The 115,343-nt window shown below is 43.2% G+C and carries 116 protein-coding genes and 4 pseudogenes (2 of these 120 running past the window's edge); 60 read left to right on the top strand and 60 right to left on the bottom strand.

The window, feature by feature from the left end:
- From AC0L6V_RS01475 to AC0L6V_RS01415, 13 genes are all read right to left on the bottom strand, one after another.
- Positions 1–560, bottom strand: the 5' portion of a protein-coding gene (locus tag AC0L6V_RS01475) for a two-partner secretion domain-containing protein (RefSeq protein WP_409419255.1). It extends 11,488 nt beyond the left edge of the window; only the first 560 of its 12,048 coding nucleotides appear in the window; its start codon is at positions 558–560; its stop codon lies off the left edge, out of view.
- Positions 561–779: 219 nt separating this feature from the next.
- On the bottom strand, positions 780–2,324 hold the full coding sequence (locus AC0L6V_RS01470; protein ID WP_265216965.1) for an NAD(P)H-hydrate dehydratase: 1,545 nt from the start codon (positions 2,322–2,324) through the stop codon (positions 780–782).
- Positions 2,325–2,437: 113 nt separating this feature from the next.
- Positions 2,438–2,830 (bottom strand): sodium:calcium antiporter, encoded by a 393-nt coding sequence (locus AC0L6V_RS01465; protein ID WP_321160235.1) that lies wholly within the window; start codon positions 2,828–2,830, stop codon positions 2,438–2,440.
- Positions 2,831–2,926: 96 nt separating this feature from the next.
- Entirely contained in the window at positions 2,927–3,406 is a 480-nt protein-coding gene (locus AC0L6V_RS01460) for a sodium:calcium antiporter (RefSeq protein WP_321160234.1), read from the bottom strand.
- A gap of 123 nt (positions 3,407–3,529) precedes the next feature.
- Positions 3,530–4,237 carry a FadR/GntR family transcriptional regulator gene (locus AC0L6V_RS01455; RefSeq protein ID WP_265216964.1) on the bottom strand — a complete coding sequence of 236 codons (708 nt, stop codon included), beginning with the start codon at positions 4,235–4,237 and terminating at the stop codon, positions 3,530–3,532.
- Positions 4,238–4,259: 22 nt separating this feature from the next.
- Positions 4,260–5,270, bottom strand: a complete 1,011-nt coding sequence (locus AC0L6V_RS01450) for a four-carbon acid sugar kinase family protein (protein WP_418138705.1) — start codon at positions 5,268–5,270, stop codon at positions 4,260–4,262.
- Between the two features lie 48 nt (positions 5,271–5,318).
- Entirely contained in the window at positions 5,319–6,002 is a 684-nt protein-coding gene (locus AC0L6V_RS01445) for an SDR family NAD(P)-dependent oxidoreductase (RefSeq protein WP_265216962.1), read from the bottom strand.
- A 19-nt stretch (positions 6,003–6,021) separates the two neighbouring features.
- Complete coding sequence (locus tag AC0L6V_RS01440; RefSeq protein WP_418138704.1) at positions 6,022–7,107, bottom strand: ATP-binding cassette domain-containing protein; 1,086 nt, start codon at positions 7,105–7,107, stop codon at positions 6,022–6,024.
- Positions 7,049–7,645 (bottom strand): ABC transporter ATP-binding protein, encoded by a 597-nt coding sequence (locus AC0L6V_RS01435; RefSeq protein WP_418138703.1) that lies wholly within the window; start codon positions 7,643–7,645, stop codon positions 7,049–7,051. Before AC0L6V_RS01435 ends, AC0L6V_RS01440 begins: the two co-directional genes overlap by 59 nt.
- Positions 7,646–7,735: 90 nt before the next feature.
- Complete coding sequence (locus tag AC0L6V_RS01430; RefSeq protein WP_418138702.1) at positions 7,736–8,575, bottom strand: ABC transporter permease; 840 nt, start codon at positions 8,573–8,575, stop codon at positions 7,736–7,738.
- Between the two features lie 10 nt (positions 8,576–8,585).
- Positions 8,586–9,056 (bottom strand): ABC transporter permease, encoded by a 471-nt coding sequence (locus AC0L6V_RS01425; protein ID WP_418138701.1) that lies wholly within the window; start codon positions 9,054–9,056, stop codon positions 8,586–8,588.
- Positions 9,057–9,577: 521 nt separating this feature from the next.
- A complete protein-coding gene (locus AC0L6V_RS01420; RefSeq protein WP_418138700.1) occupies positions 9,578–10,552 on the bottom strand; it encodes an ABC transporter substrate-binding protein in 975 nt (324 codons plus the stop codon).
- The gene (locus tag AC0L6V_RS01415; protein WP_418138699.1) at positions 10,524–11,093 is read right to left on the bottom strand and encodes an ABC transporter substrate-binding protein; all 570 of its coding nucleotides are present in this window, start codon (positions 11,091–11,093) and stop codon (positions 10,524–10,526) included. The genes AC0L6V_RS01420 and AC0L6V_RS01415 overlap by 29 nt, the downstream gene beginning before the upstream one ends.
- A 330-nt stretch (positions 11,094–11,423) precedes the next feature.
- Here AC0L6V_RS01415 and AC0L6V_RS01410 point away from each other — a divergent pair, with 330 nt between their 5' ends.
- The 4 genes from AC0L6V_RS01410 to AC0L6V_RS01395 are packed head-to-tail and all read left to right on the top strand — an operon-like array spanning position 11,424 to position 15,548.
- On the top strand, positions 11,424–12,563 hold the full coding sequence (locus AC0L6V_RS01410; RefSeq protein ID WP_265216954.1) for a sialidase family protein: 1,140 nt from the start codon (positions 11,424–11,426) through the stop codon (positions 12,561–12,563).
- Complete coding sequence (gene pdxA, locus AC0L6V_RS01405) at positions 12,560–13,504, top strand: 4-hydroxythreonine-4-phosphate dehydrogenase PdxA (RefSeq protein WP_265216953.1); 945 nt, start codon at positions 12,560–12,562, stop codon at positions 13,502–13,504. The genes AC0L6V_RS01410 and pdxA overlap by 4 nt, the downstream gene beginning before the upstream one ends.
- Positions 13,501–14,406, top strand: a complete 906-nt coding sequence (locus AC0L6V_RS01400; protein WP_418138698.1) for a dihydrodipicolinate synthase family protein — start codon at positions 13,501–13,503, stop codon at positions 14,404–14,406. The genes pdxA and AC0L6V_RS01400 overlap by 4 nt, the downstream gene beginning before the upstream one ends.
- A gap of 23 nt (positions 14,407–14,429) precedes the next feature.
- Positions 14,430–15,548: an iron-containing alcohol dehydrogenase gene (locus tag AC0L6V_RS01395; RefSeq protein WP_265216951.1), complete on the top strand. Its 1,119-nt coding sequence runs from the start codon at positions 14,430–14,432 to the stop codon at positions 15,546–15,548.
- Between the two features lie 276 nt (positions 15,549–15,824).
- Here AC0L6V_RS01395 and AC0L6V_RS01390 read toward each other — a convergent pair whose 3' ends face one another.
- Positions 15,825–15,980 (bottom strand): hypothetical protein, encoded by a 156-nt coding sequence (locus AC0L6V_RS01390; RefSeq protein WP_409419248.1) that lies wholly within the window; start codon positions 15,978–15,980, stop codon positions 15,825–15,827.
- Between the two features lie 634 nt (positions 15,981–16,614).
- Between AC0L6V_RS01390 and AC0L6V_RS01385 the strand changes: the two genes are divergently transcribed.
- Positions 16,615–18,045: a methyl-accepting chemotaxis protein gene (locus tag AC0L6V_RS01385; RefSeq protein WP_418138697.1), complete on the top strand. Its 1,431-nt coding sequence runs from the start codon at positions 16,615–16,617 to the stop codon at positions 18,043–18,045.
- Positions 18,046–18,546: 501 nt separating this feature from the next.
- On the opposite strand, the gene AC0L6V_RS01380 is transcribed toward AC0L6V_RS01385, so the two are convergent.
- From AC0L6V_RS01380 to AC0L6V_RS01345, 8 genes and pseudogenes are all read right to left on the bottom strand, one after another.
- A complete protein-coding gene (locus AC0L6V_RS01380) occupies positions 18,547–19,815 on the bottom strand; it encodes a hypothetical protein (protein ID WP_265216947.1) in 1,269 nt (422 codons plus the stop codon).
- 106 nt (positions 19,816–19,921) lie between these two features.
- Complete coding sequence (locus AC0L6V_RS01375; protein WP_418138696.1) at positions 19,922–20,395, bottom strand: sulfatase family protein; 474 nt, start codon at positions 20,393–20,395, stop codon at positions 19,922–19,924.
- A gap of 11 nt (positions 20,396–20,406) precedes the next feature.
- Entirely contained in the window at positions 20,407–21,234 is an 828-nt protein-coding gene (locus tag AC0L6V_RS01370; RefSeq protein ID WP_418138695.1) for a sulfatase-like hydrolase/transferase, read from the bottom strand.
- A complete protein-coding gene (locus AC0L6V_RS01365) occupies positions 21,231–21,509 on the bottom strand; it encodes a DUF3394 domain-containing protein (protein WP_265217761.1) in 279 nt (92 codons plus the stop codon). The genes AC0L6V_RS01370 and AC0L6V_RS01365 overlap by 4 nt, the downstream gene beginning before the upstream one ends.
- Positions 21,510–21,566: 57 nt before the next feature.
- Positions 21,567–21,776: pseudogene (locus AC0L6V_RS01360) on the bottom strand (TRAP transporter large permease subunit); the annotation flags it as partial.
- A 118-nt stretch (positions 21,777–21,894) separates the two neighbouring features.
- Positions 21,895–22,839, bottom strand: a pseudogene (locus tag AC0L6V_RS01355) (TRAP transporter large permease subunit); the annotation flags it as partial.
- Positions 22,840–23,249: 410 nt separating this feature from the next.
- Entirely contained in the window at positions 23,250–23,750 is a 501-nt protein-coding gene (locus tag AC0L6V_RS01350; protein WP_418138694.1) for a TAXI family TRAP transporter solute-binding subunit, read from the bottom strand.
- Positions 23,737–24,252, bottom strand: coding sequence for a TAXI family TRAP transporter solute-binding subunit (locus AC0L6V_RS01345; RefSeq protein ID WP_418138693.1), 516 nt, complete (start codon positions 24,250–24,252; stop codon positions 23,737–23,739). Before AC0L6V_RS01345 ends, AC0L6V_RS01350 begins: the two co-directional genes overlap by 14 nt.
- Positions 24,253–24,514: 262 nt before the next feature.
- Between AC0L6V_RS01345 and AC0L6V_RS01340 the strand changes: the two genes are divergently transcribed.
- Genes AC0L6V_RS01340 through AC0L6V_RS01330 form a run of 3 tightly spaced genes read left to right on the top strand, consistent with a single transcriptional unit; the run spans position 24,515 to position 27,396 of the window.
- On the top strand, positions 24,515–24,973 hold the full coding sequence (locus AC0L6V_RS01340; protein ID WP_265216942.1) for a DUF3237 domain-containing protein: 459 nt from the start codon (positions 24,515–24,517) through the stop codon (positions 24,971–24,973).
- Between the two features lie 47 nt (positions 24,974–25,020).
- Positions 25,021–26,844 (top strand): SulP family inorganic anion transporter, encoded by a 1,824-nt coding sequence (locus AC0L6V_RS01335; protein ID WP_418138692.1) that lies wholly within the window; start codon positions 25,021–25,023, stop codon positions 26,842–26,844.
- Positions 26,845–26,847: 3 nt separating this feature from the next.
- Entirely contained in the window at positions 26,848–27,396 is a 549-nt protein-coding gene (locus tag AC0L6V_RS01330) for a LysR family transcriptional regulator (protein ID WP_418138691.1), read from the top strand.
- A 1,180-nt stretch (positions 27,397–28,576) separates the two neighbouring features.
- On the opposite strand, the gene AC0L6V_RS01325 is transcribed toward AC0L6V_RS01330, so the two are convergent.
- The 7 genes from AC0L6V_RS01325 to arfB form a co-directional block, all read right to left on the bottom strand.
- Complete coding sequence (locus AC0L6V_RS01325) at positions 28,577–30,232, bottom strand: amino acid ABC transporter ATP-binding/permease protein (RefSeq protein WP_265216940.1); 1,656 nt, start codon at positions 30,230–30,232, stop codon at positions 28,577–28,579.
- Positions 30,204–31,964, bottom strand: a complete 1,761-nt coding sequence (gene cydD, locus AC0L6V_RS01320) for a thiol reductant ABC exporter subunit CydD (RefSeq protein ID WP_409419242.1) — start codon at positions 31,962–31,964, stop codon at positions 30,204–30,206. The genes AC0L6V_RS01325 and cydD overlap by 29 nt, the downstream gene beginning before the upstream one ends.
- 5 nt (positions 31,965–31,969) lie before the next feature.
- Complete coding sequence (gene cydX / locus AC0L6V_RS01315; RefSeq protein WP_111606907.1) at positions 31,970–32,080, bottom strand: cytochrome bd-I oxidase subunit CydX; 111 nt, start codon at positions 32,078–32,080, stop codon at positions 31,970–31,972.
- A gap of 63 nt (positions 32,081–32,143) precedes the next feature.
- The gene (gene cydB, locus AC0L6V_RS01310; RefSeq protein WP_265216936.1) at positions 32,144–33,280 is read right to left on the bottom strand and encodes a cytochrome d ubiquinol oxidase subunit II; all 1,137 of its coding nucleotides are present in this window, start codon (positions 33,278–33,280) and stop codon (positions 32,144–32,146) included.
- Between the two features lies 1 nt (position 33,281).
- Entirely contained in the window at positions 33,282–34,856 is a 1,575-nt protein-coding gene (locus AC0L6V_RS01305; RefSeq protein ID WP_265216935.1) for a cytochrome ubiquinol oxidase subunit I, read from the bottom strand.
- Between the two features lie 236 nt (positions 34,857–35,092).
- Positions 35,093–35,293, bottom strand: coding sequence for a DUF1289 domain-containing protein (locus tag AC0L6V_RS01300; protein WP_265216934.1), 201 nt, complete (start codon positions 35,291–35,293; stop codon positions 35,093–35,095).
- A 147-nt stretch (positions 35,294–35,440) separates the two neighbouring features.
- Positions 35,441–35,854, bottom strand: coding sequence for an alternative ribosome rescue aminoacyl-tRNA hydrolase ArfB (arfB, locus tag AC0L6V_RS01295; RefSeq protein ID WP_265216933.1), 414 nt, complete (start codon positions 35,852–35,854; stop codon positions 35,441–35,443).
- A gap of 160 nt (positions 35,855–36,014) precedes the next feature.
- Between arfB and hisA the strand changes: the two are divergent.
- Positions 36,015–36,783: pseudogene (hisA, locus tag AC0L6V_RS01290) on the top strand (phosphoribosylformimino-5-aminoimidazole carboxamide ribotide isomerase).
- Positions 36,784–37,145: 362 nt separating this feature from the next.
- Positions 37,146–37,733 (top strand): hypothetical protein, encoded by a 588-nt coding sequence (locus tag AC0L6V_RS01285; protein ID WP_418138690.1) that lies wholly within the window; start codon positions 37,146–37,148, stop codon positions 37,731–37,733.
- Positions 37,734–37,792: 59 nt separating this feature from the next.
- Here the strand turns inward: AC0L6V_RS01285 and AC0L6V_RS01280 are convergent, their stop codons facing one another.
- Entirely contained in the window at positions 37,793–38,263 is a 471-nt protein-coding gene (locus AC0L6V_RS01280; RefSeq protein ID WP_265216931.1) for a hypothetical protein, read from the bottom strand.
- Positions 38,264–38,418: 155 nt separating this feature from the next.
- Between AC0L6V_RS01280 and AC0L6V_RS01275 the strand changes: the two genes are divergently transcribed.
- Genes AC0L6V_RS01275 through AC0L6V_RS01265 form a run of 3 tightly spaced genes read left to right on the top strand, consistent with a single transcriptional unit; the run spans position 38,419 to position 39,770 of the window.
- Positions 38,419–38,796: a hypothetical protein gene (locus tag AC0L6V_RS01275; protein WP_418138689.1), complete on the top strand. Its 378-nt coding sequence runs from the start codon at positions 38,419–38,421 to the stop codon at positions 38,794–38,796.
- A complete protein-coding gene (locus AC0L6V_RS01270) occupies positions 38,774–39,040 on the top strand; it encodes a sigma 54-interacting transcriptional regulator (protein ID WP_418138688.1) in 267 nt (88 codons plus the stop codon). The genes AC0L6V_RS01275 and AC0L6V_RS01270 overlap by 23 nt, the downstream gene beginning before the upstream one ends.
- Positions 39,027–39,770 (top strand): sigma 54-interacting transcriptional regulator, encoded by a 744-nt coding sequence (locus AC0L6V_RS01265; RefSeq protein ID WP_418139060.1) that lies wholly within the window; start codon positions 39,027–39,029, stop codon positions 39,768–39,770. Before AC0L6V_RS01270 ends, AC0L6V_RS01265 begins: the two co-directional genes overlap by 14 nt.
- Before the next feature lie 115 nt (positions 39,771–39,885).
- On the opposite strand, the gene AC0L6V_RS01260 is transcribed toward AC0L6V_RS01265, so the two are convergent.
- Positions 39,886–40,191 (bottom strand): lipoprotein, encoded by a 306-nt coding sequence (locus AC0L6V_RS01260; RefSeq protein ID WP_265216929.1) that lies wholly within the window; start codon positions 40,189–40,191, stop codon positions 39,886–39,888.
- Positions 40,192–40,655: 464 nt separating this feature from the next.
- Here AC0L6V_RS01260 and aguA point away from each other — a divergent pair, with 464 nt between their 5' ends.
- The 4 genes from aguA (at position 40,656) to AC0L6V_RS01240 (ending at position 45,659) form a co-directional block, all read left to right on the top strand.
- A complete protein-coding gene (gene aguA / locus AC0L6V_RS01255) occupies positions 40,656–41,756 on the top strand; it encodes an agmatine deiminase (RefSeq protein WP_265216928.1) in 1,101 nt (366 codons plus the stop codon).
- Positions 41,757–42,046: 290 nt separating this feature from the next.
- Positions 42,047–43,024, top strand: a complete 978-nt coding sequence (rsgA, locus tag AC0L6V_RS01250) for a GTPase RsgA (RefSeq protein WP_265216927.1) — start codon at positions 42,047–42,049, stop codon at positions 43,022–43,024.
- 169 nt (positions 43,025–43,193) lie between these two features.
- A complete protein-coding gene (hemG, locus tag AC0L6V_RS01245) occupies positions 43,194–43,724 on the top strand; it encodes a menaquinone-dependent protoporphyrinogen IX dehydrogenase (protein ID WP_265216926.1) in 531 nt (176 codons plus the stop codon).
- 60 nt (positions 43,725–43,784) lie between these two features.
- Positions 43,785–45,659 carry a cation:proton antiporter domain-containing protein gene (locus AC0L6V_RS01240; protein ID WP_409419238.1) on the top strand — a complete coding sequence of 625 codons (1,875 nt, stop codon included), beginning with the start codon at positions 43,785–43,787 and terminating at the stop codon, positions 45,657–45,659.
- Positions 45,660–45,684: 25 nt separating this feature from the next.
- Here the strand turns inward: AC0L6V_RS01240 and AC0L6V_RS01235 are convergent, their stop codons facing one another.
- Entirely contained in the window at positions 45,685–46,059 is a 375-nt protein-coding gene (locus tag AC0L6V_RS01235) for a Fis family transcriptional regulator (protein WP_265216923.1), read from the bottom strand.
- A gap of 167 nt (positions 46,060–46,226) precedes the next feature.
- Between AC0L6V_RS01235 and AC0L6V_RS01230 the strand changes: the two genes are divergently transcribed.
- The 8 genes from AC0L6V_RS01230 to AC0L6V_RS01195 all read left to right on the top strand — a co-directional run bounded on the left by AC0L6V_RS01230 (position 46,227) and on the right by AC0L6V_RS01195 (position 54,254).
- Positions 46,227–46,994, top strand: coding sequence for an MFS transporter (locus tag AC0L6V_RS01230; protein WP_418138687.1), 768 nt, complete (start codon positions 46,227–46,229; stop codon positions 46,992–46,994).
- On the top strand, positions 46,964–47,464 hold the full coding sequence (locus AC0L6V_RS01225) for an MFS transporter (RefSeq protein WP_265216921.1): 501 nt from the start codon (positions 46,964–46,966) through the stop codon (positions 47,462–47,464). The genes AC0L6V_RS01230 and AC0L6V_RS01225 overlap by 31 nt, the downstream gene beginning before the upstream one ends.
- Before the next feature lie 178 nt (positions 47,465–47,642).
- Positions 47,643–48,581 carry an N-acetyl-gamma-glutamyl-phosphate reductase gene (argC, locus tag AC0L6V_RS01220; protein ID WP_265216920.1) on the top strand — a complete coding sequence of 313 codons (939 nt, stop codon included), beginning with the start codon at positions 47,643–47,645 and terminating at the stop codon, positions 48,579–48,581.
- A gap of 61 nt (positions 48,582–48,642) precedes the next feature.
- Positions 48,643–50,079, top strand: coding sequence for an SLC13 family permease (locus AC0L6V_RS01215; protein ID WP_265216919.1), 1,437 nt, complete (start codon positions 48,643–48,645; stop codon positions 50,077–50,079).
- Between the two features lie 149 nt (positions 50,080–50,228).
- Positions 50,229–51,842 (top strand): NAD(P)/FAD-dependent oxidoreductase, encoded by a 1,614-nt coding sequence (locus AC0L6V_RS01210; RefSeq protein WP_409419236.1) that lies wholly within the window; start codon positions 50,229–50,231, stop codon positions 51,840–51,842.
- A 457-nt stretch (positions 51,843–52,299) separates the two neighbouring features.
- Positions 52,300–52,506 (top strand): hypothetical protein, encoded by a 207-nt coding sequence (locus AC0L6V_RS01205; protein ID WP_265216916.1) that lies wholly within the window; start codon positions 52,300–52,302, stop codon positions 52,504–52,506.
- Between the two features lie 7 nt (positions 52,507–52,513).
- Positions 52,514–53,053 carry a hypothetical protein gene (locus tag AC0L6V_RS01200; protein ID WP_265216915.1) on the top strand — a complete coding sequence of 180 codons (540 nt, stop codon included), beginning with the start codon at positions 52,514–52,516 and terminating at the stop codon, positions 53,051–53,053.
- A 76-nt stretch (positions 53,054–53,129) separates the two neighbouring features.
- Positions 53,130–54,254 (top strand): RHS repeat domain-containing protein, encoded by a 1,125-nt coding sequence (locus AC0L6V_RS01195; RefSeq protein WP_265216914.1) that lies wholly within the window; start codon positions 53,130–53,132, stop codon positions 54,252–54,254.
- Between the two features lie 421 nt (positions 54,255–54,675).
- Here AC0L6V_RS01195 and AC0L6V_RS01190 read toward each other — a convergent pair whose 3' ends face one another.
- Positions 54,676–54,864 (bottom strand): hypothetical protein, encoded by a 189-nt coding sequence (locus AC0L6V_RS01190; protein ID WP_265216913.1) that lies wholly within the window; start codon positions 54,862–54,864, stop codon positions 54,676–54,678.
- Between AC0L6V_RS01190 and AC0L6V_RS01185 the strand changes: the two genes are divergently transcribed.
- From AC0L6V_RS01185 to AC0L6V_RS01150, 8 genes are all read left to right on the top strand, one after another.
- Positions 54,778–55,881: an RHS repeat domain-containing protein gene (locus AC0L6V_RS01185; RefSeq protein ID WP_473483141.1), complete on the top strand. Its 1,104-nt coding sequence runs from the start codon at positions 54,778–54,780 to the stop codon at positions 55,879–55,881. The two genes, AC0L6V_RS01190 and AC0L6V_RS01185, sit on opposite strands and share 87 nt — an antisense overlap.
- A 3-nt stretch (positions 55,882–55,884) precedes the next feature.
- Positions 55,885–56,334, top strand: a complete 450-nt coding sequence (locus tag AC0L6V_RS01180; RefSeq protein WP_265216911.1) for a hypothetical protein — start codon at positions 55,885–55,887, stop codon at positions 56,332–56,334.
- A 151-nt stretch (positions 56,335–56,485) separates the two neighbouring features.
- The gene (locus AC0L6V_RS01175; RefSeq protein WP_409419234.1) at positions 56,486–57,595 is read left to right on the top strand and encodes an RHS repeat-associated core domain-containing protein; all 1,110 of its coding nucleotides are present in this window, start codon (positions 56,486–56,488) and stop codon (positions 57,593–57,595) included.
- A 3-nt stretch (positions 57,596–57,598) separates the two neighbouring features.
- Positions 57,599–57,931: a hypothetical protein gene (locus AC0L6V_RS01170; RefSeq protein WP_265216906.1), complete on the top strand. Its 333-nt coding sequence runs from the start codon at positions 57,599–57,601 to the stop codon at positions 57,929–57,931.
- Between the two features lie 163 nt (positions 57,932–58,094).
- Entirely contained in the window at positions 58,095–59,594 is a 1,500-nt protein-coding gene (locus AC0L6V_RS01165; protein ID WP_409419233.1) for an RHS repeat domain-containing protein, read from the top strand.
- Positions 59,595–59,623: 29 nt separating this feature from the next.
- Entirely contained in the window at positions 59,624–59,830 is a 207-nt protein-coding gene (locus tag AC0L6V_RS01160) for a hypothetical protein (RefSeq protein WP_265216907.1), read from the top strand.
- 127 nt (positions 59,831–59,957) lie between these two features.
- Complete coding sequence (locus AC0L6V_RS01155; protein ID WP_265216906.1) at positions 59,958–60,290, top strand: hypothetical protein; 333 nt, start codon at positions 59,958–59,960, stop codon at positions 60,288–60,290.
- A 163-nt stretch (positions 60,291–60,453) separates the two neighbouring features.
- Positions 60,454–61,278, top strand: coding sequence for an RHS repeat-associated core domain-containing protein (locus AC0L6V_RS01150; RefSeq protein WP_265216905.1), 825 nt, complete (start codon positions 60,454–60,456; stop codon positions 61,276–61,278).
- Here AC0L6V_RS01150 and AC0L6V_RS01145 read toward each other — a convergent pair.
- Both AC0L6V_RS01145 and AC0L6V_RS01140 read right to left on the bottom strand, forming a co-directional pair.
- Complete coding sequence (locus AC0L6V_RS01145) at positions 61,229–61,375, bottom strand: SpvB/TcaC N-terminal domain-containing protein (RefSeq protein ID WP_409419848.1); 147 nt, start codon at positions 61,373–61,375, stop codon at positions 61,229–61,231. The two genes, AC0L6V_RS01150 and AC0L6V_RS01145, sit on opposite strands and share 50 nt — an antisense overlap.
- A gap of 434 nt (positions 61,376–61,809) precedes the next feature.
- Positions 61,810–62,490: a hypothetical protein gene (locus AC0L6V_RS01140; RefSeq protein WP_409419231.1), complete on the bottom strand. Its 681-nt coding sequence runs from the start codon at positions 62,488–62,490 to the stop codon at positions 61,810–61,812.
- Positions 62,491–62,629: 139 nt separating this feature from the next.
- Between AC0L6V_RS01140 and AC0L6V_RS01135 the strand changes: the two genes are divergently transcribed.
- Positions 62,630–63,982 carry a YdgA family protein gene (locus AC0L6V_RS01135; RefSeq protein ID WP_265216903.1) on the top strand — a complete coding sequence of 451 codons (1,353 nt, stop codon included), beginning with the start codon at positions 62,630–62,632 and terminating at the stop codon, positions 63,980–63,982.
- Between the two features lie 233 nt (positions 63,983–64,215).
- Here AC0L6V_RS01135 and AC0L6V_RS01130 read toward each other — a convergent pair whose 3' ends face one another.
- The gene (locus AC0L6V_RS01130) at positions 64,216–64,899 is read right to left on the bottom strand and encodes an SPOR domain-containing protein (protein WP_409419230.1); all 684 of its coding nucleotides are present in this window, start codon (positions 64,897–64,899) and stop codon (positions 64,216–64,218) included.
- Positions 64,900–65,025: 126 nt separating this feature from the next.
- Complete coding sequence (locus AC0L6V_RS01125; RefSeq protein ID WP_265216900.1) at positions 65,026–65,457, bottom strand: YqaA family protein; 432 nt, start codon at positions 65,455–65,457, stop codon at positions 65,026–65,028.
- Between the two features lie 238 nt (positions 65,458–65,695).
- On the opposite strand from AC0L6V_RS01125, the gene AC0L6V_RS01120 reads away from it, so the two are divergent.
- The 7 genes from AC0L6V_RS01120 (at position 65,696) to AC0L6V_RS01090 (ending at position 75,079) form a co-directional block, all read left to right on the top strand.
- Positions 65,696–67,309, top strand: coding sequence for a methyl-accepting chemotaxis protein (locus tag AC0L6V_RS01120; RefSeq protein WP_265216899.1), 1,614 nt, complete (start codon positions 65,696–65,698; stop codon positions 67,307–67,309).
- Positions 67,310–67,646: 337 nt separating this feature from the next.
- A complete protein-coding gene (locus AC0L6V_RS01115) occupies positions 67,647–70,772 on the top strand; it encodes a phosphorylase b kinase regulatory subunit alpha/beta (protein WP_265216898.1) in 3,126 nt (1,041 codons plus the stop codon).
- A 26-nt stretch (positions 70,773–70,798) separates the two neighbouring features.
- Entirely contained in the window at positions 70,799–72,577 is a 1,779-nt protein-coding gene (glgB, locus tag AC0L6V_RS01110) for a 1,4-alpha-glucan branching protein GlgB (RefSeq protein WP_418138686.1), read from the top strand.
- Positions 72,511–72,993, top strand: a complete 483-nt coding sequence (locus tag AC0L6V_RS01105) for an alpha amylase C-terminal domain-containing protein (RefSeq protein WP_265216896.1) — start codon at positions 72,511–72,513, stop codon at positions 72,991–72,993. Before glgB ends, AC0L6V_RS01105 begins: the two co-directional genes overlap by 67 nt.
- Positions 72,994–73,039: 46 nt before the next feature.
- A complete protein-coding gene (locus AC0L6V_RS01100; RefSeq protein ID WP_418138685.1) occupies positions 73,040–73,705 on the top strand; it encodes a hypothetical protein in 666 nt (221 codons plus the stop codon).
- A gap of 82 nt (positions 73,706–73,787) precedes the next feature.
- Entirely contained in the window at positions 73,788–74,654 is an 867-nt protein-coding gene (locus tag AC0L6V_RS01095) for an alpha-amylase family protein (protein WP_418138684.1), read from the top strand.
- Positions 74,651–75,079, top strand: coding sequence for a hypothetical protein (locus AC0L6V_RS01090; protein ID WP_265216893.1), 429 nt, complete (start codon positions 74,651–74,653; stop codon positions 75,077–75,079). Before AC0L6V_RS01095 ends, AC0L6V_RS01090 begins: the two co-directional genes overlap by 4 nt.
- 33 nt (positions 75,080–75,112) lie before the next feature.
- Here the strand turns inward: AC0L6V_RS01090 and AC0L6V_RS01085 are convergent, their stop codons facing one another.
- The gene (locus tag AC0L6V_RS01085; RefSeq protein WP_265216892.1) at positions 75,113–76,675 is read right to left on the bottom strand and encodes a methyl-accepting chemotaxis protein; all 1,563 of its coding nucleotides are present in this window, start codon (positions 76,673–76,675) and stop codon (positions 75,113–75,115) included.
- A 278-nt stretch (positions 76,676–76,953) separates the two neighbouring features.
- On the opposite strand from AC0L6V_RS01085, the gene AC0L6V_RS01080 reads away from it, so the two are divergent.
- From AC0L6V_RS01080 to AC0L6V_RS01055, 6 genes are all read left to right on the top strand, one after another.
- Positions 76,954–77,604: a 2OG-Fe dioxygenase family protein gene (locus tag AC0L6V_RS01080; protein ID WP_265216891.1), complete on the top strand. Its 651-nt coding sequence runs from the start codon at positions 76,954–76,956 to the stop codon at positions 77,602–77,604.
- A gap of 163 nt (positions 77,605–77,767) precedes the next feature.
- The gene (locus tag AC0L6V_RS01075; protein ID WP_265216889.1) at positions 77,768–79,021 is read left to right on the top strand and encodes a tetratricopeptide repeat-containing response regulator; all 1,254 of its coding nucleotides are present in this window, start codon (positions 77,768–77,770) and stop codon (positions 79,019–79,021) included.
- Positions 79,022–79,317: 296 nt separating this feature from the next.
- Positions 79,318–79,530 carry a response regulator gene (locus tag AC0L6V_RS01070; protein ID WP_265216888.1) on the top strand — a complete coding sequence of 71 codons (213 nt, stop codon included), beginning with the start codon at positions 79,318–79,320 and terminating at the stop codon, positions 79,528–79,530.
- Entirely contained in the window at positions 79,514–80,584 is a 1,071-nt protein-coding gene (locus AC0L6V_RS01065; RefSeq protein WP_418138683.1) for a response regulator, read from the top strand. The genes AC0L6V_RS01070 and AC0L6V_RS01065 overlap by 17 nt, the downstream gene beginning before the upstream one ends.
- A gap of 57 nt (positions 80,585–80,641) precedes the next feature.
- Positions 80,642–81,628, top strand: a complete 987-nt coding sequence (locus AC0L6V_RS01060) for a serine/threonine protein kinase (RefSeq protein ID WP_265216885.1) — start codon at positions 80,642–80,644, stop codon at positions 81,626–81,628.
- Positions 81,625–83,592, top strand: a complete 1,968-nt coding sequence (locus AC0L6V_RS01055) for a RecQ family ATP-dependent DNA helicase (RefSeq protein WP_409419226.1) — start codon at positions 81,625–81,627, stop codon at positions 83,590–83,592. Before AC0L6V_RS01060 ends, AC0L6V_RS01055 begins: the two co-directional genes overlap by 4 nt.
- 4 nt (positions 83,593–83,596) lie before the next feature.
- Here the strand turns inward: AC0L6V_RS01055 and AC0L6V_RS01050 are convergent, their stop codons facing one another.
- The 4 genes from AC0L6V_RS01050 to AC0L6V_RS01035 all read right to left on the bottom strand — a co-directional run bounded on the left by AC0L6V_RS01050 (position 83,597) and on the right by AC0L6V_RS01035 (position 85,217).
- Entirely contained in the window at positions 83,597–83,983 is a 387-nt protein-coding gene (locus AC0L6V_RS01050; RefSeq protein ID WP_265216884.1) for a VOC family protein, read from the bottom strand.
- An 85-nt stretch (positions 83,984–84,068) separates the two neighbouring features.
- The gene (locus AC0L6V_RS01045; protein WP_265216883.1) at positions 84,069–84,383 is read right to left on the bottom strand and encodes a GIY-YIG nuclease family protein; all 315 of its coding nucleotides are present in this window, start codon (positions 84,381–84,383) and stop codon (positions 84,069–84,071) included.
- A 22-nt stretch (positions 84,384–84,405) separates the two neighbouring features.
- Positions 84,406–85,014: a LysE family translocator gene (locus AC0L6V_RS01040; RefSeq protein WP_409419225.1), complete on the bottom strand. Its 609-nt coding sequence runs from the start codon at positions 85,012–85,014 to the stop codon at positions 84,406–84,408.
- Positions 85,015–85,019: 5 nt separating this feature from the next.
- A complete protein-coding gene (locus tag AC0L6V_RS01035) occupies positions 85,020–85,217 on the bottom strand; it encodes a hypothetical protein (RefSeq protein WP_265216880.1) in 198 nt (65 codons plus the stop codon).
- Between the two features lie 244 nt (positions 85,218–85,461).
- Here AC0L6V_RS01035 and AC0L6V_RS01030 point away from each other — a divergent pair, with 244 nt between their 5' ends.
- The 6 genes from AC0L6V_RS01030 to AC0L6V_RS01005 all read left to right on the top strand — a co-directional run bounded on the left by AC0L6V_RS01030 (position 85,462) and on the right by AC0L6V_RS01005 (position 92,919).
- Positions 85,462–86,691, top strand: a complete 1,230-nt coding sequence (locus AC0L6V_RS01030; protein WP_418138682.1) for an aminotransferase-like domain-containing protein — start codon at positions 85,462–85,464, stop codon at positions 86,689–86,691.
- 404 nt (positions 86,692–87,095) lie between these two features.
- Positions 87,096–88,340 (top strand): TolC family protein, encoded by a 1,245-nt coding sequence (locus tag AC0L6V_RS01025; RefSeq protein WP_265216879.1) that lies wholly within the window; start codon positions 87,096–87,098, stop codon positions 88,338–88,340.
- Between the two features lie 133 nt (positions 88,341–88,473).
- On the top strand, positions 88,474–89,661 hold the full coding sequence (locus AC0L6V_RS01020) for an efflux RND transporter periplasmic adaptor subunit (RefSeq protein ID WP_265216878.1): 1,188 nt from the start codon (positions 88,474–88,476) through the stop codon (positions 89,659–89,661).
- A 6-nt stretch (positions 89,662–89,667) separates the two neighbouring features.
- Positions 89,668–91,449 (top strand): efflux RND transporter permease subunit, encoded by a 1,782-nt coding sequence (locus AC0L6V_RS01015; protein ID WP_418138681.1) that lies wholly within the window; start codon positions 89,668–89,670, stop codon positions 91,447–91,449.
- Entirely contained in the window at positions 91,404–91,904 is a 501-nt protein-coding gene (locus AC0L6V_RS01010; protein WP_418138680.1) for a hypothetical protein, read from the top strand. Before AC0L6V_RS01015 ends, AC0L6V_RS01010 begins: the two co-directional genes overlap by 46 nt.
- Positions 91,855–92,919 (top strand): efflux RND transporter permease subunit, encoded by a 1,065-nt coding sequence (locus tag AC0L6V_RS01005; RefSeq protein WP_265216875.1) that lies wholly within the window; start codon positions 91,855–91,857, stop codon positions 92,917–92,919. Before AC0L6V_RS01010 ends, AC0L6V_RS01005 begins: the two co-directional genes overlap by 50 nt.
- 58 nt (positions 92,920–92,977) lie before the next feature.
- Here AC0L6V_RS01005 and AC0L6V_RS01000 read toward each other — a convergent pair whose 3' ends face one another.
- Positions 92,978–93,826 carry a delta-class carbonic anhydrase gene (locus AC0L6V_RS01000; RefSeq protein WP_409419220.1) on the bottom strand — a complete coding sequence of 283 codons (849 nt, stop codon included), beginning with the start codon at positions 93,824–93,826 and terminating at the stop codon, positions 92,978–92,980.
- A 288-nt stretch (positions 93,827–94,114) separates the two neighbouring features.
- On the opposite strand from AC0L6V_RS01000, the gene AC0L6V_RS00995 reads away from it, so the two are divergent.
- Together AC0L6V_RS00995 and AC0L6V_RS00990 are read left to right on the top strand one after the other, a co-directional pair.
- Complete coding sequence (locus AC0L6V_RS00995; RefSeq protein ID WP_265216874.1) at positions 94,115–94,588, top strand: Lrp/AsnC family transcriptional regulator; 474 nt, start codon at positions 94,115–94,117, stop codon at positions 94,586–94,588.
- A gap of 47 nt (positions 94,589–94,635) precedes the next feature.
- Positions 94,636–96,327: an aminotransferase class V-fold PLP-dependent enzyme gene (locus AC0L6V_RS00990; protein ID WP_409419219.1), complete on the top strand. Its 1,692-nt coding sequence runs from the start codon at positions 94,636–94,638 to the stop codon at positions 96,325–96,327.
- A 41-nt stretch (positions 96,328–96,368) separates the two neighbouring features.
- Here AC0L6V_RS00990 and AC0L6V_RS00985 read toward each other — a convergent pair whose 3' ends face one another.
- From AC0L6V_RS00985 to AC0L6V_RS00975, 3 genes are read right to left on the bottom strand one after another with little or no spacing between them, the layout of a single operon-like run.
- Positions 96,369–96,827 carry an MOSC domain-containing protein gene (locus AC0L6V_RS00985; RefSeq protein ID WP_265216871.1) on the bottom strand — a complete coding sequence of 153 codons (459 nt, stop codon included), beginning with the start codon at positions 96,825–96,827 and terminating at the stop codon, positions 96,369–96,371.
- An 18-nt stretch (positions 96,828–96,845) separates the two neighbouring features.
- On the bottom strand, positions 96,846–97,271 hold the full coding sequence (locus tag AC0L6V_RS00980; protein ID WP_265216870.1) for a GNAT family N-acetyltransferase: 426 nt from the start codon (positions 97,269–97,271) through the stop codon (positions 96,846–96,848).
- A complete protein-coding gene (locus tag AC0L6V_RS00975) occupies positions 97,268–97,927 on the bottom strand; it encodes a DUF6500 family protein (protein ID WP_409419218.1) in 660 nt (219 codons plus the stop codon). The genes AC0L6V_RS00980 and AC0L6V_RS00975 overlap by 4 nt, the downstream gene beginning before the upstream one ends.
- Before the next feature lie 155 nt (positions 97,928–98,082).
- Between AC0L6V_RS00975 and AC0L6V_RS00970 the strand changes: the two genes are divergently transcribed.
- The 4 genes and pseudogenes from AC0L6V_RS00970 (at position 98,083) to AC0L6V_RS00955 (ending at position 100,740) form a co-directional block, all read left to right on the top strand.
- Positions 98,083–98,343, top strand: coding sequence for a DUF4212 domain-containing protein (locus AC0L6V_RS00970; protein WP_111606312.1), 261 nt, complete (start codon positions 98,083–98,085; stop codon positions 98,341–98,343).
- 5 nt (positions 98,344–98,348) lie between these two features.
- Positions 98,349–100,116: pseudogene (locus tag AC0L6V_RS00965) on the top strand (sodium:solute symporter family protein).
- A 103-nt stretch (positions 100,117–100,219) separates the two neighbouring features.
- Positions 100,220–100,507, top strand: coding sequence for a hypothetical protein (locus AC0L6V_RS00960; protein ID WP_265216869.1), 288 nt, complete (start codon positions 100,220–100,222; stop codon positions 100,505–100,507).
- On the top strand, positions 100,468–100,740 hold the full coding sequence (locus AC0L6V_RS00955) for a hypothetical protein (protein ID WP_265216868.1): 273 nt from the start codon (positions 100,468–100,470) through the stop codon (positions 100,738–100,740). The genes AC0L6V_RS00960 and AC0L6V_RS00955 overlap by 40 nt, the downstream gene beginning before the upstream one ends.
- A 77-nt stretch (positions 100,741–100,817) precedes the next feature.
- Here AC0L6V_RS00955 and AC0L6V_RS00950 read toward each other — a convergent pair whose 3' ends face one another.
- From AC0L6V_RS00950 to AC0L6V_RS00885, 14 genes are all read right to left on the bottom strand, one after another.
- Positions 100,818–101,039: a helix-turn-helix transcriptional regulator gene (locus AC0L6V_RS00950; RefSeq protein WP_418138679.1), complete on the bottom strand. Its 222-nt coding sequence runs from the start codon at positions 101,037–101,039 to the stop codon at positions 100,818–100,820.
- Entirely contained in the window at positions 100,972–101,829 is an 858-nt protein-coding gene (locus AC0L6V_RS00945; RefSeq protein WP_418138678.1) for an AraC-like ligand-binding domain-containing protein, read from the bottom strand. The genes AC0L6V_RS00950 and AC0L6V_RS00945 overlap by 68 nt, the downstream gene beginning before the upstream one ends.
- A 150-nt stretch (positions 101,830–101,979) precedes the next feature.
- Positions 101,980–103,392, bottom strand: a complete 1,413-nt coding sequence (locus AC0L6V_RS00940) for an aldehyde dehydrogenase family protein (RefSeq protein ID WP_265216866.1) — start codon at positions 103,390–103,392, stop codon at positions 101,980–101,982.
- Between the two features lie 418 nt (positions 103,393–103,810).
- Positions 103,811–105,097 (bottom strand): MFS transporter, encoded by a 1,287-nt coding sequence (locus AC0L6V_RS00935; RefSeq protein ID WP_265216865.1) that lies wholly within the window; start codon positions 105,095–105,097, stop codon positions 103,811–103,813.
- Between the two features lie 40 nt (positions 105,098–105,137).
- Positions 105,138–106,148 (bottom strand): SphA family protein, encoded by a 1,011-nt coding sequence (locus AC0L6V_RS00930; RefSeq protein WP_265216864.1) that lies wholly within the window; start codon positions 106,146–106,148, stop codon positions 105,138–105,140.
- Between the two features lie 234 nt (positions 106,149–106,382).
- On the bottom strand, positions 106,383–106,772 hold the full coding sequence (locus AC0L6V_RS00925) for a nuclear transport factor 2 family protein (RefSeq protein ID WP_265216863.1): 390 nt from the start codon (positions 106,770–106,772) through the stop codon (positions 106,383–106,385).
- 42 nt (positions 106,773–106,814) lie between these two features.
- Entirely contained in the window at positions 106,815–108,095 is a 1,281-nt protein-coding gene (locus AC0L6V_RS00920; protein WP_265216862.1) for a TRAP transporter large permease, read from the bottom strand.
- Entirely contained in the window at positions 108,095–108,595 is a 501-nt protein-coding gene (locus AC0L6V_RS00915) for a TRAP transporter small permease (protein ID WP_265216861.1), read from the bottom strand. Before AC0L6V_RS00915 ends, AC0L6V_RS00920 begins: the two co-directional genes overlap by 1 nt.
- A gap of 50 nt (positions 108,596–108,645) precedes the next feature.
- A complete protein-coding gene (locus tag AC0L6V_RS00910) occupies positions 108,646–109,641 on the bottom strand; it encodes a TRAP transporter substrate-binding protein (RefSeq protein WP_265216860.1) in 996 nt (331 codons plus the stop codon).
- A gap of 105 nt (positions 109,642–109,746) precedes the next feature.
- The gene (dctP, locus tag AC0L6V_RS00905) at positions 109,747–110,160 is read right to left on the bottom strand and encodes a TRAP transporter substrate-binding protein DctP (RefSeq protein WP_418139059.1); all 414 of its coding nucleotides are present in this window, start codon (positions 110,158–110,160) and stop codon (positions 109,747–109,749) included.
- 23 nt (positions 110,161–110,183) lie between these two features.
- A complete protein-coding gene (locus AC0L6V_RS00900; protein ID WP_418138677.1) occupies positions 110,184–110,741 on the bottom strand; it encodes a TRAP transporter substrate-binding protein in 558 nt (185 codons plus the stop codon).
- 113 nt (positions 110,742–110,854) lie between these two features.
- Positions 110,855–112,453: a bifunctional 3-(3-hydroxy-phenyl)propionate/3-hydroxycinnamic acid hydroxylase gene (locus AC0L6V_RS00895; protein WP_409419847.1), complete on the bottom strand. Its 1,599-nt coding sequence runs from the start codon at positions 112,451–112,453 to the stop codon at positions 110,855–110,857.
- An 83-nt stretch (positions 112,454–112,536) separates the two neighbouring features.
- Complete coding sequence (locus tag AC0L6V_RS00890; RefSeq protein ID WP_409419213.1) at positions 112,537–113,355, bottom strand: VOC family protein; 819 nt, start codon at positions 113,353–113,355, stop codon at positions 112,537–112,539.
- A 125-nt stretch (positions 113,356–113,480) separates the two neighbouring features.
- Complete coding sequence (locus AC0L6V_RS00885) at positions 113,481–114,335, bottom strand: fumarylacetoacetate hydrolase family protein (protein WP_265216854.1); 855 nt, start codon at positions 114,333–114,335, stop codon at positions 113,481–113,483.
- Between the two features lie 292 nt (positions 114,336–114,627).
- Between AC0L6V_RS00885 and AC0L6V_RS00880 the strand changes: the two genes are divergently transcribed.
- Positions 114,628–115,343 carry the 5' portion of an IclR family transcriptional regulator gene (locus AC0L6V_RS00880; protein ID WP_265216853.1) on the top strand. Its footprint extends 64 nt past the window's final position, so the window shows 716 of its 780 coding nt (coding positions 1–716); its start codon is at positions 114,628–114,630; its stop codon lies off the right edge, out of view.

The raw sequence follows: 115,343 nt of genomic DNA, 5'->3' as shown, positions 1-115,343 counted from the left end.
TTAACAACCGCATTGCCATTACTGCCTTCAAACACAAAATTGTCAGCGCTAAAATTCTCATCGGTTAAGTTACGTGTAGAAGCAATTAATCCCCCAACGTTAACCTGTGCTGTGGTACCAAATAAAATACCATTAGGATTTATAAGAAAGACTTGACCGTTGGCATTAATAGCACCCTGAATACTGGACACATCAGATCCAGTCACACGGTTTAACGCAACAGAGGAAGAGGAAGGTTGAATGAAGTTAACGGCACTGTCTTTACCAACACTAAACGATGCCCAATCAATGGATATTTTATTAGTATTTTGAGTAATATTTAGCGTATTCGCATCAGGCTGGGAAATACTACCTGAACCTAAATTGACGGTTCCATTCGTTGGTAATGCATCGGCATAAACTTGAGCACTTACCAGAAACACGCCCCCCACGATTAAAGGTAATCGTGCTCGGTGACGGCGGCCATGATTTTTCTTTTTCTTGGCACTTTTGCCAATTTCACTTACAGCTTGCCAAACACCTAACGACGAATTCCAGATAACGCGGTAAATACGGTTCATAGACCAACCTTGTGTAATGTTTGAGATTCACATAGATTAGCTTAAGCCTCTTTAAAACGTCCTTATTTTTTCAATATTTTTTACCACTTTATTGTCACTTCTTGTTAACTATTGTAAGTCGGCTCGATGGACATTTTATCGCTAGAGAGCATTCGCTCTGTATATTCCAAAACGGACACTCCGACGTGCTCAACAAAACTAAAACAATATCAGTTGTATTTAATTATTTTTAAAACGTCCAAGACAGTGTTTCTGAAAAGCCGAGAGCACCTTGGGAAGATTTTCTGGTAAATCTTCGGCGATTAAACCAATGCCAACATTATTACCTACCTCACCATGCAACCAAACCGCCGCTGCAGCCGCATCAAATGGTGACATGCCTTGTGCAAGTAAGCCGACGATAAAGCCAGCCAATACATCCCCGGACCCTCCCGTGGCAAGATACGCTGGCGCATTGGCATTGATAATTGCTCGGCCATCTGGCGAGACAATCACCGTATCTGCGCCCTTTAACACCACGACAGCACCGCTTAATTTGGCAGCCATACGCGCTCGCGTTAATTTGTCGTCAGGATGGCTTTTATTAACTTCAGGAAACAGTCGCGCAAACTCGCCTTCGTGGGGGGTCATCACGCAAGGACCATTAATGGCGTCAAACAGAGTTTGTGGGTCTTCTGCAAATGCACTGAGCGCATCCGCATCCAACACGGTGGCACGATTCGTTTCCAGTGCTGTGACCACGATTTTTCGCGTGCGAATCCGTTCAAATCCCGCCAATCCGGCCCCAGGCCCAACGGCAATGGCGTTATATCGCGGATCTAATAGCAACTCTTCAAAATCTTCTTGTTCTTGACTCACCTCTAGCTTCGCTACCATCACGCTCGTCATCGCAGTCGCATACACAGGCCACACTTTAATCGGCACAGCCAAAGTTACTAACCCAGCCCCGATTCGCATAGCGCCACGAGCTGTTAAACGACTGGCGCCTGTCATATTCTCCCCGCCGTAAATCAGCGCATGACCACGGTGAAATTTATGTCCATCCGTCCGCGGCCAAGGATAATCTCGGTACCAAAGTTCAGGGCTATTTTCCCACGCCTGAAGGTTTAATTCGTTCAATACAGTCTCAGGAATACCGATGTCCGCAACCACAATTTTACCGCATAAATCTCGACCAGGAAGTAGCAAATGCCCAGGCTTTTTACGAAAGAAGGTCACCGTTAGCTCAGCGGGCGCAACCAATCCAAGAGCTGCGCCTGTGGTACCATCCAGTCCACTCGGCACATCAATCGCACACACCGGAATATCACGCGCTATTATGGCCTCGACCATGTCTCGCGCTTTACCCTCCAACGGCCGAGTCAAACCCGCACCAAACATGGCATCGATAACCAAATCGGATTGGTCTAATACGTTGACAGAATAATCTTCGACCTCGCCCTGCCAATCCTGATAAAAATGCGCCGCTTCTAGCGATAGCTTTTCAACCGAACCCAAAAAGGCCAAGCGAACAGGCCAATCAGCAGCTTTTAAAAGCTTGGCGGCCACAAAACCATCGCCACCATTATTACCCGGCCCACACAACACCAATACCGAACATCTAGACCAATGCTCAAGCACAGCGTCAGCGACTGCCTTTCCGGCTGCGGCCATCAAATCTATCGCAGGCACACCAGCCACCACAGCGGCTCGGTCCGCCTTCCCCATTTCGATGGCGGTTAGTAAAAGACGATTATTGGCGGGTGTCGTAATGGAGCTTGGCATAAAATACATTCCTAGAACTAACTGTCGCTCATATAATAAAGATGAACAGCCGTTATAGATACACCAAAACCACAATACCCCTTTCCCCTAGAAGCAGATTCACTTCACCATGCTCACACAAAGCTAAAGTAGAGGTAAGCGTTGTATATGCTATAACAAAGCGCTAGCAAACCACCTTCTATTCGATTAATACGACGACGCCCTAAAATGCCATATCCGAGAACAAATAGAGACAAAGTCAGAGAAGACATAATAACCCAATCACGATACAAGACATGACTCTCTACTGTCATTGGATGAATGGCACCAGCCAGACCAATAACAACTAAGGTGTTAAATAGGTTAGAACCAATCACGTTGCCTATAGCAAGGTCATGTTCACTCTTTCTAACCGCACTGATGGATGCAGCCAATTCAGGTAAAGACGTACCCAAAGCAATGATGGTTAAACCTATCACTAAATCACTGACATTAAAGAATTCAGCCACATTAATGGCTCCCCACACTAAAAAGCGGGAGGCTCAGCGTTAATAAAATCAGCCCCACAACAACCCAAAAGAAAGCATTTCTAATTGGCATTACTTTTTCAGCCAACTCAGCTTCTACTTCAGCGATAAAATCATCGTTGTTATTTTTTTCTTAGCTTTATAAATGGAATACCCCATAATAACTAAAAAAGCTAAAAGCATTAAAAAACCGTCTAATCGTGATATTTGAAAATCAAACATAAAATAGCCAACTAAAATAGTAGCCAGAACTAAAAGAGGTAATTCTTTTTTCAAAACATCAGAATGAACCGTAATAGGACTTAATATCGCTGTAAAACCAAGAATCAGAGCTATATTCGCAATGTTCGAACCAAAGCCATTGCCTAATGCAAGTCCAGGGTTACCTTGCCACGATGCTAAACCGGACACCACAATTTCAGGTGCTGAGGTACCAAAACCAATGACCAACATACCGATTAAAAGCGATGACATGCCGTAATGACGCGCCATTACAGCTGCGCCATCAACAAATCGGTCAGCACTCCACAGCAAGACAACCAACCCAACAACTATGGCTAAAACAGATAACAGCATAATCCAACCCCTTTCAAAAAAAGCAAAGACAGCACAATAACTCGTTCTTTAAAGACAAAAAGATCCCTCAAGCCATTAGAAAGAAATGGCTTATTTATTCAATATAATTAAAAAGCGTGAAGTTTATTCGTCAAATAATCGACTTCGAGAGCCTGTAATATGCTTTTTCATTAAAGCAAAGGCGTCTTCTTTATTTCCTGATTTAATCGCCTGATATATTTTCTCATGTTCAGAATACACATCATCCAATCCACCAGTAGACTGTTTTAATGATATACCATGATATTTCATGCCGACGGCAATATGATCCTTCAACGACTCCATTGCGGTTTGAAAATATTGATTACCTGACGCTCTCGCTATAGACAAATGGAAATCATAATCCGCATCGGCTCTGTGTCGACGCTGCGTTGTCGCGTCTTTTAGTAACGCCAATGCAGCCTCTATGGCTTTCAAATCCGCCATAGTCCGTCTTTCTGCTGCAGCCTGTGCGCAGGCTGGTTCCAACACTTCACGAAACTCATAACAACGACGTAAATCAGATAGGTTTTCAACGGGACTAAAACCAAGCGGATCTTTAATGCCATTTTGACGCACAAAACTTCCCACACCTTGGCGGGAATAAATCAAATTCTGCTCGCGTAGTTTTTTCAAGGCTTCTCGAACAATTGGACGTGAGACTTCAAATTCTGCAGCCAAATCTGTTTCGGTCGGAAGTCTTTCATCCGGCGCATAAGAACCTGATTTTATCGCTCGATACATTTGATTAAAGACCATATCAGAAAGCGATTTACGCTCTACCCGCGTCTCTTTCGTATTACGCTTTAGCATATATTGTTCATTCACCTAAAAGTCATCTATTACCAATAATGATATTTAAAAGAGAAGATGAGTCACCAAACCCACCGGATTTTGTCACGATTCGCCATCCATTTGCCTGTGATACAGGAATACCTGAAAGCAATTCCCCTTCCAATAGTAACTTAGTCACTCCCAGCTCTGATAATACAGCTTCTGCCGTTGCTCCACCTGACAAAACAATATTCTCACACTTTTCTGCCAGCGGCCTAAAACTATGCGCAAGATTCCTACCAACTTCCTCTCTGGTTCGTTTTTTCCCAGGCGTTGCCTGCAATAAGGTCACTCGATGATCCGGCTGACCTTCTCCAACCACCCCAGAAGGCGCAGCGATTATATTCACCAAATCGTCAGGCAAAGCCTGAAGCTGAGTTAACGTAATAGGATCAGTTGAACCAATAACAATCCCTATAGAACCTTTTAATGACAAAGTCTCTGCAGCCTCAATACCCAAATGACGCGCCAAGGCAAATGCCAGACCTCTTGCACCAACCAGTATGCCATCATCAGGCAAGTTCTGTACCGCAATATCTAACGCGGCATCGCTATCACAATCAGGAATAATCGACCTCTGCGCATGATGAGCTAAAGCCTCTTTTATACTGAGCGGCGCATCCACACCAAACCCCATAACATAACCTGACTCAACATAACGCCCAAAACTCGGTAACGCTGGTGCCACCAATAAAGGAGCGTTTGGCAAAGCATCCAGCTCAACGACTACATTCCCCTTCAACCTAGAATCAATTTTTTTAAAAATCATTCTATTTGGGCACCCCTCAATAACTGCCTTAACACGACGATATGCTTCCGCTGGGGACACTTCCCTAGATTGAGTAGACACCGCCACTACATGTGCATCACCTCCCAAACAAGATTCCAAGGCCCCAACAGAAATAGCCACAACCACCTTAGTCGAAGAAGAACAAAAAGCTGCGGCAGCATCCAGAGTCCCGGTTAAATCATCCGCAATGATCAGAATCTTCTTTTCAAGCTTAAACGTCACCTTCTACACCTCTTTCATGAACACTTGTTACTTGGTCCATCGACTCAACTACAAAGAAGATCCAGCACACACAACTATCTGCTGTCCCGTGATAGAAGCTGCAGCATCAGACAATAAAAAACCGACTGTTCCTGCAATCTCTTCGGGTTTTACATATCGACCAAATGGAGGAAGCACAGGCGCACTTCCCTCTCGATTAGAATCATGTAACATTGGTGTATCTGTTGCGGCGGGTGAAACCACATTCACCGTGATAGCACGTTTTGCCAGCTCTGCAGCAATGGATCGAGAAAAACCAACAAAGGCCGACTTAGAAGCAGCATACAAACTTTTCGCCGCTGCCCCCGATGCCACCCGACTGCCAATTAGCACGATACGACCTCCATTATCCATGCATGGCGCTAATCCCTGCACGATAGCTGCTGCCGCATTAAGGTGTATTTGCCACATCATCGCGCCGTCTTCCAAGCTCATCTGGTCATAAGTGCCAACCCGCAACAAACCTGCGGCATGAACAATTGCATCCACTTTATCTATCTTTGCTAATGCTTGCGTTAATGCTTGTGTCTCAGCCAGATCAACTGCTATATGAGTAAAATACTCACTAAACTCAACGCAGTCTGGATGACGACGACTCATCCCAATTACCGACCAACCAGTTGAAAGCAAATGATTCGTGATATACAAACCTATCCCCGAACTACAACCCGTCACTAAAGCCACTTTTTTCATTTTATCCTCCTTACTCCGTTTATGATGCCGATAAGGCTATGCGCTCGGCTCTTCTAACAGACTGCACTCGTGGGTCTGGATCCAAAGACGCATTAAGCAAAGCTTGGGTATAAGGCTGAGTAGGATTTTCAAAGATTTGACGCACAGTACCGATCTCAACAATCTTACCGAGCCGCATCACAATGACACGATCTGCAAAGTCTTTTACAACTGGCAAATCATGAGCAATGAAAATAAAGCTAATTTTTAGTTCTTTTTGTAGGTTAGCTAATAGATCAATCACTTGAGCCTGAATAGACACATCCAAAGCAGACACAGCTTCGTCACAGACAATAATTCTAGGTTCTACTGCCAATGCTCTAGCAATAGCAATACGTTGACGTTGTCCACCTGAAAATTGATGGGGATAACGATGCCGATGCTCCGCACTTAAGCCCACCTGCTCCAGCAAAGCAATCACCCGTTCTTCCCATTGAGATTTAGGCAAGATATCTGGATGAATAATCCATGGTTCCGAAATAATTTGGAAAATAGACATACGTGGATTCAATGACTGAGACGGATCTTGAAATACCATTTGAATATCACGACGAATACTTTTCATTTCTTTTTTAGAAAGGGTAAAAATATCCTTTCCCATATACAAAGCACGTCCACCTGAGGCATCTTCCAATCCCATCAGTAATTTCGCTGTAGTGGATTTACCAGAGCCACTTTCGCCCACAATGGCGATAGATTCCCCTTCTAGTAAATCAAAACTAACCGAATCTAATGCTTTGCAACCCGAATACTCTTTAGAAATATTCTGGATTTTCAAAATCGGCTTAGCGGACATATCGCTATCGCTCATCAAGCCATTTCCGGGTGCTGCTGAAATCAGCTTTTTCGTGTACGCATGTTGTGGTGAATGATAAACCTGATCCGCATTGCCCGTTTCCACCACACAGCCGTTATGCATAACAACAACACGGTCAGCAATATCTGCAACCACACCCAAATCATGGGTAATGATCAACAACCCCATCCCCGTCTCGTTACGTAGTACTTCAAGCAATTCTAATATCTGCGCTTGTACTGTCACATCCAACGCCGTAGTGGACTTCATCAGCGATCAAAACATCTGGCCGCAATGCCAATGCCATTGCAATCATTAAACGTTGACGCTGCCCACCAGAAAACTGGTGAGGGTACTTTTTGGCTGACTGCTCAGGCATCGGCATACCAACTTTTTCAAGCAGCTCAATGGTTTTGGCCTTGGCTTCTTCCTTTGGCGTACCATGAATAGCCATGGTTTCTTCTATTTGCCAGCCAACCGTATAAACAGGATTAAGATGACCTAGTGGATCTTGAAATATCATGGCAATACGTTTGCCATTGATTTGACGACGTACTTCAGGACTCGCTTTCAGCAAATCTTGTCCATCAAAAAGAATTTCACCGCTGACAATTTCAGCTGGCGGCATATCCAAGAGATCCATAATGCTTGAAGCAGAAACAGACTTACCAGAACCACTTTCCCCAAGAATGGCAAGCACTTCACCACGATCAAGGTGCCAGCTAACATTTTTAACGGCATCAACAGGGCCTTTTGCGGTGTGGAAGGTAACGGACAAATCCTTTACTTCTAATAGATGATTAGCCATTTTTTGTGCCTCCGATCTCTAGACGCCAACGTTGCTGAGGGTCTAAAACAACACGCAACCAATTAGACAATAGGTTCAAACTAAGCGTTGTCATGACAATCGCCAGACCCGCCAAAAAGAGAGCCACCATGCCGTCATTAAATAAGGTCGCCCTTGAGAAACCATTAAGCCCCAAGTTATTTCTGGTGCTTGAATCCCAATACCAAGAAACGACAAAGCACTTTCAGCCAGCATAACAAAACCAAAATCCAACGTGGCAATTGTCATGATGGTAGGAAATATCACGGGTAACATATGTCGAAAGATAATCCTAAAGTCAGATGCACCAATTACTTTCGCAGCTTGAACAAACATACGCTCACGGACTTCCAATATCTCCGCCCGAGTAGTACGTAAATAGAGAGGAATGCGTGTGATAGCTAAAACAATGACAATATTGGAAACAGAAGGGTCCAACATATACAACACAATGACCGCCAATAGCAAAGAAGGAAAAGACATAATCACATCCGCCAAACGAGGAATGACCTGCCCTAAACGACCACGAGAATACCCAGAAATTAAGCCAAGTATCGCGCCCACAATCATAGAAACCAGCACAGCACCTGCTGCCACCATCATGGTATTTTGTGCTGCCACTATAATTCTTGCTAATAAAGGCCGTCCTAATTGATCACCGCCCAAGAAATAGAGCCAGTCTTTTGCCAAATCAAAAGGCACAGAATTACGACCTCTTAGGTTCTGACGAGTCGCCTCATAATCCAGCAAAGCAGGACCAATCAACGCACAGACAAGCACAATCAATAGAAACAATACGGCGAAGAAGGCAAATTTATCGGCCCATAGCAACCGAATTAGACGCACCAATGACGCCCCAAAACCCTCTGCACTAGAAGATGTTTTATTCAAAATGGATGTTGAGTTAGACATAGCATGTGCCTCAATAACGTATGCGCGGATCGAGCAACGCGTAGAGTAAATCGATAATTAAATTCATGATGAAAATTGCAAAAGCAGTCACGACAACAGCCGCAATAACTACTGTAAAATCGCGCTGTAGAATACTATCAATCATTAATTTTCCGACACCAGGAAAACCGAAAATGGTTTCCACTACCACGGCACCATTCAACATGCCCGCGGCCTGATCGCCTATCACAGTAATAACAGGGAGTAACGCATTGCGAAGTGCATGAACAAAGATAATAGTTTTTGCTTTAACCCCTTTTGCTTTTGCCGTTTTTACATAAGCAGAACTCAAGGCATTAATCATTGAACTACGCACAACTTGTACAATAAGGCCGAATGGACGAATAAATAAGATAGCAACAGGCAACACCCAATGCAGTGCTGTTCCCGTTCCCGAAGTAGGAAACCAACCAAGCTGAACAGAAAAGACGACGATCGCCACGATTGCCACCCAAAATTCCGGCACAGACGACCCAACCAAAGAAAAAAGTCGCAAAGCGGTCAAAAATTTTGCCCACATTAAAAGCCGCCAAAGAACCAAATACGATTGCTGCAACCGCCACAATAGCAATAGTGATCAAGGCTAATTGGAGTGTCCATTGAAACGCACTAACCACCACATCTAAAGCAGGTTGAGCGCGACGAATAGACTCGCCAAAATCCAACACCGCAAGATCTTTCAGATAGTCAACAAACTGAACCATCAACGGTTGATCTAAGCCATGCAAGGCTCGGAATTGGGGCTCTTGATTCCAAGCTTGCATCTAGGGGTAAATACAAGTCAGTTGGATCACCAGTCAAACGTGAGAGAAAGAACACGGCGACGACTAAAAAAGCTAAGGAAATCAAAGAAGCTAACGCTCTTTTTACAATAAACCGTTCCATATTACATCCACTAATCTCTGTTACGGAAATCACATTGACGTACTTTACAGTACGCCAATGCCTCTGCTGTTTTTACACTTAGTTAAAGCTGATTTGTTCCAGCGGCAACTCAGAGTTAGTAGAAATATTAGGCTCGTAATTTAAACGTTTAGAAACACGTGAGAAGCCAACCATGTGAAATAGGAAAACATCTGCCACTAAGTCATTATGCACTTTGGCAAAAACAGGTTTCCAAAGTTTGGCACGTTCAGAACCCGTTGCAGCAGACGCTTTTGCAATCATCGCATCTAGCTCTTTATCACATAGGCCCGATTGACCACCATCGCAAGAGTATTTCCAAACCATAGAAAATACTGGGTCACCACGACTATTATCATGCTGAGCCGTTACCAAGCGAGGACCACGATCCTCTGCAAACGGTTTAGAATAAAAACCAATCCACTCAGCCACTTCATGCATTTCAAGCTTCACATTCAAACCCACATCATTAAACATTTGCGTCAATGCTTCATTAATCTCTGTGGCATGAGGAAAGTTATTGGTACGACCAATCAAGGTGATTTGCTTGCTAACATCCACACCATCGGCTTTCGCTTCGTTTACAAGACGACGAGCTTCTTCTGGGTCAAATGGCCAAGGTTTAAGATCACGATTCCATCCAAGAGTCGAAGGCGGAACCATGTGGGTTGCAATCACAGCGCCCTCAGGAACCAACGTACCTAGAAAGGCTTCTCGGTCTACTGCAAGGTTAAGTGCCTTACGAATTCGGACATCATCTAGCGGCGCAACAAACTGGTCGATACGCAAGTAGGTCGTTTCAGAGTTTAGATAAGCGAAATCTGTTTCTGCATTATCCACGAACTCTTCAGACATTTGTGGGACAATGTCCGCTTCACCCGTAGCAACCATAGCAGCACGAACGGCGTCGTCAGAGCGAAACACATACGTAGCCTTGGTCACTTCAGGCATTTTGCCCCAATAATTATCACGACGCTTTAGAATAATGTTCTGACCAACATTCCATTCAGATAATACATAAGTAGCTCGTACCAATAGGTTTACGAGTAAATTCTAGCGGTGTTTCTTCGGGTACAATGGTTAAAGCAGAAAGCAATAATGGAAGGATAGGTTGATTTGGGCTAGCCGTAAAATCGATTGTGTATTCATCAACGATATTCGCCTTCAAGTCCATGTTACCAAAGTAACGAGCTTTAATTTCACAAGACAATTTATCTGACAAAGTCCGCTCTAGGGAATGCTTAACATCAGCAGCCGTAAAACTAGACCCGTCCGAGAAAGTCACACCTTTACGAAGATGGAAGCGCCACTTACCATCACCCAAATCGTCCCAAGACGTTGCCAAACGTGGCTCCAAAGTGCCGTAACCTGGATTTACTGTGGCTAAAGTTTCAGACACATTTTGAAGTATTACCCGACCAATATTGGATTGCGAGGCCATACAAGGCTCCACCAACTCCAACTCTTCGTTCAAGACAATCTTTACATCTGTATTTGCTGCTTGAGCATACCCAGCCGTCATGGTTGCAATCGAGACAGTACCCGTCACTAGCAGAGATGTTGTTATTTTTTTCATCTTATTCTCCAACTTTTCCCCTTCTCATGACTTACATCAGAAGAGTTTGACATGCACCCCCAGATATCTGGAGCCGCCTAAATTTTTTACTTAGCACTCAAAAGAAGAGAAACACTAAGCACATAAAAACTACAGAGAGCAAAAGAAGTTGTCAATTTTATTTTAAATAAAAATTTAAAGTTGAAAACAAATAAAAATAATACAAACAAAAACAATAGTTTAAGAATAAATTATTTTTACAAATAAAACAAAAATAAAAATAACAACTTGACAACTAAAAAGACAAAGTAAATTATTGCGACTAAACAATAACAAAACTGGAGACATTTAATGAGCGCTTTTCCAACCACGCCAGTTGAAATAGAAAGAGCCATGACAGGACAATTCAATGGCACACACGCCATACTGCCCTCGCCCACTATTCAAAACCACGCGGCCTTTTTAAGCCGCAACCAGCAAGGGGAACTTGAATGTACTTGGTTTGGTGGCAGTCTAGAAGGCAAATCCGACATTGCTATCTATCGCAGTATATTTAAAGCGAACCAGTGGTCGGAAGCGGAAGCATTAACAGATGATCCAGGTCGTTCCGAACAGAATCCCATTATTTTCCGCCCATCCAGCCAAAGCACCTTCTTAATTCACACAGCACAACCTGGCGGCAACCAAGACCAATGTGTTGTTCGGATGCGTGAAATTGGAAAGACACCAAGAGAACTGCCTTTACCTAAAGGCACTTTTGTTCGAGCTACCCCAATCGTAAGAAACGATGGCGCTTGGCTACTACCTCTATTTCATTGCACACCACAAAATGGCGCAAAATGGACTGGCAAACACGATACCGCTTCGGTTGCCATCAGCCAGAACAAAGGCTCTGATTGGCGCATTGTTCCCGTACCCAACTCTATTGGCTGTGTTCACATGACGATTGTGCCAACCGACCAACCCAATCATTTCTTCGCTTTTTTCAGACGTCGCCAAGCTGACTTTATTTATCGCTGCGAAAGCACAGACGGTGGCGAAAGCTGGACCTCTCCAGTAGCAACTCAACTGCCGAATAACAACTCTTCCATTGCAGCTATTCGTTTAACAGACGGGCGACTTGCCATTTGTTGCAATCCAATCAACAAAGACATGTCATCAGATCGTCGTGAATCCCTATACGATGAACTTGGTGACGATGCAAGACCAGAAGCCAAAGGCGGATGCGAGGTAGTGTGGGGCGTACCAAGGGCACCTCTTGTTGTGGCAATTTCAGAAGACAATGGTGACAGCTTTCCCTTACAAGTCACCGTCGCGAACAGCATGGGAAAATGTTTAAGCAATGACAGCTTAGATGGCAAAAACCAAGAATTATCTTATCCCGCCATCATGGAAACACTTGATGGTGGGATAGACGTTACTTTTACCCTACACCGTAGAGCCATCGCTCACGTTCGACTCACCCCCAACCAGATTGGAGCAAAAAAATGATTGGCATCACCATGGGAGATCCGGCTGGCGTCGGACCAGAAATCATTCTAAAAGCCTTTGAAGAAATGAGTACAAAGGAACGACAAGCAACACGCGTATACGGAAATCTAGCGACACTAAAATACGTTGCCAATATTATCTCCAGCCCAGTAGATCCAGAGAAAGACATGCAGGTTGTGGATATTGATTTTGACGGTGCACCACTTACTTTAGGCAAACTCGATGCGAGGGCTGGCGAAGCGGCTTACCGCTTTATTGAAAAAGCGGTGAAAGACTCAGAAGCCAAAGAAATTGGCTGCATTGTTACCGCTCCCATCAACAAAGCAGCTCTTAACCTTGCAGGCCATCATCACGACGGCCATACAGGACTGCTTGCCTACCTAACCAAGGGAAAAGCATGGATGATTCTGGCTTCTGACCGACTCAAAGTCATTCACACCTCAACCCATGTTTCATTGCAAGATGCTATTCACAAAACCACTTCTGAACGTGTCTACGACACCATCAAAGCTGGATATGAACATTTACAGCGTATCGGTATTGCCAACCCAAGAATTGCCGTGGCGGGATTAAACCCTCATTGTGGCGAAGGCGGCTTATTCGGCAAAGAAGATGAAGAAATCATTCTGCCGGGCATTATCAAAGCACAAAATGAAGGTATGAATGTATCGGGTCCTATTCCTGCAGACTCTGTTTTTTTTCGTGCATATAGCGGCGCCTTCGACCTTGTTGTCGCCAATTACCACGACCAAGGCCATATTCCCGTCAAATTAATCGCTTTTGATACAGCAGTTAACGTATCCGTTGGTTTACCCATTGACAGGACATCCGTTGACCACGGTACTGCTTTTGACATTGCAGGAAAGGGCATCGCCAACCATGAAAACTTACTGTCTGCGATTGCTTATGCCAGAAAACTTGTTTCAGGAGGTAAAAAATGAAGCACCCAATTACCGGCGTATATTGCGCAGCAACGACACCCATAGATCAAAAAGGCAAGGTACGTCTTGACCTATTTGCCGAACATTGTAAGGCACTGATTCATGAAGGTGCTCATGGTGTTGCTATTCTAGGCACCACGGGCGAAGCCAATAATTATTCAGCCAAAGAGCGAATGGCACTTGTTGATGCAGTACAAAAAGCTGGCATAACAGGTGAACAACTTCTTCCAGGCACCTCTGCCTGTTCCGTTCCAGAAACCATTGAACTGACTTCTCACGCCGTATCCGCCAGGGCAAAAGCCTGCGTGTTATTGCCACCTTACTATTACAAAGGTGTCTCGGACAAAGGCTTATTCCGCTTTTACAGTGATGTCATTGAAGGAGTCAATGATCCTAAACTTAAAGTCATTCTCTACCATATTCCACAAGTTACTCAAATTCCATTATCCCATAATCTCATTGAAAAACTCATCCAGGAGTTTGGCGACACCATTATTGGAATCAAAGACAGTTCTGGCGACATCGAGAACATGAAAGCCATGGTTAACCGTTTTGATAATTTCTCGGTGCTGGCAGGTGCAGACCCCTTGCTAAAACCACTTTTAGAAGCTGGTGGCGCAGGAAGCATTACCGCAACCTCTAACCTACGATCCGATTCCCTTCGAGTCGTATTTGATCATTGGTCTGACCCATCTGTCACAGCGAAAGTAGAAGCGGCTCAAAAACGCATTAACCAATGGCGCACCTTATCCAATAGCTATGTTCAGCTCCCTACAATCAAAACCATGGTCGCAAAAGCAAGAGATAATATGGACTGGCTTAATGTGCGCCCGCCTTTAGTACCTTTAAATGAGCAACAACAAGCACATATTTGGGAACAGATGGCACAGCTAGATAGCTAACAATCCATCGAGAGGAATTCGCTATGAATACACCACGAAATATCACAATACATCAGCCATCTCGTTTGGAAGTGGGTGCTAATACGGTCACTCAAGTAGGCGACTGGGTTGGCAATAAACGAGCATTGGTCATTACCACTAGTCCTGTTGCCAATCACGTTTCTCGATTAGGGCTAAAAGGACCATTTACCACCTTTGAGGATACGCCGCCAGAACCCAATGAATTGGCTTTACGAACCATTCTGGATCTTGCTGAGAGCATCAAACCAGAGGTCATAATTGGCTTAGGCGGTGGCTCGGTGATGGATCTAGCCAAACTAGCAGCTGTATTGTGGAACAAAAATCAAACTTTAGAAGAAGTCGTCGGTCTCAATAAAGTTCATCAAAAATTATCAACTTTGATCCAAATTCCCACAACCGCTGGTACAGGTTCAGAATCTGGCATTCGCGCTTTAGTGACCAACTCACAAACCAGCGCAAAAATGGCGGTTGAAAGTGAGCATATGCGAGCTGACATCGCCATTTTAGATCCAACCCTAACCTATTCGGTGCCATCGACCGTCACCGCTGCGACAGGAGTAGATGCGATGGCACACTGCGTAGAAGCCTTCACAAACATTCGCGCTCACAACATGATTGATGACTACGCACGCATGGGAATGAAGTTGATTGGTCAATATCTAAAGCGTGCCGTTGCCAACGGTGAAGATACAGAAGCCAGAGAAGGAATGATGCTCGCCAGTTATTACGGTGGCATTTGTTTGGGTCCAGTCAATACCGCTGCCGGTCATGCATTAGCATATCCACTGTCCACTCAGCTTCACTTACCTCATGGCCTAGCTAATGCCATTATCTTTCCCCATGTGTTGGCCTTTAACGCCGACGCTAAACCAGAAAAAACAGCGGAAATATTAGCGGCATTGGGACTCCCCCAATCTCATGATCCAAGCAATGTACTGCAAGCTGCTTATGCCTTTTGCATAGATCTTGGTATTGAAATGAAAATATCAAAACATGGAGCAAACACTGAGGTACTATTGCAATATGCCGAAGAGGCTTACAACATAAAGCGCCTCATGAACAACAACCCCAAAGAAATGTCCATAAAAGATATCTTAGCCATTTATAAAGCCGCATTTTAATCCCAAAAGTGGAGAGTCTTAGGTTTTTACCTGTGGCTTTCCACTTTAATTACAAAGCGGCAGATTCGCTTCAATGACCTATCCTTGCCAGCGTACTACATTGTATTCGCTTTTCGTCACTTCTTTAATCAGGGGGATACCGCATTCAGCAAAGCTGTTTGTGATCGCTCCGCCGAATTGAATAGGCATACTTCTCGCCAAAAAGTCGGCTCAATAATTTCTATTGCCTGTATCAGCTTTGATTACTGCAAATGAAAAATCAGAAGTGGGTGACAACTAAACACCGTAGCCGTCCTCCACATAACGTAATGTGGTCATCAACTGCCCAAAGGCAGGTTTATACAGTAATGTCACTCCGGTTTTTTCTTCATAACACTGCAACACATAGCCAAATGAATCACGAGACCCAGTGACAATCACTTCAAAATTCACTAATTAATTAAAATAAATACGTTCTCTACCAATCAAAGCCTTATGATTATTCACCTTAGGGCCACAGCCAACTTCAAGAAAGAACTTTTCTCTGAAAATAGTTACCTGTCGATTTTTATGACACCTGATTCATCAGGTAAAAATCACCATATCAATGCCACTCGATTGCAATTGACTCAATAAGCTCTAATATCATCCAGTATGAAGCTCTATATAATTTTAGGAAAACGCTGTTCTAAAAACCATAATACCTTTCACTCAACATCCCTGCAATATAATATTGAATAATTAAAAAATCATAGAACACATATTTTTTGTTTGATATTTTTATAAGATATAACAATCAACATTATGAGCATTATTACTCACCATAAAAATTCTAGGATAGAAGGAAATCCATGGAAAAAACTGAATGTTAAACTGTGCGTTTATATGTTATCCATACTACCTTTACTATTAATTACATTTTGGATAATTTTTATATCCCATAAAAAATGTCCAACCCAAATAAAAACCAAAAAGAGCTAATTTAAAAAAATTAACAAAACCAAAACATGCAGAGTTAGAAACCTACATTGAAATTATTAATTCTTCTTTAAGCTAGTTTAAAAAGAATAAGGCAGGCTTAAAAGATGTGATTGCTCAACTATTTCAGATTAAATATAGCGACAATGGTTATGCTTTTGGCTACGACAGCAAAGGTAATCGTTACTTCCTAGGTAATACGGGTGCGTATATAAGTAAAAACTTCTGGAACTTACAAGACACCAAGGGCAACTACTCAATTCAAAATCTCATCAAACAAGCTAAAAATAGTGGTGGATTCTCAAGTTACTATTTTCCCAAGCCTGGCAGTAAAGTATCCTTAGAGAAACTGAGTTATTCTATTTACGAGTCCCAATGGGACATGACCATCGGTATGGTTTTTTATATTGATGATATCGATGCCATCACCGCACAGATGGCCAATGCATCCAAACAAAAAATGGATGATAGCTTTCTCCTAATGGCTTCGATTGGCGCAGGTATTTTATGCTTGGTGATTATTCTCGCGATTCTGTTTAGCCGTGGTATTTTGAAACCTTTAATCCAATTTGACCAATCCATTGCTCGTTTTGCGAATGGCGATGCCGATTTAACCGCTCGGATGGAACCTTACTCGGTTCCTGAATACGCGTCACTTAGTAAAAACTTCAATCGTTTTGTAGAAAACTTACAAAATATTATTCGTCAACTGCGCGTTAACAGTGATTCCATCAACCATGAAACGGGACACATGCTTGAACGCTCTAACCAAGTTGATCGCTTATCAAGTACACAACGAGAAGAAACCGAACTCGTCGCGACTTCCGTAACACAAATGACAGCGACAGCACATGACATATCTGAAAACGCTTCCAGTGCCGCTTCGGCTGCCCAATCGGCGGATAACAAAGCAAAAGAAGCCATGTCAACTGTCGACTCCGCTGTTGATTCAGTCTCTGTATTAGCAAACAAACTTGAATCAACAAGCAGCGTCATGGACAAGCTGAAAAACAACGTCAGCAACATTTCCTCTTCTCTCAATGTCATTCAGGAAATTGCCGAACAAACCAACCTATTGGCACTGAATGCCGCAATCGAAGCCGCGCGAGCGGGAGAGCAAGGTCGTGGATTTGCTGTCGTTGCGGATGAAGTTCGACAACTGGCAAGCAAAACACAACAAAGTACAGGCGATATTCAACACATTATTGAGCAACTAAAAGGTGCAACTGAAGCGGCCGTACAATCTATGCTAGACAGTCGATCGCAAAGCGAAGATACCGTACTTAAAGCACGTCAGGCCAGTGACGCACTCACAGAAATTCTCGACTCTGTTAGTAAAATCATGGACATGAACACTCTGATAGCCACAGCTACAGAAGAACAAAGCCAAGTTTGTCAAGATATTTCGCAGCGTGTTGAACTTATTTCAGAGCAAAGCTTGCAAGTGGTACAAGTGTCGGATAAAAACCGACAAGGAAGTAATGAACTGCGCCATAAAATACTGGAGCTTAAATCTCTCGTAGATCGCTTTACGATGTAGCGTTCCAAAGCACTTCTAAAAAATCGGCTTAATTAAGCCGATTTTTTTATGCCACAAAGCAGTACGCCATCGACAACACCTTACCACATCAATTCATAAAAGTTAGAAGCTGGCACATAAAGATGCTCAGATTTTAGCGTACTAAGAGGTCACCTGATTGATAACTCAAACACCAACCTAAGCAATGTGAATACTGTATTGGCTCCTTTTGAGCGACAAAGCGAAACCATTATTTTCCAACCCCGCCAATAAAAGGGGCTTACTGGTAAACAAATTAGAATACAGGAAAGCATTGGTTAGGTAGGCAAAAATCTAGAATCTGCCGATGGTTCGTTGCCAGAAGCACTGGAGTTTTTTATCAATTTTTTAGGAGAGAGGGCTGAGCTGAATTGAAAAAAATCTAGCTCAGACTAAAATCAGAAAATATAAAAAATACTGATAAATTAGACCTGAGCTAGCAAAGGTGATTAGTTTATTGATTAATTGAAATCGCACTTAACATTAGAACTGATAATTCAAGGAAGTCCGTAATATCGTTAATGAATCATCTGCAACATCTTGATCATAATTAATATAAGACAACTGCATTACTGTAGACAAACCTTTAATTTCTTGGGACTTATAATCAATGCGTAATGACGCTTCATAACCATCATCCAAATCAGTTCCACGGCTATTTTTTATACCTTCCACGCTTTGTTGCCAAGTCGTGTAGCCAAGAGTCGCTTTAAAACCGGTAATGTTAAAACCATAGTTTGCTGCAATAGAAGTCGTTTTTAAGCCTGCAAAATATTCACCTTGCATACCAGGATTATACGATCGTAACATTGGAACATGCCCTAAAGTACCAGGAAAATTAGCCGCATCATCCACAGTTGTATACGCCAACTGAACACCAACACCGTTGAAGGTATTTTTTACGAAGGCGCCTTGGTAGCCAGTATCTGCGCTGTTTTCAAAATTCGCTGATAATGTTTTAGCACCTACCGTCCAAGAGCTATTAGGTATATTGTAATCCAACGCTAAAAAAGTCGTATCATAGTTCTTAGCTGTTACGGCTGCTGGTGGATCCCCTGCATTTTCATCATTATCATTCTGAAGCCATTGAGCCTCAATATTTAAATTATCTATGCTTTTATTATTTAAATAGAACGAGACTAATGGATTATCATAACTTTTATCTGTTTGGGTAACAGAACCGTTATTATCATCACCATATCGCATATTCCATTTTGTTACATACATAGCACGCAAGATTGTATCCGGTATATCCTTATTCTCAATCACTACGGCATCAAATGAATCTCTCATAGGAAATGCGCCACTAGTCATGAGTAGAGGTGAAGTAATATCTTGTCGACCAACCCGTATTTGTGTATTGGTTAAAGCACTATTAAAACGATAGTTAATAAAGGCTCGATACAAATTTGTAGCGTTCACATTTACTCGACTATCATTTTCACCACCTGCGGTTGTTGCTGTATCACTATCCTGTATCCCCCAGTCGTAACCAGTTTCAGATCCGACACCTATATTGAAGCCATAATAATCTCCAGTGACATAATCTAAGGTCAATGCAGACCCTAATACTTTTGCATTATTATTGGCACCAACCCCACTAGCACCAGAGTTACTACCAAGTTCTAGAGTATTGAAAAGTCCACCGGAAAAAGTACCATTTTTAATGGAATCTAATACAGTGCTAGCATGAGAGTTCACACTAGTAACTACAGACAAAGCCAACGCCATTTTGAAATTTAATTTGACCATTATGAGTAACCTTTTATTATTTTTATTGCTCTGAATAATATGTAATCTATAAGTTTTTATAATCAGCGACGAATATTTAAAACGCCGCCGTTATCAATAATAAGTATTAACGCTGTGGCATATCAGCAACGCTGTAACCCATATTTACTAAAGCATCTTCAGGTATAGCTGGTATTGTTGCATTCCAATCAAGCCACTGCTGTCTCATCTCCGCTAATTTTTCAGGGTACTTTTTGCTTAGGTTTGCACGTTCACGTGCATCATTTGTTACATTAAACAAATACTCATGCGCATCAACTTTTAGATATTTCCAATCACCAACACGTAGTGCTCGTTGGCTACGATGGTTCATTCGCCAGTACAAAGATCGTTCAAAGCATTCAACCTCTCCAGTTAAGACAGGCATTAATGATACGCCATCAACTGGATAGTCTGGATCGAACTGCCCATTTCCGGCCTCAAGCAATGTGCGCGACCAATCCATGGTCATGCAATGCTGCATACTCACACGGCCTTTTTTCACTACGCTAGGCCAACGCACAACCCAAGGCACACGAATCCCCCCTTCAGTTAGATCCATTTTCCCTCCAACTAAAGGCCAGTTATCGGAGAAACGCTCCCCCCGTTATCGCTTGTGAAGACAATCAGTGTATCGTCTGTCATTCCATGTTTTTCCAAAGCCGCCATAATACGACCAATGCCTTCATCCATATGGTGAATCATTTTTCGATAAGTATGGATATTGCCCCCTTCAAGGTGGAACAAGGTAGAAAGATTATCAGCTAAATGCGCATCATCTCGGGTTTCCCATGGCCAATGAGGGGCCGTATAGTGAATACTCAAGAAAAACGGTTGCTCTGATTTTTCTTCTGCCCGACGATTAATAAAATCTAAAGAATGCTCAGAAATAAGATCAGTCAAATAACCTATTTCTTTGTGTTCGTCTTCATTTATCCAAAGATCATGGTCGCCATAACCGCTTTTATGTGAAAAGTAATCGACCCCACCCGCCATAATTCCAAAAAATTCATCATAGCCCGAAGATCTAGGGCCAAAGTGTGGAGGATATCCAAGGTGCCATTTCCCCATCAACCCAGTGTGATAACCCGCCTTTTTCAGCAAAGATGGTAAAGTAGGGATATGTGGAGGAAGACCTAATGTATCACTACCTTTACTTTTACTACTAATTGGCTCTTCTAGTGCGCCACGTAAACGATATTGATAAGCCATAGTCATCAAAGCAAAACGTGTAGGTGAGCAAACTGGAGAATTGGAATACCCTTCTAAGAAAATCATGCCTTCTTCCGCCAGCTTATCGATATTTGGTGACACCTTACCAAACTGTGCTTCACGCCCCCCATAACATCCTAAATCAGCGTAGCCAAGGTCATCCGCGACAATATATATAATATTGGTCATTGTTTTGCTCCTTTAAATCTTTTTGATAAATTTAAGTTATGACGTAAATGCCAGCCCCATAAAAAGATGGCTAATGAAATACCTATTTGATCCCACAGAATTCCTGGGGCAAATAACATGACGGCAGCCACTAAGCGAGCTGTAATTTCATAAAAATGCAATTTACGCAGGTGAAAACCAGTCAATGCTGTTGCCGTTAATAAAATACCAACAGCCAGTTTTATTAATAACCATATCCAAGAAACCAAATCGAAAGGAATACCTGAATCAGCCACGGTTAATAACATCGGGTTGAAAGCAAAAGTGAATGGAATAATAAAAATCATGATGCCAACTTTTGATGCTTGAACGGAAGTACCGATAGGTCCACCTTTCGCAATACTGGCGGCAGCAAAGGCTGCAATAGCAACAGGTGGCGTTATAGCCGACCCTACCGCAATGAAGAATACAAACATATGAGCCGTAAGAGGTGCCAACCCAAGAAGCTCCATTGCAGGTATTGCTATAGTAGCAACCGTCACATAAGCAGGGAGAGTTGGCATCCCCATGCCTAAAACGATACAGCAAAAGGCAGCTATTAATAACGAAACCAATAATGAGCCTCGAAATAACACTGGATAACAGAACACTGAACTTCACAGGTATGCCTGTAGCTGATAATGCTGAAATCACAATACTTACAGCCGCAATAGCCATCAATAAACCAGCGAAGGTTCTACCACCAACACATAGACTGCTTATCAGTTTAACGGGGGTAGCCCTAATGGCTGGATTGATCAAACTTAACGGCAACAAACAAGCCAATGCCGCAATGGAAGCGCCTGATGGAGATAGCCCATATAACAACAATGCGACAATGATGATTAAAGGAATAAAGATTAATAAAAGGTTTAAATAATCTTGTTTATTTGGCTTATCTACCCCCACAAACTCGTCATCCGCTTTAATATTTAAACGACGAGATTCAAACACAATCATAGCGAATAGACTGGCGTAATAAGCGATTGATGGTACTAACACAGCAATAATAACTGTCATGTAGTTTACGCCGACAAAGTCCGCCATCACTAAGGCTGCAGCCCCCATTATAGGTGGCATAATCTGACCACCAGTGGAAGCGGATGCCTCCACAGCTCCCGCAAAATTCGCAGAAAAGCCTCGGCGCTTAATCATCGGAATAGTAATAACACCCGTCCCAACCACATTCCCTACGGCACTACCCGATACAGTACCAAACAGAGCAGAAGATAAAACAGCTGCATGCGCAGGCCCACCCGCTGTTTTTCGCATCCAGTGAAAAGCAATTCGAATCATTGAATCGCCCGCACCCACACCTTCCAACAAAGCGCCAAGAATAATAAAAGGAAACACGGTTGTCGTAACGATGGCAAAAGTACTACCCAAAATACCTGTATCTAAGCTGTATAGAAGGTTTTGAGCTAAGGTTTCATTAACATCGTGACTAACTGTCTGCAATGGACCGGGCCAATACTGTCCAGTCGCCATATACAAAATCCCAATCACACCAAGTAGAGCAACGGGAACGCCCCAAATTCGCCAGCAAAAAAACAATGCACTGATTGATGCCAACACAGCAATCCACATTTCATATGAGCCAAACAGAAACATGCCGTCGTCCAGTTCACTGCTAATCCGATAAAAAGACCAACAGCACCACAACATACCGAACATCAAAATGGTACTTAATAAAGCAATAAATACATTTGCTTTTCCATTCAAATAACTTTCACACATAGCAAGTGCAATCGTTACAATACACAAAGCAAAAAAAGTCGCACGAAAAAATACCATTGGAAATGGTCCTATACGAAAATCTCCAATAGCAGGCATAACATTAGCAAGACCATATATACAAATGATAAAACTTAGTATGCCAATGACTGAAGAAACAACCCTTGGCAACGAACAAGAAAAGGAAGACATAAAAACTCCCTTAAATGGAGACAAATATCTCCATTTAATTAATACAACAAATAAATGGGAAAGTTTAATAACTACTTAGGCATTAGCTCAGCAGGAATTTCAACACCAATTTCTTGATAATAACGCACAGCACCAGGGTGCAATGGTGCATTAACTCCTGCAAAGTAATCAGTAACTGGTAAATCTCTAAAATTAGAGTTTAACTCTGCTAAAGTAAGACGATTTTCGATATAATATTTGGTTAATTTATAGGCAACATCATCCGCAATATCTTTTCTGACTGCCATCATCATTACCGTTTGCCATGTAATCGCTGGAGCATCATTTACTTGACCTGGATATGTATTCGGAGGAATCACAGCAGCTTGCATGCCTGAATCTTTATTGGGAGTCATTTTTTCACCAGAAAGACTAAGTATCCGAATATCACTAGATAAACTTAGTTCGGTAACAGATTGAGATCCTAGACCAAAAGTACCAACGTAAACATCAAATTGGCCATCTTGATAGCTCTGCGTTGCCGCTCCCCAAGGTGCCTTTATAGGTTCATAATCCCCCTCATCGAGCCCCACCCGCTTTAGCCAATGCTACTATTTGCTGATTAGCCGAGCCTCCTGGAGGTCCAATAAATACCCGCTTACCTTTGGCGTCGGGCCAGCTTTTAATACCCGAATCGGCTCGAGTAATAGCATGAAAATAACTGCCAGGAATGGTAAATAAAGCACGTACATTATGAGACATGTCCTTCGCTTTATTCGACATCTTTATATATGGCCCCTCTCCTCTTTGCATCGCAGAAAATGCTGAAGGGGGAACGGCGGCAGAGTCTAAGCTACCCTGCGCAAGTTTAAGAAGTGACTTGGTTAATGTCTGGCCCGTTGATAATTGAATATCAACACCTGCTTTAGACCAATAGGGTGCCATAGCTTGAGGGATCATACCAAGTAGACTATTTGATGATGCTGTCTCCATACCAATCTGCTGAGCATAGCTCGCAGAGCCAAAAAAGATACCAGCCAATACTATGCCAGCTGTAGACAACTTCTTCCGTAAAAGCTTTTTAGAATTATACATTTGCCTCTCCGCTTACCTTTTATTTTTTTTGTTTAGCTGCAGACAATCTACTCCATTCCCAAAACATTCGTAAAATAGAATTATAAACATCCAATCAATCAAAAATGAATACTAGAGGGAAGATGTGAACTAGACAGAAACAGTCTTGACAAAAGCTAATTTTTAGTATCATTGTAATAATTAATAACGCCATAGATACGATGGATGTGTGTGAAAGCGAAAGCAAAACTTAAAAAAGTATAAAAATAATGAGGGATATAAAGTGAAATCACCTGAATTAAAATTTTTCGCCAGTTTAGAAATCGAGGTTGATAAACCTCAAGAAATCGGAAGATCAATCCATGGAGAGCGCCGTTTAATTCCTATTTTAGGTGGAAAAGTAATAGGTGAAAATTGGAAAGGGGAAATTCTACCTGGCGGTGCTGATTATCAACTTATTATTTCTCCAAGGATTACTCATCTAGATGCTCGATATATTATAGAGACGGACAAAGGAGAAAGAATCTACATAAAAAATGAAGCTATTCGTGTCGCATCTGAAGAGTTAACACAAATGATTAAAGAAGGTAAAACCGTCAATCCAAATGACGTATATTTTAGATGCTCTCCTAAATTTGAAACCAGTGCTGAAGAATTTCAATGGATAACTGAACGAATGTTTATCGGTATAGGCATACGTAAACCAAGCCTAGTAGAAATAAATTTATTTGAAGTTTGCTAAGCATTTTAATAAAAATTAAAAAACTTTTCATACATAACGAGAAATCAATGCTTAATGCCATTATATCGACTCTATTCCCTTTTTTAATATGGGCAAAAAAACAAACACCTGAAACAGTAAAAAAAGACCTCATTGCAGGTATAACAGGCGCGGTACTGGTCTTGCCTCAAGGTGTAGCTTATGCCTATATTGCAGGGCTTCCTCCTGAAATTGGCTTATATACTGCGATTGTTTCTGCTTCCGTGGCTGCGCTATTTGGTAGTTCATTCCATATGATTTCAGGCCCTACTGCCGCATTATCTATTGTCGTAGCATCGATTGTTCATCAAATAGGTTATTCTTCTACAACCGAACAAATGTTGATCGTGGTAACGCTCTCTTTTTTAACCGGACTAATACAATTTTTATTGGGTGCTCTTAGGTTAGGGGCATTAGTAAATTTTATTTCTCACACCGTTATTGTCGGTTTTACCACTGGAGCAGCCCTACTTATTGCAACAAGTCAAATAAAGCATCTTTTAGGAATAGAGGTCGCATCACGCCTATCCTTTATTCAAGAAATTGGTGCAATTTTAAAACATGTTGAAGAAGTAAATTTTTACGCTTTAATTATCGGTATCGCAACACTGGCAACATCAATAGCAATAAAACTAATTAATAAAAGACTACCAAATTTACTAATAGGTATGATTATAGGCAGCGTAATTTGTTTTTTTGCAAATGGTCAAAATTATGGTGTCGTTATGGTTGAAAGCATGTCAGGTACGCTACCATCGTTTTCCCTACCAGATTTATCATCTTCACGCATTTCCAGTCTATTTTCTGGTGCTTTTGCTGTCGCCTTACTTGGACTCATTGAAGCCGTATCTATTGCTCGCGCAATATCAGTTAGATCAAAACAAATTATTGATGGTAACCAAGAGTTCATAGGGCAAGGCATGTCAAATTTGATAGGTGGTTTTTTTCTTGCTACCCGAGGCTCAGGTTCTTTTACACGTTCTGGTGCTAATTTTGATGCTGGTGCGGTCAGTCCATTTTCAGCCGTATATGCAGCTATCATTGTCGCTCTTATCATTGCCTTTATTCCATCAGCTACCTCTTATTTACCACTTCCAGCCATGGCTGGAAGTGTGCTGTTAATCGCCTGGAATTTAATCAATATAAAAGACATTATTGAGATATTAAAAATAAGCTATGCAGAGGCAACCATTCTAATTGGAACCTTTTTTTCGACATTATTTATTCAGCTAGAATTTGCTATCTATGTGGGAATTATTTTATCTATCGGCTTTTATCTTCGCCGTACATCGAGGCCAAAAATCATTGAGGTTGCCCCCATACAAGACATCCAAAATAGGATTATTCGTAATATCCATCGATACTCACTAGACGTTTGCCCACAAATTAAAATTATTCGCATTGATGGATCCTTATATTTTGGCTCTGTAGACTACGTACAAAAAGAATTAGGGAAAATCATTCAGAACAATACCAAACACCTAATCATAGTTGCAAAGGGCATTAATTTTATGGATGCTTCAGGTGTCCATTTTCTTGAATCTGAAGTATATAGAATTGAGAAGCTAGGTTGTAATGTCAAGATATGTTCCCTCAAAGGCACGGTACTGGATGAAATTAAATCTATGCCTATCTACAACTCATTTCTAGTACGCTATCTAACAAACAATACAAAAGACGCGATTTCGGAACTACTACGACATATAAATCAAGAAAGATGCAGTCAATGCAGCGCGCGCATCTTCAATGAATGTGTTAATTTTCCAGCTAATGGCGTTCATGAAAAAAAGAAAATGACATCGGATAACCGATATTGCAACATGGATTTACAAAAACATCTTTATAGGTCCTAATCAATGGAATCAAAACATCTTATTTATCTATCCGTCATTCTAGAAAAAGGCTCAATTACCGCTGCCTCTGAACACTTAAATATCGCTCAACCTACTTTAACAAGGGCCATGGCCACACTTGAAATGCAAGCTGGTGCACAGCTGTTTACAAGAAGCCGCTTTGGAGTATCAAGTACTCCCATGGGAGAAGCTTTAGCTAGAGAAGGTAGAGCAATTACCCGAAGGTTAAGTTCAGCAAAGGAACAAGTATCTCGCTATAAATTAGGTATCACACTTAATTTACGTATTGCCTCAGGGCCACTTCTAGCAATAAAAATATTACCTATCATCATTGAAAGAATGCTTCAAGAGCACCCAAATATTGCCCTTACCGTTACCTGCCAAAATCCTTCAACAGCTTTACAAGGGCTAATAGATGATCAGTTTGATATTATCATAGCTCCACAACCCTCTGATAAAAGAGCCATAAATATCCATCGCGAACTTATTATTGAGGATAAAATAGGTATTTTTTGCGGGCAAAATCATCCTATTACAAACAAAAAAACCTGAAAAACGAAGACTTTGCAGATCTGGATTGGCTTAGTTTAGGTATAGCTTCCTACTTCGAGGAACAAACAACGGATATGCTTATATCTTATGGAATCCAAAATACAAAGACAAAAGTTGTTTTCAGAAACGACGCTATAATGCTAATGAACATGTTGTCGACAGGTCGTTATCTAGCCGCATTACCACATTTCCCTGTATCAGTCCTTAAAGACTCGTTCTCCGTAAAAGAAATTAATTTACCCGATGTAGTACCTATTGAAAGAAATATATACTTCATGTGCACAGAAACATTAAAAGGACAACTTGCATTTCAGTCTTTCAAAAAAATAACCCATGAAGTTTTCTCAGAACTAATACTAAATCAAAAAAGCCCCCCTATTTAGGATTTTGGGTACTAGCTCCCTCGAACTTTGTGACATCTTTCATGAGAAGAATAGTCCTATTCGATAAAGTCGTTTGTCGTTTTTGAAAGGAAATATCAAAAAATTCAGCTTATTAAGAGACAATAGAATAACATGGGGATCATTACATAACGCCTCATGTCGTAAATCATTATTTCCCCTCAGTTTTCTATCACTTCGTCAAAATGACTCAGAAATAAGTTCGTCTGATAGGCATCAAAGACTCGATGATCGATACTAAGAGACACTTAGCATTTTGATCGAATGACGATTGAACCGTCCCCATTAACCTCTTCTACCACAGCTCTTTTTTCATGTTTTCTGACACCCAAGCAGCCTGAAGCTGGTAAGCTATCCACTATATGATGAACAATTCTCTTACGCATAGAGGAACGCACCTACATCGCCCTACGAAAAATCAGCATTACCGATGCTGTCAGTTGCGCGACTTTATGGAGTTTCAGAGTCATTAACAGAAAGACCCTCTCGAACAGCTAAGCCAATCTATGCCTTACTGCTCCAGAGCGTTGCAAAAGCAACTTCGCGATGAAGAAAATCAGGCATTAAAGATCTTAAGGCGGATTTTTGCTTTCCTTTAAACTGAAGTTGTTGGGCGCTTGCAAAAAGTTACCCGCTCGGCAGAGCGGAAAAAGGTCGGGAATGCAAAGCGTTTGCATGGAACATGAATTCCGCGTCGGGCTGAAGCTGCGACCTACCCTAGGCACAAAAGAACACCCCCTCCCTAACCCCTTGGAAGACATAAGGGGAGGGAATAAGAGCTATAGCTCTATGACTCTAGCGTTGTCGCCGATGCGACTACCAACATGGCTGACGAGGATTAAGATATCTGGTTTATAGTGGTTTTCTAGTGAATGACAAATTCTCTCGATGGTTGCTTTATCGAGTCCGTCGAAGGGTTCGTCCAGTAGTAGGACGGGGGTTTCTCGCAATAAAAGACGTGCTAAGGCGAGGCGTTTGCGTTGTCCGCCGGATAGGTTGCGTCCTTGGGAGCTGAGTAAGGTTTCCAGTCCGTTTGGTAGGCTTTTGACCCAGTCGGCGAGACCGACGGCGTCCAGTACTGCCCAGAGTTGTTCGTCGCTGGCATTAGGGTTACCTAGGTATAAGTTAGCCGCGATGCTTTGTTGGAAGATGTGTGGCGCTTGAGGCAAGTAGCTAATGTGTGTTTGGTACGTTTGGTTGCTGTACAGATCGCGTTTTTCATTGTTGATAATGGCATCACCTGATGACAGACAGTCGCCAGCGATGGAGGCCAATAAGGTGGATTTTCCTGAGCCACTGGCGCCGCGAAGCCAGATAGATTCACCCTCGTCCACACGAAAATCGATGGCCTTGTTCCCCATACCGCTGGATGCGTGAAAGCCGCGCCAATGTTTGAATGCCATCTGTTGAATGCGATCTATTTTGCCTTCGGGCTGTGCTTGAGCATCTTGGTGTAGTTGGTTTAAACGGCGCAAGCCTACTTGAGATTGACCTTGGGCGACGAAGGATTGCACTAGGGGTAATACTAGCTCGTTCACCGCCAATATGGATAAGATAAAGCCCACTACCCATGTGCCTTGTACACCCTCAATAAGCGTCCAGTGGTTGGACTCTGAGTTACGCTCACTGAGTAGAAAAAAGCTACTGGCGATGAGTAGAATAGTCCCACCATAAGACAGTAAACGACCCAAACTGATGGCTTGTTGGATACGAATTTCCATCCGACGCTGACGTTCATCTAGTTCGCCTAGGCGTTGCGCGTAATCCTTCCAATGACCACGAATGGTCAAGGTGATTAAAGCAGAAAACAAACTCACAAAGCGACTGCGGCGGTGAACACCTAAAATCTGCCCAACGTGAACGGCATGGCTGGCAAAATGACCACACACATAAGGCACAACTAAGACATGTAATAGCGCCGCAATCAATAATGGCCACAGTAACGAAGGCGAAATAAAGTAGGCAAAAATAGATACCGCAGCATAGGCTAATAAGGCGTATATCCAAGGTAAAAATACCACCAAGGGCCAGCGAATAATCTGATCAAGGTCACTCACTAGGCGTTGTAGCAAATCACCTCGGCTTTGTTCGTGCAAATTGGCAGCGTCTTTAGCGACACGCTGATCCCACACCCAAAGACGTAAAATGCGCAGTAGTCCAAATAAATGATTATGAGCGGTCACTTGCTCACCATAGCGGCCTGCGGTACGAAGAATAGATAGACCTCGCACAATCGCACCGGGCGTTAAATAGTTAAAAACTATACCAACGCCCATCGCTGTTGCTAAACCCGCCGCGGAGATAAACCAGCCAGAAAGACCCAGTAACGCAACACCAGCCAAGGTGGCGGCCATGCCAGTCACAACAGGAATAACAAAACCCCACGGGTTAGCCAGCAGAAGACGTTTAAGCGATAGCTTGGATACGTTGTTCATGCAACCCTCCTTTGGTTAGAGCCCAATGTTTATCAGCCCAGAGTATTGGATGAGTGTCGTGGCTAACAATCAGCAAGGTTTTACCTTTTGACACTCGTTTTAACGTCGCCAATACCGCCTGAGCAGTCTCTTTATCCAATCCAGAGCAAGGTTCATCAAGTAGCCAGATGTCGGCGTTTGATAGCAAAGCTCTGGCGATAGAAAGACGCTGCATTTGCCCGCCTGATAAGCCTGAGCCTAATTCCGTCAGCTTGGTGTCTAACCCTGCCGGAAGCTGTTGAATAAAGTCATCACATTGGCTTTCAATTAACGCCGCCTGCAAGGTCTTTTCATTTGGCGTTTCAATCCCCAGCAGTAAATTGCGGCGAATGCTGCCGTTTACCCATTCCGGCGTTTGCGGTAGCCAAGCCAGTTTTGCTCGCCAAGCCGCTAAATTTATTTCCTGAAAGGGGTTGTCATTCACAAAAAGCTGGCCTTGATAATCCTCTTCAAATCCCAGTAAAAGATGTAACATACTGGATTTACCAACACCAGACTCACCACTCAACCAGATACGCTCTCCTGCGTTGATGCTGGCCGTGATGGGGGCTAATCGATAACGACCCGCATCACGCCAGCTTACATTTTCAAATCGTATCGATATCCGTTGATCGAAAAGCTTAGCGTCACTCGCTACGATGGGGTGGTTTTGCTCTTGTAAAGAAACAACGGGCGTGGGTGTGTCTAAAATCTCTAATAAATCTGTCGCGGCGGCTTCAGCTTTTTGTTTGGCATGGTAGTCGTTACCAAGCTGGCGCAAAGGCAAATAAAATTCTGGAGCAAGTAATAAAAGGAACATGGCTTGGCTCAAGGTAACAGGAGACGATCCGACTTGCCATGGCAAGACTTCCAATAAGCCTAGCCCTAAGTATAAGGCAATCATGGCAATAGAAAGTGATGCAAATAACTCCAAAGTTGCGGTCGATAAAAAGGCTAACACCAAGACGCCCATGGTGGTTTTCTGATAGGCCGTTGCACTATCGGACAAACGCTCTCGTGCTTCGTTGGTTCTATTCAAGCGTTTTAACTCAGCAAGACCTTGGCTCAAATCCATAAATTGATTAGACAACATGGCCAATACATTAAATTGTCGACGGTTGGCCTGAGCTGCTTTGTGACCAACAAAGATCATAAAAACAATAACCAAAGGTGCTGTCAGCATAAAAACAAAAAAGGCGATCCAAGAAATAGACACCACAGAAAGCAGGATCACACAAGGGATTAAGGTCACCATAAACACTTGGGGTTTATAGCGACTAAAAAAATCATCTAACGCATCAACTTGTTCGTAAACACGTGTAGACAGCGCCGCATCTTCCTCGATCCTTAAGCGCGCAGGTCCAAGATTTGTCAGATGTGACACCAATTTACGTCGCAAGCCGTAACGAATATCACGGCTCGCGCTGGTGCAAATACGCTCTCGGCCAAAGTTAGCCAAGGCACGGATCAGTAGAGCAAATAAACCAACAACTAAGAGAGATAGTGAAAAGGACTGATGCAGCACCATATCCGAAAATACATTTGCTAGCGCCCAAACCTGCAACACTAAAGACACGGCAAACAACACCCCGAAGCCTTGAGCAAGACGGTATTTTGATGACTGTTGATTCGCTAACTGCCCCAAAAATACCGCTTCCGGTGTTTTAATTCGACCTGGTCGACGAGCCTTTTGTGTTCCCTTCTCTCTCGTCATAAGACTTACTTCTGCTCCTCTTCACCTTCGTAACCACTAAACTCTAACCAAACGGCATTGATAATACCGAAAGAGCAGGCTAATAAAATGCCCAAAATCCAAGCAAAATACCACATAACTGATTCCTCTATTTAGTACTCAAGGATAGAGCCTCATAGAGCTCTATCGCTAACCCATGACTAATACAATGAGTGTGTATTTTCTTCTATATGTTTCTTCGTCAATCGACCATACATTACGAGGTAGCTCCATAAGGTATAACCAAGAACGATAGGAACAAAGATGCAAGCAACAACAAACATAATCATCATGGTGTTATGGCTTGATGTGGCATCCCACATAGTTAAACTCATGCTTGGATAGCTTGAAGACGGCATCAAGAACGGGAACATAGACCCACCCGCTGTGACGATAATCCCCGCAATACCAAGCGATGAACTAAAGAAAGCTAAAGCCGCCTTTTTCATCACGCCCGCCAACGCGGCCACTAACATCCCTGCAATACCCACAATCGGTGCTAACATTAATGCTGGCACTTTATCGTAATTGGCTAACCAAGCACCGGCTTGCACTTCTGCCGTTTTCATTAAAGGTGTCATGGCGGTATTGCCGTCAATAACACTGGTCAACACATAACCATCTATACCATAGGCTAACCAGATGCCCGCAATAATGAAGAAAACCGCCGCTAACGTACCTGTTACTGTGGTGGCTATGCAGGCTTTACGGTGCAAATTGCCATCTGTTTTCATTTGTAACCAAGCACCACCTTGTGTCATTAGCATCATCAAACTAACCAAGCCACAGAGAATCGCAAATGGATTTAACAAGGCAAAGAAAGAACCTGTATAAGTCACGCGTAGAAATTGGTCAAATTGAAAAGGCACGCCTTGCAACAAGTTACCAAACGCCACACCGAAAATAATCGGCGGAACAGCGGAACCAAATACAATGCCCCAGTCCCAACTAGTGCGCCACTTAGAATTCTCTAGCTTAGAACGATAGTCGAAACCGATTGGACGGAAGAACAACGCCGCTAATACCAACATCATTGCAAAGTAAAAACCAGAAAATGAGGTCGCGTACACCACCGGCCAAGCGGCAAATAAAGCTCCACCTGCGGTGATAAACCAAACTTGGTTGCCGTCCCAATGAGGGGCAATTGAGTTGATCATAATACGACGTTCTGAATCCGTACCACCGATCACCTTCAACAAGCTACCAACACCCATATCAAAACCGTCTGTCACAGAGAATCCGATCAGTAAAACACCGATCAACACCCACCAAATGACTTTTAATAATTCGTAATCCATATTACACCCCTTGCTTTAGCTGAGCGGTTTCTTGTTCAAGTGAATAGCGACCTGTATGCAAACTAGAAGGTCCCTGCTTCGCAAAGCGAATCATCAAATACATTTCAGCAATCAAGAACACGGTATATAAAACAGTAAAGCCAATAATCGTTGTCCAAATCTCGGCCGCAGTTAAGCTTGATACAGCAACATGAATTGGAAGAATTTCACCGATTGCCCATGGCTGACGACCATACTCCGCGACAAACCAACCTGTTTCACAAGCAATCCAAGGAAGCGGTAAGCACAGGATAATGAACTTTAAGAACACAGGATTTTTACCAATACGACGGCGTGCATTTTGGTAAAAAGCCACGGCAAACATGAAAAGCATGATAAAACCACAGGCCACCATAATACGGAACGCAAAGAACAATGGTGCAACTTGAGGAATAGAATACTCAACAGCCATATCTATTTCTTCTGATGTCACACGGTTAATATCGGCATTGAAAGCAGTCACCAATAAGCCGTAACCCAGATCCCCTTTCACCTTTTCAAAGTTTGCTTTCACCAATGGGTCAGTTGAACCACTACGTAACTGTTCAAGCAGTTGATTCGCATAAATACCGTTAATAATGCGTTGGCGATTATGCTCTTTCAATTCTTTGATACCAGTGACTTCATCGCTTAGTGAGCGCGTTGCAATGATGCCCATCAGACCAGGTATTTTAAGAGCAAATTCCGTTTCCTGAAGATCTTGATTGGGAAAGCCTATTAGAGTGAAATCCGCAGGGGCTTCTTGAGTTTCCCATTCAGCCTCTACCGCGGCTAACTTCACTTTTTGCACTTCACCTAGCTCATAGCCAGATTCATCACCCAAAATAATAACACTTAACACAGACGCCAAACCAAAGGCTGAAGCGATAGCAAAGGAGCGGCGAGCAAAAGCAAGGTCACGACCTTTGAGTAGGTAATAGCTCGAGATGGCAAGCACAAACACCGCACCGGTGACATAACCTGCCGAGACGGTGTGAACAAATTTTACCTGAGCCACTGGGTTCAACAGCAGAGCACCAAAATCCACCAGCTCCATACGCATAGTTTCATAGTTGAATTCAGAGCCAACTGGATTTTGCATCCAGCCATTGGCGATCAGAATCCACAAAGCGGATAAGTTAGACCCTAATGCGACACCCCATGTCACCATTAAGTGTTTAACTTTACTCAGACGATCCCAACCAAAGAAGAACAAACCCACCAAGGTTGATTCTAGGAAGAAAGCCATAAGGCCTTCAATGGCTAAAGGTGCACCAAAAATATCGCCTACATAATGCGAATAGTAAGACCAGTTTGTCCCAAATTGGAACTCCATCGTCAAACCAGTCGTCACCCCTAAAGCAAAGTTAATTCCAAACAACTTGCCCCAAAACTTGACCATATCTTTATAAACTTGCTTACCTGTAATCACATAGACGGACTCCATGATTGCAAGTAAAAAAGCCATCCCCAATGTTAAAGGGACAAACAAAAAGTGGTACAGAGCAGTGAGAGCAAACTGAAACCGCGATAATTCCACTACAGCTTCGTTAATCATATGACTTCAACCCATTCATTTGATTGAGAAAAAGGCGCTTGCAGACACTTACATTTAGCCGTGCTCTTATTATCCAACGCCCACCGTAGCCTCAAACCTTTTGAGGCTTACTATAAGGCCAGATTATGAGTGCAGTTTCGATTTAAAACATTGCGTTAGATCAAGAGAAAGAGAGTGAAGGAAATAAGTAGATAAAAAAGCAGAGACTTTACATTGATCAATGTCGACTTGTACTTTTAAGGGCGATCAAACGGTTTATTTTTTCGGCGCAATGCGTTGTCCAACATCTCGACTTTTTGCTCGTTTGTTGCCGCCTGCCACCTTAAAATGTCATCAATTGTACGATAACAACCCACGCAAACATCGTCGCTATCTAGACAGCACTGCCGAATGCAAGGGCTTTTTATGATCTGATCCGTTTCATGATTTGCTGGCATGGTGTCTATCTCTTGTTCGTACGTTCAAAAAGATTGGTAAGCCGCTTCAAGCACATCTTTTTTAACAGGCTGAAGAAAGTAACCCCGTTACATTACAAGGCTAATGATCGTTAGAAAAACAAGTATTGCTTAACGTTAGAGAAATTTTTAATCCCAATTGCTACGACGCAAACTTTTGATCTGCCCTTTTTGCTTTTTCTGATCAATACGCTTTTTCTGTGAAGAACGCGTAGGTTTGGTGGGGCGACGGGCTTTTTGCACACGAACCGCTTCAAGAATAAGCGCTTTCAAGCGAGCCAAGGCGTCCTCTCGATTCAGCTCTTGGGTACGGTGTTGTTGCGCTTTAATCACAATGTCACCCTCTTTAGTTAAACGTGCATCACTAAGGGCTAACAAACGTTCCTTATAAAATTCAGGCAAAGAAGAATGGGCGACATTAAACCTAAGATGAATAGCAGAAGAGACTTTATTCACATTTTGACCACCTGCGCCTTGCGCTCGAATGGCGGTTAATTCAATTTCGTGGTCTGGGATCGCCACGGCGAGTGTTATTTGCAGCATGATGATTGCTTAATATGTCTGTCTTTTGGAATGGAACAAGATTATAACAGGCTTAGCAACTATATGCTTTGACGCATCGTTTATCGATAAATTATCAGTTACAATCATTTTTCATTACAAACGCTTTTTTATTCAAACTAACAATAGTAGGAGTTTTTTTGTGACCCAGTTCCGTCCTTGTATCGATCTGCACCAAGGCAAGGTTAAGCAAATTGTCGGTGGGAGTCTAAATGACAAAGGCGCCACAGAGAACTTTATCAGTGAATATAACGCGGAACATTATGCGCTGATGTATCGCGAACATGGTCTTGTCGGTGGCCATGTTATCGCTTTAGGAAAAGGCAACCAAGAAGAGGCGTTAAGCGCACTTCGTGCTTATCCTAATGGTTTACAGTTTGGTGGTGGCGTAAAAGATAACAATGCCGCAAGCTATTTAGAGGCTGGCGCCTCTCACGTTATCGTGACATCTTACCTATTTGAAAACGGTGAGTTTTCATGGGATCGATTAGACAAAATCAAACGTGAAACGGGTACGGACCGCTTGGTACTGGATTTAAGCTGTCGCCGCACAAAAGACGGCTGGTACATTGCCACAGATCGCTGGCAAACAATAACCTCAACGCAAGTCAATCAAGCAAACTTAATTGAACTGGCTAATCATTGCGACGAGTTTCTCATTCATGCGGCCGATGTAGAAGGTTTACAGGCAGGCATTGATGAAGACCTAGTGACACTTCTTGGGCAAGGTTGCCCAGTGGCGGTCACCTACGCAGGAGGAGGCTCGCTCTTTGGCGGATCTTAAACGCGTTCACGAGTTGTCTAATGGCAAAGTCGATTTAACCATAGGCAGTGCATTGGATATATTTGGTGGTCATGGCATTACACTAGACGAATGCATCTTGTGGAACCAATCTCAAAACTCAGTGTAAAGCTGAAAACGCACACCAAGTTCTTTTATTGAAAGAGTTCAGAGACTGAGAGTATTCTTTTAAGCCGTTGTATTTACCATCATGCCTTAAATACTCTCGCTCTCAGCTCGACATACTATTCACCATACCGCATACTTGGTAGCTTATTTTTCGTCTCTAATCCTAGGATTATTTAATGTCTATATTTCGCACTGGCCTTTTACTTGCAACGCTTGTTATTAGCGCTTGCTCGATGCCAATTTTACAAGACTTACCCCCTAAAAAAATTGAGAAGAGCATCCCTCAGGAACAAAAAGCAAACGCCGATGCCGCTGCACTGGCTAATAATACTCAAATCAAAGACAACAAGAAGCCTAACCTCAATGGCGCAACAGATAGTGCGCCCAAGAACACTTTGGTTGAACAGCTTAAGGCTCAAAAGCAAGTGGCAACGAAAAATTATACAGAGGCTCAAAAGTCGTGTCGGTGAAGCCACTGAGCAACCGAGCTTACGCCCGATAGAGCAATTAAACTCCAAAGAGCTTAATGCCGCGATTCAGGCACTACGAACTTACATCAGCAAAACCAGCACGGAGCTGGCCTCACTGAATGCTCGCGTTAATGAGCGCCAAAAAACCATGGCACGTGGAGACACCATACAAATCTTCTTATCTGAAGCGACGGTGTCCCATGATAACGCCACATTCAAAGCACAACCACTGGTTGGACAATGGGTTCGCGGTGAAAGCCGAGTGATTCGCTTAAAAGACAACATTTTATTTGAAAGTCCAATGTCAGAAGATTTGCAAGTGACGTTTTCTGAAACCTATCAACTCATTATTAATGGTGAAGTTATATCCATCATCAATCCTAACAAAACCAAAAATAGTGCCAGCTTTGATGTTTCCACACACAACAATACTGGCAAGATTATTGGCAAGTTAGATTATCGCATTGTCGATAATAAATAATTGAAAATGGGCCTAGAGACATTATAGAAATCCTCAGGCCTTTGTTACCACTGGGATTGCTAATCAATCAGCTTTGCCGTTTTCCGTCTGTGTTCTGCATTGTCCAATACGATCTGTATATAGGCTAAATAGTCGACGATCGTGTTGGCGAATACTTTATTTTCAAGCTTTCTCACCAACTTACCAATACGTTTTATCACTTGCCAATTCACCAACATAATCCGACTAGGAGCATATCTATCGGGCGCATTGAGCGCTGACAAATAAGCGGTTGCTACGTAACCAGGCTCAGGGTTCATTGTGCCTGTGTCTTCTGGTAGAGAACCAACGTTAAGCAACAAGCGCTCGGCCAAGCGACGATACAAAGAAGACACTTTTTTAAAAACATGTTTATCCAAGGTATTGCCGACACGACCACATAACGCGGAATTGGCAAAAAAACCATCAAAGCACATAGAAAATATGTCACACAAAATGCGTAAATCCGCATTTTGGTTCGGCTCTTTTGGAAAAAACGGGGCATCAAGCATTCTCTGTTTCCTTTCAAAAAAGGGTGAACTTTGTGCAAATAAGGATGATTAAGGTCGTGTTTACTGCAAAGTTTCATAGGGAACGCTATCGCGAGCCTCTGCCCTATGATTGTATTGCCACATAAATTTTTTAAGGTCTATTCAGGTAAATAATAATGTCTTCCCCAAAGCTATTTATGCATGTTCAAGATCCATTATTAGCTTCAAACCTACTTTCGCTACAGAGCGTTCGCCAATATGAGCTTAACATTAGCCATCAGGGTGAAAACTGGCTCGATCAGCTCACTAATGCTCAATGTGATGTGGCGCTTATCGAAGTCAATTCGCTGCATGACATTGCTCTAAAAGCATTAGTCGATAGCCCGATACTCTACAAAACCGAGTTTTTGTTCTTCAGTCGTGGAACGCCCGATCCAATACTAGATTGTCTTATGCGTAAAGGCGCTGGTTTTCATTATCGCGCTCCTTTCAATATTAAGCTGATTCAATCTTCGTTAGAGGAAGTCTTTTGTGAGGCTCAATCGTTCCCATGAGAACATCTGCACACAAGCCAGTTATCTAGACCAATTCGGTTTGTTAGTCGGCTCTTCTACGGCCATGCATTCACTCTATCGAACCATTCGTAAAGTCGCTGCCACCAAAGCCAACGTATTTATCGTCGGCGAAAGTGGTACAGGCAAAGAACTCATTGCCAATACGCTGCATGTTTTTAGTCAACGAGCCGAAGGTCCTTTTGTTGCCATCAACTGCGGAGCACTAAGCCCTGAGGCTCATTGATAGCGAATTATTTGGTCATGTTAAAGGCGCCTTTACTGGCGCCCATAAAGACCATCAAGGCGTTTTCGAACAAGCTGAAGGCGGTACTTTATTTCTAGATGAAGTCACCGAAATGCCTTACGAACAACAAGTCAAACTGCTAAGAGTACTCGAAAGTGGCGAATACAAACCCGTCGGCGCTCAACAAGTCAAAATGGCCAATGTTCGAATTATTTCAGCCACCAACCGCACACCAAAAGACGCCATTCGCGACGAAATCTTTCGTGAAGACCTGTACTTCCGTTTGGCGCAGTTCCCTATCATGGCTCCCAGACTAAGAGACAGAGAAGGAGATGCCTGTGGGCTTGCGCAACATTTTTTAGCTTACCGCAACACTCAAGATGGCCAACGCAAACAGCTTTCATCTCAAAGCCTAGAAAAAATAGGCCGATACACTTGGCCAGGCAATGTCAGAGAACTAAAACATGCGATTGAACGCGCCTACATACTGGCTGACGATATCATTCATCCCGAACATCTCATTACCCATGATTTCAATGATCAGGCAAAACACGACGAAACCTATGGCGTTCCTACCGGTATGCGCTTAGACGATATGGAAAAAATCGCCATACTCAAAACATTAAAAAAGAACGATGGCAATAAAACCGATACCGCAAACCAACTTGGCATTAGCATTAAAACGCTTTACAACAAACTCGACAAATATGAACACGTCGACTTGTTGTGAGAAACCATGCTGTGTGCTGCGCCATCGCCTCCATCAAAATACTCCTTACAAAACCAAAGCATTCACAAAACACCTAGAAAAAAGGCCGATAATATCGGCCTTTTTTCTGTTCTACTTAGCAATCAGTGTCTTTCGCTTCGACACCTTCTTTTGCTTCTTCACACGCGTCTTCAATCGCGTTGCCTGTATCCGTCATAGTGTCTTCAACAGTGTTGCCCGCATCAGTTGCAGCGTCTTCGATTGCGTTGCCAGCGTTATTCAAAGCATCACCAGCATCATCCATGGTTTGCTCAATCGCATCACCAGTATTGGACATAGCATCTTCTACTTTGTTTTCTTCAGCATCTTGACCACATGCAGCTAACGTCGCGGCTGTAACAAGAACTAGGGCCGTGTTTAGTAGAGTGCGTTTCATATTCATAATGGTAACCTCCATTTAGTCTTTAAAATACAAGAAGCAATAAAAGTCTGATGACCATGCTTCCAAATAATCAACTCAATAACACCAACATAGAAACACATTTCTGCGCTTGGTGATTGATTTCCATTAAGCTATTGCGAAGCCCGTGCCAACTTTCAAAAAAACACATAAACCATTGATTATTAATAATTTTAATAAAAAATAGCCATGGTCTTTTTTTATTTTTTTACTGCTATCAAGTAGTTTTTACAAAATATCTCGGTAACAATTTCCGTCGAGGAATTGTAAAGACGCAAACAATGTGGCGATTCTCTCACATAGCCATACTACGCCGAGCACAAGCCTTATATTGAAATAGACAAAAATCCCCTTGAATGTTTGCTCATCTGCCATAGAATTGGCGCATCTCTTATTGAATTGGCACAACGCCCTTGCTTGATACAAAGCACGATTAAGGACAGCTTATGAACACCAAACTGTATACCACGCCAAAACTTGATGGCTTTCGCATGCCTGCAGAACATGAGCCACAAGAACAAGTCTGGATGGCTTGGCCTACTCGCGAAGATAATTGGCGGGAACAAGGCAAGTATGCTCAACAGGAGTTTGTTGCTGTTGCTAACGCTATTGCCCAATTCACACCAGTGACTTTTATTGTCGATAAGACTCACTTTGAACAAGCACGTTCAGCGTTACCTGAGCATATCAAGCTAATTGAGATTCCTTACGATGACTGCTGGATGCGTGACATTGGTGCAACCTATGTTGTGAACAATCTGGGCGAGCGGCGCGCGAACAGCTGGCAATTTAACGCGTGGGGAGGCGAATTAGACGGCTTGTATGATTCTTGGGAACAAGACAACGCTGTGGCAGAAAAAATGGCGGCGATTACAGGCGATCATGTTTATCACGCACCTTTCATTTTAGAAGGTGGTTCTATTCACGTGGATGGCGAAGGCACGCTATACACCACAGAAGAATGTTTGCTTCATCCAAGTCGTAATCCACATCTAAGCAAAGCCGATATCGAAGACTTGCTAAAAGTATATTTAAATGTGGATAAGATCATTTGGTTAAAAGATGGGTTGTATAATGATGAAACCAATGGGCATGTGGATAATATCATGCACGTCATACGCCCTGGCGTCATTGCTCTTACCGATTGCGAAGACCCAAATGATCCGCAATACGCTATTAGCAAAGCCGCGTTCAACGTCCTGAGCCAAACGCGCGATGCAAAAGGACGACATTTAGAAATTATCAAACTGCCTATGCCTGGCCCGCTTTTTGTCTCAGCAGATGAAGCGAAAAATCTTACTGAAAGCCCTTACATGAACCGCCAAGTCGGAGAGCGCCTCGCCGCCTCTTATGCAAACTTTTTAATTTGTAACAGTGGCATTGTGTTTCCGTTGCTTGATGAAAAGACAGATGAGCAGGCCAAACAGATTCTACAGAGTGCGTTTCCAAACCATCAAGTGATCGGCGTACCAGCGAGAAACATATTACTTGGTGGTGGAAATATTCACTGCATTACCCAACAAGTACCTAAAAAGCAATCCGTATAATGATTTATTGCGTACTGAAACGGTTTTAGAAAGTAATATTTTGTTATCGATTTTATGAGGATATTCCCACATAAAAACAATCAGCATAATGCTTTTTCATGACAATGATATTTCTGTTTGTAGAGCTCTCACACTGTGCTAATCTCATAAATTAGCACAGTGTATAAATGGTTCATAACACGTTAGTGTGATTTTCTGGCTAGAACATAAAATGCATTTATGTTCGGTTGTACTAATTGAAGCACATTGCTTCTTATTTACGATGGCGTATTTCGCTTGGGGTAATATTAATGGATTCCACGTTTACTTTATTGGAGTTAGGCTGGCAAGCTTATTTTCAACAACAGTTATCATTGGATGATTTAGAATCAAATCGTATTGCACGCATCTGTTCTCAACAAGGCAGTCAATACGAGATTGTTAGTGAGTTTGGCTTATTCACTTTGGAGAGCCATCCAGATATGCCCAATATGACGGTGGGAGACTGGATAGTCACTGATACAGAACATCATTTCTTACGCCTGTTGGAACCAAGCTCTATATTCGAAGGCATTGCCTCAAATATAGATACTGTGTTTTTAATTTGCGCACTGAATCAAGATTTCAATCTAGCGCTGATTAAACGCTATTTGGAAATCACCCATGAGGCCCAAGCGGATGCGGTTGTCGTACTCACAAAATCCGATATTTGTGAAGATACAGCAGAAAAACGCGCTCAGGTCGAAAAATTGGATCCCTTGCTGATCGTTGAAACCGTTAACGCTCTCGATGCGAACAGCCTACGCTGTTTGTCGCCTTTCCTTAAAAAAGGCAAAACCATTGCCCTACTTGGAGCGGCAGGCTCTGGAAAATCGGCCTTGATTAATACTTTGATGCAAACCTCTGAAAGCGGTAAGACACAAAGAAATATCGGCCAATCAGGTGCGCTAAAAATCATGCCATCTGGTGCCATTTTACTTGATACCAAGGGCATGCGCGAACTACAACTTGCGCAGTTCGATAGCAGTGCGATTGCCAATTTCGCCGATATTATTGCGCTTGAAAAGCAATGTCGATTCAGTGACTGTCAACACGAAGGTGAGCCAGGCTGTGCCATTAAAGCCGCCGTTAAAGCCAACCGTCTGGACGCCCACCGCGTTGCGGACTTTTTACTGTTGCGCAATGAAGACAGCGACGATGATCAAGTAACCAAATCAAAGCCTCAGGAAAAGTTCTATCGCAGCGCACAATCTGACATACGCGCTCGAAAACACAGCTCTGCGGAATAAAGTACGATTTGTAAAGCAGAAAGCGGCCATTCAATATGAGCCGCTTTTTTTATACACCTTTGAATAAAAAGTTCGCACCCTTTACAGCACGCTCTTGAGTGTTTATAACAACGCACTCACTATTCACTATACTAAGCCAAACCAACTGAGGCAGCTTTTCTGAATCACCATGTCTAATATTTTACTGATTTATTCCACCACAGACGGTCACACAAAAAAGATCAGCCTAAAAATACAAGCCTTTCTCGAAAGCCAAGGCAATGCCGTTTCTCTGCTTGCTGTGGAAGAAGCGACCGCACAGACGCTTGCCAATCATGACAAGATTGTCATTGGTGCCAGCATTCGTTACGGCAAGCATCAAAAGATCGTTGCCGATTTTATTAGCCAGCATAAGAACCAACTTGAAAGCAAATCCAGTGCATTTTATACCGTTAACCTTGTCGCCAGAAAACCAGAGAAATGCCAGCCAGATACCAACCCCTATATCATCAAATTTCTCGACCAGCTTCATTGGCAGCCAGCGTTAAAAGGCGTCTTTGCGGGGAAACTTAATTACCCCAAATACGGTTTTATCGATCGAAATATGATTCGCTTTATTATGTGGATGACCAAAGGCCCTACCGACCCAAAAACCAATATGGAATTTACTGATTGGCAGAGTGTTGACCGCTTTGCACAAGCCGTCTGCGATATGCCTTAGGCCAATGAAAAAGACAACTTGATAACACACTTTCTTTTCACCTTATAAGGAACCTATGAGATGACCGATGCGCTGCTGTTAACCTTTGTTTTTCTAGTAGCTGGGGTCATTTCGGTTCCCATTGCATCACGCTTAGGATTAGGCTCGGTGCTAGGTTATCTACTAGCCGGCATTATTATCAGCCCATTACTGAGTCTATTCGACGTTAACATTGTATCCATTCAGCACTTCGCCGAATTAGGTGTTGTCTTAATGCTGTTTTTGGTCGGGCTTGAATTAAACCCTAAAAAACTGTGGGCATTAAAGTCCAAATTGTTTGGCTTAGGTGGCGGACAAGTTGTGCTGACCGCCCTTCTTATCATGGCGGCCGGAATGCTGTTAGAGCAAGAATGGCGCACCAGCCTTGCCATTGGTTTGATACTCGCCCTTTCGTCAACGGCCATTGTGATTCAAACCCTAACCGAAAAAGGTTTAATGAAGTCGGATGGAGGGCAATCCTCTTTCGCAGTGCTGTTAGCACAAGACATTGTCGTCATTCCCATGCTGGCTTTTATTCCGTTGCTTGCCACACCGGAATTAATCACAGCCCTTAGTCATTCTTCCGATGTGGCACAGGCGGGTAATCATTCAGACTCAGTCTCTCTGGTCGCAGGACTGGAGGCGTGGCAAACCGCACTAGTGACCATTGGTGCCATTGCCGTTGTCATATTAAGTGGCCGTTTTTTAGTGACGCCTATTTTCCGTTTTATTGCTGTAGCGCAACTGCGCGAACTCTTTATTGCAGCGGCATTAATGTTTGTTATCGGCACCACCTTGCTGATGTCTTTGGTTGGACTGTCTCCAGCTCTTGGTACCTTCCTCGCTGGCGTGGTGCTAGCTAACTCGCCTTATCGACATGAATTAGAAAGTGACATAGCGCCATTTAAAGGATTGTTACTAGGACTGTTCTTTATGACTGTAGGCGCAGGCATTAACTTTTCACTATTGTTCAGCCACTTTCCATCCATCCTTGGCCTGACGCTTGGATTGATCATGGTGAAAGCCACTACGCTGTTTATATTGGGTCGTATTTTCAGTATTCGTGGTTCAAACAAATGGCTGTTTGCTCTAGGTCTTGCTCAGGCGGGGGAATTTGGTTTTGTTTTATTGTCTTTTACTGTTAGCAACGCTGTAATTTCGCAAGAAGTAGCCGATATTTTGCTGCTGGTGGTCGCGTTATCTATGCTGCTTACCCCTATGCTATTCATTCTGTATGATCGTGTTATTGCTCCTCGTTATGCCACAGACCAAACGGTGGGGACACAGGACGATATGCCCGATGATAATAAAATCATTATCGCGGGCTCTGGACGAATGGGCAGCACCATAGACAACCTTTTACGATTGGCAGGTTATCACTCGACCGTGATTGATTTCAGCGTGAAACGCCTACGCGCATTGCAAAATTTTGGTGTAAAAAACTACTTCGGTGATGCCACTCGACCCGATTTATTGGAAGCGGCAGGTATAAGCGAGGCGTCATTGTTCATTATTACCATTGATGATGCCGAACAAGTCACCAAACTCGTCAAATACATTAAAGCAACCTACCCGGATCTACATATCATTGCCAGAGCCTTTGACAATAATCACGTTTACGATTTATGGGCTTCTGGTTGTAGAGACATCATTCGAGAAAATTACGACAGCAGTTTGCGTATGGGAAGATCTGCATTTGAAGCACTGGGCATTTCCCATAAGAAAGCGGAACAAATGATTAACATATTCAACCAACACGATAAAGTGTCCATGGTAGAAGTGGCCGACGCTCATCAAATCGGCGTACCGGCCCATGAAAATAAAGTTTTTATTGCTCGGCTTAAAAAATACCTTGAAGAAAAGAACCCGCAGCTACAAAAAGCCATGCAAGACATTCAACAGCAAACCGACGACTAAATAGCTGCTCGACTTATGTATTAAACTAATGCAACGTCACGCTTCTTTGCAACTTAGCCAGTCGTTCATGCCATTTTCCATTATGAGAACGCTCACAAGCCTCTTCGCTATCAAAACTCACCTGCTGACGAAGCTGGCTGAGTTTGATGGCAATGCCGACATCGCTTAGCTCTTGGTGGATAAGCTGACAAAGGTAGTTATCTTGCTTAGCATGAATGGCACTCGACAAAACATCGTCGGTTTCAAAGATACAAACGATTTTTAATGAATTAGGAAACGCATTGTAATTCACTAAATGCGTTAGCCAAACAAACCCATCAACCGATTCCAATGCCGCTTCACATACCCTCGTTAACGCATCACGAATGGCATTTTCTATTTTTTTATCCGATTTTTTCACAACACCCACCTTTCGACAACAGATTAACAATGTGCGCTGTTAACATTATTTTTTGTACTGATTTCTAAGCACGCATTTCTTTAGAAGAACAACATGCTATAATTTTGAAACACCGTTTCATTATAAAAAATATTCTTTCACGACAATCGGTGTCATCGGAGACAAGCTTGCACAAAACCTTTCGCTCACTAAAGAACCCCCAATACCGCCTTTGGGCCATCGGCGCGTTCATCTCAAACATTGGCACCTGGTTACAACGCACCGCACAAGATTGGCTCGTGATTTCTCAGCTTTCTGATGGGAATGCCACGGCCGTCGGCATAGTGGTTGCATTGCAATTTGCGCCACAATTTCTCTTCCTCCCGCTTATTGGATGGGCGGCGGATTATTTTGACCGTCGTAAATTACTGATTGCCACACAAAGCTTACGTGGTTTGTTGGCACTCGTTCAAGCCATTATGATTCTAAATGGTCACCTTGAATTGTGGCATATGTATATTTTTGCTTTTTTACTGGGTTGTTTTACCGCTTTTGACACACCTGCAAGACATGCCTTTGTGGCCGATTTAGTCGATGACAAAGACATGCAAAATGCCGTATCACTGAATTCTATTTCATTTAACAGTGCCCGCATGATTGGCCCAGCTATCGCGGGTTTTCTGATTTTAATTATGGGAGCTGGTTGGGTATTCGCACTCAATGCCGCGTCATTTATACCAATTTTAGTCATCATGTATGTGATCAAAGCACAGCCAACAAGCTCTTCTTCAGAAGGCCTCCCTCACACTAACACCATACCTAACAATCATCATGCTACACACAAAACCACGTTTTTTGATGGTTTTCATTACATACGCCAACGTCCAGATATGACCATAGCGATAGTTATGTTTTTTTCTTCGCCATGTTCGGACTTAACTTCACCGTTTACTTAACCGCTATGACAGTGCATGTGTTTACTGGTAATGCACAACAGTTCGGTATTCTTATGTCGATTATGGCCATAGGCTCTATTCTTGGTGCCATAATTACCGCCAATCGAGATACACCCAGTATTCGTTTTATTTCATTTGCAGCCATTGCGTTTGGTGTCATAGCGCTGATTGCTTCGATAATACCCAATTTTTGGCTCTTTGCTGCGTCACTCTGCTTGATAGGCATGACCACTCAACTGTTCACAACATCGGTTCACAGTCTGATTCAACTCTCAGCACAAAAACACATACGCGGCAGAGTCATTGCCATTTTGCTGGCTACTTCCGTAGGTGGTTCTGCTCTTGGTGGGCCATTAGTTGGCTTCACAGCCGACTTGCTTGGTGCTCGTTGGGCAATTGCTTGTGGTGGTGCCCTTGCATTATTGACCGCCTTACTTGGATTACACCACTTACGTCAGCAAAAACGCTGAAAGGCACAAAATCGTTTTTTTTAAAGATTAAGCGTTTCTATCAACTATTCAGCCGCACCTTGATGCATTACACTATTTAACAAATATTAATCACCAACCAAAGAAACAGTAAAGACAGGAAATCGATTAAGATGACCTGATGTGTTTTGGTTTAAGACATCCAGTAAGGAATCACACTGTGAAAAAAGTATTTATTGATGGCGAAACTGGCACCACAGGGCTGCAAGTAAAAGATCGCCTAGTCAATCACCCACACATTGAAATCATCAGTATCGATCCAGACAAAAAACGCGATGTGGAAGAAAAGCGTCGCTTAATGAAAGAAGCCGATGTCACGGTTCTTTGTCTACCTGATGACGCCGCGAAAGACAGCGTGATTTTGGCAAAAGAAGAAGGCTGCCGTATTTTAGACGCCAGTTCAGTTCACCGTGTCGCTGACGGTTGGGTGTATGGTCTGCCTGAACTTGATGTCACTCAACGAGACAAAATCAAAGCCGCGCAGTTTGTCTCTAACCCTGGTTGCTACCCAACTGGTGCGATTCTGCTGTTGAAGCCGTTGATTGAAGCTGGCTTACTACCAGCATCTTATGATTATTCTATTAACGCAGTGTCTGGCTATAGCGGTGGCGGTAACGCCATGATCGATCGTTACGAAAGCACCAAAAATGCTCCTATATTTGGTGCCTATGGCTTGTCTTTCAACCACAAACACCTAGCTGAAATGAAAAAGTGGTCAGGCTTGGATAAGGCACCAATCTTCGTTCCTAGTGTGGGTAACTTCCGCCAAGGCATGCTGACCTTCTTACCCATTCAGCTAAAAGGCGATGTCACCATGGAGCAGTTACAAGCTAAATTGGCCGAAGTGTATGCCAACGACACGTTTGTAACGGTAAATGGCTTTAATGTGGTTGCCGATATCTCAGCACCATTCTTGACGCCACATGGCCTTGAAGACACCAACCAAATAGAGCTATCTGTTCTAAGCGAGCCTGGTAATAAGTCAGGTGTCTTGGTTGCTAAGCTCGACAACCTCGGCAAAGGCGCCTCTGGTGCCGCGGTACAAAACCTTAATATCATGTTGGGGTTTGCTGAAGACATTGCGGTAAATCTTCGCTAGTCACTTTATTCCGCCTTCTTTGTTTGTTCTTAGAAGGCGGAATTTGACCTTAGAGTGTCAAATGAATAATAAAAACCATCCTTCACAGGCTGCAGAGGGTCATCCCATTCCCTCAATGAAAAAACCAAGCCAGCCAACTTGGCCGCTTTATCTAATTGTAGCGATGACATTTGCCATAGGTGCCGTTTCCTATCAGTATCTAACCCTCCCTCAGTCCTTAACTGCAGGGCTACTGTTTATTTGTATCGCCTTTTGGGCAACGTCTTTGGTACCCGCTTATTGGCCTGCATTGGGATTGTTTGCGTTTGCAACCGCCACACAATTGGCACCAACACAGGTGATATTTTCGGGCTTCCAATCGTCAACATTTTGGCTGTTATTCAGTGGCATGGTGTTTGGCGCAGCGATTAACCACACGGGAGTTAATTCACGCGCTACGCGCTTACTAATGCTGATTCTTGGCAATAGCTATCAAGGCACGATTATTAAAATTGCGCTGTTTGCCATGGGGTTAGCGTTTTTAATCCCATCTGGCGTGAGTCGGGTCGTACTGTTAATTCCTATTATTGTTTCTCTTGCAGACCATTTTGGTTACGACTCACATTCTAATGGCCGAAAGGGCATGTTATTAGCCGCAGCATTCGGAACATTTTTACCCGCCTTTTCCATTTTACCTGCCAACGCCCCCAACATGTTGTTGTCGGGAATGACAGAAGCCTTGTATGACGCGCCTTTATCTTATGGGGAATACCTATTATTGCATTTTCCCATCTTAGGATTCGGAAAGTTAATCATGACCATCGGCGTCATTTTATGGTTGTTTCCTGATAAAGCACCCAATCAAGCCGTACAAGCGACAATCGAAAAGTCGGCCATGACCAAAATAGAAACACGCCTCTTGATTGTACTGTGTACGTGTTTTGCGTTTTGGTTTACAGATTCCCTGCACCATATTTCTGCGGGTTGGATTGGCCTTATTGCCGCGCTAGTTTGTCTATGGCCAAGCCTTGGATTAATGGCAAAAAACAGTATAGATAAAGACATTCAATACGGCACACTGTTGTTTGCTGCTGGCATTATAGGGCTAAGCGCGATCATTGCTTACTCGGGACTGGGCAACATATTAGTTAACTATTTAACCGACGTGATTCCTTTCTCAGCTAATGCACCCTTGTTAAACCTAAGCTTGCTGACCTTTATTTCAACGTGCGTGGCGGTGGTCACTAACTTAGCCGGTGTGCCTGCTATTATGACACCAATGGCGGAGCATCTTGCCAACATAACAGGGCTGTCTAATCATGCTGTGCTGATGACACAAGTATTGGCCTTTTCGAACGTCTTGCTGCCTTATCAAGCACCGCCGCTGATTACGGCCATCGCTCTAGGAAGTTTATCCATCAGTGCCGTCACCAAAGTTTGTTTGGCAACCTTTGTACTGACAAGCGTGGTACTGCTGCCGCTGAATTTTCTTTGGTGGTACGCTTTGGGTATGTTTTAAGCTAATTCTTAGTTTCCACATAAAGCAATTTGACAGAAGTAGCCTCACTTAGAAGGTCACTTCTGTCATTTGGGAACAGCTTTTTAAGCTGAAATATCGTATTATCTCCGCCATTAGCCATTTACCCAGCATTTATACAATTGATTCCTATGATACGACTGTCCAATATCCAACTTCCTCTTGATCACGACGCCAGCGCGATAGAACACGCTATTTTGTCCTTGCTGGACATTCCAGTCGAGAAACTCGTTCGCTTTACTGTCTTTCGCCGTGGTTACGATGCCAGAAAGAAAAGCAATATTTTTCTTATCTACACTATCGATGTTGAAACCACCTGTGACCAAGCACTTTTAAGCCAATTTGCCGATCACCAACAAGTAAAAATCGCGCCAGATCTTAACTATCACCCTGTGGCACAAGCTCCTGAAAACTTAACTGAGCGCCCTATTATCATAGGGTTTGGCCCTTGTGGTTTATTAGCAGCTTTAGTGTTGGCGCAAATGGGCTACAAGCCCATCGTGCTTGAACGCGGTAAAGAAGTACGTGAACGCACCAAGGATACCTTTGGTTTCTGGCGCAAAAAAATCCTCAACACCGAGTCCAACGTGCAATTTGGTGAAGGCGGTGCAGGGACTTTTTCTGACGGTAAGCTCTATAGCCAAGTGAAAGACCCAAAGCAATACAGCCGCAAAGTACTCAACGAATTTGTTGCAGCGGGCGCACCAGAAGAAATTTTATACGTCAGTAAGCCGCACATTGGTACCTTTAAGCTCGTTGCCATGGTCGAAAAAATGCGCGCGCAAATTATTGAGTTAGGTGGCGAGATTCGTTTTAGCAGCCGAGTCGACGATCTGCACATTGAAGATGGTCAAATAACAGGAGTCACTCTGGCTGACGGTGAAAAACTGTATTCAAAACACATTGCTATCGCCATTGGCCACAGTGCTCGTGACACCTTCGAGATGCTACACAACAAAGGCGTCTATATCGAAGCCAAACCTTTCTCGGTTGGCTTCCGTATTGAACACGAGCAATCCGCTATCGACAAAGCACGCTTTGGCCCAAATGCCGGCAACGAAATTTTAGGGGCCGCCGATTATAAATTGGTTCACCATTGTAAAAATGGTCGTTCGGTTTACAGCTTCTGTATGTGCCCAGGTGGCACCGTAGTGGCCGCCACATCGGAAGAACACCGTGTGGTGACCAATGGTATGAGTCAATATTCTCGCAATGAGCGTAACGCCAACAGCGCCATCGTAGTAGGTATTGATCCATCCGATTATCCTGGTGGCCCACTGGCAGGGATTGAATTCCAACGCAAACTAGAAAGTCTTGCCTACGAGTTGGGCGGCAGTAACTATGATGCACCAGCGCAAACGGTCGGTGCCTTTTTACGTAATGAAACACCCGAAAAACTCGGTACAGTGGAGCCATCTTTCAAGCCTGGCATTAAACTCACCAACCTTGCCGATGCCTTGCCCGATTTTTGTATCGAAGCCATCCGTGAAGCCATTCCCGCTTTTAATAGAAAGATAAAAGGCTTTGCTTTTGATGATGCATTATTAACGGGTGTAGAAACACGCACATCGGCTCCAATCAATATCAAACGTGATAACGATAGCCTAGAAAGCATCAACACCAAAGGCTTATACCCAGCTGGTGAAGGCGCCGGCTACGCGGGCGGTATCATGTCAGCGGCCATCGACGGCATTAAAATCGCCGAAGCCATGGCATTGAGCATCAATAGCAAAACTGCACTTTGATATAAAAAAACGGGGAGATTGGTACGCTAATCTTCCCGTTTTTTTCAATCAACATGCCTGTTTTTGACACCTCGCAGCTTAACCGGACCGAGCACTTCGACAACGTCGGCTTGATCCACATGAACTGACGCGTGTATGATCCAAAGATTGCACACTTCATGAGCGCGGATTCCATACTGCAAGCACCAGCACAGCTACAACCGCTAGAGCTACGAATGGAATAGTCCATTGAGAATGACAGACCCTAGTGGGTATTCTCGACCAACAAAGCCTTTAAGTGCATAGAGCGTTCTGTCAGACACGAATATCGCCGAGTAGAGAAACATGTCAGTAAAAATAAAGACATCCTTACTGTTATTGCAGCTGCTGTGGCCGATGTTTAGGCATGTAGTGGTTATTGCTCTGCGTCCGTAGCAGGTTATAACGCGTAGAAAAATGGGTAAGTTCGGGTGAAATCATGTTAGGTGCTTTATCAGGTTACACTTTAAGGGGACATATCTTCCCCCTTCCCTTTGGTAATGTTGCTTCTGGTAATATGCAAGTTAATATTAGGGCTGGGGATGCCATTAATGATATGGCGGCTGAGTTGTTATTTAATCCAAGAGCAAACTTGGTGACTAAGAATAATGGTTACATAGCTCATGTAGCCCGTTGTTATTTCTAGAAGGTAAATGAAATTTTTAATTGTGTTACCATTTTTTCTGTGTGCTGGGTGTGAGATTGTTTCTTATGACCGCACCAAGGATGCTGTGGCTAATGAAATAGTCGGTCAGTGTTTTACGACCGTACAAAATGCTTTTTTATATGCAAGATGCGGCTCAGACATGAGGAAGATGGGGGCGTTTAGCATGAATGCTTGCTTACCTAAAAATGAAGAAGAACTTGCAATGAAAATGCAACTTCCTCAATGTTCGTCCGGTTTTTCATTACTAACGAAGCTATGTGATAACAATTACATAACAAAGCAAGAAGCTGGAACGTCATTTACTGTTATAAAAGTGGTCAGCACCGCAATGGGAGAAACTGGGAGATACTGGACTATTTTTGCCAATATGGATGATGGTAAGGGCAGCGTAGAACTCCCTAATAAGTGGTTTAAACCCTATTGGGTAACAGATGAAAAAATATCAACAAACCCCGAATATCTTGTACCTTGTGTTGAGCACACCTTGACAGATCAACCATCAACCAAAGCCCGTCATATCAAGTGATTGGCTTTTTTGAGTTCAAAAACTGACTCAATCCGCGACAGCAACAACTCCTATCAAAGACCAAATCACCACCGGCGTGATCAAAAAGACGGTGTATTACATCGGCGGCTACGAAAAAGAAATCCGTGGCAATCGCATCTACCACCGCATCCAAATCGGTGACGTCGCCATCGTCGACAAAGTAGACAACCACAACGAAACCATAAACTACACCCTACGGGACCACCTCGGCAGCCTGATCGCCACCGTCAGCGAGAGTGGCGCCATCAAACGCCTGTTCTATGATCCTTGGGGCAAACGACTCGATCTCCCTGTGCCTGAAGCGCAATCGTTGACACCTTTTAACCTCGCCAACTTTTTGACACCTCGAGGCTTCACCGGACACGAACACCTAGACAACGTTGGCTTGATCCACATGAACGGACGTGTGTATGATCCAGAGATCGCACGATTCGTCAGCGCGGATCCTTTAATTCCCTCCCCAAAAAATCTGCAAAGCTATAACCGTTATTCTTATACTGGGAACAACCCGCTTAGATACACGGATCCGAGTGGCTACTATAATGTACGAGGTGATACTGATGCTGCATCACGAGATCGTGATCAGCACGATCACCATAGAGATAATGATCGGGATGGTAATGATCGTGACAATAACTCAGGGTCGAGTAATAATAAATCTGGCTCGAGTAGCGGTTCCACCAAACAGGCTGATGGTAGTGTCACACTATCTGAAATGACCGTATCAGCCCCTCGGTATAATGATGACAATGATCGAAGAAATCGAGGGGATAACAGTGGGTATTCACAAGCAGCAGCACAAGCGGCTAGACAGAATGCTCTGGCTCAACAGGCTTCTAATTACTTATCTACAGTTTCTAGGTATGCATCCTATGCCGCAACGGTTTCACTGTTTGTAGGGCCTGCTGGAGTTACAGCAGCCACTTTTTTTGGTGTTGTTTCTTTAGCTACAGGTTGGTCTGCTGTACTTATAGATACTTTCTTTACGGAGAATCCTAATGAAACGGCAGTGATGGGAGCAGCTCTGTCTAGTGGTTACAAATTTGTAGGGGACAAATTACCTAATATGCTACCAGGAATGGCTCAAATGCCAGCAAGAATCACAATTGATGCAATGAGCCAAGTGCAGGTGCACTTAATGAATGAAGCGGCTAAAAATGAAGAGAGAGACCAATATTGATGAAGAATATATACAATGATAAATGGGGACTCGCATATGCAGCTCCCTTATGGGTAACAGGACTTTTAGGGCTAAATCTTCTAATAGCAGGACTGTTTTTATTTAATATAAAATTAATTATTATTGGTATCTGCATGACAGTCGTCTTATTAAGAAAGGATATCTTTTATTTTTCTAAGTTTGATCGTTTTTTTTAGTGACGTTATTGTTTCAAATTGTTATAGGATCTATTCTAATTGGAATTGGAATTTCTAAAAATGATTACCAGCCTTTTCTAGTGTCAAATGCTATTACTCTTATTTGGACATTGTTTTTTAGTTTCTATTTGTTTAAAAAACTAAATTGGAACGACTAAAGTTAACTAGACCCTTGTCTTTCAAAGCCAGTCATATCAAGTGATTGGCTTTTTTTAGTTCAAAAACTAACCCAATCCGCCACACCAACAACAACCCCTATCAAAAGCCAAACCACCACCGGCGTCATTCCAAAAACCATTTACTACATCGGCGGCTACGAAAAAGAAATCCGTGACAAGCACATCTACCACCGCATTCAAATCGGTGACGTCGCCATCGTCGATAAAGTAGACAACCACAACGAAACCATTCACTACACCCTACGGGACCACCTCGGCAGCCTGATCGCCACCGTCAGCGAGAGTGGCGCCATCAAACGCTTGTTCTACGACCCATGGGGCAAACGACTCGATCTCCCTGTACCCGAAGCTCAATCCCTGACACCTTTTAACCTCGCCAACTTTTTGACACCTCGAGGCTTCACCGGACACGAACACCTCGACAACGTCGGCTTGATCCACATGAACGGACGTGTGTATGATCCAGAGATCGCAAGATTCGTCAGTGCGGATCCGATGATCTCCGCGCCCACTTACTTACAAAGCTACAACCGCTACAGCTATGTATGGAATAATCCGCTAAGATTTACCGACCCGAGTGGGTTTGAGCCCCACGGCACGGGAACCGATGGTTACGACTCGCATCCGAACTACGACCATGACAATAATCGATGGGATCACGATAAAGATCACTCGAAAGAAAATAAGAAATGGGATAAAGAGCATAAAGTAGAAGTAACGAAGGGAGATAAGAACCAGACGGTTATTAAAGACAACTCAGGGAATACGCTTTACGATGCAGGGGAGCGAGCGAGGAAAATTGAGCAGCAAAAGGAGTGGGATCAGTGGGCATTGGAAAATCCTATCCCCCCTGAGTCGGGGTTAGGAACCGTGTCGATACTGGGGTTATTTCCAGCAAGGGCAGTTTCATCTGGGCTTTTTTCTGGGGGTGCAAACAGGGGGTGGAAATTAGGCGACGATATATACAATTTAACTACAAAAGGCAATCAACCATCTTGGACAACTGTCAGGACCCGATTCTGGAAAAACGAGTCTGCGATGCCAAGCGCAGCGAACAAATATGGGGCAGAAAACGTAGAGAGAATGGCTAAAGGAAGGGCACCACAAAGATACAACGCTGATAAAGGAGGCATTGAATCTATGGAGTTGAGTCATGAGCCAATTCCTTTTAGAGATGGGGGTAAAGATTTTATTCCTCGCTGGCCCCAAGACCATGCTGCTGTTGATCCTTTTAGAAGACCAGGATACTAAGAAATGACCAATAAAACACTATCTGAGAAATTTCAAAGCACAATGGGCCAGCCTGTAGAGATTGAAGGTAGAAATGTATACCCGATCTATATTTTGGAATTAGAGAAGGAAAAGCAAATAACCGTGAAGTGGGTTAGCACTCAATCTAGACTGAAGCAGGGGATACAAATAAAAATAGATAAAGGTGTTATAGAAGTAAACGGCGAAAAACTTTCGAATATCGTACTGTGGGAAGACACCAGTCCAGATGTAGTACAACTACGATGCATACCCAAAAAGAACACCAAGTTAAAGGTATGGAATGTATGGGAAGTTAACGGTGTGACTCAAGCTTGGGTGGGAAATGCCGGAATGGATATTTCAGAATCAGACCATCAGATCAGATTGCGGTGTAGTGATGGATCTGACGATGTCAATTTCCAGAATGTAGTTGTTGAATTGGTCGCCGACTGATTAAGCCTAATCTTAAAATAATATTCATTCCCCCTCAAAGCCAGTTATATTAGGTGATTGGCTTTTTTGAGTTCAAAAACTGACTCAACCCACTACACAAACAACAACCCCTATCAAAGACCAAATCACCACCGGCGAGATCAAAAAGACGGTGTATTACATCGGCGGCTATGAAAAAGAAATCCGTGGTAATCGTATCTATCACCGCATTCAAATCGGTGATTCTGCCATTGTAGAAAAAGTGGACGACAACCCCGAAACCATTAATTACACCCTGCGAGATCAACTTGGTAGTCTCATTGCCACCGTCAGCGACACAGGCACCATCAAGCGCCTGTTCTATGATCCTTGGGGTAAACGACTGGACTTACCTGTACCAGATGCCCAACCGCTCACGCTCTTTAATCTAGCGACCTTTTTAACGCCACGCGGCTTCACGGGACACGAACACCTCGACAACGTCGGCTTGATCCACATGAACGGACGCGTGTATGATCCTGAAATTGCACGCTTCGTTAGCGCGGATCCTTTAATTCCCTCCCCAAAAAATCTGCAAAGTTATAACCGTTACTCTTATACTGTAAACAACCCACTACGATACACAGCCCCTAGTGGTTTTAGAATGGTGGACGCAGAGCATACAGGAAACCCCGATGACAATAATGAATCGGATTCTAGATTTGGTCGTGAAAGTGACAGAGACAATAACTCAGGGTCGAGTAATAACAAATCTGGCTCGGGTAGCAGCGCAACCAAGGAGGCTGATGGCAGTGTTACACTGGAAATGACCGTATCAGCCCCTCGGTATAATGATGACAATGATCGAAGAAATCGAGGGGATAACAGTGGGTATTCACAAGCTGCTGCGACACAAGCAGCAGTTGAGGCTCAGCGGAATGCAGCTCTGGCCCAAAGGGCTTCTAATTTATTATCTACGGTTTCTAGATATGCATCATATGCAGCAACAGCCGCTTTACTAACAGGTTTTGTTCCGGTTGCTGGTGCTCTTGCTAACGTTGCTATTATTGCTGGTATATTTGCTGTAGGTGTTGATATAGCTGTTAATGGGAAAAATTTTAATCTAACGTCAACAGCTGGTGCAGCTTTATCTACTAGTTACAAAATTGCTGGTGACATATTACCTAATATGCTTCCTGGAATAGCTAGACAGCCTGCAAGGGTTGTGATAGACGCTACGAGTCAAGTACAGGGGCTTCTAATGAACGAAGCGGCTAAAAATGAAGAGAGAGATAGTAATTAATTTATGAAAAATATATACAATGATAAATGGGGACTTGCCTATGGGACTCCCTTATGGGGGGGCGGGCTTGTAGGGATAAATTTTTTAATATCTGGATTATTTCTTTTAAATATTCAAATAATACTTTTTGGTCTCTGTGCCACTGTTATGATTTTAAGAAAAGATGTCTTGTATTTTGCAAAGTCAGATAGGCTCTTTTTAGTAACATTAATGCTTCAAGCTGTTTTTGGCTCTGCTTCTATATGGGGAGCAATAACTTATAATTTCTATCAGCTCTTCTTTTTATCAGTAGCTATTACTTTGATTTGGACATCATTCTTTTTTTCTATTACTTGAAAAAACTAGATTGGAACGAGTAAAACTAGTAGATTACCTGCCAGTAAAGCCAATTATATGAAGTGATTGGCTTTTTCTTAGCTCAAAAAAAGCTGAACAAAGACACTGCCCACTCGATTAATGAATCGGATGCTTAAGCCGCCTCAAAAGTACCACCACAACAGTGGCAGGCAACAACTATGGCACCGTCTCCCTCAACTACAACGCTCTGGGCAATATCACCCAAAAAAGTGACGTGGGGACATACACCTATAACCAGACCCAATGTGGCCGTCAAACCGGCCCTCATGCCGTCAGCAGCATCACTGGCAAAGGCGCTTACTGCTACGACCAAAATGGCAACCTACTCAGTGGCGACAACCGAAGCCTCACCTACAACAGCTTCGACAAACCCACCTACATCCAACAAAATGGTGAAACCAGCACCTTCTCCTATGGGCCAGACCGACAACGCTACAAACAAGTGACCACAGGCACCGTCCCAAAAACCGTTTACTACATCGGCGGCTACGAAAAAGAAATCCGTGGCAATCGCATCTACCACCGCATTCAAATCGGTGACGTCGCCATCGTCGACAAAGTAGACAACCACAACGAAACCATCCACTACACCCTACGCGACCACCTTGGCAGCCTCATTGCCACCGTGAGCGACAGCGGCACCGTCAAACGCCTGTTCTACGATCCTTGGGGCAAACGACTGGACTTGCCTGTGCCTGAAGCTCAATCGTTGACACCTTTTAACTTGGCGAGTTTTGTAACACCACGCGGCTTCACCGGACACGAACACCTCGACAACGTCGGCTTGATCCACATGAACGGACGCGTGTATGATCCTGAGACCGCACGCTTCGTCAGTGCAGATCCGGTACTCAGCGATCCAACTTACTTACAAAGCTACAACCGCTACAGCTATGTGTGGAATAATCCATTAAGAATGACGGACCCGAGTGGGTTTGAGCCCCACGGCACGGGAACCGATGGTTACGACTCGCATCCGAACTACGACCATGACAATAATCGATGGGATCACGATAAAGATCACTCGAAAGAAAATAAGAAATGGGATAAAGAGCATAAAGTAGAAGTAACGAAGGGAGATAAGAACCAGACTGTTATTAAAGACAGCTCAGGGAATACGCTTTACGATGCAAGTAATCGACATACAAGTTATAAGGAGAATGACGAGGTAAGGAATTTAGCTTCTCATGTTAAGATTCTACCATTAACAGATCTCCAAGCAGTATATGGAACTGTACCGACAAGAGCAGTAGTATCTGGACTTTATCGGTTGGTAGCTTCGCTATTTCGTTCTGGGGTTGCAAACAGAGGGGCTAGTAGTGCGGCGAGTGGCGCAAATTTAAATAGACAGTTAACAGCTCAAGAAATAGCGAATGGGCATGCTTTTGAAAAACACGTTTTGAAGCAAGGTGAATTTCCAGGCATCAGAATAAGGCAGCAATTTCAAAACCATGTTGAAGATGTACTTAGTAACCCGAGTGGGATGCGCTATTACAAAGATGGACGTACTGTTTATCTCCAAGAATCATCAAGTACGGTAGTTATTCGAAATTCAGGTTCAGGTGAAAGTACAGCTTTTCAGCCTGCTAATTGGAGTGAGTATATTAATTCGTTGCCAAGCCGTTCAACGCCATACCCCTAACGCTTAGAAATTTATTTAGGAGAAATCGTATGAAAGTTGTTGATAATAACGGTATTAAATTAACGTGTGAAATTAGCCATGAGGAAATATTGATTCTCATGGCTGGTATGAGGGAAATTTGTTATGGAGTTGATATTCATGCCTTTGAGACAAGGCTTGGTTACAGCAAAGAGCGAGTAGGCGTTTTAGTGCAGCAGCTCAGGTCTATTCTCGATGAACAAGATATCGATGAATAATTTACAAGCCCGCAATTCGCGGGCTTTTTAATATGCTGCTTGCTGAATTATTGATGCAATGAGCCAAGTACAGGGATTCTTAATGAACGAAGCGGCTAAAAATGAAGAGAGAGATAGTAATTAATTTATGAAAAATATATACAATGATAAATGGGGACTTGCCTATGGGACTCCCTTATGGGGGGGCGGGCTTGTAGGGATAAATTTTTTAATATCTGGATTATTTCTTTTAAATATTCAAATAATACTTTTTGGTCTCTGTGCCACTGTTATGATTTTAAGAAAAGATGTCTTGTATTTTGCAAAGTCAGATAGGCTCTTTTTAGTAACATTAATGCTTCAAGCTGTTTTTGGCTCTGCTTCTATATGGGGAGCAATAACTTATAATTTCTATCAGCTCTTCTTTTTATCAGTAGCTATTACTTTGATTTGGACATCATTCTTTTTTTCTATTACTTGAAAAAACTAGATTGGAACGAGTAAAACTAGTAGATTACCTGCCAGTAAAGCCAATTATATGAAGTGATTGGCTTTTTCTTAGCTCAAAAAAAGCTGAACAAAGACACTGCCCACTCGATTAATGAATCGGATGCTTAAGCCGCCTCAAAAGTACCACCACAACAGTGGCAGGCAACAACTATGGCACCGTCTCCCTCAACTACAACGCTCTGGGCAATATCACCCAAAAAAGTGACGTGGGGACATACACCTATAACCAGACCCAATGTGGCCGTCAAACCGGCCCTCATGCCGTCAGCAGCATCACTGGCAAAGGCGCTTACTGCTACGACCAAAATGGCAACCTACTCAGTGGCGACAACCGAAGCCTCACCTACAACAGCTTCGACAAACCCACCTACATCCAACAAAATGGTGAAACCAGCACCTTCTCCTATGGGCCAGACCGACAACGCTACAAACAAGTGACCACAGGCACCGTCCCAAAAACCGTTTACTACATCGGCGGCTACGAAAAAGAAATCCGTGGCAATCGCATCTACCACCGCATTCAAATCGGTGACGTCGCCATCGTCGACAAAGTAGACAACCACAACGAAACCATCCACTACACCCTACGCGACCACCTTGGCAGCCTCATTGCCACCGTGAGCGACAGCGGCACCGTCAAACGCCTGTTCTACGATCCTTGGGGCAAACGACTGGACTTGCCTGTGCCTGAAGCTCAATCGTTGACACCTTTTAACTTGGCGAGTTTTGTAACACCACGCGGCTTCACCGGACACGAACACCTCGACAACGTCGGCTTGATCCACATGAACGGACGCGTGTATGATCCTGAGACCGCACGCTTCGTCAGTGCAGATCCGGTACTCAGCGATCTAACTTACTTACAAAGCTACAACCGCTACAGCTATGTGTGGAATAATCCACTAAGATTTACCGACCCAAATGGCTTTGAGCCACACTGTTGGCTGCACAACGAGTGATTTCAGAAATTCCTGAAAGCCTCCAACCTAAACCCAAAAGCCCATTACCTTGTTGACTGTTGTAGCTCAGTACCGAATTAGGCTGAAGACCGTTAATACCGGGCGGAACATCGATGGGAATGTCATAGGTTGCCGCACCGGAAGAGGAACCCCCGCTTCGCCGGGAATCGTGCCAACTAGCGTGTCGGCATGGGCTAGAGAAAGAAAACCAAAAAAAGAAAATAGGTAAACAACGACATACAAATACATTGTCTTGAGCACGAGTAAATCCCTTTATCGTCAGTATTTATAACCAATGCAGTGCTATCGTCGATTGTATTCGCAAAAATGTTCAGTACACACCGAGTAAAGTGTAACAGAACTGGAGTGCACCAGAACTAGATGGATTAGGACGAGGCGCTTGTCAAAACATGATACATTTGGGCAAAACGCTGAATATGTGGCCATCTATACCCAATTTTGTCCTCCGATAGAAGGGCTCAATCTCAATGTTAAGGCCCAAGAAACGCAAGGGCCTACGCAATAAAGCTATTAGACAATCTCAAATTGAATAATAGCGTCATCCTGATTCATAACTCGATTCCCCCCTAAAGACTCAGCCGCAGGCACTAACCCATTTAAGGTACCGGTGATAAAAAAGTAGTCTTTATCTCCATAGCCGCGCTGTATACACTGAAGCACTCCTTTTTTGAGAACCTCTTTCTTTGCTTCAACAAGTTGCTCAACATCCGCTGAAAAGGCATATCCCTGATCACCTCCTTCAAAAATCAGTTCACCAGATACTGGTTTTGAGGACACGAACACACCATAGTTAAAGTAAAAATCGCATGCCGAATGATTGGTTGGGTGAATCTCAGCACGAATCAATTCAACTGCCACGTGGGGTAATAACTCAGCAACTAACTGGTTTACTTCATTCACTTTGCTTGGCACAGTGAGTGGGAAGGCAATTTCCAGTTCGGTACCGCGAAACGCATGATGAGGAATCCTGCCACCAAGGTTACTAAAGAGTTGAAAATCAAAAATAGGTGATAGAATAATCACCCCCTCTTTATCGACCACTTTCCAACCCGCAATCGTTGCCCCTTTTTCAAGAATCTTGGCAATCAGAACATCTTGTGCGGCGCAAACAGCATCAAAAGTTTCCGTCAATGACAAGGAAGCTTCGCACTGAAAGCTTTTTACTATCTCTGCATACTCTTCAAAAATCATCTACTACTAAGCCTTTATAAAATAATGAGATTATTAGGTAAAGAATACGGATTTACGATGGCAATGCATCCTTTATTTCACAACGCTTAGCCTGTAACATACGCGCTCCTAAAATCCATTCAATGAAAAGGAACTTCTAGTGAAAAAGATCCTCGCTGTACTGGTTTTCATACTTGTCGCTGCTTGTCTAATTGTCCCTAAATTTATTGCGCCAAGACATCAAGAGAAAGTCGTTGAACTGATTGACAACATTAATAAAACCCCTGGCTATTCTGCCGAAATTATTTCCACAGATTTCGCTTGGTTTGGCTCTGAAAATAAAGTCTTGTTCACTTTAAACACGGCTCAAATGAACCCATCACTGCAAGAGCAAAATATTGATATTGAGCTTGTGCTCGATACGCACTATGGTCCGTTGTTATTTTCAAGCCAAGGACTGTTTGGCCTTTATACAACCACCGTCAAGATTAATGGCAATGAACAAAGAAACTTTCTGAATTGGGATGAGAACAGCCCACTATATCAATTGTCTGTCTTCGGTAGTGTTATGGGTAACATAAAGGTCGCGGATAACATTCCTGCCTTCAGTAATTTAGAAGATACCTTTCACTTTAGCGGTTACAGTGGCAAGGGAGAGCTGACCAGTACGGCATTTAGCTATGAAGGAAACCTAGAAAGCATTAATGTGGACGATACCTATTCACCACTAAAGGCCGAAGGTTTTAATGTATCAGTGGAACTTAATGCAAGCTTAGACACCATTATGCAAGGTGGTTTTTACGACAGCACGACTGATTTCAGTTTAGAGAGACTGAGTATAGGCACTAACACCCAACTCTCTGGGCTAAATATCGAGATGGGGTCTAATTTAAATCAAGAAACCCAGCTTGGTCATATGGAAGTCAGTTACCTTATTAGCGAAATTATCTCTGATGACTTTAAAGCGAACGATCTTATTTTAGTGACGAAACTGGACAATCTCGATAACCAGTTCTTTATTAGCTATAAAAACTTCGTTGATAATGTCCCAATGAACAACGCTACCTTAGAGTATATGTATGAAACATTACTTATTTTCATGCAAGACAATCTTGGGGAATTATTAGCAGCAAAACCAGAGTTCAACATACCAAAATTCAGCGGTACATTTCCTGAGGGCAGCTTTAATGCAACGCTAACGAGTCGATTAGCTGACATCAGCACCCCTTCAGTAGAAACACTGATTACACCAGAGTTTTGGTTTTATAACACCATAGTAAAAGCAGAGATCGAAGCAGATCAGAACCTAGTAACAAAACTTGCTGAACGATTCATTGCCAGTCAAATGCGTGCGCCAATAAACGCACCGGAAGTGAAACAGCAAGCCCTAATGTTTATTGAAGGTTTAGCACAACAAGGTCTCATTCGATTAAAGAACGCCAAATATAAAAGTGAGATCACAGTAGAAGACGGCCAAGGCAAGGTATTCGACCTCAGTTTCCCCTTAATGTAATAAGGGTCAACGCCACATCACGCCACTTAAAAAAAGGCGCGTCTCATGTTCTGATTATCAGAAACAAGACGCGCCTTTTCATGTCTTAAGCCTTAGTACACCCCACCCATGCCATTAAACACCTAATAACGTTTAATAAAGACAAACCAACAGCGTACTTGTTATCAGAGCGGTCCAACACAAGGACAGACTGCCTTAGAAAGAACACAGAATCTTTCCTTATTCCCTGTTATTTAACTATTGGGAATAACCTCACCATTGTATTGCGTCAGCAGGCAATCTCTGCCTCTTTCTTTAAGCATTCTACAAAAATCGGCACTATAGGATTTATTCACGAAGGGGCCTACTTTTAGTTGATACATAGTGCGACCATTGACGTTTTTTTGATTAACTAATGGCACTAAACCATCGAAAGACGTCGGGTACGATTCTAGTAGTACTCGCCAGCCACGAACCGCTTCGTCACGGTTGCCATAAGAAGCCACTTGAACACCATACTGTTCATCTGCTGTTGCACCGGAAGAAGCAAGTGGCGTAGCTTCTTGAGCCATCATGCTCGCCTCGGATTCAGTCGAATCAATTAAAGGTGCAGGGACAACGGCGGGTGCAACATTAATAGCAGAGACACTTTCGCCCATAAAGTTCTCATCTGCCATCAAGCCGTTACTGTCGATATTATTTGATCGAGCAGTTGCCTTTGATGAAAGAGGTTTACCTTGCTTAAGCGCCGCAATTTCCGCTTCCAATTCATCAATACGATCCAACTTTGGCTGCACAGCCTGCCATTGCTCTTCATGCATACGAACTTTATCTTGCAGATCCGTATAGGTCATAAAGGTATTTTTTTCGTCCATAGATGAACAAGCGCCTAGTGATAATCCAGCCATAATAACGACCAGCTTTTTGGATATTTCCATTATTCTCATCTCCATGTACGTCATTGAGAGTGTTCACTTATTATTCCAACCAAAATACGAAGCGACCTCTTTGCCTCATGGTGACACCAAAGAACTCATTCGTGTATTGGCTAGTTTCTAGCCCTTCTATAAAGTCAGTATTAAATGTTGCCCCCACAAAATTAAGGCATAACGTGCGGCTTTGCCAACTAAAACTAAAGGTAAAAAATACCGAAAAGGGGTTCGCAACACGCCTGATACTAAAGCAATCCCGTCACCAACGACAGGAAGCCAAGTAAATAACAGACTCCACACACCATATCGATTAAAAAAATATTCCGCTTTCTGTCGAGCCTTAGGGCTTACTGGAAACCATCTTTTGTGCTCATATCGCACCAAATAATGCCCCAACCACCAATTTGTCGCGCCCCCTAATGTATTACCTAAACTGGCCCAAAACCACAAAAAAAATATCGATAATGACGTATCATTAGCATAATAGAGCAACAGACCTTCGGATCCCAAAGGCAAGATAGTCGCAGATAAAAAAGCAACAATCAGTATAAAAAAATAATCCAACAACGCGTCTCTTACCTATTTTATTAGAAAAATTAAACACCTAAATACAAAAACAATGACTCAACTCATTTTTACACACTAGGCAAGATCTAGAAAAACATTTACTCTAAGAACAGTGCGAAACCTTTACACAACGAAAACAATCAATTCATTTTTTCTGTGATAAAAAAATAACGACGGATTTGATTGATTAATATAAATTCCATTCAATAGTGCCAAACATCTAAACGGAGGCGACATGCTGGATCGCATCAATGATATAAAAATTCGTTATAAGTTGTGGGCCATTATTGGTCTAATGTCTATGGGAACCACGGCACTTATTCTCGTATCACTAACCTCTCTATTTAATAGCCATGTTGATGCTCGAAAAGATCGTACGCAAGATATTTTAGATATAGCCAACACAACACTCACTTCAATTTATCACAAACAGCAGTCAGGCGAGCTTACGGCCGATCAAGCAAGACAACAAGGTATTACTCTACTATCGAGTTTAACCTATGGCGATCAACAAGAACTGTGGATTATCGACAATAACAATCGTACCTTGATGAACGCACCGGTCACCTACAAGGGTAACAACATCCCCTCCTCGCTTAGCGAAACACTCAACACAGCGTCCTTAGCGAGCAAACAGCCGTATCAATCCATCGAGTTTGAGTATCAAGGCAACGACGGCATTGCCCATAGAATGATTGCCAGCGCCACTACCTTCACCCCATGGAATATCACTATTATTGCCACCGCATCCATGAATGCGGTGATAAGTTTTTTCCTGAGTGCTCTGGTGGATTATGCCATTCTAGTCAGCGTCCTGACGGTGTTAGTAGGTGGAACTGCGCTTTATATTATCCATCTCGTTACCAGCCGCGTCACCTCCCTGTGCAAAACCATGACATCAGTACAACATTCGGGTGATCTTACACAACGAGTTGAATTTAGCGGCTTAGATGAGATGGGAGAAATGGCTCGTGCCTTTAACAGCATGATGAATGACTTTCAATCGATTGTCCGTAACGTTAGCCATTCCAGCGAAACGCTAGACGGCATCGTAGGGCAAACAAATAATTCGACCAATAAAACCGCCCAAGGCGTGTCAAAGCAACTATCTAACACCAGCAAAGCCGCTGAACTTATGCAGAGTGTCATGACCTCTGTGGAAGACACATTGGCCATTGCTGAACGGGCAAACACAACCACACAAGAGCTTGGACAGCATTCCAAACAAGGTCTTGGTGTCATGAATAAAGCCAACCAAGATATTCAACAGCTTTCTATTGAAGTCGGTGATGCCGCTCAGCAGATTCAAAAACTTCGCGAAGACGTGACACATATCAACGAGCGTTTGGGTATTATTGCAGAAGTGGCCGATCAAACTAACCTACTTGCCCTCAATGCTGCTATCGAGGCCGCACGTGCCGGCGAGCAAGGCAGAGGATTCGCTGTCGTCGCCGACGAAGTTCGTCACCTTGCTCAACGCTCACAACTGGCGGCAACGGAGATTGGTGGACTGATTGATCAATTAACGCAACAAACACTGACCACAGTAGAAGTCATGGAATCCGCTCGCAATACTGCAAACCAAGGTGCAGAGCAAACCTCCCAAGCTGGTCAAGCCTTTACCGAGATCGCCAATGGTGTGTTATCGATTTCCAAATTGAACAGTAACATTAGTCAAGCCGCGGATCGTCAATATTCGTCTTCTCAAATGGTTCATCAAACGCTAGAAAGCATTGCCAATGTGTGTGAAGAAACCAATCATAACTCTACCGATATTCAGACCTCGGTCAACAATCTGCAAGAATGTGCGAGTCGACTACGTCAGTTAGTTCATCAATTTAGCACTTAGTATTCTCCGCTCTTTAACCACTCAACCTAAAAATCATGCAAAAACAAAGGCATGATTTTTAGGCTATCAAAAAACACATCCAACTGTGTATCTGTTTATAAAAAACAGCGTAAAACGCTCTTAAACTAAACTTAACCGTTATTACATGCTCTGATTTTGTGCATAGGCGTCTGATTTTATGCAAAAAAGCGTGTTTTCAAAAATTAAGTGAAAAAGAAGAGCGTTTACCACTTTAACTTATTGGTGAGTCCCATTATGTTTGGGTATAGTGGTTTTACAGGTAAATAAAAACCAGGGTAAACATTAAGCAACAAGTCTAGAACACAAAGGATCAAACATGGCGTCTGATACACAAGATAAGCTAGATTCCCTTTATCAACATATTCAAGCGGTGATTTTATCCCGTCAGCACCCAGTTACTGGACTCTTCCCTGCCAGCACGAGCATTAACAATCACGGTAATTATACCGACGCATGGGTACGCGATAACGTCTACAGCATTCAGGCGGTATGGGCATTACATTTAGCGTACAAGCGTGCTTCTAATCCGCAAAAACGTGCCAACGAGCTTGAATTTGCCTGTATAAAAATGATGCGCGGTCTACTTTTCGCCATGATGCGTCAATCCCACAAAGTGGAAGCCTTTAAGCACAGCCTAGATCCTAAAGACGCCTTGCACGCAAAATACGATACCAAAACAGGCTTAGAAGCCGTAGCGGATGATGCTTGGGGGCACTTGCAAATTGATGCCACCAGCTTTTATTTATTAATGCTGGCGCAAATGACCAAAGCGGGCAGTAAGTTAATCTTTTCTCGCGACGAATTTAACTTCATCCAAAACCTTATTTACTATATTTCTCGCACCTACCGCACCCCTGATTACGGGATTTGGGAACGTGGTAATAAGGTAAACAACGGCAAAGCCGAAATTAATGCCAGCTCTGTGGGAATGGCAAAAGCCGCCATGGAAGCCATGGATGGGCTAAATCTATTTGGCGAGGATGGTCCTGAATGGGCGGTAGTGCATTCGTTTGCCGATGCGGTTGCCCGTGCTGGCTCTGTATTGCAATCTCTATTGCCAAAAGAATCACGTTCTAAAGAAGTCGACAGCGCTATTCTCAGCATCATAGGCTTTCCTGCGTTTGCCGTTAACGATGAAAAGCTTGTCAGACGCACTCGCAAAGAAATCATCAATAAACTGGGCGGTGAATATGGCTGTAAACGCTTCTTATTAGATGGACATCAATCGGAATTAGAAGATCAAAGCAGAATATATTATGAGTACGATGAACTGATTAATTTCGAACACATTGAGTCTGAGTGGCCGCTGTTTTTTACTTACCTTTATATCGATCGTTTATTTGCTCGTGATTGGGAAAGCGCCAACTTTTATCGCCACAAACTCGAATCGTTAATGGTCGAAAAAGATGGGCAAATGCTGCTCCCTGAACTCTATTACGTTCCACAAGAAAGCATTCTAGCTGAAAAAGAAAAGCCTGGCTCACAAAAACGTGTTCCCAATGATAACCTCCCCTTAGTATGGGCACAGAGTCTATTTTTAGTGGGAAAAATGCTCGATGAAGAACTCATTAAGACAGATGATCTTGACCCACTAGGCTTGCATCGTGTCCAGTACAAACCAAACAAAGCCACCACCTCCATGGTTATCTTGGCACAAAACGACAAAGTGAAACAGAAACTGCTTGATGCTGGCTGCCTATGCCAAACGCTGGATGATATTCTGCCTCTTAAAGCGATCAGCGCTGAGCAATTAGTGGCTACTTATCGACATTTAGGAGCCTCAGAAACGTTAGGTTTAACCGGACGACCAAACCGCGCATTAAACAGCTTAGCAACGTCGCAAGCATTCAGTATCAACAATGAAAGCTATTTGTGTTTTTCTTGGATTCAGAATGAAGACAAAGATTATCGAAAAATCGATCCAGCGTTGTTCCAAGCTCATATTCGTAACGAACTAAAAAACATTGCTGACCATTGGTATTACCAAGCCAATGCGGTTTTTAGCATACTGATTGACGAAGCCATCAGTGACATGAATGGCAGTGATGAGTTATTTGAATTTATTCGTTTATTACAGAAACGCGAACACGAAGAGTTTCGTGTTATTCCGCAATCGGCCAAAAATGCATTCAAATCGGGTAACCGTCGTACTATTATGATCGGTACCTTAGACCATAACCAGTTGGGAGCAAAACTGCCCATTCACGATACTCCTTGGCCGTTATCCGCTAAGCCAAAAGCTTACGATCCACAATCGATCAAGACGGCAGAAACAAACACCTTACTGACTCGCTTCACCGAACAGCCAGATATTAACGAAGCCATCGACTGTTTAATCGAGCTAGGCAGTCGTCGTGCATTAATGAATACCATCCCCAATTCAGCGCCAGCAGTCACAGCATATAAGGTATTGAATAGTGTGTATCTGCAAGCCTTACTTTCTGAGAACTGGCACAGTGCTCGACAACTGTATTCTTTGATTTTAAAGCCCTCAACGGATCTCGCTACCTATATTGCTGATATCACGGTGCGTCAGCGTTTGCTCGTTATTGGTGAAACGCCTGAAACTGAGATCGATATCAGCTCACCATTGCATCAGGACGTAATTCTCGACATGTTGAGAAATGTATCATCCTCGCCTATTGGTCTAGTTATTTGTCATGAACTAATTGCCATTGCAGGGACTCTGATTAAGGTGCATCCTGAGTTTTTCTCTGGCGTTCGTACGATACGAATTCATAACTTAGCCATGTTATGTGCTCGTCAATTTGATCCCGAGGACGATGCTCCCGTGTTTGAAACCTTATCCAGAGTGTCGCCAAGCAAGCTTTACGAAGCCCTCAAACAAGTGTTACAACAAAAGCATGACGAATTTGCTCACGTGGCAAACAACATGCGTTACCACAACAGTACCGACGCGCAAAGCAAAATGAAAGATGTGGACTGGTTTGACTGGCGTTCTGAGCAGGGTATGATCACCAAGCTGCCAGAATCTATGCTACTGCAACTTTGGGACAGTTTAAGTCATGCAAACACCATTGTGTTTGGAGACTTACAAAGTAACACCGCTCTCGATTGTAAACGCGCACTCAGCTCTATGACGCCAGGAGAAGACACCTTCGCATTGCTGATTGAAACCTTAACGTCGGACATTCATCCAAGTTGGTATAAGAGTCTTATTTTTGAAGGCCTATATGCCTTCATACAGTTCTGTAAACAGCATAAAAACTGTAAGTTTGAACAAGAAATCAATTTACCTGTTTTGGTCTCAAAAGCAGCACTAGATCATGCTAGACAGCACCAAGCCGAACATGTGGAAGATAACTGGGCGGAAGCCGCATTGGATGATTTCGCACAAATAACACCAAATAAAGTCAATCAATATTTGCGTTGGGCCGTGAGCAAACTTCACAGTCATCAGCACCAACACTCATTGAGTTAACACGCTCACCCTTGCTGGAGAAGTGAATGGATTTAATAAAAAATGCCCTAATTAACGATGTATTGAACACTCGCTGTTCAGACCCATTTGGCTGTTTAGGACTTCAATCATCCCCTTCTAAGAAAGGCTTGTCACTGCTTGTGTGGCAACCCGAAGCGATATCGGTTCGCGTATTGGCCATAGATTCAGACCAAGAATTGGCTAAAATGAGCGAAACAGAAGACAAAGGCTTGTTTTACGCCAAATGGCCAAAAGAAAGCACCCGCTTTCATTATCGTCTTGAAGTCACTTACAAAGACAAAAGTACTTATACGCTGGTTGACCCGTACCAGTTTCCTAACACGACCTTTGTAGACCCTGATCACCACCAAGCGAATCTTTACAAAAGCCAAGGTGCTATTAGGGCCAATGCAAAAGTCAACGATCAACTCGCCATTCAAGGTACACGCTTTGCGGTTTACGCTCCAGCAGCACGCTCGGTTTCTGTAGTAGGTGACTTTAATGCTTGGGATGGTCGCATTCACCCAATGTCTAGCAATGGCGACGGCATATGGCGCCTATTCATTCCCGACGTTAATCATGGGGCACGTTATAAGTTTGAAATCCGCTCAAACGCCGGTGACATTTTGCCCCATCGCAGTGATCCATATGCTCAACGTATTGAGCAATATCCGTCTTTCGCTAGCGTGACCTGTTTTGATGACAAACATCAATGGCAAGACGATGCGTGGGTTAAACGCCCTATCGAAGACATCTACGAACAGCCCATGAGCATTTATGAACTACACATAGGTTCGTGGCGTCGTAAAAGTGACAATCAACCACTAACATATCTAGAGATCAAAGATCAGCTGGTTCCCTATATGGTTGAAATGGGCTATACCCATGTTGAACTATTGCCCATCACAGAATACCCATTCGATGGATCTTGGGGCTATCAACCTGTCGGCCTGTACGCGGTCACATCACGATTTGGCACTCCAGAAGAATTCAAAGCCCTTGTTGATGCGCTTCATCAAGCTAACATTGGCGTGATTATGGATTGGGTACCCGCGCATTTTCCTGCCGATAGTCATGGGTTGGCGAACTTCGATGGCTCCAAGCAGTACGAATACCCAGATCCCAAAAAAGGCTGGCACCCTGAATGGAACTCCTTGATTTATGATTTTGGTAAAGAACATGTGGTCAATTACCTAATTAGTAACGCGGTGTATTGGCTAGAAGAATTCCACATCGATGGCCTTCGTGTTGATGCCGTGGCTTCTATGTTGTACTTAGACTACTCTCGAGAAGACGGCGAATGGATTCCCAACAAAGACGGCGGCAATCATAACTACGAAGCCATTGATTTCTTACGCCGTTTAAACGAAACCGTGTATTTGAATCATCCCCGTTGTTTTACCGTAGCGGAAGAATCCACTGCTTTCCCTGGGGTGTCTAAGCCAACTTATATGAATGGTTTGGGCTTTGGCTTCAAATGGAATATGGGCTGGATGAACGATTCACTGGCTTATATAAAAAAAGATCCGATTTATCGTCAGCATCATCAAGGCGAACTTAGCTTTAGTATGGTTTACGCCTTTGACGAACAGTTTGTATTACCGATTTCTCACGATGAAGTGGTCCACGGTAAAGGCTCCATGATTACTAAAATGCCGGGCGATGCTTGGCAGAAATTTGCCAATTTACGTGCGTTTTCGGCCTACATGTATTTTCACCGGGCAAAAAGCTCAACTTCATGGGCAATGAGTTCGCCCAAGGTCAAGAATGGAGCCATGAACGCTCTTTGGATTGGCATTTGTTAGAGATCGACTACCACAAAGCTCAGCAAACGTTATCAAAAGACTTGAATCATCTTTATAAAAACGAGCCAAGTTTACAGTTTGATCATTCCTACCAAGGCTTTGAATGGATCAGTTATGATGACAACGCCAACAGCATTCTGGTTTTTGCACGTAAAGCCAAAGACTGTGACGAGCATGTTATTGCGGTCATTAATTTTACACCAACGCCCCATGCTAACTATCGAATTGGCGTACCTAAAGCAGGTCATTATGAGATCGTCTTGGACACGGATGAGGTGAACTACACTGGCAGTGGCTATGCCAAAATCAAAACATACCAGACTCAAGCAATCGTCAGTCATGGTCGTGAGCAAAGCATTGAACTGCAAGTGCCTCCACTGGCGGGCGTTTTGTTAAAATGGCTAGATAAACCTTAATCACTAACGCTCAGTAAAGTAACGCTAACAGCATCTAGAGGTATTAATGAACCAAGCACATCAGATTTCCAATGGCGCCTGTTTTCCTCTAGGTGCGACAGTAACCGACGACGGCGTTAATTTCGCCGTGGTCGCAGAAGACGCCAGCCAGCTGTATTTATGTTTGTTTGATCAAGATGGAAAGGAGCAAAAACCGCTGCCTTTTATTAATAAACATCAAGGCATTTGGTACATGGAAGTGCTTGGACTCAAAGAAGGTCAACATTACGGTTTACGTGCTAAAGGCGAGTTTAATCCAGAACAACAACAGCTTTATAACGAACATAAACTGCTAATAGATCCCTATGCTAGAGATCTCAGTCACAAACTTGTCTGGCATGAAGATCAATCAGCAATGAACAAAGAAGGCCAGCTACACAGCGTCAATTCGGCTTATTGTGTGCCGAAATCGATTGTTCGTACCGTGACAGCCAAACACAACCGCCCAGCAAGAGTGAAAATAACCCCGTCTAGCCGTGCTTTATACGAGCTGCATGTCAAAGGCTTTAGCAAAAACCTCCCCATTGATGATGAAATAAAAGGCACGTACCTTGGTGTTATCTCCACCGCGGGTATCGAACATTTAAAAAGCCTGAACATCACCACTATTCAGTTAATGCCTTGCTTCAGTTTTATGACCGAGCGCCATTTAGAGTTGCTAGAGCCTCAATAATTACTGGGGCTATAACCCTATCAGTTTTTTTGCGCCAGAACCGTCCTACGCTAAACAAGATGCTGTTTTGGAGTTTCAACAAATGGTTGATGGCTTAAGAACAGCGGGGTTTGAAGTTATCCTAGACGTTGTCTATAACCACACAGCAGAAAGCGAGCTGGATCACTCTAGCGTTTGCTTTCGAGGTCTAGACAATGCGCGCTATTATCGTCACCAAGCGGGTCAATATTTAAATTACACAGGATGCGGAAACTGCATAGACACTTACCATCCCAATAGCATTCGTCTTATTTGCGACAGCATGCGTTATTGGGTAGACGTGATGGGCGTGGATGGCTTTCGTTTTGATTTAGGAGTTGATCTAGGCCGGACTGATCATGATTTCACCCCCAAAGCGCCCTTACTGCAAGCCATTCTTCAAGACCCTATCTTAAGCGAAACTTGTCTAGTGATGGAACCTTGGGACATTGGCCCAAACGGCTATCAAGTTGGTCAATTTCCAAGAGGTTTTCTCGAATGTAATGATCAATACCGCGATACAGTACGTCGTTTCTGGCGCGGTGACAAAGGCATGGTACCTGAATTTGCGACACGCCTTTTAGGTTCAAGAGACCTGTTTCATAAAGGACAAAAAAGTGCCCTAACTTCCGTCAACTACATCACCTATCATGACGGTTATACCATGAAAGACTTGGTGTCCTATCACCAGCGCCATAACCTTGCTAATATGGAAGACAACCGTGACGGGCACAGTGACAACCTTAGCCAAAACTTTGGTACAGAAGGTGACACCGACGACATAAATATTCAACAACACCGCCTTAACCAGCAACTTTGCTTTATGGCGACACTGCTACTAAGCCAAGGTACGCCTCATATTTTAGGGGGGACGAGCTTTCCCACACTCAGCAAGGAAACAACAACGCCTACTGCCAAGACAACGACATGACATGGCAAATTTGGCAGGATATAGATGAGGAAACACGCCTTGCAAGAGACGCCATTCAGCATACCATTTCTACCTTAATGACACTGCGCAAAACCTACCCAATATTGGCTGAAATTCGTCTTGAAGACGACCCGCTTTATCAACACACCTCGTCAGATCACATCCATTGGCTCAACCAACACAGCGAACCCATGAGCGCAGAAAATTGGGCCGATAAAGAACGTCACTTTATCGCATTAACGCTAACGTCTGCCGACCTTTCTAGTTATTTTTGGATCGTCTTTTACAGCAGCGATACGCCTATTAGCGTTCCTTTTCCAGCAGAAAGTGATGCACTAGAAGTTGCTTACCAAACGCCAGGCTTCACGATTAAAGACAATACTCTTCAATGCGCTTATCGTGGCGTTTTTGTTGCTAAACGTTAACCATCAAAATTCGAAACAGAGGATTCAAACTCCCTAAGATATGGGTTTGAATCCCATACGAAAACCGCCCCAATGTTTACCATTGACAAAAATAGGCACGGAAAGGTCATGCAATATTTCGCCAGTATCCCGTTTGTAGGTTTGTAGCAAAAACGAATCTGTATGGGCGCCACAACGACTGCCTGTCGCATCATTAAAAATTCGCTTGGTTCGGTTATTCAATAAATCTTTTTCATAATCACCGGTTAATGGCTGACTAAACTTTTTATTGTGAGTGGGGAAATACCCCTTCACATCCACCGCTCCTGCAAACATCACCTCTTTACAATTGTCTAATACCGCTTCCTGAATAGCAGGAAAGTGACGGTCACTAAAAGCATCATAAGACGTACTGAACTTTTGCGGCTTAGTACCAGGTATAGGGCGATAATCGGTGGAGAATACCGCTTGTTCAGTCAACTCCCCTTTCGAAATAGCCTCTTCAAATAAATGCCCAATCGCCTGGGCAGACGCCTTACCAACCTTAAGCAACTCAGAGAAAAACAACGACTGATCGACTTTATCCAATTCTCTAAAGACCACTTCAGCCCCCTGACTCAAATGTGCGGCTTCCTTAGAAAGCCGATCACTGCGCTGGGAAATATCTTGTAAAGACTGGCTAATACGCGATATAGAACCATTGATTTGAGTACTGGTCGTGCCTAGATCTTCCCCTGCTTGTTCCACTTCGGACAACACCATGGACGCGTTCTGAACCTCTTCCGTTAGCGAAAGAAAGCGCTTTGTTTCGCCCAATAAGGTACTGGACAAAGATTCCGTTAAATCTTTTAATGCCGTCATTTCATGATTTGTCAGTTCGCTATTACGGCGCACATCGGTCAGTAAGCTTGAAATTTGTTCCGACGCACTGGCACTCTTCCCCGCTAAAGCGCGCACTTCATCGGCTACCACCGCAAAACCTCGGCCCTGTTCACCAGCACGTGCCGCCTCAATAGCGGCGTTCAAAGCCAGTAAATTAGTCTGTTCGGAAACGCCTTTAATCACCGCTGTAATGCTATCAATATCATCGGCACTTTTCGTCAGTAAAGCCAACTGCTGACTGGCAGTGTGCACTTTTTGTGTGAGTTCATTAATTTGTGCTGCACTTTGTGACAGTGCACTCTGTGCAGTTTGACTGGATTTAGCGGTGACACTCATGGTACGTGCTAATTGACCGAGATGATTCGACAGCGTTAATCCAGTATCTGAGAGAGTTCCAACCGCTTGTGTAATTTGCTCACTGTCATCCCGAGTCAAGTGGATATCCTTACTCAGTGTATCCACAAAATGGGAGACTTCGGCGGCCCCCATCGCCATTTTTGATGTGGCATGAGTCACGGTTTTACTGACGTCTGAAAACACGGCTGACGAGGCTGCATCTAACGCGACAACGGGTATTTGAGAGAGATCTTTTTTCTGCAACAGCAAAGAAACGCCTAAGATGCCGCTTAGCAATAAACCGATAATAATATATGGCGAGGGAATAACATTTTGCGCATAACCCAAAGAAAAGAGTACGAGCAGTCCTAAAGTACTACCTAGGCGGAGATAAAGCATCTGTTTCCCTTTTGTCGGTTATTATTTTTTTGCTAGTGTTGAACGATGTCTACGAAAGATCAACGTAAAACAAGGAGCTTACGACTAAAGTCGTACTTTCATCAAACAGTCAAAACAACCAAGGCCTACCATAGATCCAACTATTGGTGGCAAAAACATACACAAAAAGCGGTTTTTTTATCAAAATCCGACTAGACTAAAAATACGCTCACAAGGCGATAAAAAAATAATTACCCCATCGCGCACAATCTGCCGATGAGAGTTTTGAGGATAAAACCATGATCACTAACAAAACAAAAAATACCCCCTTTTACCTTGAACTAGGTCAGCTAACATCAGACAGTGTTAACCACCTTATTCCCTCTTTTGATCATTTACCACCGAACCCTTATGCCGATGGCGCCTTTCGATTACGCCGCTATTCACGCTTTACACTCACTCATAACAAGATTCGTCGTTTGCCGTCTCAGGCATTTGTTCAAGACGAAAGCATTAATCATTTCCAAGGCAATATTGTGCGCCGTTATGAAGAGATCGACGATAAAATAGTCAACGACACTGCCTTCCTCGAACTATTTGAACACTTCCAAACGATGGCCAACGTGGCCGATAACACGCCTATCGAAGTGCATCAATTACGAATCTTTGCCGACCATAAAAGTGCCGAGGTCGCACCAGAGGGCATTCACCAAGATGGCTTTGACCGCATAGGAATCTATGTGATGCAACGCCATAATATCGAAGGTGGCAAAATCCACGTTCATCTTGGGAAAAATAGTCCCGCGCTGATCAGCCACGATTTTGACAGAGGAGAATTTGTGGTGCTAAACGACCGAAAATTTTTCCATAGCGCCCAACCCATCAAACCACTCCATGATGATCAGGGTTATATGGACATTTTTGTGCTAACGGCAAATTTAGTGCATTAACAAAGTCAGCAGAGTAAACATAAAACACTTGTTTACACCAATTTTCCTTGTTGAATCAATCAAAAAGCATTATGGAGGACAGCGCTAAACGTGGTATAAATCACAAATGTAAAAATTTGTAATTTTTTGTACTCATACCGTGAGTCAGCAAGGAAAGACCTCCGTGACAAAAACACATACCACACAGGAAAAAGATAAAAATAATACGGAACATCTTAATAAAAAGTCCGTCTTAATCATTGAAGATATGAACGAAATGCGCCTAATGCTGAGATCCATGATGCTCTCATTAGGCTATACAAATATTGAAGTGGAAGCCTCAGGGCAAAGTGCCCTTAAGCGCATCGCTTCCAAACACTTTGACATTATACTGTCTGACTATAACCTTGGAGGCCGAATTAACGGCCAACAAGTTTTAGAAATTGCTCGACAAAATAACATCTTAGGTCACTCGACTATTTTCATCATGATCACTGCGGATACAGGTTATGACAGTGTCGTCAGCGCAATCGAGCATCGCCCTGACAGTTATATGGTAAAACCGTTTACCCCAGCAACTCTGCATCGTCGACTGAGCCGTATAAAGCTACAGAAAAGCATCTTCTCAGAAATGGATGAATATCGAAGTAAAATGAATTTTGAGGCCATGGAAAACGAAGCCAAAGCGATTATGGCTAAACACCCTCAATATATCAGCTTATGCCTAAAGGCTATTGGCGAATCTTTACTCTCTAGAAAAGACTATAAAGCCGCTAAAATTCACTACATGCGCGTACTCAAAAACAATCAAGAAGCCTCTTGGGCACATTTTGGTGTCGCGCAAGCAGATCTTTACCTAGATCAACCTTTGTCTGCTGTAAAAAGCCTCGAAAAAACCATCAGCATCAGTCGTCACTTTTTACCAGCCTATGATGAGCTTGCTAACGCGCAAGAAACACTAAATAATCTTAAAGCGGCTCAAAAGGCAATATTAGCAAGTCTTGAAATTACGCCACGATCACTAGCCAGAACCAAAAGACTGGGAAAAATTAGCGTAAAACTAAAAGACTGGCAAACGGCAGAACAGGCCTATTCAAGAGTGATTCGTTTAACCAAAGATACTCAGCACGAAAAAATAGAATTTTACTACGATCACCTAAAATGCCTCATTGCAATACAAGAAAATGGAGAACCTACACCACAAACAGCCGAGAAACTCCAGCGTTCTTTAACAAGGTTACGCATGTTAGGAAAAGACGATCCAGTTGTTGTCACAAACTCTTTTCGCGTTGAAGTGCAGCAATTTCTTCATAGAGAACGTAAACAAGACGCCATTAAATCTTGGAAGCAATGGAAACAATTAATATTGTCTGGGAAAGCCTCGTCAATCACACAAGAACAAGAACTGACATTAAAGAAAAGACTCGGATTGTTTTGATTCTCAAGTGCAAAAGAAAAGTTCTTTTGCACTTCACCTACTCTGTACACACTGTCTTTGTAACTACAGCCATTTAAAAACGCATTTTCAAACACGGTTCAATAGACAACTCATTATTTCTTTTACTCGACTCAACCATGAAAGAATACAATAACCCATCAGTTTAAAATCCAAAAAAACCAAAAAAAAGAAAATCTTAACCAAAAATAACGATTAGTATGAGTTTTTTAATTTTCCAGATGATATAAATGGAGCATATATTCAATAAAAGCTTATTTTGAGTCAGGTAGTTCCTTTTGTCAGATGTAATCACCCTCGGCGTTGAAAACACCAATGATGTTCAGCGAAAGCTGATAAATACCGCAAAAAAGCGGGTGTTAATCATTGAAGATATTGGTGAAATGCGATTGATGCTCAAATCCTTAATGACATCAATGGGTTACTCCGATATAGATGTAGAAGCCCTCAGGTCAAGCCGCAATAAAGCGTGTTTTGGAAAAGCGCTATGACGTTGTTTTATCTGATTACAACTTAGGTGGCACCATTGACGGCCAACAAATTTTAGAAGCCTCCCGTAAAAATTACTCTCAAGACCATTCCACTATTTTCATCATGATTACCGCTGACACAGCGTATGAAAGCGTGGTAAGTGTACTGGAATATCAACCAGATAGTTATTTGGTAAAGCCTTTCCCGCCCGCCGCATTTTTTCGCCGTTTTGAACGAGTCGAAATGCAAAAGAAAACCTTTGAAGGTATCAACAACGCGCGAAAAATAAACGACTTTGAAACCATGGAATCTCAAGCTAAGTCCGTCATGGTGCAATACCCTCATTTCGCTAGTCAATGCCTAAAAGTCATTGGCGAATCGCTCTATGCTAGAGGCCGATTCAAGGATGCAAAAAGCCACTACATGTTGATCACACAAAAAAGTAAAAATCTGGCTTGGGCGCATTTTGGTATAGCCCAATGCGAATTAAAACTTGGTGCGATTGCTGCTGCGGTAAAGAAATTCGAACACACCATTAGTTTGAGCAGACACTTTTTATCGGCTTATGATCTACTCGCTGACGCCCAAGAAAGCTTAGGCAATCCAGAAGCCGCTCAAGCGGCAATGATAAGTGTCTTAGAGGTCTCACCACGCTCATCAGAACGGGCTCTAAGGCTGGCACAAATAAGTATGCAGCTAGAAGATTGGAGCTGTGCTGAACAAGCTTATTCTCGTGTCATTCGGCTAACCCGAGAAACCAGCCATGAAAAAGTCGAATACTACTACGACTACTTAAAGTGTCTAACAAACATGATGGCAAGCGGTTCAGACGCTTCGAAACTGGCAGATAAATTTAAACGCACACTCGTCCGTTTACGCACTTTCGGAAAAGGTAACCCAGCGGCCATATCTAACTCTTTTCGTGCTGAAATACAGCAACACCTGGCACGAGACCACATGGGTGAAGCCATAAAATCGTGGAAACAATGGAATCGGTTGATTAAATCAGGACACGCTTCTCCACTTAGTGATGCTCAAAAGTATACACTTAAAAAGCGCCTCGGCTTGCTATAATCCTGTTACACCGTTATCGTCACTCGCTCATTTTTTATTACACCAGAGCACCAGACTATGACGGCCACTCATTCTTTTTCGACCCTCGTTCCTGATACCATATTAGACGCGGTCGAATCCACAGGGTTGTGGAGTGATTCGCGTATTTACCCACTTAACAGTTACGAAAATCGCGTCTATCAAATCGGCATTGAAGACAGCACTCCCGTCATTGCAAAGTTTTACCGGCCAGAACGCTGGACGGAAGCTCAAATCCGAGAAGAGCATCAGACTCTGTTAAAATTAAAAGCCGCCGGTGTGCCTGTTGTCGCGCCTATGGTATTTAATGGCGACAGTGTGTTGCGTCATAAAAACATGATGTTTTGCGTGTCTCCTCGACTAGTCGGACAGCACCCTGAAGCGGACAATTTAGATCAGTTATACCAGCTTGGCGAACTTATTGGTCAGTTGCACCACACCATGTCAGCGCCTTTTGTGGAACGCATTAATGTCTCACCTTTGACACATATGGAGACCGCAGCCAATCAAATCTTAATGGGCAATGGCTTGACTGAAGAACATCAGTTACCTGAAAAACTCAAGCCCGTTTACAAACAACAAATTGCTAAATTATGCGATATGAGCAAAGCCGCGATAGGCACATACTGGCCAGCATCCTTACGACCAATACACGGTGACAGCCATCGCAGCAATTTAATGCTACACAATGAGCAATTTCATTTATTGGACTTTGACGATTGCCAAAACGGTGTGGCTGTGCAAGATTTATGGCTACACATCACTCAAACGGAAAACCCAAGGCAACAATTGAGTGAAATGATTGAAGGTTACGAAACCTACCTACCTTTTGATCTTAGAGAGCTAACATTAATCGATGTTTTTAAAAGTGCGCGTGTGATTAACTACGCTGCTTGGTTACAAAACCGTTGGGATGACCCAGCGTTTAATAAAGCTTTTGCATGGTTTGGCAGTGAGGAATACTGGGTAAACCATCTAAACGAGCTTAAACATTGTGAACTAGAATGGGGAGAAATGTCTAAATGATACCATTAGTGCAAGGACTGCATGCTGTATTCGGCTTCAACGAATTCCGTGACGGACAACAACAGACCATAGAACAACTGCTCGCCGGACACTCTTCGCTTGCCGTGTTTCCAACAGGCTCAGGAAAGTCTCTGTGCTATCAATTGACCGCGACTCAATTACCCAACTTGACCTTGGTCATCTCGCCATTAATCGCCTTAATGCATGACCAATTGGCATTTTTAAACGCCAAAGGCATTCCAGCCGCTTGCCTCGATTCCAGCCAAAATAAAGATGAAAGCCAAGCCGTTATGTCTGGCGTGCAGAATGGCACCATTAAGATTTTGATGATTTCGGTTGAGCGCTTTAAAAACGAACGTTTTCGACGCTTTATTAAGCACATCCCCATTTCTATGTTAGTGGTGGATGAAGCCCATTGTATTTCAGAATGGGGCCATAACTTTCGACCTGACTACTTAAAGCTACCCTCTTACCAACAAGAACTCGCCATACCATTGGTCTTACTGCTAACCGCCACCGCAACTCGTCGTGTGCAACGAGATATGGCACAAAAGTTTGCGATTCACCCTCAGCACATAGTGCAAACCGGCTTTTATCGACACAACTTAGATATTGATCTTATCCCCATACAAAGCCATCAAAAGCTAACGGTTTTAAAAAATATTCTCAATGAAACCCAAGGCGCGAGTATCATTTATGTTACTCAGCAAAAAACGGCCGAGGATGTCGCTCACGCTCTACAAGCCGATGGCTACTCGGCCGTCGCCTACCATGCAGGTTTGGACAGTGAGATTCGCAGTGCAATCCAATCCGATTTCATGACTAGCAAAACACGTATTATCGTGGCCACCATCGCGTTTGGTATGGGGATCGATAAGTCAGATATTCGCTTAGTGGTACACTTTGATCTACCCAAATCAATCGAAAACTACAGCCAAGAAATTGGCCGCGCTGGCCGAGACAATCAGCCAAGCCGATGTGTATTGCTTGCTAATCTAGAGGGATTAAATACCTTAGAAAATTTTGTCTATGGTGACACGCCAGAGCCTCACGAGATCGACAATTTACTGGGTTGCATTACCACGCAAACAGCCGAACAGACTCATGAAAGTGAATGGGAAACACAGCTTTATGGATTATCTCAGCAGACAAACATTCGCTCTCTGCCTTTAAAAACCTTACTGGTACAACTCGAACTATTGGGTGCTATCACGCCAAAATACAGCTATTACGCAGATGTCAAAATCAAATGGGAAGGTGACCGTACTGCTTTTGCGCAACATATCCCAGCCCAATGGCAAGCCGCCTACCAGGCCATATTAAAAGGCATTCAATACAAGAAAATTTGGGGCACACCCAATTTCGACAAACTCTTTCAGGAAGCGGGGTTATCCCGAGGCGATGTCTTGCAAGTTTTAGAATTTGCCGCCGATTACCATGTTCTTACACTCGAAAGCAAAGGCTTGACCGAAGTATATCAACGCCATACTGAGCACTTCCATCATCAAACCTTGGCCACTCAATTACAGCAATACGTTGAAGAAAAACAAACAGCCGAAATTGAACGTCTTGCCACTATGATTCGCTTCTTTCAATTGGATCGCTGCTTAAACCACAATCTAGCTCGTTATTTTGGGGATCAGGATTCACCAGAGCATTGCGGGCATTGCTCGGTTTGTCGGGGAAAAGTACTTATATTTGCTCCACCATCCGGCCTCAACAACGATATAGAAAAATGGGGAGATTTGGCTGGCTATATAGAGGAGTTCACTGCGCATATTGGAAGCAAAAGCCCAGCCACACCAGTGACAGCCGTCTTAATAACGCGTTTTTTAACGGGCCTAACACAACCTATCTTCACCAAAATAAAAGCCCGCCAGCTTAGCGGGTTTGGTGTGTATGAGGAACAAAGTTATCTGGCCGTATTAAGTGTCGTGCAACAGTACCTTTGCCGTTCCACTTAAAAAGTTAAGACGCCGTGTTTGTCTCTTTGTATACACTGACTTCAATTAGGTTATTGTCTGGATCATTAAAATACACAGATTGGATAGGCCCCAGTGCCCCAGATTTTGTCACAGGGCCTTCCAAAATAATCACTTTACATGCATTTAAATGGGCAACTACCTTATCTATTGTCCAATTCGTAATCAGGCAGACATCACCCGCTCCTTCCATAGCGTGGTTGCGTAACTCTTGTCCAAGCAATTGAAAATTGATTTTTTGTTGACCAAAACGCACGGCTTTTCGACCTTCGCCAAAGGTAATAGGCTCCATATTTAAAACCGTTTCATAAAAAGAGACTGCCCTATCTATGTTAGCGACGGTCAAAACAATATGATCAAAGTGACTAATCATAGCTCCCTTACCATCCTTTTCATTATCAATAAGTGAATGTCATGCTACGAATGATTCGCCACAAAAACAAGCTTATTGATTGCCATTAATCCAGCAAAGAAACCAACTCTATTCCACCATCAATAAGGCTCTGCTTTTGCCGTCTGTTGAGTTTTTTCACTTGGTATTCAAGTATCAGTGCTTCACTTTTCGAACCAACAGGTTGCTGCCACACCAACTCTAATGGGCCTTTACCCTTGAGATAGCGAGCCGCCCGCTTACTGACACCTGAATGTTCTTTGAAACGGCGATCTACGTCAGTGCTGATACCCGTATAAAGCGTATTTAAGCGCGTCTTTATCATATAAAGACTCCACTCACTGTCTTTTAAAACGCGGTTATCGTTTCGCTTTTCTGTCACTTCAATACTCCTTTTTAAGCCTTTACTGAGCAATGATCAGCAACAAGGTAGATGCTGTGGCAATGCCCATACAGAGATTAAACAGGCGCTGACGTTTTTGATCTGTTAACCAGCGACGAATACTTACCCCAGCCCAAGCCCACATAGCGATAGAAGGAAACCCCACAACGGCAAACAAAACAATCATCCACAAACCAGACTGAGCGTACAGATCGCCAGCAATCGAGAAAGTACTAACACAGCCGATTGCCATCATCCAAGCCTTAGGGTTGACGTATTGGAAAAGCAACGCCTGCCACCAAGACATGGGAGCAGATGAGGCTTTTTTTGTCTCTAAATTACCAACTGGCGCGTTAGCAATTTTCCACGCCAGCCACAATAAATACGCACAGCCGACCCATTTTAATACACTGTATAGAGGTGGATATAAGGTAAACAGCGCACCAAGACCAAGTAAGGTAGATAATAATAAGGTCGCGACGCCTAACACAATGCCCAACATATGTGGCAAGGTTCGACGAAAACCAAACTGCGCCCCAGATGCTAATAACATAATATTATTTGGACCAGGCGTCACGGAGGTCACGAAAGCAAACATGGCGAGCGCGAAGAAAAAAGACACATCTATCATAGTATTCATCCTTTATTTTTCATGAAAGTCAGTAAATCTCCCACAAAACCAATAAGAGTCGCTTGTGATAATTCCGCTTGTTGACGCTCCTTTGTCATGCCGATATCCATCATCTGCAGCGCGGTTATAGACGCCAATTTTTTACGTGTTTTAAAACGCAGTGCGCTCTGTTGAATGCAAACCAATACACTGACGACGAACATAACCCTCTCCTTATTAAAGCACACTGTTGGTATTCAGCAGCGCTATGTGTATGAGTAATCACTTTAAAAGAAGTAGACAATGCAATACAGATTCAGAAAATCACCGAATCAAACACACAGAAGACGGATTGTATCGTCTGTATGGCTGAATAAACCGAGATCTGTATGGTCAAATCCATACAGAAAAAGTCCTACAATCAAGTTATACTTCAGCCCACGTTACGTCCTCGAAAAGGAATGCACCATGACACTCTACCAAAACCTAGCCAACCGCTTACGAGAGCACATACAGCATGGCTTTTATAAACCAGGCGATAAATTGCCCTCGGTCAGACAGTTGGCTCAAGAGCATGGGGTTAGCATCTCCACCGTACAAGAAGCCTATCGACAACTTGAGCAAGACACCCTTGTCGAGGCTCGACCTAAATCGGGCTACTTTGTCTGTAGCCGTAAAAAAGACAGCTTACCGAGCGTTTCTAGGCCACCACAGCGTCCTTTGGAGGTGTCTCAATGGGAAGAAGTACTCAATATGCTGATGATCCGCAGCAACAACAAAGGCGTACAGTTGCAACACGCTATGCCTGACATGGCGGCCCCCACCTTAAAACCTTTATTGAAAACCTTAGCAGACCTTTCCAAACAAAAGCCCGAGTTAGGCTTGGGTTATGCTGACATTCGTGGCACAGAAGAATTACGTACTCAGCTTTGTCGGCTTACCGTTGCCTCTGGCTGCCAATTGCATCCGGATGATTTGGTGGTGACATCGGGTTGTCAGGAAGCCTTGTCGGTTTGCCTAAGAGCGGTTACCAAACCTGGTGATATTATCGCGATTGAATCGCCCAGTTTTTACGGTTCCATGCAAGCTATTAAAGCGGCCAACCTAAAAGCCATGGAAATTCCGACACACCCCGAAACAGGCATCAGTTTAGAAGCACTGGAATTGGCTCTGGATCAATGGCCTATCAAAGCCATTTTTGTTACCCCCACATGCAATAACCCTATGGGGTACACCATGCCAGATGACAAAAAAGAGCAACTCTACCGATTAGCGCAAAGCTACGATATCGCCATCATAGAAGACGATATTTATGGTGATATTTCCTATCAATTCCCACGACCTAAAACCATCAAATCTTTTGATACCGATGGTCGCGTCTTACTGTGTTCGTCTTTCTCAAAAACCATCGCCCCAGGCATGCGCGTAGGCTGGATCGCCCCCGGCCGCTACCGTGACAAGGTCACTCACATAAAATATGTCAGCAGCTCCATGTGCCCGGTGCTTCCCCAACTCGCCATTGCAAAATTCATCCGCTTAGGCGGTTACGCCAAACACTTACGCCAAATGAGACAGCACTACGAACAACAGCGTGATCACTTACTTCGAGCTATAAAAACCTACCTCCCCAGTGATACCAGAGTCAGCTTTCCTGATGGTAGTTTTATTTTATGGGTAGAGGCTCCACACCAACATTGACAGCATGAAGCTGGTGGAACAATGCCGTGAAGAAGGCGTCGGCTTTGCTCCCGGCCCACTCTTCTCAGCCACAGGTAAATATCGAAATTGTTTCCGTCTCAACTTTAGTGAACAAAATGCCGAAAAACGCGAGTGGGCCGTGAAAACGTTAGCGACAATCTTGCAAAATTTCGAATCAAAAGCTAAAGCTGGGTAAACCAAATCACGTTGTTTTAGCGTAACAAATACGAGTAAGCCAAATCGTACCAGACGACTTACCGTCATGATCAACTGTAAAGAAACGCAAATAGACTTAAAGCCTTGATGTAAAAACGTAATAATCTGATTAATGACTCATCGCTCATTGCGTATAACATCATGTTACTGGCTTGCTCTGACAGGCTTTCTTTAGACTAGGAATGTAAATGATTACTCGATCTTGCTTGAACGTAATAGGCTTGCTTTGCCTAAGCATGGCACTGGTCGCCTGCAGTCATACGCAGACACGCGAAAACTACGCCAATTTGGCACAAGAAGACCTCGATGCGGTCGGTGAGTCCAAATCTTCTCAGTGGCAAACAATGGACCAAATCGCACCTGCTAGTTACTTAACCGATTTAATCCAAGACCCACAACTAGAAGCGTTGATTCAACAGGCTCTGCAAGCCAATCCCAGTTTGCAAAAAACACAACTGACTCTACAAGCCAGTTTATGGAGCTTAAAGAGCCAGCAAGGAGAGTCACTTCCCAGTGTTGAAGCCAGTTTTTCAGGTAATAGAGCCGAAGGTGGTAACACTAATTATGATGCCGATCTGAGTATCAGTTGGGAAGCCGACTTATGGCAAAAACTTGCTCTGTCAGAACAAGCATCGGCCAAGACTCTCGCCAGTGACGAGGCGCTTTTTCAGGCCAGCCGAGACACGTTAGTCGCTAACGTTATAAAATCTTGGCTTGCCATTACCGCAAAACAACACGCTATTGCCATCGAAGAAAAGCGCCTCGCGCTATTAGAAGCCAATGAAAAACTCATTTTAAAGCGTTTCAGAAATGGCCTAGGGGATTTAGAAGCGCTGGATGAAGCGCGCACATCCGCCTCCCAATCAAAAGCGGACCTAGTGGAATACCAAGAAAATTTAGCGATCGAAATACGTAACTTACAACTTTATTTAGGCCGCGCAGACCCAGTAGACTTCGTAGAAAATGCCAATTATCCCGAGGTTAATCTTACTTTTAGCGATTTTCCAAAACAAAACTTACAGCGCAGACCCGATTTAAAAGCCGCTTATCTAGCTATTGAAGCCGCTGATTTGAACACCTCTGTTGCCTACAAAGACATGTTGCCCAGTATTAGCTTAAGTGCCACATTAAGCGAAACTGCGGCGTCGCCAAGAGCGGCGTTGTTTGGCTCACCTATTTGGTCTTTATTGGGGCAAATTACTCAGCCGCTTTATCAAGGAGGACGATTAAAAGCCGCGGCGGAAATCGCCAAACTGCAAACCGCCCAAGCCTATCAAGATTACCGTGACACGCTATTAACAGCGGTCAACGAAGTCGAAAATACCCTAGGACAAGAACGCGTGCTGTCTCAACAAGTCCGTCATATACAGGACGCGCTTGCTAGCTCGCAAAAAAACCTTAATCAGTACGAAAAAAATACCGTACCGGCTTAGTTGAATTAAACGATTTGATCAACGTCCAAGAAACCACCTTTGACTTAGAAGCACAATTGGACAATTTAATGTACCAACACTTATCAAACAGAGTCGATTTAGGACTCGCACTTGGGCTTGGAGTAAAGTCGGAATGAAATACATTTCTCAATGGATCACCTTAATACTGGCTGGCATCGTCATTGCTGGGGTATATTTTTACGTGACTCATGCTATGCAAGCCCAAAAAAATAGAATACAAACACCACGTCCAGCGGCGCCAGAGCAAGCCATAGAGCTTTCGACCCTGACCACGACGACAGGCAGCTATGCGGCGACTATTACGGCATCAGGTTTAGTCAAGCCAAGATATTCGCTCACCATGACCAGCCAAGTAAGCGGTGAAGTCATTCGTCTTTCCAGCCAGTTTGAATCCGGCCAAGTCATTAAAAAAGGCCATGTTCTAGGGCAACTACAAAACAGTGAACTCAACAGTTCCGTCGCCAGCGCGAAAAATACATTAGCCGCCGCTGAACTCGCATTCAAAGAAGAAATGCGCCAAGGTGAGCAAGCTAAAGCAGAATGGCAAGCCGCTGGTTTTACAGGTGAGCCTGACTCTGATTTAGTATTAAGAGCGCCGCAACTGGCTGCCGCCAAGAGCGAAGTTGAAGCCGCAAAAGCCGCTCTGGAGAATGCACGAACCAAGTTAGCCTATACAAAAGTCGTCGCGCCTTTTGATGCTTTAATCATTGCACGTAATGTTTCCCCAGGCTCTTATCTAAGCGCAGGCAGTGAAATAGGCACCTTATACAGTACTGACAGAGCCGAAATTCAATTGGACCTCTCAAACAGTGACTGGCTGAAGCTGCCGAATAGCAGCATATTATTGGAAAACTGGCCTGTCTTGATATCCAGTATTGATACCAGCGAAACATGGCAAGGTAAGGTCTTAAGCATTAACCAACACATCGATGAAACGACAAGGATGCGCAGCCTGACCATCAGCCTTGAGAACCCTCTGCAACACACTCCCCCGCTTATTCCTGGCGCGTTTGTTGAGGTGTCGATCCAAGGTAAACGTCTCGATAATTTATGGCGTCTTCCTAACACCGCCTTAAGTCAAAAGAGCGAAATCTGGTATGTGGATGAAAACAGTCGGCTAGCGGCTTTTGAAACCACACCCTGGTTTGTGGATTCTAAATATGTTTATATTCAAGTACCTGACACCATGCGCAACAAAACCTATGAAGTACTTGCTCAGCCTTACAATAGCTATTTAAAAGGCACATTAGTTAAACCCCTTAATACGTCCGGCCAAACCAATAAGAGTGTTCAACCATGAGCTCCAATGGATCAACCTAAAGGCATTATTCCATGGTTTGCCAACAACCCAGTGGCGGCCAATCTATTGCTTATTTTGGTGATTAGTTTGGGGGTTCTAAATATGGGGTCCTTGAATAAAGAAGCCTTCCCTAGCTTAACACCCAACCGTGTGGCTATCTCTGTTAGTAATGACACAGGATCTGCCAAAGAGAATGAAGAAGGCATTGCCATCCCTTTAGAACAAGCCTTGCAAGGCGTTTCAGGTATCAAAAACATCACCACTTCGTCGACCGCCAGTGCCACCAGCACCAGCATCGAAATGCTTGATGGCTACGATATCGATATCTTGCTGGCAGACGTCAAAGACAAAGTTGACCAAATTTCATCTTTTCCCGATGAAGCTGATCCAGCCGTCGTCACCAAAGCCACGCGAGAGGAACATTCTATTTGGATCCAACTCTACGGCGATGTTGATCGACGCACGTTGCAAAAACTGACGGACGAACTGGAATCCGATTTACTGGCCAATGAAAACATCAGTGCCACCTCTATATCAGGTTGGTTAGATCCCACCATCAAGATAGACATTGATAAAAACAAACTGGAATCCTACGGACTCACCTTGTCCGATATTGCCACAGCCATTAATGCAGAGTCCTCCCCTGCACAAGTGGCAACGCTGCGCGATGAACATATTTATTTGACGATCAGTGCATCCGAACAAGCCTATATAAAAAGTGAGTTTGCCCGCATCCCTATCATTACCAACGACAAAGGTGGAAAGCTATTGCTTGGCGACATCGCCAACATACGCGATACCTTTGATGACGATGACTTTGTCTTGTCCCGTTTCAATCGCGAAAATAGCCTCGCGATTCAAGTACTCACCACAGGCACCAGTGACATATCTAACTCCGTACTCGGCGCTAAAGCGGTGATTCAAGATTGGCAAGATAATGGACGACTGCCCGCCAATGTCAAATTGGGTACTTGGTACGATCGCAGTGAATCCATAAACCAACGTCTAGAGTTAATGGTAGAAAATGCCATTACTGGGGTGTTATTAGTTTTTATCTTACTGGCCATTTTTCTCAACGTGACTGTCGCGTTCTGGGTGGCCATGGGCTTGCCCTTTATCTTTTTTGGCACCCTATTTTTTATGGGCACAGAAAGCATTGGCTTAACGCTAAATATGTTCACTACATTTGGCTTTATTATGGCGCTAGGAATAGTGGTAGATGACGCCGTTGTCGTGGGTGAAAGTGTTTATACCGTTCGCTCTAAAGAAGGTGACACCATTGGCAATACCATAAAAGGCACCATGACAGTGGCGATTCCCACACTCTTTGGGGTATTCACTACGGTGGCGGCATTCTGGGCACTGTCCAACATTGAAGGCCGTTTAGGTCAGTTGTACTCGCAATTTGCCACCGTTGTGGCTATTTGCCTTATTCTCTCGGTGATTGAGTCAAAGCTTATCCTGCCGGCTCACCTTGCCCATATCAATACCCAAAAGTCGACTCGTACCAATCCGCTCTCCAAAGCCTGGGCAATGGTGCAACAAGGCGCCGATTTTGGTTTGCAATGGTTTAGTGAACGCGTGTATCGCCCGACAATAGACTTCTCGCTTCACCACAGATACGCAATTTGTCTTTTATTTGTCGCTGTCTTCGTATTGGTTATATCCATGCCGTTTACGGGCGCGATACGCATGAGTTTCTTCCCACAAATTCCGGGGACACTGTGCGTGGCTCACTCACCATGTACAACGATGTCAGCTACGGACAAACCAACAAGGTCTTATTAGAGTTGGAAGAAAAGGCCTATCAAGCCGATATTGCATTGCGTAGTGAAACCAGCGAACGCCGTCGCCCTATCACCAATGATGAAGAAAGCCAAACAGAACGAACGTCTGTCAGCGCCAGTCTACGAGGAAATAACGCTGCTGCAGTATCACCAAAAGGTGAGGTGGCTATCAAGAATATTCAAGTCACCGCCAGTGATGATCAGTCTGGTGATATTCGGATCGAGCTTGACGATAATCGACCTTACACTTCTGCGCAATTCGCCAGCAAATGGCAGCAACTGTCAGGTATGCCAGAAGGCGTGAAAAATCTCAGAATTCGCAGCGCCCGTGAAACCGTGGATGCCTTAAAAATAGAACTTCGTGGCAACGATACCAGTGTATTAAATGGCGCCATGGAAGAGGCTCTTGAGACAACTGAATACCCTACCTGCGGTAACGGGTATCGAGCAAAATAACGAACCAACCGAATCGCGCCTTACCCTTAAACTGACGGATCAAGGTCGACTACTGGGCTTATCTTCTAATGAACTCGCAACACAAGTCGCGCGTAATTTTGATGGACAAGTGGTACAAAAATTCCAGCGGGACAATTCAGAGGTTGAAGTGCGCTTAGGTTATCCAAGCGAACAAAAGGAATCGCCTGCCGCCGTGCTAAACACAAAAGTCGTCTTAGCTGACGGCACTCGCGTCCCTTTATCTACTGTCGCTACACTGTCCCAAGAAGACGCCGAGACGCGTATTATTCGCATTGATGGCAAACGCTCTCAATACCTCTCAGCGGAAGTAGACAAAGACATCATGTCTTCCACCGAAGTCGTTGAATATTTGCAAAACGCCGTGGTGCCACAAATGCTGCGCCAGTTTGCTGGTGTTTCCATTTACTTTTCAGGAGAAGCGGAACAAAGGGAGAAGACACAATCTTCTATGTCGGAAATGTTTCTGATTGCCCTGTTGATCATTTATGGTCTGTTGGCTATACCGCTAAAATCCTACTCGCAGCCGCTGATTATCATGATGGCAATACCATTTGGCATCATTGGAGCACTCCTTGGACACTGGATGAACAACCTAGCGTTGGGGATTTTCTCATTGAACGGCATCCTCGCGCTCAGCGGTGTGGTGGTCAATGACAGCCTGCTTCTAGTGTCTCGCTTCAACGACCTTCGTCATGAAACCAGCCACGTCAAAAAGGCCATCAGCCTCGCCTGTCGGAGTCGCTTGCGCGCTGTATTACTGACGTCATTTACGACTTTTGCGGGATTAATTCCAATTTTGTGGGAAACCTCAAGACAAGCGCAAATGCTCATCCCTGCTGCGGTATCCCTCGCCTACGGCATCATGTTTGCAACCGTCATTACCCTAATACTCATTCCTGTGCTCTTAATGATCAAAGAAGACGTTCATCAGCTCATACATAAATTGAAAAATAAGACTGTGGATACGTTGGAGCCAGCGAACGAAGGTGAATAGAAAAAAAACAAGAGACAATGCTTGCTAGCACCGTCTCTTTATTTTTCCTAATATGCGACTAATTTATTTCAGAAAGCAAATCTGGATTGGTTACCAAGTTCCGCACACCATGGGCATGATCTTCTTGGTAGACATTATCGCTGTCACACCAGTCACCTAAAGAGTCAATGCTCACCTTGGCAACTTTGGGACGCACATTCCACGTTACTTGGAAAGGTGACGCCACCTCATTGTAGGCAGGGCCTGTTGTAGAGCCTGCATAGGTAACAGGGTTCCCTGTATCGTTAGGGATAGCAACGGCTTGAAAACGACCATTGCGAACATCATGAGCCGTTAAGGCTTCAAAATCCAATGCTTGCTCATCATTCACTGCGACATAAACTTGTGTCTCTACACGCAGCTGTGGCATTGGCTCACCTTTAATCAAGCAAGCCCCTAGTGTCGGACCCGGTTTTACCTTTGCCGTGGAATACACATAATGCACTTCTATCGTGTCGCCAGAGTCCACTTCACTGTATTGACTGCTGCACACCGGGCCGCCTTTGCGTGGTGCTAGCTCGGCTTTACTGAGTTGTCCCGAATAACGATAACCGGTTTGATAACCTTTACCATCGCCGTTACCTACGTATTTTGTAAACTCGCCCCCTTTATGCTCAGCATTTTTATGAAAATGAATATTACACAGATTCATTTTATTGGAGGCCGGTGCTTGCTCGAAAATAGGTAGATTACGGCCAAATATTAGATCAATATTTCTAGGAGATTGTGGCCCGACCTGCTGATCTTTGGTACTTTCCTGTAATGCTTGACGCTGTTTTAGAATAACATCATCAGACACCGCATCTTGATCAGCCGCAGAAGCGATACCTGACAACAAAGTTAAACCCACTACGTAAATCTTTTTCATACCTATCCTTAAATAGAAAATCCCTAATACATTTTTAACGCATTTTTGAGACTACTAAGATTTAAAAACATTCCATCAAGCGCCTCTTCTTACATTTTTTTTACACCTAACTACATCTCAATTTACTTTTTCATTAATTAAATTGTGTTTGCAAGACACTTTTTTACGCCAAATAAAAGAAACAGAATTCCACTATCCAATACTCTAAAAGAACGTGATTGCAGATGATGAAAAAAAACACGACAATGAGAAATATTTTTCTAATTAATCAATAAAAAAGAGAACAAAATGCACTTAGATGAGATAGATTTGCAACTACTTGCCTTAATTCAAAGTGATGATAGTATTTCTACCGAAGCCATGGCTCAGCAAGTAGGACTGTCTAAAACCCCTTGTTGGCGACGGGTGCAAAAGCTTGAAAACGCAGGATATATCAAGCGTCGTGTCGCCCTATTAGACGCGGACAAACTTGGCCTTGGTGTATCGGTTTTTGTACAAGTTAAAACCAATCAGCATGATGCTAACTGGGCCGATGAGTTTGCTCGCGTTGTGGCTGACTTCCCTGAAGTGGTGGAGTTTTACCGCATGGCAGGGGAATACGATTACTTACTTCGTGTGCTGGTCAAAGACATTCCGGCCTACGACAAATTTTATAAACGATTAATCAGTGCCACCGCATTAACCGACGTCACCTCAAACTTCGCCATGGAGCAGATCAAGTGGACAACTCAGTTGCCCTTGCCCGTCATGAAGAATAAGTGATGAATTAACAGGTTTATTGATGCGGCAAGCCAAATGAGGAAAGAAACATGTCCGTTGCTGCCGCAGAAAGCATTTTAAATCAAGGAACACGAGAGCAAAATACCACAACCCCATCCAATCAAGAGGCTTTGCTTGCCCGCATTCGCGACAGCATCATCGGCAAAAATACACAAATTCATACCCCTTTTGGCGCAAGAACCTTAACTTACGCTGACTATACCGCTTCTGGCCGCAGTCTGGATTTTATCGAAGACGCCATTCGTCAACATGTCTTACCGCTGTACGCCAATACGCACACCGAAGCCAACGCTACAGGCCAACAAACCACCGCCTTTCGCGAGCAGGCTCGACAACAAATTCGAGACGCCGTTAACGCCTCAGCCGAAGACTTGGTGATATTTTGTGGCAGTGGCGCCACCAGCGCGATTAACACCTTAATTAGCCAATTAGGCTTACGTCAATTGAGTGAATCTGACAAATCAGATGTATGCGTTTTTATTGGACCTTATGAACATCACTCCAATGAATTATCGTGGCGAGAGCTGGGTATTGAAGTAATCAGAATCCCAGAATCAAAAGACGGTGGCGTTTGTTTAATCTCCTTAGAAGAGCAATTACTGGCGAATCAAAATAGACGCCTCATCGGTAGTTTCAGCGCCGCATCCAATGTCACAGGGATTTTATGCGACCAGGATGCGATTACCGCCTTGCTACATCGCTATAACGCCCTCGCTTTTTGGGACTTTGCCGCCGCCGCGCCTTATGTGGCGCTGGATATGAATCCAAGCGCAGACAAAATACTGGCCAAAGACGCCATGTTTTTCTCAACCCATAAGTTTATCGGCGGACCAGGGACTCCGGGGATTCTGGTGGTCAAAAAAGCTATTATAACTAACCAAAAACCCAGTCTTATTGGCGGCGGTACCGTGTCTTTTGTCACACCGGAGGACCATACTTTTTTGCCCGTTGGCGTTCGTCGAGAAGAAGGGGGTACGCCCGGCATTATCGAATCGATTCGCGCTGGCTTGGTGTTTCAGCTCAAACAAGCTGTGGGCGAAAACGTCATTGAGGCCCGTGAACACGAGCTAGTACAACAGATTGACAAACATTGGCACAATCACCCCAATATTGAGCGATTAGGTCATGCTGATGCCGCCCGTTTGTCGATTACCGCGTTTCGCATCAATACCAAATTTGGCTATTTACATCATGGTTTTATTACGGCTGTCTTAAATGATGTATTTGGTATCCAAGTTCGCGGCGGTTGCTCCTGCGCGGGTCCCTATGGACACCAGCTTTTGGGCATAGACACAACGGAATCAGAACGCATTCAAGAAGCCCTGAAAAAAGGCGAAAAACTGGTTAAACCAGGTTGGGTTCGCTTCAATTTGAATTATTTCTTAGACGATGATGAAGCCAAGTTTATTTTACAAGCCATTGATTTTGTAGCCAAACACGGCATCAAGTTATTACCCTATTACGCTTATGACCAAACGGCCGATTTGTGGCGTTTCCAAGGGCAATCCAACACACCTAAGTCACTGGCCGATTTGCTGTGGCAACAACCATCAACAGCAGAGCACAATGCAAGCTCGACAGAAGATAGACGTACTTACCTAACGCAAGCGGAAGCAATCGTTCGAAGTTGTTTGGCTGGAAAATACACACCACAGCCACAACCATTTAATAAAGAATTTAACGACATTAAACGCTTTGTGTTAGCAGAGGATATTGTTTAATTAGACAAGCCAGAAATGAGCTAATAAATTTTCTCATTGGCTCATTTCTGGATCAAATTAAACTGCATGCCAGTACGCAAAATACCGGTGCTCAATACGTTTGCTCGTAAACCGCCACGACGTAACCAAGCTCTAACGACCTGCGGTGATGAAATAGAATCATTGGCTAGGGATTTCCCTAACGAACCACAAGGTTCACAAAGCTCCACGCCATAAAAACGCACATCGCCAATGGAAAACTCTTGCCCAACCAGCTGGTTAAGTCGCACACCTTGGGTCACTATGTTGCGTCGGGTGGCAGAAAGCCCAATACTTTGCCCGAAATTCGCATTAAAAGCGGCAATTTCTTCACTTTCCACAAAGGTAATATTGGGGCCATCTGTGCCCTTCTTGCCATAATATCGATCACCGACAATGCCTTTGCCCGCATCGACTTTCACAGCATCAATCCCAATCTGAGACTGTTTTGATTTTTTCGACACGAAAATTGCTTGAATCACCCATTACCTCTCTATCTCTTAGAATGTTAAGGACATTTTGCGATAAGGAATATCACCTTTATAAAATCGCTCACCTTGGCTTGTCATACCGAACTTTTCATAAAAAGTCATTGCGCTTTCACGGGCATCACACCAAAAATAAGTCAGCGTTTGTCTATTAAGTTGCTCGATGATAGAAGTTAGCAGCAAGCTACCAATTCCTTGACCTTGATACTCAGATAGTGTGGCAAACTTTCTCAGTCTTGCTGATCTGCCATCATAAAACACAGAAGCCACTGACACTAGGCTACTGCCCATAAACACACCAAAATGCTCCCCTTCTTCGTCGTCGCTAATCCGACAAAAATCAATCGATTTGTCAGGCCAAAGCACACTCTGCCGAATCGTCAATGTCTCTTCGGCACAAATCACTTGAATGGTAAAAGAATGCTTTATCATTGTCATAAAGACGGCTCCATCCAAATCAGTCCTTCATAAGGTTTGGCTATTAAAGATTCAAGTCGGGTTGCCAGAGATCCTGCGTGAAGTTCAAGTTTATGCCCATCTGGATCTTTAATGTATAAAGAATCTCCCTCACTCGTGTTTTCTTGCCAGATTTTTACCGCTTTAAGCGCTGCTTTTTTCTGAATACAAGCTATGGCTAGAGCATCAAAACTAAGCGCAAAATGCGTATAGTCCTGACTGGGTTTCGCTTCACCTAATGACAAACAGAGCCAACAATTGCCATACGACAAGTAAGCCCCCTTATTCCAGCGTACCTCACCTTTAAAACCAAGCAGATCACAATAAAAATGAAGCGAAGCCTCAAGATTGGTAACACTCAAGGTCAGGTGATTGAGACCTTTGTCTTGTTGAACTGCAGGCAATTGAAAGGCAGAGGCATCATCAAGTGATGCGACCAAGGAATAAACTTTGGTGGCTTTTTCAAAATGATTCAATTGATGTCCTTCTATCCACCAGCGAGCAATCGCCATCAAGGTCTTTGGATCATCGTTTTTATTGGCAAAAAAAGCATAAAACGATACCTGAACGTTTTCGCCCTTTTTCCTGATTTTTTCTGCGCAAACCGAAAGAATCTTCTGTTTAATCTCTTTATACATTGTATCTACTCTTACTTTCTCGTTTTTATTACACGATTCACGCACAAAGACATCGCGGTTAAAAATCGCACTATGCGACTAAAGTCTGACTTCTTATTAGACAAACGCCTGCTAAATTAACAAGGCGTATAAAAATAATTATAAGGAGATCTACCGTGTCAGATCATAACATTAATGCAGAAAAATACTGGCAAGCCAACCTCAGGCTCATATTAGGTAGCTTGGTGGTTTGGGCGCTAGCATCCTATGGTTGTGCCATTTTACTTCGTCCTATGCTCTCAGGCATTCAAATCGGAGGAACCGATCTAGGTTTCTGGTTTGCTCAGCAGGGCTCTATTCTTGTATTCATCTTGTTGACCTTCTTCTACGCTTGGAGAATGAACAAACTTGATGAAGAATTTGGCCTTCAGGAGTAAGTCGTATGGATCAATTTACTATCAACCTATTGTTCGTTGGCGGCTCCTTTGCGCTTTACTTCGGTATTGCCATTTGGGGCTCGAGCCGGATCGACAAAAGAGTTTTATGTGGCTGGTGGTGGTGTCCATCCGGTATTAAACGGTATGGCAACAGCAGCGGACTGGATGTCTGCAGCCTCTTTTATTTCTATGGCGGGCTTAATCGCGGCGGGCGGTTATGCAAACTCAACGTATCTAATGGGCTGGACAGGGGGTTATGTTCTACTGGCTATGTTGCTCGCACCTTATTTGCGTAAGTTCGGAAAATTTACTGTGCCAGACTTCATCGGTGATCGCTTCTACAGCAGTACCGCTCGTCTGGTAGCAGTTGCCTGTTTAATCATCGCATCAGTCACGTACGTCATCGGTCAAATGACGGGCGCTGGGGTAGCCTTCTCTCGCTTCTTAGAAGTTGATAACAATACCGGTCTTTTGATCGCTGCGGTTGTTGTATTCTTCTATGCTGTTTTAGGCGGCATGAAAGGTATCACTTATACGCAAGTTGCGCAGTATGTGGTGCTCATTATCGCTTATACCATTCCTGCGGTATTCATCTCTTTACAGCTAACCGATTCGGTCATTCCTGCTATCGGTCTTTTCTCTAATCATACTGAGTCTGGTGTGCCTTTGTTACAGAAGCTAGATGAAGTAGTTCGTGAGCTTGGTTTCAGAGATTACACGGCTGATGTGGATAACAAACTAAACATGGTTCTGTTTACGCTATCATTAATGATAGGTACGGCCGGTTTACCACACGTTATCATTCGCTTCTTCACTGTACCAAAAGTCGCTGATGCACGCTGGTCTGCAGGTTGGGCGCTAGTTTTTATCGCCTTGCTATACCTAACGGCTCCTGCGGTTGCGTCTATGGCTCGCTTGAATCTGTTAACCACTATTTACCCATCTGGTCCAACAGAACAACCCGTTGAATACGCGGAACGTCCTGACTGGATGCAAACATGGGAAACCACAGGTTTAATCAAGTTTGATGATAAAAATGCGGATGGTCGTATTCAGTTCTACAACGATGTTCCGGCATTTAAAGAGGAAGCAACAGCGCGTGGTTGGGAAGGTAATGAGTTAACCGTTAACGGTGACATTCTTGTATTAGCGAACCCAGAGATTGCGAACCTTCCAGGTTGGGTAATTGGTCTGATTGCAGCAGGTGGCTTAGCAGCTGCACTCTCAACGGCGGCAGGTCTACTGTTAGCAATATCATCGGCCATCAGTCATGACTTAATTAAAGGCTCGATAAACCCTAATATTAGTGATAAAGGAGAACTAAGAGTTGCAAGGGTATCCATGTTCGTGGCCATTGCCGTAGCAACCTATCTTGGTATGAACCCACCAGGCTTCGCGGCTCAAGTAGTGGCATTAGCATTTGGTATTGCGGCAGCGTCTATTTTCCCAGCACTGATGATGGGGATTTTCTCGAAACGTGTGAACAGCGCTGGAGCTGTCGCTGGCATGCTAGCCGGCCTGATCTCGACCTTGGTTTATATCTTCTTATTCCTTGGTTGGTTCTTTATTCCAGGCACTGCGTCATTCGCCAATACCCCTGATAATTGGTGGTTCGGAGTATCACCACTGTCATTCGGTGCCATTGGTGCGGTGATTAACTTTGTGGTTGCATTTACTGTCTCTTCGATGACAGCGCCACCACCAAAAGAAATCCAAGACCTCGTTGAAAGCGTACGCTATCCTCAAGGTGCCGGCGGTGCTGTTGACCACTAAGGGTTAAAAAGCACATCTTAAAGCATTGGGTCTCACTTCTTTGTGAGACCCAATCTCCCTATAATAAGAATCCACAATTTCAAATTCAAACAAGAGAAGACTTATGTTTTGGGAACTCATTGCAACCATTTTTGCCGGTATTGGTGGCGCAGGCATTGCGCTCATGTTAAGAAAACTGACCAAACAAACCGCTCCTAAATGGCTGGTTCCAGTGTTTGCTGGTGCCGCGATGTTAGGATTCCAAATCCAAGGAGAGTACGATTGGTACCATCACCAAGCCAGTTTATTGCCAGAAGGGGTTGTGGTGGTCAAAACCGTACAAGAAGAAGCCCCTGGCGCCCTTGGAGCTACGTGTTTCCACAAACCTTGCGTTTTATCGCGGCCGACATAGAGAATTCTGCAAAAAATAAAATTGATCCGAACCTTGTTCTAGTCGACTTGTACTTTTTTGAACGTCGCCACATGGCGAAACGTGTTCCACAAATAGTCGATTGCGTACAAGGCGCCAGAACAGATTTCACTCAATCTTTTACCGCTTCCCCAGATTCAAAACAGCCATCAACTTCAACGTGGTATCCGCTTGAAAGTGATGATTTATTATTAAAAGCAGTGTGTAATGGATAGATAAACAAGTCATCGTATCGGATTGCTGATCACCAAGCCCTTTTCAAATCATAAACAGACAAGGCAACTCATTTTAGTTATGCATTTTTACCTTTCAAAAGTAACTCTGCATTGCGATAGGCTCGAGGCGTCATTCCGTATGATGCTTTAAAACATCGGCTGAAATGAGCGCTACTACTGAACCCCCAACTAAAAGCAATGTCCGTAATGGAGTTATGACTAAATCCTGGGTCAATTAGCGTTCTTGCAGCCGCTCTCAATCTTCGATCCCAAATATAATGACCAACCCCCCATTTCACAGTGTTTAAATAACCTATGAATGGTTCTTACAGAGCAATTATTAGCTTCTGCTATTTGCTCTATGGTTAATAATGGATCATCTAGATGTTGCTCAATATAGTTTTTAACCGCCTGAGTAGTAATGTCTGTCGACGTGCCTAACAGCTCAATATCCTCAACGGCGCCTTGATCTAGGATATTAGGTAACAACTGTAATACTGACTGACCTAAGCTAATTTTCGAATCTAAATTCAATGAGTCATAATTAAAAACAGACTCACTCAACATACCATAAAGTAACTTGGTTAAGCCGTGATCATTACATAGCTTATGCCCTAGAGTATTAAAAAAACCATTTGCTAATGACAAGCTGTTACGCGGTATCGCCACAACAAGCTGATCTGAATACTCGTCATTTGAAATCTCAAATGTATTACGAGTATCAAAAATAAAGGCAGAACCGGGTTCAAGATAGTCTTTTGCCCCTGAACTTTTTAGGCAGGTGACGCCATTCAACTGAACAACGAGAAGTATCGGAGTGGCTGCGAAAGAGGTTGGCGCACTCAATGATCGCCTAAATCGATGGGGGCTCACTCGCAACCTAGAAAGCTGAAGACTACCTAAACTACCACTTTCTAAATTACCTTCAAATCCCCCTTTACCTATCGGCTGAGAATGCACTACCTCAGCCGGTTTAAAGGGATCTGGTACTTTACCCACAAAATTGGTAATGTACTGTACCCAATTGGATAAACGATATTGTTCTTCAATACCTTCGGTAGATAAATGCATCATGGATTCAGTTTGCATATCGTCCCCTCTTCTCACATTCAGTCAAAAAGATACTCAAATTGGGACCTTGGCTGGATATTTCCAACTAAGGTCCCAAATAGGGTTAAACCGGATAATTCGAGTGCGCTTTCTGCCAAGTAATCCAATGTGTACGCGTAAATTCATCTACTAAATAATCACCGTTAAATCGACCAAGACCGGAATTCTTTTCCCCCCAAAAGGAGCGTTAGGCTGATCATCAATTGTGATGTCATTAATGTGCGTCATACCCGCGACAACACCACGTGAAAAGTTAATACCTCGATCCATATCTGAAGTGAAGACTGCGCTCGAGAGTCCATATTCGGTGTCATTCGCAAGCTGCAAAGCATGTGATTCATTATCAGCAACAATCAGGGACACCACTGGGCCAAATACTTCATCTTGTGCTAACGCATGGCTATTAGACACATTACCATAGACATGTGGCGGTAAAAGCTGACCTTGATGCTCGCCACCAAACAGCTTATCTAAGCTAGCATCAGCGTGCTTAATCTTATTCAGCAAGCCATTAAGTTGCTGCTTGTTAATAATTGGACCAATGATTGTGTCTGCTTCAAATGGATTACCAACCTTAAGGTTACGGACACGCTCAACAAACATCTCGGCAAAATCAGCGTAAAGCGACTTATCAACAATGATTCTATTTGTACTCATACAAATCTGACCTTGGTGCAAGAAGCGCCCGAGTACTGCTGCTCGTACAGCCGCATCCAAATCCGCATCGTCAAGTACAACAAGAGGACAGTTACCTCCCAACTCTAACGCTATGCGCTTAATGTATTGTCCACCCGTTGCAATTCGACCAACGTTACGACCCACATCGGTAGAGCCGGTAAAAGAGATTAAGCTTGGTACTTTATGCGCTGAAAAATAGTCACCTATTTCACTTCCCGCCCCTACAACGACATTGAAAACGCCTGATGGTAACCCTGCTTCATCCAGAATTTTGGCAATCAATAAAGCCCCCGTAACAGGTGTGTCACTGGCAGGTTTAACAACAACGGTATTGCCAAGCACGAGAGCGGGGAAAATAGAACGAATACTGAGATAAAGAGGAAAATTCCAAGGGCTGATGACACCAATCACACCAAGTGCTTCTCGAAAGACAAAACTCTTCTTGCCATTAACAGGATGGCTCATTATTTTGCCTTCAACACGATCAGGGTAACTCATGCATTCTTTTGTGAGTGCATAAGTACTCTGCCATTCTAGAGTCGCCTTAATACGAGTACTGCCACTTTCTTGAATAATCCATTCAATAATTTCTTCTTTGCGCTTGCTCAGGATAGAAAGAACTTTCTCAATGTAGCCAATTCGCTCTGCAGCATCTGTTTTTGCCCACGATATCTGCGCAGATTGAGCGCAATGAAACGCCTTATCAACATCATCACATGAAGCAAGTTGGATGCTACCCAGTACATCATTATTAAACGGATTGATATTCTCTAAGGAACGAGATGAAGAGCCGGACACCCACTCACCATCTATATACTGCAATGAAAAATCAGCATATTTTGCTAGGTTATTATTTATATTCATTTTTACAAACCTCACGCTGAACGCAATCAACTTCGTTGTTTTTATAGTCATGATTCAAAGCCTCTTGCCTATCTCCTGCACACTAAGCACATCTAAAGCTAGATGAGCGAGACGCTAAAACTGAGAATGGCCGCACTTTAAAATCAATATATCCCACCATTTAGGATTTATCAACTAAAACACATTATGAGAAATAAATAAATTAATAGATAAAATAAGCCTGACAAAGTAATGCCACTCAAAAGTAAAAAGTTTCTTGTATTTTTAAGCGCAGATGGAGGCTTCTATTTCACAAATAAGCAGTTCTAGAGTTGAACTCTCGCACGCTAGATAAAAAAAGAGCCTCGGACGAGGCTCTTGATATGACAGAAATTCATGGGATAACAAGGGGATGATTATCCCATTTCTCTAGATCATTTTAGAGGTTCTGACGGTTAATTTTTGAAGGGGCGGTTTCCTTTAAAAAGAGAGTCACAATGAAACCCAAAACCATCGCCCCAGTAGCCACATACAAAATATATTGAATACCAAAAACTTGTGCGACCATGCCGACCATAAAAGACACGACACTGCCAGCAAATATCTCTCCTGTACCAATAACCATACCCGAAGAGCTAGAACGTAAATGTTTAGGCACAGACTCCGCACTGATAGGTCCAACCGTTAATGCTAGTAAGCTGTAGATAAACAACACGCAAACAAACACAACAGTGAATAACGCAGTCATGCTGCTAGCATCCATATTTATTAAAACCACCAAGGATAAAGCACCACCAAGAGACGACAAACTGACAGCGGCTTTTCGTCCAATTTTGTCAGATAATGCAGGTAAGCATATCGTCCCGACGGTGCCACCAAAACCAATAGCGGACAAAATAAAGCCCATTTGATTTAAATTTAACTTTAAATAATCCGTTAAGTAGTTTGGCAAAAATGCCGCCAACACTGTCAACACTGTCAACCAACAAAACATGGATACAACGCCCAAAGACACATTTCTATATTTGAATATATCGTACCATTTGCTAGCTGGTGCCCCTTTAATGACAGCATCAGCTTGCTCTTCCTTGGGGATATTTGCCAGTATTTGTGGATTATCTCTCAGTATTTTATACATGAAATAGGCAACAACGAATCCTGGTAAAGCGACTAGCGCAAAAATAAAATGCCAATCAACCACATTCAATAATTGTGTCACTAATACAGGGGCAATACCTAAACCAAACAGTGGAAATGCCGCCTGTTGAAGACCGATATTTAATCCTACTCTCGACGGCTTCGAAGCATCCAGCGTCGCAATAATACTACTTGGCGTATAAGCTCCTTCAATCAAACCAATGCCGATACGAATGAGCAACAATGAACCAAGCGTCGTTGCTAAGCCACTAAAACCAGCCAGTAATGAGAAAAGCACCAAAGAAGGTATAAGAATGGCTTTATGCCCTACTTTATCTGAAAACCTTCCCATAAAGATGGAGGAAAAACCCCAAGCGATACCCAGTGCGCCAGTGAGCAAACCAATATCGCTATAATTTAAATTAAGCTCTTTTGCCAACACAGGAAACATAGGCATGATGATAAACCTATCGATCCCAACCAAACCAAACCCTAAAAACAACAGAAGGATCGCTTTTACTTCATACGATTTATCCCAGTCCTTTTCAGAGATTTGCTCTATTTTATGTTCATCTACAATAATAGACATAGTAATGTTCTCTCAAATACAAGTAGGTTCAAGGCGGGGTTTAGAATTTGTGTGCTATTCTAAACTGCAGTTTCAATTCGTTTCTGAATCGATTCTCAACCATACTTTCGGAGTATGTATTCACCCATACATTGGTGCTTTGATCTTTTGAACTCCAGAAAACACCCGGTCCGATACCAAGGACCTCTTCCTTAGAATCTGCCAACGTGTCGCCATTCACTTTGTCATCAGTTAATTGTTTTAAGTAATAACCGTTTAAACCTGCGCGCAACCCTGGAAAAATTTCATAGGATGTCGCAAAGTTCATATACACAGCTTGACCGGATTGCGTGTTGTCTACCGCTCCACCATTCCATGTCAAAGGAGCGCTACCTGCTGGCTCAGAGTTTTCGAAGTTATAAAGATAATTAATACGGCCACTTATTTCGACACGAGGTGCTGGCAAGACGGTAAACGACCAATTGGGAATTAATGTGACGTAATTGTTAGATTGGTTAAAATCTTTGTCTGCATCATACCCACCCGTTGGAACAATCACATCAACAGCAATACGATGAGAAAATACAGGTCGGCCATCCTTAATAGAAGGTGGAAGCTGGAGGTAACCTGACAAGGTAAGATCGCCCAGCTCGGTACCATTATCTTTCAATTGCGGCCCGGTATTACCAAATGAGGCATCTAAACTAACCAAGGGAATAAATGCTGAAACACCATATATTTCACCAGACTCATTCGGCTCAAACTTATAGTCAATTTGGTTAATTGCTACCGTTACATCAAGGTTTGGTGAGTTAAAAGCAGCAGCATTGTTGCCATCACTGTCTTTTAGCGATGTACCGTTTTCTTTTTGAAGATATAACAAGTAAGTCACTCCAGAGGAGTTACCTGAAAAACCATCAAAAAAGCTCGTTGATCCCAAACTTGTTCCTTTTGGTAAGGTTACTGTTGGTGTAACCGCTAAGGAACTAGCACTGTATACAACAGCCAAAGACAATAATGTTTTTGCAAATAGTGCATCTGCTTTTATAAAATTATTTTTATATTCTCTCATGGTAAAGCCTCTTATTTATTGTTATAGTTCACAAATTAAACCAAGAAAAAATCTAATAATTGTCTAGAAATGTCATTTTTGCACCCCAGCGACAATGTAGTAAAAAAAACAGTAAAAACTTTCAAATAAAAAACTAAATAACATCCAAGAATCCCTCTAAAAAAAGAAACAACTTGTAGAAAACAAAAATTAAATTTCATAAAAAATAAATCAAGTAAAAGAAATATTTTTTAATTAATCAGGAAAATAAGTAGATTGAAAAACAGAAATTTTCCAATCCTTTCCATATTGTTTCCAAACCTCTATAAAAAAAGATTTTGGGTAGGTTGGTGCATCGTTACCTTGCTTATAAATACACATAGACATAACACCAGATATAATTGCTACATCACCAGCTAAATCAATATTTCGATCATTGGTTTCGATACTTATGTATTTCACACTTGGCACAAAATTGAGGTAACTGTCTCGATCATCGATTCGGCCAGTTGCATGAACATAACGCAATGTCTGTGTAGATAGGCCCGATAAAGCCACCATATCTTGTTCAATAAGCGCTTTAGCGCGTGACAAATGCGCATGCAAGACTCTAGCCTCATCCTGCAATAAATAAGGTTCGTCCATTTTATCTCCTAAAGTTAACGATAAAAAAAGTAATAGGAAAAACTAAAGCAAACCTAAATAATCTGGTAGCCATAATGACAAAACCGGTACTATGTTTATTAACGCCATAAAAAGGAACATAGCCAAAAGGAATGGCACCATCGCCATAAAAAGCCTAGACATAGAAATATTGGTACCGGCCATAACGACAAATAATCCAGGCCCTAAAGGCGGTGTCACTAGTCCAACTAACGTCGCTAAACTAATAACCACACCAAAATGTATTGGATCAATACCCATAGCAAGCGCGGCAGGCAAAACAATCGGAACCATAACAATCAGAATACTCATACTTTCTAAAAACATGCCTAAGAAAATAATAAGCAGATTGACCAACAATAAAAAAACCAATGGAGAATGAGTCCATGATGACATGGTTTCCACTATACGATCCGGAACACCCTCAAAGGAAAGCGCCCAACCAAACATGGTTGCTGCGGCAATTAACCCCGTTATCAACGCAGAATTAAGCGAAACCTGAAAAAGTGCATCAGGCAATTCCTTCCATTTAATCGTTTTATAAACAAACTTACCGATCAAAAGAGAAAGCAAAGCGCCAATGGCACCCGCTTCTGTCGGAGTCATTACGCCGGCACCAATACCAGTGACAATCAAAATGGGAATCGACAGAGGAGCAAGATTACTGAGTACTTCTGTAATGCGAACATTAGGAACATCTTTCTCAGTATTTTCTGGAAAACCAGCAATCCACCCCGTTAAAAAAATGACAATCCCAAAGGCAAGGGTGAGAAGCAAGCCGGGTAATACTCCGGCCATAAACAAGGTTCCTACCGGCTGATATGCAATAACGCCGTAAATAATCATCACCATAGATGGCGGTATGATTGGCCCTAATAACCCACCAGCAATCGTTACGGCCGATGAAAAACCTCGGTCAAAACCTTTTTTCTCCATCGCCGGAATCATCACTCGACTCATGACAGCAATTTGCGCAAGTGCTGAACCTAAAATAGAGCTAGCAATGGCGTTTGTTAAAAGGTTTACGTAGGCAAGCCCGCCTTTAAATCGACCTACAAACAGGGAAGCTAAACTAATCAGCCTATCAGTCAGACCACCTCGGTTCATCAACTCCCCGACCATCATAAACAATGGAATAGCCAACAAGCCGCTCTTTTCAAGCGAACCATAAAACTGTAGCGGTAAAGATCCCATTAACATAGTTAAGTCAGATTGCTCTAGGAACACCAATGACCCAATGAGTAAGGTGATAAAAATGGGCAGACCTAAGAACAAAGTAATAAAGAAAACCAGTATCGTAGCCATTATGATTTTCCTCCATGAAACAGCCCGCTAAGGGATTTAAAACAGTGTCTTAGCTGATGAAAACTCATAAAGCCTAAAGCAATCAGTAATATCGAATAGTTATACCAACGTGGCAGCTGAGTCGTTGGAGACAGCTCATTTTGAACCATTGGCTCCGTTACCCATTGAAAGGTAAGAACCAGCATAACCATTAAGGTCAAAAGCGAAATAATTTGAAAAGCGCACTCTATTGCCAACCGAAAAGAGGACGGGAGTATCAGAGTAATGAAATCGATCACGACTAACTTTCTTTGATAAATCAGGTAACTAACACCAAAAAAACTAATCGCCACAAAAACTTGAACAGCTACCTCCTCTGCCCAAAATAAAGGGCTATTTAAAACATAGCGCAGAAAAACTTGCGCAATCAGTAGCGTCACCAAACCAAAGGTTAACGTTATTAACAGTATTTTCTCTACCTGAGCGAGCCGATCATCAAACCAACTTAACAAAGCCAACATGTCATTCTCCTCACTCACTGAAAAAGGCTTCCAGTGAGCTTATCGATATATTATTTTTGTGCTTTCACTTGCTCATAAAATTCAGCAATAATTGGGCTTTTCTTAACGTATTGATTAAGAATGTCGGTCGCATTATCAGCGTAACTACTCTTGTCTATGTGAGTAACCGCAACGCCAGCGTCCTTAAGAGCGTTTAGGTTTCCTTCATCCGCCATAACTTGGGCCTTAACCCCCCAAGCTTCTGCTTCTGCAAACACATCACGAATCATGGCACGCTGCTCTACACTCTTACTTTCCCACCATTTTTTCGACACCACCACAATGCCAGGAAATGCCATATGGCTCGTCATTGCTAAGTTAGGAGCCTGCTGATAAAGCTTTAAGGCAGAGATAAGATCTAGATCAACATCCACCACTTCAATGAGATTAATGGCTAATGCTGACGCAATTTCTGGCATAGGCACAGCGGTTGGAATGGCACCAAAGGTTAACCACCAATCATTAAAGATAGGGACAGGGAAAATACTGATTTTCTTGCCCTTGATATCACTCAAGTTATTAACTGGATCGACTGAAATAAGGCTGCGCATCCCAGCAAAAACATAGCCAAGTCCAACCATTCCTTGACGATCTAACTCCGCTAGCATTTTTTTAGCGGCAGGTAACTGGGTCGCATCACCAGCATCCTGTACGCTATTAAAGAGTCCAGGTAAGAACCAAGCATTCAACGATTCTTCGCTATTTGCCATAAACGCAGCGGGAATAACGGCGAAATTAAGCGCCCCAGTTCCAACCATGATGGCATTTTCAGGGTCTGTTCCTAGCTCGCCAAACGGGAAGACTTTGATGTCTAACTCACCATGGGTACGAGCCTTTAAATCCTCAGAAAATTTCGTCGCAACCTTAGAGAAAATATGATTCGGCGGGACAGGCGTACTAAAACGTAGCTCTTCTGCAAACAACGATTGGCTACTGACACACATCATCACAGCCGTTATAACAAACCTAGAAAATACACTAAATGCGTTCAAATTCAGCTTTTTCATCTCGATCACCTTTTTATTATTATAAATATTCGACACGGACATAATTTAATAAAATGTTAGAATCATCAGTTCATTGAAAAACGTCCTAATAAACTGATTTTGATATTATTTCTGCGCTTTCACTTGTCCGTAGAACTCAGAAATTAATGGTGCTTTATTAAGGTATTTATTCAAAACTTCAGCTGTGTTGTCTGCGTAGCTATTTTTGTCAATATTAGTGATCGCAACACCAGCATCTTTAAGCATTTGTAAGTTATTCTCTTCAGCCATAACTTGGGCTTTTATGCCCCACGCCTCAGCCTCCGCAAATACGTCACGAATCACAGCTTGCTGCTCAGCCGTTTTGCTTTCCCACCATTTTTTCGATACCACCATAATGGCTGGAAATGCCATATGATTGGTTATTGCTAAGTTAGGAGCTTGCTGATAAAGCTTTAAAGCTGTGACCAAATCTAGATCAACATCGACAATATCCAGTAAATTTGTTGTTAATGCTGGTGCGATTTCTGGTGTTGGCAGTGCCGTGGGAGCGGCACCAAAGGTTAACCACCAATCATTAAAAATAGGCCAGGGAAAGTACGTATTTTCTTATCTTTAATTTCTTTCATGTCGGATATTGGATCGACCGAAAGAAGGTGCCGCATTCCTGCAAATACATAACCCAGTCCTACCATACCCTGTTTATCCAGTTCTGCTAACATCCCTTTAGCAGTGGAAAATTGAGTGGCTGCTCCGGCCGCTGCCACATCATCAAATAACCCAGGAAGCAGCCAAGCATTTAACGACTCCTCTCGATTAGCCATAAATGCAGCAGGAATAATGGCAAACTGAATCGCCCCAGTTTGAATCATTAATGTGTTTTCAGGGTCGCTACCTAGCTTGCCAAATGGGAAAACTTTAATATTCAAATCCCCATTCGTTCTGATACTTAAATCTTCCGCAAACTTCGTTGATACCTTAGAAAAAATATGACTTGGCGGGACTGGCGTACTCAGACGTAACGTTTCTGCGACCGACTGCATACTAGTAACACTGATTGTCAAAGCAACGACTGTTGCACTACAAAAAGAGCAAAGCTTGTTCAAATTTAATGTTTTCATCTCGATTACCTTTTTTGTTATTATCATTTTTAGATGTATCTCAATTTTTTTATATTTCTATCATTGCAAATGAATTAATGCTTTCTCCGTCCTTTTAAAATGGCTTTCTATATTCAATTAGGAACATAATCAGGTAATATTTCTGCCATAGAAGCTAAATTCTTTTGTGTTATTTCAGCGACAATGTAGCGATCAGGTCTTAATAAAAATATTGACGAGAATGATCGATTAAAAATCCACTTTTTCGCCTCGTCTTTATAGTCTCGAACAACTGTCAAATCTGGACTTTCAACGGGATTCCACGTTCGAGGCGTAATACAAACACGATGGATTTTATCGTTATAAATAGCACGATAAGGTTTGAGCATATCGAAGGCGGATTCAGGGCAATCAGAATAGGCGACTAAACAAAACCCAGTTTGCAAAATATCATCCAACAACACTTGTTTACGGTCAGGGGTTTCTAAACAAGGTTGTGCAATCATTAGTCCTGTTGATGAGTTTTTATTAGACCCATTCTTAACGAACCAACCACTTGGAAAGCGAGGCTTGGGTTTGTAACGCATTTGAGTTACATAATCACGGGCTGGTTTATAAAGACCAAGCAAACGGAAAAAGCCTTGAATCAACGTTGCTCTCAACATAGTTTTAGGCATCATTATTCGTCCTAGCATCTCAGCCATTTCGATCAACTGCCAAGAATGAGGCATACGCTCTTCTTCATAAGTTGCTAAGATTTTGTCTGACATGCCATGCTTAATAACCCAAGCAAGCTTCCAAGCCAAATTAGCTGAATCCCGTAATCCGCTATTCATGCCTTGACCAGCAAAAGGAGGGGTTAAATGTGCCGCATCGCCTAATAAGAAAACACGCCCGACTTTCCATTGCGCCGCCTTACGAGCATGAAAGGCATACACTTGTTTTCTAACAATAGAGGCATCACGATCTGGGCCGTATTGATCCATTAGCTCTCTAACAAAGTCTTCTTCTATGACCTGTTCATCGGTTTCACCAGGCAAAACCATAAATTCAAATCGACGAGTACCATTTGGGCCGGGCAAATTAATTCCAGGCCGTTTGGGATTGCAATAGACTCGAGTCTGGCGGAAGGTATCTTTGGTGCCTTTAATATCGATTATTAGCCACTTTTGACCGTAAGTTAAACCTTCTAAAGGAACCCCTAATGATGTTCTGGTAAAGCTTCTTCCGCCATCAGCCGCGGCAAGATAATCAGCTCTGACGTCATACGTCTGTCCTTCAGCCAAAACGGTAATAAACACTTCATTATCATCTTGAGTAAAATGAGTCACGACATGGCCAAAGCGAACATCAACACTTTCATATCTCGTTGCGCCTTCACGCAAAGTCGCCTCTAGATCAGGCTGTGAAAAAGCATTACGACGAGGATAGCCATATTCACTGGCAGTCGGCTCAATTTTGGCAAAAGGTTTAGCATCAACACCATAATAAACAGACCCATAATCCAATGCACAAAAAGACTTCACCTTTTCATGTAACCCGATGGCCTGCATCGTTCTTAATGATTCATCATCAATGGACACAGCTCTTGGTTCCAATACCGTGTGTTTGTTTTGCTCAAGAACAAGCGTTTTGACACCGTATTTACCCAATAAGTTAGCAAGCGTCATACCACTTGGCCCACCGCCAATGACGACAACTTCATATTTTTCGTTTAGGACTTTTTCACTCATATTCATTAACCACTCCAGCCGCACGACTGAATTTCCATCATGCCCATGAAATTTTGTTGGTACACCAGTCTAGAAATACGTTTTTAACTTCTTAAAAACGCTTGTCCCCAATAATTCAAGGTTTTAGGCTCATGCACCCACTCCCCTGCTGGAGCATCTTCAGGAAGAACTTGCAGCTCCGCCGAGATTTCTAACCAATTACCGTCTGGATCATGAAAAAAAATGAACAGGTTATTACCTGGGCCATGGCGGCCAGGCCCCCATTTAAGTGGAATATCAAAAGTCGACAAATGGTCTGCCCAATCACGAATGGCGTTCCAATTCGAAGATTCATAACAATGGTGATCAAACCATTTTTCTTTGGCTTGGAAGATGGCTAATGAATGATGTTCGTTGTCACTTCTTAAGAAGGCGGTTTTTAATTTTTTATTTTCATCAAACACATTATCACTGATTAAATAACCGACAGTGTTTTGATAAAAATCCACCATCTCTTCAATGTTGTTTGTGGCAAAAGCAAAGTGTTGTAAGCGAGCAGTTAATTCGGCTTGTTCTTTGCTCTTTTCTTCAACGCCAAAGGTTAACCAGTTACCATCAGGATCCTGAAGAGCAAACGCTTTATCATCAAAAAGAGGTGATGGAGAAGTACTTAATTGGATATTCTTCGCCAACAAAGCATCGCGCAAAAGATCCAAATTTTCCTCAGTCATTCCCATGGCAAAATATTTAAGCTCTTTCGCTTTGCCGGAAGTAAACAAAAGCTTTCTACCCGGCCCAGCAGAAATATAACCTTGGTCAATGTCTTCAATAGTGTTGCCCATGGCTTTTTCATAGAAAGTTGCCATTACTAATGGATCAGGACTACCAATCGCCAAATGGCTTAAATGTGCATTAAGTGCCATACCAACTCTCCTTTGAAAAGTGAGAATAAAAACGCTTTATTATTGTTAAAAAAACACAGTCTCCTTATTGCTCTTTCTTCAACGTAAATTAAGAAAGAGCAATAAAATGAGAAGGGACAACTCTATTATTGTTCTTCGTCTACTATGGTATTTCTTAGGATGCCTATTCCAGAGATTTCCACTTCAACCACATCGCCAGGTTTCATCCACACTGGTGGCTGACGAAATGCCCCTACACCACCAGTTGTTCCAGAAACAATCACATCGCCAGGAGCCAGCTCAGTAAAGGTGGAGCAGTACTCAATCAACTTCTCGACAGAAAAAATCATGTCGTCCGTATCGGTATCCTGCATAACCTCACCATTTAAACGCGTTGTTAGATGAAGCTTCTGTGGATCAGGAATATCAGAGGTAGTAACAAGGAAAGGTCCGAAACCGCCGGTACTAGGGAAGTTTTTCCCTGGAACAAACTGAATGGTGTGTTTTTGCCAATCACGCACACTGCCATCGTTATAACAAGAGTAACCAGCCACATAATCTAAAGCGTCTTGCGCCGCAACATGGCGGGCTGTTTTACCAATAACCACAGCAAGTTCCCCTTCAAAATCCAACTTGTGTGAAATAGTTGGTCGAATGATGGCTTGTTCATGTGCCACTTGAGTATCGGCAAAACGGGTAAAAATCATTGGATATACAGGCATATCACGGCCGGTTTCTTTAACGTGGGTTGCATAGTTAATACCAATGCAAAGCGTCTTGTTTGGGCTGGCAATGACGGGAAGATAACGAATCTCATCCAATGCTATTTCCGGCATATTCGATAAATCGAGTTGTTCAATCTTCGCCAAGTTTCCGTTTTGCAAAACTTGCTGAAGATCCTGCCCTAACTGAGACTTCATTGACTCAAGATCTTTCACTACATCATCCACCACCACACCATAAGAGCTACGATTGTGGAACTCAAAAGACACTAATTTCATTCTTCCCCCTCACGACATCCTCACAATAGCGCGGTATGCCAGTTTTTTGATTGACAGATTTTTATTATGAACAACAATATAATTTCAAAATAATAAAAAATCAACAAATCCTACAATGTGAGATTAAATTAATTACCCAATATAGAGCATTCACCCTATTCAAATGTGCTAAACTCTATGAGCTTTATTTCATTGCAAGGTATAATTCAGCAGGAAATCGACGCGCCAAGGTGTTGCACTTACTGAGTGGTTCAGTATCGTTAAACATGACTACATAAAATGGGCTGAAAAATTGGAAGATAAAAACGCAGAAGTGAATAACAAAGACGTAAAGCGCAGCAGTTTAGAACGTATGCTACGCATTTTAGACTTGTTTACCCAAGAAAAACCAATCTGGTCTGTAGACGATATTTGTACAGAATTTAACTACACCCGATCTACCGGATACCGATATACCAAAGAATTGGCCGATGCTGGATTGCTTTTTCAAACAGGAAAGAGCAATTACAGCCTTGGCTCACGTATCATTCAATGGGACCGTCAGTTACGCCTATCGGACCCTCTAGTTAGATTATCGAAAGACATTGAACAACAACCGTACGAGCTAGAAGGCAAACAAGCTTGGTTGGTTTGTAGACTATTTAAGGATCAAGTTGTCTGCGTGTATCACTTTGGTAATTTAGAGACTAGTCTTAGTTATTCAAGAGGGATTCCAAGACCTCTGTTTAGTGGAGCAACCTCTAAAGCCATCTTGGCATTTTTACCAAATGCTCAGCATATGCGTCTTTTTGTAGAAAACCCGAGTGAAATAGAACAATCCCATTTAGGTACAAACTGGAAAGATTTTAGAGCGAACCTGCAAAAAATCAGAGATGACGGCTATGCATTATCAATATCAGAAGTGGATAAAACCGTATTTGGTTTAGCGGTTCCTATCCTCAGCCAAGATGGCAAAATTCAAGCAAGCATTAGTTGTGTACGCTCAGTGGAAGATTATGACCCAAAGAG

The sequence above is a fragment of the Marinomonas sp. G8-14 genome, from assembly GCF_055808935.1.
This window is presented reverse-complemented; position numbering and strand designations above follow the sequence as displayed.

What these genes read in the sequence shown, in the direction of transcription:
- AC0L6V_RS01470 (WP_265216965.1), bottom strand. Translation starts at nt 2,324, where the DNA reads ATGCCAAGCTCCATTACGACACCCGCCAATAATCGTCTTTTACTAACC.
- AC0L6V_RS01460 (WP_321160234.1), bottom strand. Translation starts at nt 3,406, where the DNA reads ATGCTGTTATCTGTTTTAGCCATAGTTGTTGGGTTGGTTGTCTTGCTG.
- AC0L6V_RS01455 (WP_265216964.1), bottom strand. Translation starts at nt 4,237, where the DNA reads ATGCTAAAGCGTAATACGAAAGAGACGCGGGTAGAGCGTAAATCGCTT.
- AC0L6V_RS01445 (WP_265216962.1), bottom strand. Translation starts at nt 6,002, where the DNA reads ATGAAAAAAGTGGCTTTAGTGACGGGTTGTAGTTCGGGGATAGGTTTG.
- AC0L6V_RS01440 (WP_418138704.1), bottom strand. Translation starts at nt 7,107, where the DNA reads ATGAAGTCCACTACGGCGTTGGATGTGACAGTACAAGCGCAGATATTA.
- AC0L6V_RS01435 (WP_418138703.1), bottom strand. Translation starts at nt 7,645, where the DNA reads ATGGCTAATCATCTATTAGAAGTAAAGGATTTGTCCGTTACCTTCCAC.
- AC0L6V_RS01430 (WP_418138702.1), bottom strand. Translation starts at nt 8,575, where the DNA reads ATGTCTAACTCAACATCCATTTTGAATAAAACATCTTCTAGTGCAGAG.
- AC0L6V_RS01415 (WP_418138699.1), bottom strand. Translation starts at nt 11,093, where the DNA reads ATGAAAAAAATAACAACATCTCTGCTAGTGACGGGTACTGTCTCGATT.
- AC0L6V_RS01410 (WP_265216954.1), top strand. Translation starts at nt 11,424, where the DNA reads ATGAGCGCTTTTCCAACCACGCCAGTTGAAATAGAAAGAGCCATGACA.
- pdxA (WP_265216953.1), top strand. Translation starts at nt 12,560, where the DNA reads ATGATTGGCATCACCATGGGAGATCCGGCTGGCGTCGGACCAGAAATC.
- AC0L6V_RS01400 (WP_418138698.1), top strand. Translation starts at nt 13,501, where the DNA reads ATGAAGCACCCAATTACCGGCGTATATTGCGCAGCAACGACACCCATA.
- AC0L6V_RS01395 (WP_265216951.1), top strand. Translation starts at nt 14,430, where the DNA reads ATGAATACACCACGAAATATCACAATACATCAGCCATCTCGTTTGGAA.
- AC0L6V_RS01380 (WP_265216947.1), bottom strand. Translation starts at nt 19,815, where the DNA reads ATGGTCAAATTAAATTTCAAAATGGCGTTGGCTTTGTCTGTAGTTACT.
- AC0L6V_RS01375 (WP_418138696.1), bottom strand. Translation starts at nt 20,395, where the DNA reads ATGGATCTAACTGAAGGGGGGATTCGTGTGCCTTGGGTTGTGCGTTGG.
- AC0L6V_RS01370 (WP_418138695.1), bottom strand. Translation starts at nt 21,234, where the DNA reads ATGACCAATATTATATATATTGTCGCGGATGACCTTGGCTACGCTGAT.
- AC0L6V_RS01345 (WP_418138693.1), bottom strand. Translation starts at nt 24,252, where the DNA reads ATGTATAATTCTAAAAAGCTTTTACGGAAGAAGTTGTCTACAGCTGGC.
- AC0L6V_RS01335 (WP_418138692.1), top strand. Translation starts at nt 25,021, where the DNA reads ATGCTTAATGCCATTATATCGACTCTATTCCCTTTTTTAATATGGGCA.
- AC0L6V_RS01330 (WP_418138691.1), top strand. Translation starts at nt 26,848, where the DNA reads ATGGAATCAAAACATCTTATTTATCTATCCGTCATTCTAGAAAAAGGC.
- AC0L6V_RS01325 (WP_265216940.1), bottom strand. Translation starts at nt 30,232, where the DNA reads ATGAACAACGTATCCAAGCTATCGCTTAAACGTCTTCTGCTGGCTAAC.
- cydD (WP_409419242.1), bottom strand. Translation starts at nt 31,964, where the DNA reads ATGACGAGAGAGAAGGGAACACAAAAGGCTCGTCGACCAGGTCGAATT.
- cydX (WP_111606907.1), bottom strand. Translation starts at nt 32,080, where the DNA reads ATGTGGTATTTTGCTTGGATTTTGGGCATTTTATTAGCCTGCTCTTTC.
- cydB (WP_265216936.1), bottom strand. Translation starts at nt 33,280, where the DNA reads ATGGATTACGAATTATTAAAAGTCATTTGGTGGGTGTTGATCGGTGTT.
- AC0L6V_RS01305 (WP_265216935.1), bottom strand. Translation starts at nt 34,856, where the DNA reads ATGATTAACGAAGCTGTAGTGGAATTATCGCGGTTTCAGTTTGCTCTC.
- AC0L6V_RS01300 (WP_265216934.1), bottom strand. Translation starts at nt 35,293, where the DNA reads ATGCCAGCAAATCATGAAACGGATCAGATCATAAAAAGCCCTTGCATT.
- arfB (WP_265216933.1), bottom strand. Translation starts at nt 35,854, where the DNA reads ATGCTGCAAATAACACTCGCCGTGGCGATCCCAGACCACGAAATTGAA.
- AC0L6V_RS01285 (WP_418138690.1), top strand. Translation starts at nt 37,146, where the DNA reads ATGGCGCAACAGATAGTGCGCCCAAGAACACTTTGGTTGAACAGCTTA.
- AC0L6V_RS01280 (WP_265216931.1), bottom strand. Translation starts at nt 38,263, where the DNA reads ATGCTTGATGCCCCGTTTTTTCCAAAAGAGCCGAACCAAAATGCGGAT.
- AC0L6V_RS01275 (WP_418138689.1), top strand. Translation starts at nt 38,419, where the DNA reads ATGTCTTCCCCAAAGCTATTTATGCATGTTCAAGATCCATTATTAGCT.
- AC0L6V_RS01260 (WP_265216929.1), bottom strand. Translation starts at nt 40,191, where the DNA reads ATGAATATGAAACGCACTCTACTAAACACGGCCCTAGTTCTTGTTACA.
- aguA (WP_265216928.1), top strand. Translation starts at nt 40,656, where the DNA reads ATGAACACCAAACTGTATACCACGCCAAAACTTGATGGCTTTCGCATG.
- rsgA (WP_265216927.1), top strand. Translation starts at nt 42,047, where the DNA reads ATGGATTCCACGTTTACTTTATTGGAGTTAGGCTGGCAAGCTTATTTT.
- hemG (WP_265216926.1), top strand. Translation starts at nt 43,194, where the DNA reads ATGTCTAATATTTTACTGATTTATTCCACCACAGACGGTCACACAAAA.
- AC0L6V_RS01240 (WP_409419238.1), top strand. Translation starts at nt 43,785, where the DNA reads ATGACCGATGCGCTGCTGTTAACCTTTGTTTTTCTAGTAGCTGGGGTC.
- AC0L6V_RS01225 (WP_265216921.1), top strand. Translation starts at nt 46,964, where the DNA reads ATGTTCGGACTTAACTTCACCGTTTACTTAACCGCTATGACAGTGCAT.
- AC0L6V_RS01215 (WP_265216919.1), top strand. Translation starts at nt 48,643, where the DNA reads ATGAATAATAAAAACCATCCTTCACAGGCTGCAGAGGGTCATCCCATT.
- AC0L6V_RS01210 (WP_409419236.1), top strand. Translation starts at nt 50,229, where the DNA reads ATGATACGACTGTCCAATATCCAACTTCCTCTTGATCACGACGCCAGC.
- AC0L6V_RS01205 (WP_265216916.1), top strand. Translation starts at nt 52,300, where the DNA reads ATGTTAGGTGCTTTATCAGGTTACACTTTAAGGGGACATATCTTCCCC.
- AC0L6V_RS01200 (WP_265216915.1), top strand. Translation starts at nt 52,514, where the DNA reads ATGAAATTTTTAATTGTGTTACCATTTTTTCTGTGTGCTGGGTGTGAG.
- AC0L6V_RS01180 (WP_265216911.1), top strand. Translation starts at nt 55,885, where the DNA reads ATGACCAATAAAACACTATCTGAGAAATTTCAAAGCACAATGGGCCAG.
- AC0L6V_RS01170 (WP_265216906.1), top strand. Translation starts at nt 57,599, where the DNA reads ATGAAAAATATATACAATGATAAATGGGGACTTGCCTATGGGACTCCC.
- AC0L6V_RS01160 (WP_265216907.1), top strand. Translation starts at nt 59,624, where the DNA reads ATGAAAGTTGTTGATAATAACGGTATTAAATTAACGTGTGAAATTAGC.
- AC0L6V_RS01155 (WP_265216906.1), top strand. Translation starts at nt 59,958, where the DNA reads ATGAAAAATATATACAATGATAAATGGGGACTTGCCTATGGGACTCCC.
- AC0L6V_RS01140 (WP_409419231.1), bottom strand. Translation starts at nt 62,490, where the DNA reads ATGATTTTTGAAGAGTATGCAGAGATAGTAAAAAGCTTTCAGTGCGAA.
- AC0L6V_RS01130 (WP_409419230.1), bottom strand. Translation starts at nt 64,899, where the DNA reads ATGGAAATATCCAAAAAGCTGGTCGTTATTATGGCTGGATTATCACTA.
- AC0L6V_RS01120 (WP_265216899.1), top strand. Translation starts at nt 65,696, where the DNA reads ATGCTGGATCGCATCAATGATATAAAAATTCGTTATAAGTTGTGGGCC.
- AC0L6V_RS01115 (WP_265216898.1), top strand. Translation starts at nt 67,647, where the DNA reads ATGGCGTCTGATACACAAGATAAGCTAGATTCCCTTTATCAACATATT.
- glgB (WP_418138686.1), top strand. Translation starts at nt 70,799, where the DNA reads ATGGATTTAATAAAAAATGCCCTAATTAACGATGTATTGAACACTCGC.
- AC0L6V_RS01105 (WP_265216896.1), top strand. Translation starts at nt 72,511, where the DNA reads ATGGGCAATGAGTTCGCCCAAGGTCAAGAATGGAGCCATGAACGCTCT.
- AC0L6V_RS01100 (WP_418138685.1), top strand. Translation starts at nt 73,040, where the DNA reads ATGAACCAAGCACATCAGATTTCCAATGGCGCCTGTTTTCCTCTAGGT.
- AC0L6V_RS01095 (WP_418138684.1), top strand. Translation starts at nt 73,788, where the DNA reads ATGGTTGATGGCTTAAGAACAGCGGGGTTTGAAGTTATCCTAGACGTT.
- AC0L6V_RS01090 (WP_265216893.1), top strand. Translation starts at nt 74,651, where the DNA reads ATGACATGGCAAATTTGGCAGGATATAGATGAGGAAACACGCCTTGCA.
- AC0L6V_RS01085 (WP_265216892.1), bottom strand. Translation starts at nt 76,675, where the DNA reads ATGCTTTATCTCCGCCTAGGTAGTACTTTAGGACTGCTCGTACTCTTT.
- AC0L6V_RS01080 (WP_265216891.1), top strand. Translation starts at nt 76,954, where the DNA reads ATGATCACTAACAAAACAAAAAATACCCCCTTTTACCTTGAACTAGGT.
- AC0L6V_RS01060 (WP_265216885.1), top strand. Translation starts at nt 80,642, where the DNA reads ATGACGGCCACTCATTCTTTTTCGACCCTCGTTCCTGATACCATATTA.
- AC0L6V_RS01055 (WP_409419226.1), top strand. Translation starts at nt 81,625, where the DNA reads ATGATACCATTAGTGCAAGGACTGCATGCTGTATTCGGCTTCAACGAA.
- AC0L6V_RS01050 (WP_265216884.1), bottom strand. Translation starts at nt 83,983, where the DNA reads ATGATTAGTCACTTTGATCATATTGTTTTGACCGTCGCTAACATAGAT.
- AC0L6V_RS01040 (WP_409419225.1), bottom strand. Translation starts at nt 85,014, where the DNA reads ATGATAGATGTGTCTTTTTTCTTCGCGCTCGCCATGTTTGCTTTCGTG.
- AC0L6V_RS01035 (WP_265216880.1), bottom strand. Translation starts at nt 85,217, where the DNA reads ATGTTCGTCGTCAGTGTATTGGTTTGCATTCAACAGAGCGCACTGCGT.
- AC0L6V_RS01030 (WP_418138682.1), top strand. Translation starts at nt 85,462, where the DNA reads ATGACACTCTACCAAAACCTAGCCAACCGCTTACGAGAGCACATACAG.
- AC0L6V_RS01025 (WP_265216879.1), top strand. Translation starts at nt 87,096, where the DNA reads ATGATTACTCGATCTTGCTTGAACGTAATAGGCTTGCTTTGCCTAAGC.
- AC0L6V_RS01020 (WP_265216878.1), top strand. Translation starts at nt 88,474, where the DNA reads ATGAAATACATTTCTCAATGGATCACCTTAATACTGGCTGGCATCGTC.
- AC0L6V_RS01015 (WP_418138681.1), top strand. Translation starts at nt 89,668, where the DNA reads ATGGATCAACCTAAAGGCATTATTCCATGGTTTGCCAACAACCCAGTG.
- AC0L6V_RS01010 (WP_418138680.1), top strand. Translation starts at nt 91,404, where the DNA reads ATGTACAACGATGTCAGCTACGGACAAACCAACAAGGTCTTATTAGAG.
- AC0L6V_RS01000 (WP_409419220.1), bottom strand. Translation starts at nt 93,826, where the DNA reads ATGAAAAAGATTTACGTAGTGGGTTTAACTTTGTTGTCAGGTATCGCT.
- AC0L6V_RS00995 (WP_265216874.1), top strand. Translation starts at nt 94,115, where the DNA reads ATGCACTTAGATGAGATAGATTTGCAACTACTTGCCTTAATTCAAAGT.
- AC0L6V_RS00990 (WP_409419219.1), top strand. Translation starts at nt 94,636, where the DNA reads ATGTCCGTTGCTGCCGCAGAAAGCATTTTAAATCAAGGAACACGAGAG.
- AC0L6V_RS00980 (WP_265216870.1), bottom strand. Translation starts at nt 97,271, where the DNA reads ATGACAATGATAAAGCATTCTTTTACCATTCAAGTGATTTGTGCCGAA.
- AC0L6V_RS00975 (WP_409419218.1), bottom strand. Translation starts at nt 97,927, where the DNA reads ATGTATAAAGAGATTAAACAGAAGATTCTTTCGGTTTGCGCAGAAAAA.
- AC0L6V_RS00960 (WP_265216869.1), top strand. Translation starts at nt 100,220, where the DNA reads ATGTTTTGGGAACTCATTGCAACCATTTTTGCCGGTATTGGTGGCGCA.
- AC0L6V_RS00945 (WP_418138678.1), bottom strand. Translation starts at nt 101,829, where the DNA reads ATGCAAACTGAATCCATGATGCATTTATCTACCGAAGGTATTGAAGAA.
- AC0L6V_RS00940 (WP_265216866.1), bottom strand. Translation starts at nt 103,392, where the DNA reads ATGAATATAAATAATAACCTAGCAAAATATGCTGATTTTTCATTGCAG.
- AC0L6V_RS00935 (WP_265216865.1), bottom strand. Translation starts at nt 105,097, where the DNA reads ATGTCTATTATTGTAGATGAACATAAAATAGAGCAAATCTCTGAAAAG.
- AC0L6V_RS00930 (WP_265216864.1), bottom strand. Translation starts at nt 106,148, where the DNA reads ATGAGAGAATATAAAAATAATTTTATAAAAGCAGATGCACTATTTGCA.
- AC0L6V_RS00925 (WP_265216863.1), bottom strand. Translation starts at nt 106,772, where the DNA reads ATGGACGAACCTTATTTATTGCAGGATGAGGCTAGAGTCTTGCATGCG.
- AC0L6V_RS00920 (WP_265216862.1), bottom strand. Translation starts at nt 108,095, where the DNA reads ATGGCTACGATACTGGTTTTCTTTATTACTTTGTTCTTAGGTCTGCCC.
- AC0L6V_RS00915 (WP_265216861.1), bottom strand. Translation starts at nt 108,595, where the DNA reads ATGTTGGCTTTGTTAAGTTGGTTTGATGATCGGCTCGCTCAGGTAGAG.
- AC0L6V_RS00910 (WP_265216860.1), bottom strand. Translation starts at nt 109,641, where the DNA reads ATGAAAAAGCTGAATTTGAACGCATTTAGTGTATTTTCTAGGTTTGTT.
- AC0L6V_RS00900 (WP_418138677.1), bottom strand. Translation starts at nt 110,741, where the DNA reads ATGAAAACATTAAATTTGAACAAGCTTTGCTCTTTTTGTAGTGCAACA.
- AC0L6V_RS00895 (WP_409419847.1), bottom strand. Translation starts at nt 112,453, where the DNA reads ATGAGTGAAAAAGTCCTAAACGAAAAATATGAAGTTGTCGTCATTGGC.
- AC0L6V_RS00890 (WP_409419213.1), bottom strand. Translation starts at nt 113,355, where the DNA reads ATGGCACTTAATGCACATTTAAGCCATTTGGCGATTGGTAGTCCTGAT.
- AC0L6V_RS00885 (WP_265216854.1), bottom strand. Translation starts at nt 114,335, where the DNA reads ATGAAATTAGTGTCTTTTGAGTTCCACAATCGTAGCTCTTATGGTGTG.